Raw genomic sequence first — 115,343 nt, 5'->3', positions numbered from 1 at the left:
TTATCATCAACACCACGCAACATCTCGTATTCACCATCTGTTTTTCTAACTTGTGCATAATGACCTGTTGCAAGATAGTCTGCACCTAAGGATGTAGCATGTTCAAGAAATGCTTTAAACTTAATCTCTTTATTACACATTACATCAGGATTTGGCGTTCTTCCTGCTTTATATTCATCTAAAAAGTAAGTAAATACTTTATCCCAATATTGTTTTTCAAAATTCACGGCAAAGTAAGGAATATCCAGCTGATTACAAACCCCTACTACATCATCATAATCGTCGGTTGCAGTACAAACACCATTTTCATCAGTATCATCCCAATTTTTCATAAAGATACCAACAACATCATAACCTTGCTCCTTCAGCAGTAATGCGGCTACGGAAGAATCAACACCTCCACTCATTCCAACAACTACTCTTATATCTTTATTGCTACTCATTACTTTCACCACCTTCAAGTTGTTAATCGTTTAACGATTTTCACTACTCTATTTGCAGCTTCCTCTATATTCTCTGTTGTATTAAAAATACCAAAACTAAAGCGTATTGAATTGGTTGTCCGTTCATCATTCTCACCATACATTGCTGCTAGGACATGTGATGGCTCAACTGACCCGGCAGTACATGCACTCCCGCTTGAAGCAGCAATACCATCTAAATCAAAATTAGTAAGGAGCGACTCCACATTCGTACCTGGGAAACTAATATTTACAATCGACGCAATAGATTTTTTTTCATCACCATTTATCTCAAAATTGATCCCACTATCCGATAAGTGCGAAATAAATTGATCCTTAAAACCCTGATAGGACGTATTTCTGTCCGTTTTGTTATTGATTGCTAAGTCTACTGCTTTTTGAAAACCAACAGCTCCAGCAACATTCTCTGTACCGGGCCGACGTTTTCGCTCTTGTTCGCCCCCAAACTGAAGGGCTTCTATTTTTACATTATTTGCGGCATACAAAAAGCCAATACCTTTAGGCCCATTTATTTTATGGGATGAAACGGTCAGCATATCAATACCATATTCTTTTACATCAATATCCAATAAACCATATGCCTGTACTGCATCCGTATGAAAATAAATCTCCTGATAATCTTTTAAAACATTACCGATTTCCCTAATAGGCTGAATCATTCCAGTTTCATTATTCACATACATAATAGAAACCAAAATTGTTTCATCAGTTAAAGCATTTTTTAAGTCATCTACTGATACTAACCCATTTTCACCGACCGGTAAATATGTCACATGAAATCCTTGGTTTTCAAGGTGTTCTGCAGTATGAAGTGTAGCATGATGTTCCTGAACAGTTGTTATGATATGACGCCCTCTATCTTTATTAGCAAATGCAGTACCAATCAAAGCCAGGTTATCTGCTTCTGTTCCTCCACTGGTTATTATAATATCTTTTTCATTTGCATGAATGCTTTTGGCCATAGTTCGTCTTGCTTCATCAAGATACTTTCTTGCTTTCCTCCCAAACGAGTGGATACTTGATGGATTACCAAAAACATCTTCAAACACAGGATTCATAGCGCTGACAACTTGTTTATCCATCGGTGTTGTAGCTGCATGATCCATGTAAATATCTTTCATACTTCACAAACCCTTCCTATCTTAAACTATCTGTTACGTTAGATATAAAACATATATGCATCCTGTTGATGGTCATCCTGATGATGTTTTAAATCTTCTAATGTTGTTGTATCCAGTACGTCTTTGACTGCATCTCTGATTCGAATCCACAGAGCCTGTTTTGCTGGCTCTTCATCTTCAATTCCTTCTACTGGGGATATTGGTCCCTCCAGTACACGAATAATGTCGCCAGCCTTTATTTCACTAGGCTCCTTTGCCAAAATATATCCACCATATGCTCCGCGGATACTCTTAATCAAACCAGCATTTCTAAGCGGTGACGCCAATTGCTCCAAATAATGTTCAGATAATTCCTTTTCACGCGCAATCGCTTTTAGTGATGTGGGACCTTCCCCATGCTTACGTGCAAGTTCAATCATAATTGTTAGACCATAACGGCCTTTTGTTGAAATTTTCATTTTAGCACCTCTAAATTCTCTTCGAAAAAGCTATTGATTTATATTATTGATTACTTATAATTTGTAATACATGATATTATAGCATGAATAGTATGATTCTTGCATTTTAACACTATTGGAATTACGCTTTAATACACGACCAATTATTCTATAAAAAGGACGATTAAAATGAAACACAAACCACTTGCTTATCGAATGAGACCAACTCATATACATGAAATTATCGGACAGGAACATCTTGTTGGCGATGGAAAAATACTAAACAGAATGATTCAGGCTGAACAGTTAGCATCCATGATCTTATTCGGTCCGCCTGGAACAGGAAAGACTTCAATGGCGGTAGCACTCGCAAAAAGCTTAAATTTACCTGTTAAGATGCTAAATGCAGTTGTTGACAAGAAAAAAGATATGGAAATTGTTGTTGAAGAGGCTAAAATGACTGGGCACGTCGTATTAGTACTTGATGAAGTACATAGACTCGATAAAGCAAAACAGGACTTTTTACTTCCTCACATCGAAAGCAACATCGTGACATTAATCGGCTGTACAACAAGTAACCCTTATCATTCTATTAATCCTGCTATTAGAAGCAGATGCCACTTATTTGAATTACATCCTTTAACAGTAGAGGACATGAAAATAGCAATCCAAAGAGCTGTTGAAGATGATACCAATGGATTAGGTTCTCAGTCAGTAACAGTAACGGATGAAGCACTAGAGCATTTTTCTTTTGCTGCAAATGGTGATATGCGCTCTGCATTAAATGGACTTGAGCTAGCTGTGTCATCTACTCCTGAAAATAACGAGGGCCAGATTTCTATTACACTTAATATAGCTGAAGAGTGTATGCAGAAGAAAAGCTTTTCCCACGACAAGGATGGTGATGCGCATTATGATGTATTATCTGCATTCCAAAAATCCATACGTGGCAGTGATGCGAATGCAGCACTTCACTATTTGGGAAGATTGATTGAAGCAGGTGATCTTGAAAGTATTGCACGGCGCATGATTGTTTGTGCGTATGAAGACATCGGTCTAGCAAACCCACAGGCAGGTCCACGAGCGATTGCAGCAGTTCAGGCGGCTGAAAGACTCGGATTTCCAGAAGCACGGATACCATTATCAGTAGCAATTGTAGAACTTGCTTTGTCTCCTAAGTCAAACACTGCATATGTAGCGCTTGACAAGGCACTCGCAGATATACGCAGTGGTAAAAGTGGTGATATCCCTGCACATTTAAAAGACTCACATTATCAAGGGGCAAAGAAGATGGGACGAGGGATGGATTATAAATATCCGCACAATTATGAAAATGGGTGGATCAGGCAACAATATTTACCTGATTCTATAAAAAATAAAGATTACTATCAACCTAAAGATACTGGTAAGTTTGAACAGACCTTAATGCAAGTATATGAAAAAATTCAATCTGATTAGAGAACTTGGCTTATCAACAGTCTTTAATGGTGAGAGCCTTTATTCTACTTATGCAGTATGAAAGTATCTATACTTTTCTTTACTGCCAAAAATAATACTAGATAATATGTATAATAGAAGTATAATTCCTTTTTCAATCGGTCACAATAGACAATAAAGATAATAATCTATGTAATATATAACGGCTGTATTTGAAAAAGGAGTTGAACAAATTGGTTAAAGTTAGACAAGATGCTTGGTCACATGAAGATGACCTATTGTTGGCAGAAACAGTTCTGCGTCATATCAGAGAAGGAAGTACTCAATTAAATGCGTTTGAAGAGGTTGGCGATAAATTAAATCGTACATCCGCAGCTTGTGGATTTCGCTGGAATGCCGAAGTAAGAGAAAAATATGATAATGCTATTGATCTTGCAAAGCGGCAGCGAAAAGAGAAAAAGCGTGCAAATGCAGTAAAAACTACTAAGGTAAGTCAGCCGGTAGAACCCATTCTCCAAGATGCCGAGGAAGATTTATCATCATCAACAACGGAAGAGCCATCAATCACAATGGATTCAGTTATTCGTTACTTAAAACGAGTAAAAAAAGATTACTATGCTTCCAATCAATCAAAACTATCATTGGAACAAATGCAAAAAGAGAACGCTATGTTAAAAGAGCATGTAAGTAATTTAGAAAAGAAATTGGAAAGTACTGAGAAACAATTTGCCACAGTACAAGAAGACTATCAAGTTTTTATGCAAATTATGGATCGGGCAAGAAAAATGACTGTTCTGGATGACCAAGGATCTATACAATCACCTGCATTCAGAATGGACAAAAATGGTAACCTTCAACAGGTTGCAAATGGATCAAACCAATAATAAAAGTCGCATGGAATTCTAGTAAGAATTCCATGCGACTTTTTTGTTCGCAGTTAAGGCTTGTATTCCAAAATATTAGAATTTTTACGAAAGCGTTTTGGCTTTCACAGAACCCCTTAAACGATTGGCTATATGTATTCTATCAATCCCAATCGTGCCGTCTATTTCTAGTTTTGATCCCGCTTTCAGCAGGTGGGTGCTCTGTTCCATATCTTTTATGCGTCCTCAATTAAGCGAGGCATGCATGCAACATGGAAACGATACAAGCTCCCAATTATATAGATGTTCGGTCAAAACATTTATATAAGACGTACACATCAGGATTGATATTTAATTATGTTTTGTGATTGTAAAATTATTTTACCATACAGAAATACTATTTTCAATATTCATTAGTATGAAGAAATTATTACACTTGTTACATCTTCACTACAATTTTCTTATTAAATCATAATTTCTTTTTAACTTGAATAGACAGTTCATCCAATTGTTCTTCACTTACTTCATCTGGTGCATCGGTTAGTAAATCTGATGCAGAAGCGGTCTTAGGAAATAGAATTGTATCCCTAAGGTTCGATCTTTCCGCTAATAACATAACGATTCGATCCAGCCCTAACGCGATACCCCCATGAGGTGGTGCGCCATATTCTAATGCATCAAGTAAAAACCCAAACTGTTCAGATGCTTCTTCTTTGGTGAACCCCAATACTTCAAACATCTTATCTTGTTGTTCCTTCTTATGAATACGTAAGGATCCTCCACCTAATTCATACCCGTTTAATACAAGATCATATGCATTTGCCCGAGCACTTCCAGGGTCTGTACTCAGTTTATCAAGATCCTCCTCAACAGGCATTGTAAATGGATGATGAGCAGCAAAATAACGCTCCAGACCTTCATCATATTCCAATAACGGCCAATCAGTTACCCAAAGGAAATTAAACTTACTCTTATCAATAAGCTGCAAATCTTTTCCGAGTTTCAGCCTTAAAGCTCCCAAACTGTCATAGACAACTGATGTTTTATCCGAACTAAACAATAATAAATCACCATCTTCAGCGCTTGCTTGACCAACCAGCCCTGTCTTCTCTTCATCTGTTAGAAATTTAGCAATTGGCCCTCTTAGTTCGTCGCCTTCTATCTTAAGCCAAGCTAAACCTTTGGCACCATATACTTTCACAAAATCAGTTAGCTTATCAATATCTTTTCGTGAGTAATTAGCTGCTTGTCCTTTTACATTTAACAAGCAAACTTTTCCTCCTGATTCAATTGCACTTTGAAATACTTTAAAACTAGAATCAGCAAGAATATCCGTTACATGGATTAACTCCATGTCAAACCTCGTGTCTGGTTTATCTGATCCATAACGTTCCATTGCTTCATTATAAGGCAACCGTTGCAGTGGCAACGAGATGTCGATATTTTTAACATCCTTCATCACGTTTTTCATCATTTTCTCAGTCATTGCCATTATTTCATCACTAGTCATAAAAGATGTTTCAATATCAATTTGTGTGAATTCTGGTTGACGATCAGCCCGTAAGTCTTCATCACGGAAACAACGAGCAATTTGATAATATTTCTCGAATCCACCCATCATAATCATTTGTTTGAAAAGCTGAGGTGACTGTGGCAATGCATAGAACTCACCATTATGCACGCGACTAGGTACTAAATAGTCCCTCGCACCTTCCGGGGTACTTTTGGTTAAAATTGGGGTTTCCATTTCAAGAAATCCGTCATCATTTAAAAAATTACGAACAACCTGTGTTGTTTGATGACGTAATTTAAAAGTATCCTGTAAAGCACTTCTGCGTAAATCCAAATAGCGATATTTTAAACGAAGATCTTCCGATACATCAGATTCATCCTCGATAAGAAATGGTGGTGTCTTCGCTTTATTCAAAATGCTTATATCTGTTGCCATTACTTCAATCTTTCCTGTACCCATCACTGGGTTGATTGTACCTTCATCACGAATAACAACTTTTCCTTCGACTTGAATGACATATTCACTTCTAACTGTTTCGGCAACTTCTAAAGCTTCTTTGGAATTATCCGGATTAAAAACTACTTGTACAATACCAGATTTATCGCGTAAATCGATAAAAATTAATCCACCTAAATCTCGACGTTTTTGTACCCAACCTTTTAATAATACTAGTTGATCAATATCCTTTTCACGTAATGTTCCTGCTAATATCCGTTCACTCATTTTCAATTCCTCCTAGAAGCATTTCATGCATCTTTTCAACTAGTTGTGACAAAGGTACTTCCAACTGTTCGCCTGTTTCCAGTTCTTTAACGTTAACAATTTCTCTTTGTATTTCATCTTCTCCAAGTATTAACACATATTTTGCTTTAAAACGATCTGCTGCTTTAAATTGGGCTTTCATTTTTCGACCTTGATAATCTTTGTCAGCCTGGATGCCATCTTTACGTAATTCATGTAATAGATGAACTGCTTCTTTTTCAGCTTCGTCTCCTACAGCAACCACGAAACAATCCAATTGATCATCAATTGGTATCTCTTTACTTTCAGCATCAAGAGCCATTAATAATCGCTCCATTCCCATACCAAAACCAATACCTGGTGTACTTGGTCCCCCTAACTCTTCAATTAGTCCATTATATCTTCCGCCACCTGCCAACGTTGCAATGGCACCGAATCCATCAGCTTCACTCATAATCTCAAAAGCTGTATGGTTATAATAATCAAGTCCACGTACTAAGTTTTTATCGACCTCGTACTCAATCCCCATCCTCGTTAAATAGTTCTGAACCTGATCGAAGTAACTTCTTGATTCTTCATTTAAATAATCTAATATCGATGGTGCATTCTGCATTGCTGGATGATCACGATCCGCTTTACAATCCAGAATACGTAAAGGGTTTTGGTCTAAGCGAATTTGACAATCATTGCACAGCTCATCCTTATGTGGCGAAAAGTGATCGACCAAAGCCTGGCGGTGACTAGTTCGGCTTTCATTATCACCTAATGAGTTAATAACTAATTTCAATGATGTTAACCCTAACTCCTGATAGCACGTCATTGCCAAATCAATAACTTCAGCATCTACTGCTGGATCGGCACTTCCTAATACTTCCACACCAAATTGGTTTAATTGACGCATTCTTCCTTTCTGCGGTCGTTCATAACGAAACATTTGAGCAAAATAATAAAGTTTAACTGGCTGGCTGGGATTACCAAACATTTTATTCTCAACAAATGATCGTGCAACTGAAGCAGTACCTTCAGGGCGTAGTGTCAGACTTCTCCCTCCACGATCCTCGAATGTATACATTTCTTTTTGGACAATATCGGTTGAATCACCTACACCTCGCTGGAATAATTCTGTATGCTCAAACAGTGGTGTGCGGATTTCATCAAAATGAAACCTGCCACACACATCTTTTAATCGATCTTCAACAAACTGCCATTTCTTTGCCTCTTGTGGTAAAATATCGACTGTACCTCGCGGAGCTTTCATGCTCATTTGTAATACCCCCTCATTATTTTTACTATTTTCTAAAAGATTGTTGCTTTATTAAAGTAATGAAATCATATCGTAGTTGATATAAACTGCGAACTGACTGCTGGAATAATCACTATAAACTCTCGTCCCCCGTCCGGGGATCGCTACGCGCGGATGCTTTCCGCGGGCACGGCCTCAGCCTCCTCGAGAACACCACTCTGCGGGGTCTTCGGACACGTGCTATTCCCGCAGGAGTCACCGCCCTCTGCTCACCCGGACTAGTGTAGTGCTGTCACACTTATTCTATAGCGGTTCCTACTCGAGTCAACAGCTGAGGAAATACACGTAGACTCCTGTGGGAGCTGAAGCTCATCAGCCGCCCTAAGTGCGCGAAGTGTATTTCCGGAGCGGCATAATAGCACTCAAAATTTTTAAAAAGTACTTCGCAGTTTATATCAACTGCAGGTTAAAACAACAAAACTTACGGAAAGAGACTTATATAAAAAAATATAAAAAACTCCCGACCCTTATAAAAATAAGGGACGAGAGTTAACCCGCGTTGCCACCCTAGTTGATGCTTTTTAAAGCACCCGCTCTTCACAGTTAACGCCTGCAAAACGTCTATATCTACGTACTATGTATTCGATATAGAGCCTAAGGAATGTCTTTCATCAGAGCATCATGTGAAAATGTTCTCAGCCTATGACATTTTCTCTCTTTCCACATACTTCTCATTACTTTTTCCATCACTGGCTTTTTATACATCTATCATTAATTTAATTAATTATGAATGACTATTATATTAATGTTTCCCTAACGCATTGTCAAGTACGAGTTATCTTTTTCTTCAACTTTTTAACCTCACCAAGAGTAATACCTAACTCCTCTGCTATTTCCATATGATTAAATTGATCTTCAACTTCTATGAACCGATGGAAATTGGCTCCATAAATATCCTTACTCATGTTTGAATTCCAATGTTTTTCTTGAATTCGCATAACTAAAATCCCTCCCTATTTTATTCTAGTTTTGCCTAAATAGAAACTTTTTATTAAAATAGAGTTAATACATTATTCTAAGGAGGAACTTCATTGCATATAAAGAAAACAACATTGTTATTCTTTAGCATATTGTTTCTGGCCTTCGCAACATTAGTAAGTGCCAACGAAGCAGTAATTAATACAGATAATCTAAACGTCAGAACAGGACCTGGCACCAATTTCGAGAAGATCGGTCAAGTACATACTGATGAAGTTTATCCAATTTTACAGCAACAAGATGGATGGGTAGAAATTCAGTTGACTCAAGGTACCGGCTGGGTTACTAATGAGTATATCAGCATTTCAGGCAACACGGATTCTGAGGACACCAATGAAGGCAATATGGAAACAACCACTGAAAAAATAATTACAATTCAGCATGATAATACCCAGTTACGTGATGGACCTTCAACCAGTTTTGAAATTACCGAATTTGCCAATAAAGGTATAAAATTTAAGGTACTTTCCCAAAACAATGAATGGTACGAAATTACAAACGATAATTACACCGGCTATGTTTTAAAACAATTGGTCGAAAAAGAAGATACAACATCTTTTAGCGGCATGAAAAACAAAACAATCGTTATCGACGCAGGACATGGTGGAAGAGATGTAGGTGCAATTGGCGCGAGCGGAACACATGAAAAAGATTTTGCTTTTAAAACAACACAGGAACTTAAACAGGAACTTACTGCGCTTGGGGCGAACGTAGTTTTAACAAGAAAAAATGATGAATTCATTTCATTAGGCAGCAGGATAAGCCTGCCCAACATTCTCGATACAGATGCTTTTATAAGCATTCATTACAACAGTTTTCCTGAAATGCCTAATGTAACTGGGATCGGAGCATATTATTATCATGATCAAAATCAAAAGATAGCTAAGGATGTTCTACAGGGAATAGCAAAAGAAACCGGTGCAAGAAACCGCGGTGCCACATTCGGGGACTTTCACGTTATCAGGCAAAATTTCAAACCATCAATACTAGTTGAATTAGGATTCATTTCCAATCCGGAAAAAGAACAACTTCTTCAAACTAACGCATACCAAAAAAAGTTGGTGACAGGGATTGTAAACGGATTGAACAAATACTTTAAAAACCAATAAGATACCTGTTCGCTTAATCGTAGCTAGCGGACATGAGGTCCCTTATTTGTATAATGGGGCTATTTCTACCAAATAAGGGCTGTGGTGTCCGCTAATACCTTAATATATCTTATTTTCTACAAAATAAGGTGTTTCGTGTCCGCTATAGTTTTTGGCAGTTCCTTCTTCTTGTTGATTCGAACAACATTTTTTAAATTAAGAATTTCAGTTCACCCCTATGTGCGACTCCAGAGCAAGACTAGCAAATAACGTAACGAGTGAGGAAGCTTGCGGAATACAAATAGGGAAGTTCGATTAAATACGGTACATCCTGAGACTGCAATTACTCATATTTGTGCCAGCATCAACGACCTCACATCGTGTAAGACCTAAGACGCAGAAAGCAAACACTTTCCTGCTCCAGTTCATATATAAAAAAAGCAGTTCAATTAAAAATGCAAATTACGTTTTTGCTTTTCTAATTTGAACTGCTTACTATAATGTTATTCATGCTTATTATTTATCATTGCTATCCAAAATAATTGTAACCGGGCCTTGATTTGTTAGTTGTACGTTCATCATTTCACCAAACTCACCTGTCTCAACACGAACTCCCTGTTGTTCAATTAATTGATTGAAATGCTGATATAATTTATTCGCGTGATCCGGTTTTGCTGCGTCAAGAAAATTAGGCCGTCTGCCTTTTCGGGTGTCAGCGAATAATGTGAATTGTGAAATAGACAGTACCTGACCCGATACATCTTTTAATGAAAGATTCATCTTTTCATTTTCATCTTCAAAAACACGAAGATTTACAAGTTTGCTCACCAAATAGACTGCATCCTCTTCAGAATCTTCATGTGTTACACCAAGTAAGACAACAAACCCATTATCAATTTTCCCAACAACATCATCTTTTACGGTCACACTGGCATTGTTTGCACGTTGAATGACTGCTTTCATAATTTCATACTCCTTTTTCTATCACAAGGCTATTTTATAAAAGATTATTGTTTTCGGCACAAAAATCTTTATACCGCGATACTGTGTCAAGGTTTATGTCCACTCCGAGGAATCTTACGTAAATAACCTATTGAACAGACTATTGTATTGTTCTTGTTACTGTATAAACATCTTTTATTTGCTTTATCCGTTCCACAATTCTTCTTAGATGATTCGTATTATGAATTAAAATTGTTATATGAATAACAGCCATTTTATTTCGATCGGATCGACCATTTACTTGTGTTATATTTGTTTTTGTCTCATTTACCGCTTGTAATACTTCATTCAACAAGCCTCGGCGGTCATATCCTGATATCTCAAGGTCCACATGATACTGTTTTTTATCTGTTTGTGTTCCTTCCCATTCAACATGGAGATAACGCTGCTTCGCCTCTTCTGTTTGGACATTAGGACAATCTGAACGATGAACTGATACCCCTCTTCCCTTTGTAATATATCCAATAATATTATCACCAGGAACCGGATTACAGCATTTCGATAACCGTACTAGTAAATTATCGACACCTTCCACCTGAACACCTGAATCACGTTTTTGTACTTTTTTACTTGGTGTTTCATTCTTCACTTCTTCAAGTGTCTCTTCCAAGTTTTGTTCTTTTAACTTTGTCCGTCTAATCTTTTCCGTAAGCCGAGTAGCTATTAGTGCAGCAGTGATTCCCTGGTAACCTACAGCAGCATACATTTCTTCTTCATTTATAAAATTAAACCGTTCATAAACACGTTTCAAATTTTCTTGAGTTAGTGCTTCTTTAGGGTCTATTCCCAATGCACGTATTTCCTTATCAACAGCCTCTTTGCCCTTACTAATATTTTCTTCCCGCCGCTGTTTCTTAAAGAACTGCTTAATCTTATTTTTCGCTTGAGATGTCTGTGTAATTTTTAACCAATCCTGTGATGGTCCATAGGAGTGCTTTGAAGTCATTACCTCAATAATGTCCCCATTTTTAAGTTCATAGTCGAGTGGTTCCATTTTTCCGTTTATTTTAGAACCAATCGTTTGATTACCTATTTCTGTATGAACTTTATATGCAAAATCAAGTGGTACAGACCCTGAAGGCAGTTCTATGACATCTCCTTTTGGAGTAAATACATAGACCATGTCAGAGAATAAATCGACCTTCAGTGACTCCATAAACTCCTCTGCATCGTGTGTTTCATTTTGCCAATCAAGTATTTCCCTAAACCAAGTGAGCTTTTCTTCAAAAGACTTTTTATCACGTGCTAACTGACGTCCTTCTTTATATGCCCAATGAGCCGCAATACCAAATTCAGCTATTTCATGCATCTCTTTCGTTCGAATTTGTACTTCAAGCGGATCTCCTTTAGGCCCAATTACGGTTGTATGCAATGACTGATATAAATTTGGCTTTGGCATTGCAATATAATCCTTGAATCTCCCAGGCATTGGTTTCCAGCATGTATGAATAATTCCTAAGACTGCGTAACAATCTTTAATACTATCAACAATTATACGTACTGCTAATAAATCATATATTTCATTAAATTGTTTGTTTTGCTTCACCATTTTTGTATATATACTATATAAATGCTTTGGTCTTCCTGAAATATCTGCTTCAATATTTACATCTTTCAGTTGGCTTGTGACCTCATTCATAACATCATCTATATAGGTTTCACGCTGATCACGTTTTTGTTTCATCAACTGAACAATTCGATAGTATTGCTGTGGATTTAAATAACGTAAGGCTGTATCTTCCAACTCCCATTTGATTGTAGAAATACCCAAACGATGCGCTAAAGGTGCAAATATCTCCAAAGTTTCATTTGAAATTCTCCGTTGTTTTTCAGGAGGTAAATGTTTAAGTGTCCGCATGTTATGCAATCGGTCAGCAAGTTTAATTAGAATTACCCGAATATCTTTGGCCATTGCCACAAACATTTTGCGATGGTTTTCTGCTTGCAGAGCTTCTTTTGATTTATATTTAATTTTTCCAAGCTTTGTAACACCATCAACAAGCATTACAACTTCAGTACTGAAGTGTTTCTTCATTTCTTCAAGTGTAATGTCTGTATCCTCTAATACATCATGTAAAAAACCCCCAGCAATTGTCTCTGGATCCATTTCTAGTTCAACTAAAATTCCAGCTACCTGAACTGGGTGTATAATGTAAGGCTCACCAGATTTTCGATATTGCTCCTTGTGTGCATCTTCTGCAAACTCATATGCACGACGAAGGAACAGAGCATCCTCTTCAGTAAGATACCGGCGAGCCTCATTGATTACATCTTCTATTGTCAATATTTCTTCTTTTGCCATATAATCACCTAAATTCGCGTTAGAGAATACTTTCTAATAGTATCGAAAATATTTGTGTAAATGTAAAGAAAAAACCGTCAATATCATTGGAATAATTCTGTTACTTTATTACACAATTAAAAAAAAGGGATAATAACAGGTCTGACGAACAGTACATAAGTTCAATCAGACCTAAAAACTTATTGCGAGAATATTAATAGTTCATTAATGTTAATACATCATAGCCTTCAAGTTTCTCAAGTCCATTAAGGTATGAAAGTTCAATCAGAAATGCACAGCCTACTACAATTCCACCCAAATCTTCTACCAATTTGATTGTTGCCTCTATTGTACCACCTGTCGCAAGTAAATCATCAGTAATTAATACGCGCTGACCTGGCTTAATCGCATCTTTATGAATGGTCAGGACATTTTTACCATATTCCAGCCCATAATCAACCTTAATAACTTCTCTTGGTAATTTTCCTTCTTTTCTAACTGGAGCAAAACCGGTTTCCAATGCATAAGAAACTGGGCAGCCTATAATAAAGCCACGCGCTTCCGGCCCCACCACAAGGTCAATATTTTTCTGTCTGGCAAAATCAACAATCTCATCGACAGCTGATTTAAATGCTTTGCCATTATCCATAAGTGGTGTAATATCTTTAAACTGGACCCCTTCTTTTGGCCAGTCCTGAACAATTTTAATGTATTTTTTATAGTCCATGTGTTACTTCCTCCTTGGGCATTTCCCCATCTTTTATGCAATCTGAAAACCACATTCTTAAATCTTCATAGGTTGAATAGTACAGAATCTTTTCAACCTCAGCCTGATCCAGGCGTTCTTGATATGATGGCGAATCTGATAAATCCTTTTTCATAGGATCTGCATTTAATTGAATAATACCATTTTCTATTTTAACAAACTCTAATTCAAAAAACACGTTGGACATAAATAAGATTCTATCCTTCGTCCATGCTTTTGCATCCATGATCATCGGCAGCTCTTTTTGCAAATTAACTTGTTTTCGTTTAGCTACAAAAGCATATAGCCATTTAAAATCCTCGCGTGAAGGAAAAGCCTTCATAAACACACTATCTTCCAATTGAAAACAAACATGGATATTTGACGGATTTGTTTTACATACCAAATCCTGAAGAGTGTTCAGATTTGTCGGCATTTCAAAAAGGTAGAGTGTATTGACTTCATCAAGCAGGCTAATGTCTGCGTCATACCTAATACAAGTTATCTCATCAGGAACAATTCTGCTTTCATTTAGGAGTGTATTATGTACTGCTAAATGACTAGTATTATTATTAACATAAGGTGTGATATCAAAACGTTTTTTCCCTCGATGATCAAAGACTTGTCTCTCTTCAATTTTCATATCCCGAATAACTATTTGCGCCTTTTTATTACCATTCCACTCATTAATACCTAACTCGCCAACAACAGATAATGGTGTTTGTGGAGAAATATGGTCATATAAACCACCTAAGCTAAACCCTATTCCATCAAGCAACTGATTCTCATGCTTAAATTGCATTTTTAAGTGTTTTTTCATATTCCCAATCTGCCGTATATCAGAAGGGATATCATTCAGATGAAAGATCGGCTTTGGATTAGCCATACCAAATGGTGCCAGCTGGCTAATTTCATTTACCAGCTCTTCATTAATTTCTGGAATGGCAATTGTTTTACTTACTTCAATTTCCTGAGAAAAGTCTTCTTTTGTAAGCTGCTGATTAATGATTTTGTTTAGTTCTGTTTGCAACAACTGAAGATTCTCTAATGGTAAGGTCATACCTGCTGCTTGTGAATGCCCACCGAAATGAGTAAACGTGTCTCTGATTTTCATACAGTTGGAAAATAAATCAAAGGCAGGGATACTTCTGGCAGAACCTTTTACTTGTTCTTTTTCTGGTAGAATTGTCAGCACGATTGCTGGTCTGTCATATTTTCGGACAAGATTTGATGCGACAATGCCCAGCACACCTTGATTCCAGCCTTCTTTTGCTACAACAATTACTCCTTGTTCTTCAAGTGAGCCTACCATTTGATCTGCTTCTTTTACAATGTCACTAACTATTTTTTGACGTTCCTGATTAATGGATTGTACCATTTCTGCTATGTGTTCTGCCTCATCCTGATCATCAGACATAAGGAGCTGTACAGCAAGATTTGCATCTTGTAATCTGCCGACCGCATTAAGCCTTGGGCCAATCAAGAATCCAACATCCTCTTCACTGACATCCCCGTTGATATTGCATACCTTTTTCAAAGCTATCAACCCTGGTCTATTAGTCGCTGATAACGTTTTTAAACCATAGAATGCCAAAATACGGTTTTCACTTTTTAATGGTACAAGATCAGCAATCGTACCTATAGCAACTAAATCAAGTAAATGCTTTGGAAAATAGTCTAATAAGCTTTCAGCAAATTTAAAGGCCACACCCACTCCTGCCAATTCTTTAAACGTATAATCGGGTGAGCATTTTGGGTGAATAATCGCAAACGCCTCAGGTAACTGTTCCTGTGGTTCATGGTGATCCGTTATCACTAAATCAATTCCAAGTTGTTTTGCAACAGTTGCCTCATGGATTGATGCTATTCCCGTATCAACAGTTATGATTAGGCTAAAACCATTGTCAGAAGCAGTTTTAAATGCTTCTTCATTTGGACCATAACCTTCTGTGAATCGGTTTGGTATATAATAATCACAATCTGCACCAAGTTCCTGTAACGTTTTTAACAAAACCGTTGTTGAACTGACTCCATCTGCATCATAGTCACCAAATACAAGAATTTTTTCTTTATTAGCTATTGCTTTATGTACACGTTCCGTTGCTTTTGATATATCTGAAAAGCCTTGTGGATTATATAAATTTTCTAAATCAGGTGACAAAAATTCTTTTGCCGATTCCGCTGAAGTAATCCCTCTCTGTATTAAAAGTTCTTTAATAAGTGGAGAGATTCCATTTAAATCCCAATCTAGTGTTTCTGTTTGCGCACTTGAAAATTTCCAATTTGTCTTACTCTGTAACATAAGTTCACCCCTGACTAATCCATTATACTAGAGTAAGCCAAGGGTCGCAATTAACGTTTATAGATTGTTCTTTTCCGAATCTAGATTTTCTTCGTTTTCAACATCTGTTGTATGGTTTTCCTCTACCGATTCTTTTAACTGATTATTCTCAGCTATAAGAGATTTCCGCTCACGCTGCAAGTGAATTATTTTCATTAAACCAACAGAAGCTGTAATAATTCCACCCATCAAAACGGAGAACAGTATTACTAATATTAATGGTGCCTCACCACTTCCAAATAAGTAATTAACTTCAACCGGATCAACATTTATTATTGCAAACACTGCAACAATAATAACGAATATAATTGCTAGAATAACATATGATTGCCCTCTCAATTCCAATTCCTCCTTCTAAAAATAGTGCTTCTACTAAAGTACCCTTTTTTCCTTATTATTAACCATATACAAGACCCCTGTAGTTACAACAACAGGGGTCTTATCTGTATTACACTTGTGGTCCTTCTGTTTTTTTCTTCTTAGCAAATACAACAGGTTTATCCTTAATATTTTTTCCGCGCCATACTAACCATAGTTGTGAAGCAAGGAACAAGGATGAATACGTACCTATTAACAATCCTACAGCTAGCGCAATTGCAAAACCAGTAATTGGCTGTGCTCCAAGGAATAAGAATGCCAATACAGCAATCATTGTAGTTAGTGTTGTATTTATACTACGTGTAAAGGTTTGTACCAGACTCTTATTGACGATACCGGCAAGTTCCTTAAATGATTTAATGCGTTTCTTTTTACGCAGATTTTCCCTAATTCGATCAAAGGTTACTATCGTATCATTTATTGAATAACCTATAACGGTTAGAATCGCAGCAACTATTGTAACATCAAATTCAATTCTGGTAAGACTAAATATTGCTAACACGAAGAAAACATCATGGATTAAAGCAATTATTGCTGTTAAACCAAAGAATAGTTCAAATCGAAGCGTGACATATATAACCATACCAATTGATGCAATGGCAAGTGCATAAAGGGCGTTTTTAACTAGTTCTTCACCAACAACTGGTGAAACGACACTCACACTGGAATTTGCATTATAATTCTCCTGAAAATACGTCTGTACTTCTGATATTCTATCTTCATCAATTACCTCATCGTAACGGAGAATAACATTCTCGCCATTATCACCTGCAGGAACAACAGATTTTGCCTCTAAATCCAGCTCTTCCAGACTGTTTTTAATTGCCTCTGTGTCTAATGTATCTTCTGCAGCAAGTTGAATTCTTGACCCACTGGTAAAATCAATTCCAGGGTTTAATTGAAAAATACCTAGTGAAATACCACCAAGAATAACCATTGACGCTGATGCAATAAAGAATTTTTTTCTATGTTGAACAACATTAACCTTCCGATTAAAGATTTTAGGTTCTACTTCACTTACATCGGCGATATCCTTAATGTCCTTCTTCTTAACCCCAAACCATGCTGGTCGATTTTTAAGAAATTTTGCTTTAATCCATAATCGTAATAATAGCCTTGAACCATAAACAGCTGTTATGAAGCTTACTAGGATGCTAACAATCAACATCGTCGCAAACCCTTTAATCGAGCTTGTACCAAATATGAATAAAACAGCAGCAGCAAGCATCGTTGTAATATTGGCATCAACAATAGCCCGTAATGAATTTGCCGTTCCTGCTTTAAACGATGCGAGTAATGATTTACCTTCGCGAATTTCCTCTTTAATCCGCTCAAATGTAATGACATTCGCATCAACAGCCATACCAACACCAAGTATTAGCGCGGCTATTCCTGGCAGCGTTAGCACACCATTCATCAGTTCAAAAACTAATAGAATTAAATATATATAAATACTTAAATTGATTACAGCTATTAATCCTGGGAAACGATAAAATGCAATCATAAATATAAAGATTAGACTTATACCAATAACCCCTGCAAATACGGTCTTATTAAGCGCCTCTTCACCAAACTGTGCACCTACCGTATTTGAATACAATTCTGTCATATTCACAGGAAGTGAGCCTGCATTAATGATATCAGCCAGTCGTTGAGCAGATTCCACTGTGAAGTCACCATTAATCATAACATTTGTTGTGTTTAATGTTTCATCAACTTTAGGGGCTGATACATATTTCGGATCTTCCTTCTTCACTTCCTCAGCAAATGAATCTCCTTCTTGATAGTCCATCCAGATCACGAGCAAGTTCTTTTTTTGAGGATATGGAACCATCGGATCTGCTTTAGCAGCAAGATTACTTGTTATTTCCCCAAATTTTGATGCATCTTTTAATTGTAAGGTGACAATAGGCTGGTTCGTTTTCTGGTTAAAATCTTGTTTCGCACTACCTTCTTGTATGTCTGACCCGTCAAGAAGTACTTCATCCTCAACATTCCGCAATGTAAGGCGTGCTGATGTGGATAGCAGCTCTCTTGCTTCACCTTGATTTTCCACCCCAGCAAGCTGTACACGAATTCGATCTTCACCTTCAATATTAATATTTGCTTCGCTAATCCCCAAGCGATTCACACGTTCATTGAGTATTCGTACTGTGGATTCAAGTAACTCTCTATCTGTCTCTTCTCCTTCATCAACAGGTTCAATTTGATATAAAACCTCAAACCCGCCTTGAAGATCCAATCCTAGATTAACGTCTTTCGCAATTCCTGTTATCGTTGACCCAATCGTCCCCGCAAATATTAGTACGATTAGAAAAAAGGCAACGATCTTGCCTCTGTTTTTCATCTTCCAATTGCCTCCCTTTATATCTCTTGGGTAAAACATTATGTAAAATCTATTCAGACTCTTCCAAATTTCCTTTGGTTAGAGCATTTATTGAAGCCATTAAATCATTATCCTGGTATGCATTAACGGTTAAGTAACTCATGTAAATGTTTGATGAAAGATGGAGAATATCCTGAGTCACCTCAAATAAACGTTTCGGTGGATTGCCTTTCCATACCTTTTCTTCTAAACATTTCCATATATTTTCATTTGATGCCTGTGCATAACCCATTAACTTGAATTCGTTTACTTTACTCTCTAAAGCTAACAATACATCAGGTTTCCACTCTCTGACATTTTTTATAACTTCCACGTGATTCCCCTCCCTGTAGACAATCCAATCTATATAATAATGCTTGTCATGCTTGGCCCACTTCTTTGCATATATATCATTGTATATGAAAATTTATTTTTTGAGAAGGTAGGTCGGCAATATTGACCAAACAAACATTTTTACAAGGTACACTAATTTTAATAATAGCAGGTATGATCACACGTTTATTAGGCTTCATCAACCGACTGGTTATAGCTAGATTTATGGGCGAAGAAGGTGTTGGTCTTTATATGATGGCTCTACCAACTCTTTTCCTTGTGATTACATTAACACAGCTCGGCCTTCCTGTCGCAATTTCCAAACGGGTATCAGAAGCCGAAGCCAGAAATGATACACATAAAATTAAAAAAATTCTTGTCGTATCATTACTCGTAACAGGTATATCAAGTGTCATTTTTACAATTGGCATGATCGCTGCCGCACCATTTATTGCCACAACCTTACTTACTGATGAACGTACAATGTACCCACTAATTGCGATAAGTCCAATCGTTCCTATTATAGCAATTTCTTCAGTACTAAAAGGCTACTTCCAAGGCCGGCAAAATATGAAACCACAAAGTTATGCATTAGTAATTGAACAAATCGTCCGGATTACGTGTGTGGCATTCTTCATTAAATTATTACTACCATTTGGAGTCGAATTTGCTGCAGCTGGAGCAATGTTCAGTGTAATTCTTGGTGAACTTGCATCACTGTTATTTATGATTCACTTATTTAAACGAAAGAAAATAGTAAGTATTCGGCACCGCTTTTTTAAATACGTAAAATCAAGTAAAAACACATTAGTAGAACTATTTTCAATTGCGTTACCAAGCACAGGCAGTCGGTTAATTGGGTCCTTTTCTTACTTCCTTGAACCAATAATCGTAGCGCAAAGCTTACTTATCGCTGGAGTATCAAGTTCCATGGCAACAAAACAGTATGGCGAGCTAACCGGGTATGTATTACCATTACTATTTTTACCAACATTTATTACACAATCCCTGTCCATCGCTTTAGTCCCATCAATTTCAGAAGCTGAAGCAACTAACAACAAGAAACTAATTCATTACCGAATTCATCAGTCTATCAGGATTTCATTTGCATCAGGTGCGATAGCAACCATTGTCCTTTCGTTGTTTGCTGTGCCAATACTAACGTATATGTACGGAACAGGAAATGCTAGCAGATTTCTAGTATTAATGGCACCTTTTTTTATTTTACTCTATATTCAAGCTCCATTACAAGCGGCATTACAAGCGTTAGATTTAGCAAAACCTGCAATGTGGAATAGTTTATTCGGTGCTGCATGTAAGTTTATTGTACTATTTCTATTGGCATCCAATGCTGAATTTGGAATCATGGGAGTTGCAATTGCAATGTCCGTTGGCGTGGTTCTAGTAACATTATTGCATCTGGGCAGTCTGTATAAACAAATAGGCTTTTCGATACCTTTTAAAGATTTAATGAAGATGGGTTTATTATTATCACTAACATATATGGCTGGGAACTTCTTTAAGGGTATCTATTCCGGATTTGATTCAAATCCTTTCCTATTTATCATAGTCATCCTATTTTTAACGATAGTATACATTGCACTGCTCTTCATTTTAAAATTCATTACAAAAGAAGAGTTAAGACAAATACCAATTCTCCAGAAATGGGTACATTAAAAAATTCTTGCTTTTTCCAAACAATAAACCTAAACAAGTAGTTGATATATATTGAGACATAATGTGGAAAAAATTTGAATGCTATGCCACCGCTCCGGAAATAGACTTCGCGACTTATAGGGCAAGGCTTCCATTTTCTGCGGGATCTTCAGCTGTTGCTACGACGGACAGGACGATCTAGTACCGGCATTGGTCACAGGACGTGACCGCTTTTAGCTGGTGCCTACTGGGGTCTCCGTGTATATCCTACGCTGGATTTTGCTCACTATTTCAGAAAATAACAAAACAAAAACAACATAACGCTTTTCTTAAGCGTTATGTTGCTTATAGTCCTTGTGACATATACGGAATTAGATAGCGAACGTAAACATAAATAGTTGATATAATAAGCGAAAACAGTACAAATGGTATTCCATACAACATAAATCGAATAAATGGTATCTTTTGATTTGAACCCTCAGCTAATCCTGCAACCACGACATTTGCAGAGGCCCCAACCAATGTTGCATTTCCTCCTAAACATGCTCCTAGTGCTAATGACCACCATATGGGATCCAAATAAACCATTCCATAACTCTCAAATTCTTCTATTACTGGAATCATTGCTGCAACAAATGGTATGTTATCGACGATTCCTGAAAATAGTCCCGAAATCCATAGTATAAGTATAGCAGTTTTTGAAAAATCACCTTCTGTTGAACGAACAATCGCTCTGGCCATTTCATCAATAATCCCAACTTCTTCAAGCCCACCTACTAAGGTAAATAATCCAATGAAAAAAAACAATGTAACCCATTCAACTTTTGCAAAGATATGCTCTGTTTCAATTTCTTTCTCTGTTAACAGCAAAAGTAGTATCGCTCCACTTAGCGCTATTATTGTCAGTTCAATATGCAAAATTGAATGAAGCATAAAGCCTGATAATGTAAGAACTAACACAAAAACAGATTGATATAACATAGGTGATTTCACCAGAAATGATGATGCATCCATTGCCATTAATTCGTGTATGTTCGTTTTCTGAGCAGTTAATGTGCCTCTGAACAACAGCACCATTAATGCCAGCATTATTATAAAAATAATTATAGCCAGTGGTGCCAGATGATTAACGAACGATAGAAAGGTAAGATGGTCAACAGCTTGTCCAATCATTATGTTTGGTGGATCACCTATAAGTGTGGCAGTACCTCCAATATTAGAACTAAAAATAATAATTAGCAGATATGGAAATGCAGGAAGACTTAATTGTTTCGTAACTTTAAGAATAATTGGTACAAATATCAAGACCGTTGTAACATTATCAAGTAACGCTGATCCAATAGCAGTCAATATACTTACTCCAATAAACAATGGAATAGGTGAACCACGAACTCTCTGTGCAAATCGAATAGCAATAAAGGAAAAAAGCCCTGTCTTTTCCGTTATCGATATAAGTAGCATCATGGAGAATAATAAAGCAATAGTATTCCAATCAATATAGTGCATGAACATTTCATTGGCACTATAAACCCCAGTTAACAACAATAAGGCCCCGCCAGAAAGTGCAACAACAGCGCGATTTATTTTCTCAGTCATAATAAAAACGTAACTAATTATAAAAATAACAGTTGCTAATATTACTTCCATGCAGCATCCTCTTTCATGATAAAAATAATCTCTTCTTACAAATATATGCTGAGATATGCAAAATATTTTCAGTCTATTTTTTATTTACCTGAATAGAATGAAAGTACATGGACAAACAATGGAAAGGGGGATTAGCATCATGCAAAAACAGCAATTTACTGCCCTGATGTATGGTTGGATTATAATTCTCGGTTTAATTCTTTTAACTAGTATTATTCTGGCCTTCTTACTTCGATTTACAACAATGGAAGAAACCACTTTATCATGGCTAACATTAGCAATAGGTTTAATTTGCTTATTTATAGGAGGGCTTGTTGCAGGAGTCAAGAGTAAGCAAAAAGGTTGGATCATCGGCTCTATGACGGGGATCGGATTTACATTTTTTACTTTCCTAGTACAGTACCTTGGTTATCAGCAGGCTTTTTCGATAGAACAGTCACTCCATCATATTGGGTTTATCTTAGCAGCAATTATAGGTGGAGTCATCGGAGTTAATTTTGTAGCAACAGAAAATAATAATTAAATCATATAGAAAAGAAGCTAGTACACAATGTACCAGCTTCTTTTGTTTCCTTTATGTATAATCATAAAGTATTAGTGCTTTTATTTATTATTGGTTGCTTTTTACTTCGCGGATGGCTGTACGATCATACGTAAGTTTAACACCATCACCGGATTGAATAATAACAGTGCTCTCGTCAATTGCATGAACAACACCATGAAAGCCGCCGATTGTTATTACTTCATCTCCTTTTTGAAGATCAGACTGCATTTGTTTAACCTGCTTTTGTTTTTTCTGTTGCGGACGAATAAGCAAGAAATAAAAAATAACAAACATTAGAATAATCGGTGCTAGAGATATTAGCATATCCATTAATAATTCCCTCCTTTCCTAAAAGTTTTTTGCATTCGGTTGGTTAAGACCATATTGTTCAAAGAATGCTTCTTTAAAATCGCCAAGTCGATCATCATTAATAGCTGCTCGTACTTGTTCCATTAATTTTAACAGAAAAAAGAGATTATGGTAAGTAGTAAGTCTGAATCCAAATGTTTCATTACATTTGACTAAGTGTCGGATATAAGCACGGGAGTAATTTTTGCATACATGACAATCACAATTCTCATCAATTGGACTAAAGTCTCGTGCATATTTCGCATTTCTGACGACTAGTCTGCCATTGGATGTCATGCATGTACCATTGCGGGCAATACGTGTCGGTAGTACACAATCAAACATATCAATTCCTCTAATAGCTCCATCAATTAACGAGTCAGGTGATCCTACCCCCATTAAATACCGCGGCTTATTGCTCGGCAATAATGGTGTAGTAAATTCCAGAACACGATTCATAACATCCTTTGGTTCACCAACAGAAAGACCCCCTATTGCATATCCAGGAAAATCCATTGACGTTAAATCAGCTGCACTTTGTTTACGCAACTCTTCATACTCTCCGCCTTGGATAATTCCAAATAAACCTTGGTCAGAGGGGCGCTGGTGAGAATTCAAACAGCGTTCAGCCCAGCGTGACGTTCGTTCCACAGAAGCTTTCATATAATTATGTGTTGCAGGGTATGGCGGACATTCATCAAATGCCATCATAATATCTGAGCCCAATGCATTCTGAATCTCCATTGCCTTTTCTGGTGATAGAAAAAGCTTCTCTCCACTCAAATGACTCCGAAAATGCACGCCTTCCTCTTTAATGTCACGCATTTTACTTAAGCTAAAAACCTGAAATCCGCCAGAATCGGTTAATATTGCTCCATCCCAATTCATGAATTTATGAAGACCACCAGCTTCTCTAATAATGTCCTCACCAGGTCTTAGCCAAAGATGGTATGTATTAGATAGAATAATATTTGCATTCATTTGCTGGAGTTCTTCTGGACTCATGGTTTTAACTGTAGCCAATGTGCCAACAGGCATAAATGTGGGTGTGTCAAATGAGCCGTGTGGCGTGTGTACTTTCCCAAGTCTTGCACCTGTCTGTTTACAAGTTTTAATGTGTTCATACGTAATTGCTGTCATTATATTCGTTCCTTTTTATAAGATTAACATCGCATCACCAAAACTGAAAAATCGATACTTTTCTTTAACAGCTTCATTATATGCATTTAAAATACTCTCCCGATCAGCGAGTGCACTTACTAACATAATCAATGTTGATTTAGGCAAATGAAAATTGGTGATTAGCCCGTCAATTGCTTGAAATTGATATGGAGGATAAATAAATATATCAGTCCAACCACTCGATTCTGCAAATTGTCCATTATTATCTCTGGCAATAGTTTCAAGTGTTCTTGTAGAAGTGGTACCAACTGAAATAATTCTTCCACCTGCTTGTTTAACTTGTGATAATGTATTAGCAGTCTCTTTGGTCATATGATAAAATTCAGCATGCATCGTGTGGTCATCAATATTATCTACACTGACCGGGCGAAATGTGCCCAGCCCGACATGTAACGTAATAAAGGCAATAGTTACACCCATGCTCTTTAACTCATCCAATAGTGAATTTGTAAAGTGTAATCCGGCAGTAGGGGCGGCTGCTGACCCTTCTTCTTTTGCATATACAGTTTGATAGCGTTCCATTTCAGATAGTTGTTTCTTTATATATGGAGGCAATGGCATTTCACCTAACTCATCAAGAACTTCGTAAAAAATGCCTTCATATGAAAAATCAAAAATTCGGCCGCCATGAGCCTTAAGCGCCGTGCATGTTGCACGAATTTTACCTTCACCGAATACGAGCGTTGTCCCTACTTTAACTTTCTTGGCTGGTTTTGCCAGTACTTCCCATTCATCCTCATCTTGCTGGTGAAGAAGCAGTACTTCTATTTTAGCACTTGTATCTTCTTTTACGCCATACAGCCTTGCTGGTAAAACTCTCGTATTGTTTAATACAAGACAATCACCCTTTTTAAGGTACTGCTTAATATCCGTAAAATACTTGTGTGCAACTTCCTTCGTGTCTCGATTTAATACTAATAAACGAGATGAAGCACGCTCCTTTAGTGGTGTTTGAGCAATTAATTCTTCTGGTAATTCAAAATCAAAATCCTCTATGTTCATGATGCTCTCCTTACTATATTTACCGAAATTTACCCAGGATATAAAACACAAGTGTCAAAATAATACTTACAACAATGGAAGTCATGATTGGAAAGTGAAATGAAAAATTTCCTTTTTTAAAACTAATATCACCAGGAATCCTGCCAACAAATGTCCAAATCAAACCAATCACTACAAATATAATACCTAGGAGTATAAATAATTTCCCTGCGTTCATCATGTATCGTTCCCTGATATTCCAAAATGTTGGTAAGCTTTCGGGGTTACTAGCCTACCCCTTGGTGTACGCTGGATAAACCCAATTTGTAATAAATATGGCTCATATACATCTTCAATCGTTTGAGACTCTTCTCCAACTGTTGCTGCAATCGTATCCAAACCAACTGGTCCACCTTGAAAACCATCTATAATACCTTTTAACAGCTTGTGATCAATATGATCTAATCCAGCATCATCTACCTGCAGCATTTCCAGTGCAAGGTCAGTGGTTTTTAAACTGATTTCTTTTTCACCCTTCACTTGAGAGATATCACGAATTCGCTTTAGTAAACGGTTGGCAATTCGTGGGGTTCCTCTTGATCTCCGCGCAATTTCACCGGCTGCTTCTTTGGTAATTGTCGTTTCAAATATATCTGCAGTCCGTTCTACAATTGAACATAGATCTTTAGCTTCGTAAAATTCCAGCCGGCTAAGTACACCAAATCTATCTCGTAATGGGGCTGACAGTAAACCGGCGCGTGTTGTTGCACCAACAAGCGTGAATGGAGGTAAATCGATCCGAACTGATCTCGCGCTGGGACCTGTACCAATTACAATATCAAGGAAAAAGTCCTCCATTGCAGGGTACAGCACTTCTTCAACAGCCCGTGGAAGCCGATGCACCTCATCGATAAACAGTACATCACCTGGTTCAAGTGATGACAGAATAGCTGCCAAATCCCCGGCTCGTTCAATCGCAGGACCAGAAGTAGATCGGAACTGTACACCCATTTCATTCGCAATAATTGCTGCCAGTGTTGTCTTGCCAAGACCTGGTGGTCCATATAACAGTACATGATCAAGTGGTTCTTCACGCATTCTTGCTGCCTGAATAAAAATACTTAAGTTCTCTTTAACTTTTTGTTGACCGATATACTGATTTAGATTTACAGGGCGGAGACTAAGCTCAACAGTAGAATCCTCATTTTGTAATTCACCTGTGACCATTCGCTCATCCATATTATCCCCCCCCTTGTTAATTTTTCATTAGTAATGCAAGTGCTTTTCGAATAATCTCATCCGTATTACTATTATTTTCTGATTGCAGCTGTGGAACGACTGCTTTAATTTCACGTTCTGTGTAGCCTAACGATTTCAAAGCCTCCTGAGCTTCACTTATACTATCACTTGTCTTCGGGTTACTTGTATCTACTATTTCCTGTTCACCGGAAACAGAAACCATAGAGGTTAGCTTACCTTTTAAGTCTAGAATAATTTGTCTGGCTGTTTTTTTACCTACCCCAGGAAAACTTGTCAAAAATTTATCATCTTCTCGCTCAATAGCTTCAACAAAACCTGTTACGTCAACACTTCCTAAAACTGCTAACGCACCTTTTGGCCCAATTCCTGAGACGGAAATAAGCTTTGTGAACAGATATTTTTCATCTTCATTTTTAAAGCCATATAGTACCTGTGTATCTTCCCGCACATAATGGTACGTATTTATTGTTATCTCATTATTTAATTCAGACTGAAATAAAAAAGGATTAGCACAAACAATTTCATACCCAACTCCTTGTACATCCACAATTACTGCATCTTCCTGAATAGTTGATAATGTCCCCTTTATGTATGCAATCATCCGACCTTCTCCTTTACATTCCTGCACCTATTCTAACATAACTATACACATAAGGAATAAAAACTCCCATTCTCATATCGCAAGAATAGAAGTTTTGTTGCCTTATTCTGACTCCTCTAAATTGTGGTGGATATCTTGAACATCTTCATTGTCTTCAAGCATCTCAATCAGATTCAGCATATTTTTCTCATCATCTTCAGAAGGAGAACTATATGTTTGTGGAATGAAGGTGATCTCTGAACTCTCCAATGGATAACCACTTTCACGTAAATATTCACACACTGCATTAAAATCCTCTGGTGCTGTAATTATTTCATATGCGCCCTCTTCTATGACTATATCTTCTGCACCTGCTTCAATGGCCCCCAGTGTGATTTCTTCTTCATCAATTGCTCCGTCCTCATTTGTAATAACAATATATCCTTTTCGGTCAAACATAAAGGATACACTTCCATTTTCGCCTAGGTTTCCATTATTCTTCTTAAAGGCATGCCTAATTTCAGCAGCAGTTCTATTTTTATTATCTGTTAAAATATTGACAATAACAGCAACACCACCTGGACCATAGCCTTCGTAAGTTAATTCCTCAAAGCTAGCACCATCCAGTGCTCCTGTTGCTTTCTTAATTGCTCGATCAATATTTTCGTTCGGCATGTTATCAGCCTTAGCCTTGTCAACTGCTAATCTAAGGGAGGCATTCATTTCCGGATCTCCTCCACCTTGCTTGGCTGACGTATAGATTTCTTTAGCATGGTGCATAAATACTTTTCCTTTTTTTGCATCTTGTGCATTCTTTCTCTTTTGAATATTCTTCCATTTAGAATGACCAGCCATAGGACATTCTCCTCTCTGTATATTTCCCTTTTTAACTATACCAAAAATAGCTGAATCATTAAAGTGATGGTTCTACTACTACAATCGAATCCCAGATAAAAAAAGTGTCATTTAAAACTTAAACATATTTTCTAAAACAACACCACCTAAACAGGATGAGAAACGATACTAATAAAAAGATAAGTAAAGAACAAAAGAGCAAGGGCATGTTCAGCGCCGTATGGAATGTTCGCAGCGCTGCAGGTGGGTCGAAGCCGGCCGGATTAGTCGATCTTCCTTTCCCCTAAGATTAGATAAACCAGGCTTATCGCCAATGATGGGGAAAGTCAAAGTGAATCTTATGCTTGGAAAGCGAAAAGGATATACGAAGAGTGTAAGTTGTCCCACAGGACGTGGAAGAGTTCGACGTTGCCACACGATGTGGTAATGTTAATCGAACATCCTTTATATCTTATCGTAGAGAAGGAAGTTTACTAGGCGTTAGCCGGTGAGAACGCCACGTCCTGTGGTGTCCGGGCACTAGTACTTCTGTCAGTATGCCGGATCTGGACGTGGCTGATTCCGAAGTCCATCTATCCTCAGCACTTAAATTTTTTTTTAGTTCCAGTTTCTTAAAGAATAAAAAGCCTTTGCATCGCAAAGACTTTAATCCCTCGTAGTATTAAAAAATTCATTGAGAAACTCATTCATATCACCATTTAGTTGGTCCAGCTTTGCATCCTTATTTCGCATACGATCCCAGTAAATGTCATCTGTATATACTTCAACTTCTCGGTTTGGTACCATTTCATGAACCTCTTGTTTTAGGATTTTTCTCATGTTTGGAGGTGAACTAGGGCTTATTATCACTCCAACAATTGCTTTATCATCAGTTACAGCAACTTGGGCTTGAATAACTTCCCTTCGTTCTTTTAATTTCTTACTTATTAAAATGGAAGTTTGATTGGTATATAAATCACTTTGACCGCTAGCGTCACCATCGTTCATCTCAGTTTGCTCGCTTTGAGGATACCCGCCTTTTTCACCAAGATTTGGTTCTTTATTACCAGTTCGTTCTTTTTGTTCTTCTTTCGTTTCGTAATTAATCGGCTGTGAATTCATATTTTCAGTGTTATCTTGCTTTCCTTCTTCTGTTCCACATCCAACCAAAGCAAAAATAATGACTGAAATTATTGTTAGAATTTTTATCGACATAAAAAAACCTCCCTTACCATTAGATTGTATAAGAGAGATTTTTTTAAACAGTTAAATAAAGGGAATTATCATTTCGATAAATTGAATTGTTTTACAGGATTTCGCTTATGTGCAGTACGACTATGCATTCTTTCAATAACCTCTTTATCTTTTTCCGGAATTTCCTCACCTTTTAAATAGGCATCAATTTTATCATAAGTTGTACCCATCTCAGCTTCATCTGTTTGTCCTTCCCAAAGTCCTGCACTTGGATCCTTATGAACAATTTCATCTGGAACGCCTAAATAACTAGCCATTTCTCTTACTTCTTGTTTCGTAAATTCTACAATTGGTAAAATATCTACTCCGCCATCGCCATATTTTGTGAAATAGCCCGTGTACCACTCTGCTGCATTGTCTGTTCCGACAACCAGGTAATTGTAATTAGCTGCAACAGTATATAACGAACTCATGCGTAATCTTGCTCTAAGATTAGCTCCTGCCAGCTGATCATTTTTCTCTTTGAATTCATTTTTTTGTTTTAGTTGTTTCTTAATATTTTCATACATTACATGATGTGTTTCTGTAAGATCTATAGTAAGTTCATGTATCCTGGAGCTTTCAATTACTTTTTTTGCGTGAACCATATCGTTTGGATTGCTATCCAAAGGCATCATAACACCTAGGGAATTTTCAGGAAATGCTCGCTGAATCAAGTGTGCTACAACCGCAGAATCAAGACCACCACTTACACCTACCATCAACCCGTTTACACCAGCTTCTTTCACGCGTTCCTGCAACCATTGCACAATCTCATCTACTACTTTTTCCATAATGTTTTCCGCTCCTTTATCTAAAGTAAAGATTTCTACATTGATTTTAGCATTAATTTAGCACTATTTAAAAATGATTGCCTTTTCAACCAGTCCGCTTCCATTTTGGATAAATAATTGTGAATTGATCTATTTGAGGTGTTATACAAAAAGTGTATCCATTCCCTTAGTACGTCACTTGGTATCAATATAGCTAATAACCATGCCTTTAAATATCTCTCCTCAACCATATTGTAAGAAAGCAATCTATTTAGGTTCCAGTTTATATACGGTAAAAAGCGCTGTCCCAGCTGAATATAATCGTATAATTGTGGTGCACATAAAAGAAGATCAAAGTCGATTATAAATATTCTTTTTTGATTACGAATAAAATTATGAGAAGCGACATCTCCATGTACCCAATTGCCATTTATTTTAGCTTTTTGCTCCAACCTGTTCCACGGAATTTCAGAAACAATCTGCAACTGTTTTTCTGTCGTTTGTACTATATCCTCAAACAATGATTTAAAATGATAATCCTCAAAAATATAATATGTCTTTTTAAATGTTTGTAATCTTTTATACCAACGAAGGTAAAATATATCTTTTTTTAAACGATTTAACACATTAATTCCTGAAGCTTGCCCGTGAAATTTCTTTAACGTTTCCAGACTTTCTATTCTATCTTTGTCAACTAGATAATTTAATTTTTTCCCACGAATATAAGGAGATATTGTCCAATAGTATGATTTGTCATAAATAAATTTCTTCTGATTTGGAAAGTGTTCAAACGGGATTATATCAGGAGATTTTATCTGTTCAAAAAAACTCCATTGTTGTTCCATTCGTGTTTTATTACGATGCTTTTTTAAAATAAAGGATTTGTCATTAAAAGTTTTTATATAAAAAACATTACGATTGATACTATTCATGTCTCGTGTATCAAGCATTCCATTTTTATATAAAAAAGAAGAGAGACGATCATAATTCATCTCGTCTCCTTGAATAAAGCTACTCACCTTTCGAATCGTCCTCATCTTCATCTTCGCGGAAATCAAACATTGAATTATCATCAAAACCTGGTGGTGATGGATATGGCATATTATTATTAGCGGCATTTGCGAAATGTGGGTATGATTGTGGTGGCATATTTGGTGAATGAAATCCTTGCTGTGCTCCCATTGTCTGCGGTGGAACCTGTGCATTAAATGGACTGAAATTATTCAACTGAGGGCTCTGTGTTGGTTTCACAGGCATCTCCATACTAGGCGAAGACTCAATTGATTCCATCATGTTTCCATAATGGTACGGATTATTATTCATCGGCATTTGGCTCTGACCTGCGTACTGATTTGGGTACTGCATCGGCATTTGGCTCTGACCTGCGTACTGATTTGGGTACTGCATTGGCATTTGACTCTGACCTGCGTACTGATTTGGGTACTGCATTGGCATTTGACTCAGATCTGGGTATTGATTTGGGTGCTGATTAGGCATTTGACTCAGATCTGGGTATTGATTTGGGTGCTGATTAGGCATTGGGCTCACCATTGGTTGTGATCCGCCGCATCCACAATCTTTCTTCCCCATTGCATTTGGAACAGCGTGGTGCATCGGAGGTGGAGGGCACAAACAATAGATTGGAATCATTGGCTGTTGCATAGGCATTTGTTGCATCTTTTCTGGCTCTTCCTCTTGAATTGGATATTGAGGCATCTCAGGCAAGTTTATAGTGGTATAGTTATTCATTTCTTGTTCCATCATTGGCATTTGCATCATAGGTTGCATAGGCATTTTTGGTTGCATTTTCGGCTGCATAGGCGTTTTCGGTTGTAAGCTTTTTGGCTTTTTCTCATCATCTTCTTTAACTACTGGTATAGGCTTTGGAGAGGTGTCTTTGTACGGTTGCTGTGTGGTCGGCTTTTGAGTTTCTTTCATCTGCATTGTTTCCTTCTTAACTGGCTTTGATGTACTGGGTATTTTAATTTTCATGCCAGGCATTATCATATCTGGGCTAGATAATTGCGGGTTTAACTGTTTTACTTGTTCGAAATCTACTCCATAATTTTTAGCTATCTCCCATAATGTATCGCCCTTTTGTACAATGTGAATTTTCAAATCAAACCATACTCCTTTCGTTTCAATTTAAAACTAGGCAAATCACTCATTAACAACATATGCAAAGAAATTGTAAAAGTTGAAATAATTTTTTTACAAGACTTGGTTATTACCAGGGTGTAATAGCAAAAATCTTAGTTACACTTATACTGGTTACCAAAAATTTCACTTTCCTATCCGCAAAAAATTAAGGCTTTTCTAAAAGATTATTGCTTTGTAAATAAAATCAATACCTAGTTGATATAAACTGCGAAGTACTTTTCAAAAAGTTTGAGTGCTATTATGCCGCTCCGGAAATACACTTCGCTGTTGACTGGAGTAGGAATCGCTATAGAATAAATGTGTGACAGCTACACTAGTCCGGGTGAGCGGAGGGCGGTGACTCCTGCGGGAATAGCACGTGTCCGAAGACCCCGCAGAGTGGTTTTCTCGAGGAGGCTGAGGCCGTGCCCGCGGAAAGCATCCGCCCGTAGCGACCCCGGACAGCGGGACGAGAGTTTATAGAGATTATTCTAGCAGTTAGTTCGCAGTTTATATCAACTATGACGATTAAAAAGCAACAAAACTTACGAAAGAGCCAAAAATCAAAAACCGTTCACCCTATTTAAAAGGTAAACGGCTAATTTTAGATATTCATTTGGTAAACGGGATAAGTACCTAAGACTGTTACCTTGCATCCCAGTGCCTCCAATTCAGCCTGAACACTTGGAAAAAGTACACCATCGTATGGTTGATTGACATCTACTATAAAAAAATAATTTCCTAACCCAGTTTTCATGGGTCTTGACTCTATTTTTGACAGATTCATTTTACGCCAAGCAAACGCAGAAAGCACCTGATGAAGTGCACCAGCATAATCACTCGGCAACGTTATTAATAAGCTGGTCTTTTCAGCTTGTTTATCGTGTTTTATCTTAACAATGTCTTCATTTTTTGCCAACACTGCAAATCTTGTATGGTTATTTGGGTAATCATGAATATTTTCCTGATAAATCCTTAACCCGTATTCTTCGGCTGCCAGCTTATTGCCAATAGCAGCAATATTCTTGTCACTTTTGCTAACTACCTCAGCTGCCTTTCCAGTAGAAGACGTAAAATTTATTGCTGCATCAGGCATATATTTATGAATAAATTGATGACACTGTGCAATTGCATGACTATGCGAATGAATTTCTTCCAAGTTTGATAAATCACCTGAGAAAATTGAGTCTACAAGTAAATGCTGTTGTATTGGTACAACGATTTCAGCAATAATTGGTAACCTCACTTGATGTACAAGATAATCAACTGTTAACTGTACTGTTCCCTCAATTGCATTTTCAAGTGGAACTACACCAATATCAATTCGATTTTCTTCAACAGCATCTATACATTCCGGAATCGTATCGAAGCTGTGTTTGTCTTCCCCGTTAAATGCAGTATCTACAGCTAATTTTGTGAATGTGCCACGTGGCCCTAAATAACCTATTTTCACCATATCCTAGTCCCCCTTATCGCAAATACCTACTATGCCTACTCAATAAATTCGAACTCAAAATCCATAATTCGAATGGTGTCACCGTCTTTAGCTCCACGTTTCCGTAGAGCGTCGTCAACACCCATTCCGCGTATTTGCCTAGAAAAACGCTGTACCGCTTCATCTTTGGCAAAATCAGTCATTTTAAATAATTTTTCTATTTTAGTACCTGACAACACATATGCACCATCAGAATCTCGCGTAATCGTAAATGGAGTTTCTTCTTTTTTATACCGATAGACAACCTTTTCATCAACATCTTCTATCACATTAGAATGCTTAGGTATCTTATCCAATGTGTCTGCAATTTCAAACAAAATGTCTCGCAATCCATCTTTCGTTAATGCAGAGATAGAATGGACGGGATATTCATCTGTTAATTTCGCTTTAAATTCCTGTAAGTTTTCCTCAGCACCAGGCATGTCCATCTTATTAGCTGCAATAATTTGTGGTCTTTCCATCAACTGTTTATCATATTCTTCTAACTCCTGATTAATCTTCACAAAATCATCGTATGGATCTCTGCCTTCAAAACTAGACATATCAACCACATGTAAAATTACTCGAGTACGCTCAACATGACGTAAGAACTGATGACCCAATCCAATCCCCTCATGGGCACCTTCAATTAAACCTGGTAAATCAGCCATCACAAAACTCCGATTATCTGCTGTATCAACGACTCCAAGGTTTGGCGCTAACGTTGTAAAGTGATAGTCAGCTATCTTAGGCTTTGCAGCACTAACTACTGATAATAATGTAGACTTTCCAACGCTTGGAAAACCGACTAATCCCACATCTGCAAGTAATTTTAATTCCACTTTAATATTACGTTCCTGACCAGGCTCACCGTTTTCTGCTATCTCTGGTGCAGGATTCCTTGGAGTAGCAAAACGAGAATTCCCACGTCCTCCACGGCCTCCATTAGCGATCACAGCTTCTTGACCATGTGTGGTTAAATCTGCAATCACTTCTTTTGATTCCTCATCAACTACCGTTGTGCCAGGCGGTACAGCTATAATTAATGGGTTTGCATTTTTACCGTGCTGATTTTGATTCATCCCATTCTCACCGCGTTTTGCTTTAAAATGACGGTTATATCGGAAGTCCATTAATGTGTTAAGTCCTTCATCAACTTTAAAAACAACATTGCCGCCATTGCCTCCATCACCACCTGCAGGTCCACCTAAAGGGACATACTTTTCTCTACGATATGCCACAAGGCCATTTCCGCCATCTCCTGCTTTAACATATACACTAACCTGATCTACAAACATTATTGCTCACCTCATTAGTATGGGATATTAACTAAACACACGATTCCATCTGAATCCTGATGTGTCTCTATAACCAGTTCCATACTTTCTATATTTTTCATTAACTTTTCAATATTAGGTAAATTGCCATTAACATTAAGTTTTAATTCTATCATAGATGATGAAGACACTTCACACATTTGTAAACACACTTCATATAATTCTGTTTCATCAGCCATATCTTTAATCTCGTTCATAAGCTGACTAGTGCTACTTACCAACGCTTCATCTATATGCTTTAAGTCTTTATTCTCTGTATGTATATGATATGTCAAAAGAAAATTGGTATGTAGGGAATCGAATTGAATTAATGATAATGCAAACAATGGCACATTTAAATTAACTAGTTTCCGTTCTTCATCCAAGAGCTGCAGATATTCTGCAATTTTCGCGTTTACCTTGTCTGTCTTACCCATACTTGAATAACCTTGGATAATCTGTAGGTGGTTCAGTAAATCATGGCGATAATGGCGCAGAATCTCTATAACATCCTTTTCCTCCATATTTCTCCCCCCGATAGTAAAGAAAGTATACCATTAAAAAACTTGGATTGTCGCCAAGTGACGTAAACCTTAATTGCACTTATGCAGCATGGAAGTATTTATACTTTCTTAACTGCTAAAAAAAACTCCAACCATGAAATTGGCTGGAGTTTTTAAATACCTATTAAGCTTCCTGGGCAACAGGATATACACTCACTTTTTTGCGATCACGACCATAGCGTTCGAATTTAACGATACCATCGATTTTTGCAAATAATGTGTCATCTCCACCGCGGCCTACGTTAACACCAGGATAAATTTTTGTCCCGCGTTGACGGAATAAAATAGATCCACCAGTAACAACCTGGCCATCCGCACGTTTTGCACCAAGACGTTTCGATTCTGAATCACGACCGTTCTTAGTACTACCTGCACCTTTTTTCTGAGAGAAAAACTGTAAATCTAGACGTAGCATGTTGTTGCACCTCCTTATTTACTTTGAATAGTAACAAACTTGCTATACTCACGTTCTATGGTTTCTAATGAAATAAACATACCTTCGAACAAAAGTTGAACTTTATCCGAAACAGCCTTATCCAACTGATCAGGAACAGTTACACAAAGATATCCACCTTCATCTCCCTGTTCGATCTCAAGCTCTGCTTCAGACAGTTCCATAACTGCATTTACTGCACCAAATGATACAGCCGAAACACCTGCACAAACTAAATCATATCCATACGGACCACTGTCTGCATGTCCGGATAATTCAAACATGGTAATTTGATTATTATTTCGATATACAGTTACATTAATCATAAGCCAAAACCTTTATGCGTTAATTTTATCAATAACTAATTTTGTGTATGGCTGACGATGACCTTGTTTACGGTGATAGTTTTTCTTTGGCTTATATTTGAAAACAGTTATCTTTTTCTTACGACCCTGTTTCTCAACTTTTGCCGTTACTGTTGCACCACTTACATATGGCGCACCTACTTTAACATCATCTCCACCTACGAAAAGAACATTTTCAAAAGTAACAGCTTCATCTGCATCTGCTTCTACTTTTTCAACGTAGATTTCTTGTCCTTCTTCAACTTTCACTTGCTTACCGCCTGTTTCAATAATTGCGTACATATCTTGCACCTCCCTAATCAACTAAGACTCGCCATTACAGGTACCCAACACTTCGAGTTTATAACCTGCTCTGCGCGGTTGTAGCACTGGTGCTACGATGTTTAACGTATTGATGTTACCACGTTTGGAAAACATTTGTCAAGCTACCGCATAGAAAATCACCCTGAAAGATGACTTGTAATTTCACCAATTGGCTTACTGTAATTTCTCTCATGAAAATAACTGTGCAAACAATCCATCTCATCAATAGATTCCCGAATATTTCCAGGAAATGTAACATATATAGAATGTCTCTTTTCTCGATAAAAATTACTGAATACATCCATCAAAAAAATATGATGAGATACTTCTATGGGGCGAACCCCCTTTATATAAGACTCACCGTGATATCGTCGCAACAAAAAGCGCATGAAAACATAATAACGCTGTTTCCAGTCTGACCTATTTTCAACAAGTAAAAATAGAAATAGCATAAAAGCACTAAGTGTGAACGGGATGAAAAGTAATTGTACGACTAAGAATATAATACAAGTACATATTGAAAAAATAATAACAAAATCGTACGCCTTACGATACGGTAATAATGCTGAAAGAATCTGGAATAATAGCTTACCACCATCCAAAGGCCAAAGCGGCAGTAAATTAAATAATAGTATTGCACTATTATAAAAGAATGCCAACTCGATAATCGAAGATGGTACTATACTATTTGCAGACAAAAATAATAGCAGCACATAGATGAATAAATGTTGAAATGGCCCTGCAATGGTAACCATTATTTCCTCAGACAAGGGGCTTGTCCCATTCTCGTCGGTATCCATTACACCACCAAAAACCCATAACATAATTCCTCTAATACGCCACTTAAACACTTTAGCCATTATGAAATGACCAAATTCATGGAATAATACAATTCCTAATATAATCATTAATTCTATGAATGTACCAGTCAGAAATGAAACGATAATAAATATTAATAATATCGGATGAATGTGTATTACAGGAATAAATCTACGGAGAGTCATCAACTTTAATCACCTGTACAGGATCCACATATTCATTATCTTTTTCAATTGCGAAATAAACCATTTCATTGTCTGCAGATGGTGTGAATTTTCCTAGATCTTCATTTTTATTCACAAACTGATACAAGTGAACATCAACGGCACTTAAATATCCATAAATCGTTTTGCTGTTATCTGCATGCTGGACAATTACTGTCTTATCAGTCTCTTTATCATTTCCCGCAAATATAACCACTCCTTCACGTAAAGATGATATATTCGACGCTTTTTCAGGTGCTATCAGAATTCCAGTACCGTTTGCTTGAAATGATTCTGACACACTTCCCGAAACAGGTAAAGCAAGTGATTGTCCTTCATCTGCATTTTGATTCTGATTTGGTGCCAATGCCATTGGCGCTCCAAATGTTTCCTGATACCATTGATTGACGCTAGCAAAAGGAAATTCTTCAGTTAAGGCATTGCCTGTCCACTTTTTGGGCCCTATTAATAATTCTGCATCAGTTTGGAACAACAGGGCTGTACCAAAGAAAAGCATTACTGAAAGAATTCCCTTGACAGCAAATCCAGAAACACGCTGACTAGTATTTTTTGACGTACTGGTGTTGTCGGTGAAAATAGGGAAATAGCCATGTTTCTCTTCTTCCTGTGGAAAAGATGGCAAGAATTGCTTTGAATGTTTATCTTTTGGATTCAATCCTCGCATTTTTTTCCGTTGATTAATTGATTTTCTTACTTTTTTAATCCCTTTATTCATTATCCTCACAACCCTCATCATGCTTTTGTACAAGTCTATGTGCAAAAGGTTAAGGATATGTTAAGAATAATAGTAGAATTCTTCGAACGGGATTAGAATGATGTGACAATCTTGATAGGGAAACCATTTAAAATTAATTTCCTATCTTTTAGATAAAAAAACATGCAAAAAACCTATATGTGGCTTTTCACATGTAAAAATTTTATATTATGAGCGCATTCCGAAGAAACTTTTAACCTTTTGAAACACGCCTTTTTCAACTTCAAGTGACTGTAGTGGAACAGTCTCACCTAATATTCGCCGAGCAATATTTCGATATGCAATTGATGCCTTTGAATTTGGCTGAAAAGCAACAGGTTCACCGTGATTTGACGCTTTAATAACTTCATCATCATCAATCACAATACCTATTAAGTCGATAGATAAAATTTGAATAATATCATCTATATCTAACATATCTCCGCTTTTCATCATATGATTACGAATACGGTTTATTACTAGTTTTGGAGATTCTATATCCTCTTTTTCCAATAATCCTACAATCCTGTCTGCATCTCTAACACTCGATTTCTCAGGGGTAGTTACAACAATCGCTTTATCTGCTCCAGCAATTGCATTTTGGAATCCTTGCTCTATCCCGGCCGGGCAATCAATAATAATGTAATCATATTCCTGTTTTAATTCTTCAACAATTTTCTGCATTCCTTCAGTTGTTACTGCTGTCTTATCACTAGTTTGTGCTGCAGGTAGAAGTGTTAAATGATCGAATCGCTTATCCTTTATTAATGCTTGTTTAAGTTTACAGCGTTCCTCAATAACGTCAACAATATCAAAGATTATACGATTTTCGAGTCCCATTACAACGTCAAGGTTTCTCAAACCAATATCTGTATCAATAAGACAAACCTTGTTCTCCATTAAAGCCAAAGCAGTACCGATATTTGCAGTTGTGGTTGTTTTACCAACTCCTCCTTTACCAGAAGTTATTACTATTGATTCACCCATTCTGCATTCTCCTTTCAAACCCGCTTATCTCTTTTCGTTTATGTGAAAGAACTTGAAGTCGGTCAATAACAATCTTATCCTGTTTCTCATCAATCAGACCACATTCCATATAAACTCCCTCAGATTCATAATCTGGAGCTCGGCTAATATAATCTGCTATACGAAGTTGACTAGGTTTCATATATGATGCAGCAATTACTGCATCACGATCACCATTTAGTCCAGCATGCGCGATTCCTCTAAGACTGCCCATAATGAAAATATTGCCTGTTGTAACTACTTTACCACCAGGATTCACATCACCTATTAGCAGCAGGTCTCCAACCACTTCTAAAACCTGGCCCGACCTTACTATTCTATTAATTGATTTGATTTCACTATCCTCTTTCCAAGTTATTGCCTCATCCCTGCGAATGACTTCTGAATCAAAGGATTGTATAGAGAAACGGTTTTTATTACCTATCAAATCACTTAACTGTTTTTTTTGCTTATCATTAAGGTATCTGTTCCCTAACTTCACTGTTACAGATACCACTGGTTCATCATGGCTGGGATTATTCTCTGCAAGTTTATCACTTAGTTCATCCATAACCTCTTCAAACGACGCTTGATCCTCAATGAATAATGTTAGTCCGTCCTTTGTACCCTTAATGATTATCATTTGTTTCTTATCAATCACAATAAGCTCACCTCAATAATTTACCTAGACATTAAAATGTAGTATTTGTAGATAATTGTTCATTTCTCCAGCTGCTAAGTTTTTTTAACATAATCGGATATAATGCGGCTAAAAACACGATATTGGCAATTACTGTTGGTGCCATTCGATAAATTAGATAATCCTTCCATATCATATCTGATATTCCAACTACAGTATAGATAGCATTAATAAAAACTTCACACAATATCAACCCTATCATTCCAAGTAGTAGGCTTACAAAGAAATTAGCATGAAGCATTTTCGTAAGTCCGTGAATAATGTATATTACCAAGGCATAGGAGAACATATAGACACCTAAAACTCCTGTGTAGACAATATCAATTAACAAACCAAATAATAATCCATACAAAACGGAAAAATATGTGTTTTCTCTATCATAGAAAATAGTTAGAAGCAACAGAAATACAAAGACCCAATGGGGCACTATTACCAAGTCACTCTTCGCTAGCGAAACAGGTAATAATTCCAGTGCAACACCTTCTAATACAAGAAATAAAAAGAGGATAAGGGGAATAATTATTCGCTTCATTACTCATTATCCTCCTCGGTATCTTTGGATGTTTCATCTTCAGCGAGTGCACGATTAACAACAATCACATTATTAATCTCATACATGTCTGCTGCTGGTTCGATTAGAGCAGTTCGTGTTAAACCATATTGGTCAGGCTTAACCTCTTTAACTGTTCCTATTGGCAATCCAGCCGGAAATACTCCGCCCATACCAGAAGAAACAACTAATTCTCCTTTTTCAATATCTTTATTAGACTCCTCGATAATTTTAAATAATAAATTATTCGATTCATCATCATATTCTTCAATCAGCCCAAAAATATCATTGCTTTCTTCTTGAGAAATAGTTGCTGATATCCGGTTAAATTGATCAAAGCCCGAAAGCAATTTAACAGTTGATGTAAATTGCGAAACAGTCTGTATTTTACCAACCATACCTTCTGCTGTAATGACTGCCATATTTTCTTTTACGCCATCTTGTATTCCTTTGTTAATCGTTACTTGTTCAATCCACTGTTCAGGAGATCTGGACATTACAGTTGCCTGAATCGGATTGTAATCTTGAATAGATTTTGTTTTATTAAGTGTTTCACGTAGTTCGTCATTGTCTTCTTTTATTTCCTGCACTTCATAAACCAAACTTTTATATTGAGCTAATTTTTCTCGTAATAGCTGATTCTCATTATACGTATTCTTAATGTCATCAATATTTGTAAAAATAGTCGTTACATAGTTTACTGGAGTGTGTATTATATTTTGCGCCCATCCTACCGTATCTTTTATAAACTGCTCTGGTGTCGAAAGATTATCTCTATCCCTTAAGGAAAAACCTATCATTGCAACAAGAATAATAATTCCAATTAATAGAATGAACAATCTTTTTTTTTGAAAAATTGGCATAAAAACACCTACTTACTCAATAGTAGGACGAGATGATACATTCGGATGGGATCGAAAGTGTTGAATGTATTCCAATGATTTACCTGTCCCAATTGCTACACTATCCAGAGGGTCTTCTGTAACAAAAACAGGCATTTTTGTCTCATCACTAATTATTTTGTCTAAGTTTCTTAAAAGAGATCCTCCGCCAGATAAAACAATTCCGCGATCCATTATATCTGCAGCTAATTCAGGAGGTGTTTTCTCCAATGTGTTTTTGACTGCATCAATAATGGCCTGAACTGTATCATTTAGGGAAACAGCTATTTCTTTTGCTGTTATCGAGATCGTCTTCGGTAGACCTGTTAATAAATCACGACCTCTTATATCCATTTCGATATCTTCGGTAATTTCTCCTGCAGTTCCAATATCCATTTTAATCGATTCTGCAGAGCGCTCACCTATCATCAAATTATAATGTTTGCGAATATAATTGGTGATAGACTCATCCATGTCATCACCTGCTGTTCGAATCGATCGACTCGTCACAATTCCACCAAGTGAAATAACAGCAACTTCAGTAGTACCTCCACCAATATCAACAATCATACTGCCTGTTGGTTCCCATACAGGTAATCCTGCACCTATAGCTGCTGCAAATGGCTCAGCAATAGGGTAAGCACCCTTCGCACCAGCTTGTTTTGTCGCATCAATAACTGCGCGTTCTTCAACCATTGTTATACCAGATGGCACACAGATCATTACATTTGGCTTTCTAGCAAACATGGACCGATTTCGCATGGCTTTTTTTATATAATACTTCATCATTACTGCAGTAGTGTCGTAGTCCGCAATTACACCATCTTTCATTGGTCGAACAACAGAAATATTTCCAGGAGTCCGTCCAATCATATTTCTTGCTGCACTTCCCACAGCTTCGATTTCACCTGTTTGAATATTCTTCGCAACTACTGTTGGTTCGCGAACAACAACACCTTTTCCTTTTACGAATACAAGTGTATTTGCAGTACCTAAATCTATTCCTAAATCCTGTGAAAAACTAAATCCTCCCAAAGAAATCTCCCTTTCAAATAACAAATTCGTTAGTTGTATGTAGCTTTACTATATCTATTTAGCTTTAGTGTTGCAATATAACTTCAACTCATAATTTTAAACATTTTTATAACTTAAAGTAAACATCTTTATCCATTAAGATAATTATAATAAGCGCCAATTTCAATAAAAATCCGGAAACTGGCGCCAACTTTTACTTCTATACAATTATACGAAAAAAATTAAAAAATAGATAGTGTTATAAGTATCCTTTTTCTTTTAAAGAGACAAATTTACGATCACCAATAACCAAATGGTCGAGAAGTTCTATACCTATCATCTTTCCTGATTCAACTAATCGTCTAGTAACATGTATATCTTCCTGGGATGGGGCTGGATCTCCGGAGGGATGATTGTGAGCACAAATAATTGAAGCTGCAGAGCGTTTGACGGCTTCTCTATACACTTCACGCGGATGTACGATCGAAGCATTCAAACTTCCGATAAAAATAGTTTGACGATGAATGATTTGGTTTTTAGTATTTAAAAATAATACAACAAAATGTTCCTGATTCAGGTTTCTCATCTCTTCCATGACATAATCTGCTCCATCTTCTGGAGACCGAATAATATATCGTTCATTCGGCTTATATTGGTTCATTCGTCTCCCTAACTCCATTGCTGAAAGCAGTAATACGCCTTTAGCTTCTCCGATACCTTTAATCGCTGTCAGTTCCTCAATCGTAGCGTCTTTAAGCAGGTTTAACCCCTCAAAGTGCATTAAGACACGATTGGATAATGTCATTACTGATTCGTCTTTTGTCCCACTTCCAAGCAATATTGCGAGTAGCTCCTGGTTAGACAAATGACTTGAACCTAATTTAAGCAGTCGTTCACGTGGACGATCTTCCTTAGGTACATCCTTAATCATAATAGTCGATGAAGTCATCAACAGTCCTCCTTTGTTAAGATAAATTCATATTATCTATTTATTCAAATTTGAACAACTTAACAAAAAACCATTTTCGGACTCATTTCATCGCCTATTTTTCAAATTATACTACAAGAAAATTTATCTTTACACTTAAGAAATCATGCTAAAATGCAAAACCGACTATTTGTCTTATTTTTTGAATCCCTGTATAGTTAATTCACTAAAAGATTAAATTGATACCATAAATTTAACAACAAACGCTGTTCTTGCCATTTGTTTGCTTTAACCAGTTCAGAAATCTCTTTTTTTAGAAATGTGGTAAATTCACTAATGTTTTTTGAATCATCGGGTATAGTATTTACAATATTTGCCCACCCATCTTCTGATAAGTTTTCATTCTTGTTCACTGAAGCCAATGATTCAGTCCATTGTTTATTATAAGCCTTGAGCCAGCTGATTTCATCTTCAGTTAGTTTAATTTCACTTGATTCTGTACCCCAGTTCTTCACAAAAACCTCTAATTGATTTTCGCTGAGCTCATTAGCTAGTTGATTTGCCTTATTCTTTGAGTTCGCGATTCCTGCTAAAACGTAGTAAAAATTACCTTCTAGCCAGATCATTGCAGAAAAACCAGCTTGATTGAACTTATCTTTCATTTCATTAGCATTTGCTTCATCTCCAAATTTCCCTGCCTGTAATACAAATGCATTCATTGATTGAATTTGGGCTGCTGAGATAACTTCGTCCGAAGCCGTTTCCTTATCATCATCTTCCTTGGTTGCCTCCTCATCATCTTCTACTGTGGTAGGTATAGTGTAATTTTGCTGACTAAGACCTTTATCAATATCAACAAACATGTTCAACATAAAGAAACCTAACACAGACCCAATTATGATAGCGGAAATCGAGGCAAGGATTATTGGTTTAAAAGAGCTGAATCTGGATTTTCGACCGAAGTAATGTTCATTATTACTATCTTCGCTATGTCTCCTAACAAATGTAGGTACTTCATCACCATTAGCTTCTTCCAGCGTGGCAGCAGAATAGTCTTTATTAAATTCCTTGATGGAGTATCTTTCATCTGGATGATCATCTCGTTTTAACGTTGTCTTCTTTCCACCCATCCATACTGTAATTTTATTATCTTTTACCAACCATTTCCCCTCCATGTCCGAGTTTGTTTCACTCTAGCACATGACTAGTAAAAAGTAAGGCGATTGTTGTCACTCTTTCAAAAAAACGTTCAACATAAACTGATTATTTTCTACAGAAAAAATGGGGACCTTTTGATATTAGACTGGTATTCTAAACGTTTATTTCTATTCCTATAAACAGCGACACAGACTAACGGTAACCGATTTGTAGTATTTATTGGAGCTCTCTTACCTCACAGCTAGAATATACTCTCTTTCACCGCTCCGGGCATAAAGTCGGAATCTGCTCAAGTATTTTCCAACATTATGTCACAGTTTTTATCAACTATGTCTAAGATTATTGCTTGGAAAAAGCAATAATCTTTTAGAAAACATGCATTTGATTAAATTCATCGCATAATACACGATCAGGAAGATTTGAGATCTTCATAAGCGGCAACCCGGTTTCTGCCCTTTCTTTTTGCTCCTATATACATAGCACGATCTGCATGACGAATTAATTCACTTGGTGTTTCGCAATGAATTGGAAACACAGAAATTCCAATACTGGTTGTAATAGAAACGTTTAATGGACCCGTATTATTAATAATATGCTTATGAACTGTGAATGGGCTGTCAGCAATTAAACTTCGTATGTTTTCAGCAATTTGGGTGGATTCGCTTAAACCACTGTACGGAAGAAATACAATAAACTCTTCACCGCCATAGCGTGCAATTACACCTCTTTCACCGATAAAGCTCTTAAGACTCTCCGCAATCTGACACAATATTTCATTCCCAGCTTCATGACCATAAATATCATTGACCTTCTTAAAATGGTCTATGTCTAACAATAGTAATGAAAAGTTTTCATTACTATTGTTTTCAATTAAATTATCACAGTAATCTTCCAGCAAGTTTTCCATGTACCTGAAATTATATAATTGAGTTAGCCCGTCTCGCTCACTTTGTGATTTAGTTAGTTCATAGTTTTTTGCATTTTCTACCGCAACTCCTAAATAATTAGTTAAAATGTCCATTATTTGAAAATGCAGTTTCTCAAATGCTTTTTTCTGTTTAGATTCGATTGTTACAACACCAATAATATCTTCACCATACTCAACTGCTTGTGATAATACACTTTCAGTATCTGAAGGTATTTTTCTGCTTTTCACAGTTGCCCAATCTGAAGCTCGTTTATACAAAAGGGATTTCCCTGTTGCCCAAACTTTACCGCTAAATGCTTCATTTCGTTTCAGTGAGCTAAAAGATGCTTCTGTATTATTCTCTAAGTCATAGAATTGTTCCAATTTTAATTTATTATCATCTACTATATAAATATAGGCATAATCGATTGGCAGTAAATCACTAATTTCATTAATAAAAACGTTATATACTGAACTTAATTCCATCCGGTTTGTTAATTGGTGACCAATTTCTCCTGTTTTTTCGAGGTACCGATTAATTTCTTTGTAGGAATATAAAAGCATTAATATTACTGAGATAAATACAAATGGTATTCCTAAATAGAAGATACCTGCACGCCCAATTTCACTATAGAGTACAAATAATACAAACCCCACTGGTATAATTAATAATGATGAGATAACTTCCCACCTTAAACCTTCATCAAAAATTTTAACCTTTCTTTTATAAAATGCTTTATCTATTAATTTGTTGAAAAACTGATTTGCGATAAAGATAGTAATTGCATATCCAAATATTGCCCATACTTGCTCCTCGCTTTGGGTGAAAATCGTTTGATGATTACCCCCTAGTTGAACAAATACACCTGCACCAATTACAGATACAAGTGAGAACATTATCATATTTAATGGATAACGATAATTATCTTTCTTTCCAACGCGAGTTTTGGCTAAAACAGTGACTATTGCTATTTGAGTTAATATAATCTCGACAAATAGACCAAATGTAAGAAAAACTGCTATGCTAATCCCATTAACAAAGAAAACTGGATTGTCATTTATAGTTAAAGGAAACCAGGCAACAATACACATAAACAAAGCAAATAGCAGTATATCAATTATCTGATCTTCCATACTTACGTAATAGTAGTTATATGAAAGCCATAATATTGCTGGCCATAAAATAAACCACAGTATCCATGTTAGCTTCATTTTACCTTTAGATACCATTAGTATTTTACATCTCCTATCATTGTTAATTTTTTAACAAATGATACTTTTTATTCTATTTCTAAATCTATTCAAATCATACTAAAGACTCATAGATTAAAAACTTTCTGATAATTACATGTTACTATATTATTAAGTTTATTTCAAAATATTTCTTACATTACCAATAAAATGCAGAGAACCCGTAACAAAGTAACATACCTCATTATCCTGATCAGGAATCCCCTCTATAACCTTCTTCCAGTCGTGATTAGTCCGAACGTCTGGATGATTAATTATTGATTGAAGTTCTTCTACAGAAGCAGCTCTAGGATGTTTAAATGTTGTCAAAGTTATAGACAAAAAATGATTACTTAAATGATCAAGCATATACTTAAGAGCCTTATCTTGAAAGGCAGCAAAAATCAGATGCTTTTTCTTGTTTTTGTATATTGACTCTATCGTCTTTGTAAAAGCTCGCACACTTGCAGGGTTGTGAGCTCCATCCAATATTACAACTGGATTTGTTTGGAGCAGCTCAAACCTGCCCGGTACTTGCGTTTCATAGAGTCCATTAAGGCTTTTTTCTACATTTAAAGAAAATCCGTTAGACTCCAGAAGTTTTAGCGCCATAAGCGCCAAAGACGTATTCTTCACTTGGTGTTCGCCTTTTGTCTGGATCGAAACTTTAAGTTTTTGCTTTTGACCTTGGCTCAAAACCCATTGAAATGCTTGATAAGTTGACTCTTCATGGAGAATTGAATAGTTAAATGTTTTAGTTAGTTGATATAACGGAGCATGCTTCAATGAAGCCTCCTTCTTTATAACGGACTTCGCATCATCTGACATTTCTCCTATCACTACCGGTCTATTTTCTTTAATTATCCCTGCTTTATGAGAAGCAATTGATTCGAGCGATTCACCTAAAAATGCAATATGATCTTGTTCCACATTTGTTATAATGGACAAAATGGGTTTAAAACAATTAGTTGTGTCGTCTTTCCCGCCCATTCCTGTTTCAATTAATGCAATATCAACATTTTTTTCGAAATACAGAAAAGCTGCTGCTGTCATAATTTCAAATTCCGTTGGATGGTTATTTTCAGCATCCAGCTGTTGAACAAATGGATGAACCTCATTAATTATTTCTGTGAGCACTATTTCACTAATCATGTTATTACCTTTGTAAATATGACCAGTTAGTCCATTAAGACTTGGTGAGGTAAAGACTCCAGCGTATATACCATTAGAAATTAATGCATTGTTAATATACTGTACAGTTGAGCCTTTTCCATTTGTCCCAGCAACATGAATTGCTTTGACCTTTTCCTGTGGGTTGCCGAGTAATTCCAATAGTTTATGTATTCGGTCTAATCCGGGTTTCATCCCATACTCATTTCTGCTTTGAAAAAAATTTTCTACCTGCTGAAACTGTTCAAACATTATGTACACCGCTTTTCTTTATTTTCATAGTCAATAAAGTTAGTATATCAATAATAATAAGCCATGAGAAAGGAAATCATGAATTGAACTTACACGGATGGATAATTTATAACGGATACTTACCTGGTAACAAGTTTCTTGATTTTGCTGAGTGGATTCAAGATGCTGCGCTCAAACAGAATATTTATACTGATATATATAAAAATAATGAACTGTTTACATTTTTATCGACTGATTCCCTTGATTTAATTAGTGAAAACAAAGAAAGTCTTCCTGATTTCGTGATGTTCACAGATAAGGACATCTATTTAGCAAAGCAACTCGAACTAATGGGTATTCGGGTATTTAACAGTGCTGTATCGATTGAGAAAAGTGACGACAAAATAGCGACATATCAAACATTAGCTGCAAATCATTTACCTATCCCCAAAACAATTGTTGCGCCAAAGGCTTTTGTTAAGTCAGAATTGTTCAACCCTAAAGACTTTCGAGATTCTATCAACTCTTTGGGTTTTCCATTGATTCTTAAAGAGGCGTTCGGTTCATTTGGTGAACAGGTTTACTTAGTCCACTCAATGGAAGAGGCATTAGAAAAACTATTTGAGCTTCACGGAATACCGTTTATGCTTCAGGAATTTATTTCTTCAAGTCACGGAAAAGATATACGCCTGCAAGTAGTTGGTGATGAAGTAGTTGCAGCAATGACAAGGCATGCATCTAATGATTTTCGAGCAAATATTACTGCTGGAGGAACAATGAATAAATATCAACCTTCCCGTGAAGAGAAGGCAACTGCAGTAGCTGCAACAAAAGCTATCGGTGCTGATTTTGCTGGTGTAGACTTATTATTTGGTCCCGATAATAAGCCGATTATTTGTGAAATAAACTCCAATGCCCATATACGAAATATGTTTGATTGTACTGGAATCAATGTTGCTGAATATATGATTGATTATATAAAAGACACTTTAAAAATTGAGGATACCAAATGAACTTAACTGGGTGGCTAATCTATAGCAAACAAGATTCGAAACAAAATAAAGAATATATTAAGTGGTTTATTGATGAGGCAGCAATGCAGGGAATAACACTTAAATTAATATTGCGAGAGGAATTAACAATTGGTGTATTCCAAAATAAACAAACGGTCCTTTGTAATAATCAGGAAGTTCAATTGCCGAATTTTGCTGTAGTACGAACAATTGAACCATTACTAAACAAAGTACTCGAATCGATGGGAATCAATGTTTTTAACTCCTCCCGAATATCGACTATATGCAATAATAAAGCATTAACACATTACCATATGGCCAAATTAAATATCCCAATGGTCGATACTATTTTTATTAAGAAAAAGAACTGCGTACAATTGCCAATCATTCCATTTCCATTTGTTGTTAAGGGGGTAAACGGCAGAGGTGGCAGGCAAGTACATTTGATCGAGGATGAGCAACAATGGGAGAGATGTATTGCTGACGATATTTCTGCACCTGAATTCATTATTCAATCAACTAAAAATGTGCAGTTAGGTAAAGATGTAAGGGTGTTTGTTGTCGGTAATCAAATTGTTGGATCTGTTATGCGGGAAAGTAACAGTGATTTTAGGTCAAACTATAAATTAGGCGGATCGGCTAAATGGTATTCATTGGATCGACATGAGATAACCGTACTAAACAAGATACTTGATTCCTTTGATTTTGGAATGGTTGGAATTGATTTCTTACTTGATACGAATGGCAAACTCCTTTTAAATGAAATTGAGGATGTTGTTGGCTCCAGAACACTCAGTTCTGTCTCTGATATAAACATACTAAATAAATATATAACCCATATTAAAGAGAGCGGAAATTCATGATTTCCGCTCCAAATTATTTATGAATTTAACTCATTTAAACGTGCTTTGACTTTTGCTTGTTTTTCCAAATAATCCTGCTCTTTTTGTTTTTCCTCATCTACAACAGCTTGTGGAGCTTTATTTAGAAATCCTTCATTCGAAAGTTTTTTCTGAACCCTTACTACTTCTTTCGTCCACTTATCCAGTTCTTTCTCCAAACGTTTAATTTCTTTATCAAAGTCAATCAACCCTTCCAGTGGAAGAAACAGCTCTGCACCTGTTACAACAGCTGACATTGCTTTTTCCGGAACATCAACCTTTGTACTGATTTTTAATTCACTTGGATTACAAAAACGTTCCAAGTAATTACGGTTGTTTTCCAGTTCTGAAACAGTTGCTTCATTTTCCGCCTGGATTAACAATTTAATTTGTTTGGACATTGGTGTATCAACTTCTGCCCGAATGTTACGAACGGACTTAATTATTGAAACGAGTCTTTTCATTTCCTTCGATGCTGTTTCATTATGAAATTCCGATTTCGCTTCTGGCCATGCAGCAACTGTAATTGAGTCTCCCTGATGTGGAAGTTGCTGCCAAATTTCTTCTGTTATAAATGGCATATACGGATGAAGCATGCGCATCGTCTGATCTAATACATACGCAAGAACAGATTGAGTCATTCGTTTCTCACTCTCGTCATCACCGTACAGCGGCAGTTTAGCCATTTCAATATACCAATCACAAAGCTCATCCCAGATGAAATTGTATAAATGACGTCCGGCTTCACCAAACTCATATTTATTTGTATTTTTGGTAACTTGTTCGATCGTTTCGTTTAACCGAGTTAATATCCATTTATCTGCTAATGACTTTTCACCATTTAAATCAACATCCTCATATGTGAAACCTTCCATATTCATAAGCGAAAATCGTGATGCGTTCCATACTTTGTTTGCAAAATTCCATGTTGCCTCAACTTTTTCCCAATGGAATCGTAAATCCTGGCCAGGTGTTGAACCAGTCAACAGAAAATAACGCAGTGAATCTGCACCATATTGTTCAATAACGTCCATTGGATCTACACCATTGCCAAGTGATTTACTCATTTTGCGACCATCGGCATCACGAATCAAACCATGAATCAGTACATCTTTAAATGGTCTTTGATCTGTAAATTCTTTCGATTGGAATATCATACGTGCAACCCAGAAGAAAATAATATCATAACCAGTCACCAATACATCTGTCGGAAAGTGGCGCTTAAAATCTTCTGCATCCAGATCAGGCCAGCCCATTGTTGAAAACGGCCATAATGCTGAGGAAAACCACGTATCAAGTACATCATTGTCCTGCTCCCAATTTTCGATATCAGCAGGTGCCTCTTTTCCAACATACAGTTCATTTGTTTCCTTATGATACCATGCAGGAATTCGATGTCCCCACCATAATTGTCTCGAAATACACCAATCACGAATGTTCTCCATCCAGTGCAGATAGGTGCGTTCAAATCGATTTGGAACAAAGTTAACTTTTTCATCACGTTGTTGCAGTTCAATTGCTTCGTCCGCCAATGGCTGCATATTTACGAACCATTGTGTTGATAAATATGGTTCAACAACTGCGCCGCTTCGTTCTGAATGGCCTACCTGGTGTATGCGTTCCTCAATATTAAAAAGCACACCCTGGTCCTGTAAGTCTTTAACGATTTGTTTACGACATTCAAAGCGATCAAGTCCTTCATATTTACCAGCATTTTCATTCATTGAGCCGTCTTCATGCATCACGAGTACCCGTTCTAAATCATGACGATTCCCAATTTCAAAATCGTTTGGATCATGTGCAGGTGTTATTTTGACAGCACCTGAACCTAACTCCATGTCAACATATTCGTCAGCCACAATTTCTATTTCACGTCCAACTATTGGCAATACTACCGTCTTACCGATTAAATGACTGTATCGATTGTCACTTGGATGTACGGCTATTGCTGTATCCCCAAGCATTGTTTCTGGTCGAGTTGTTGCAATTTCAATCGTTTCAGCACTATCTTTAATTGAATAACGCATATGATAAAATTTTCCCTGAACTTCTTCATAGATAACTTCAATATCAGAAAGTGCTGTTTTGGTATTAGGATCCCAATTGATAATATATTCGCCACGATAGATAAGATTTTTTTTATACAACGTTACAAACACTTCACGTACTGCGTCTGATAAGCCTTCATCCATTGTAAATCGCTCGCGTGAATAATCAAGTCCCAAGCCTAACTTTTCCCATTGGGCACGGATGAAGTCAGCATATTCCTCTTTCCAATCCCAAACAGTATCAAGAAACTTTTCGCGGCCTAAATCATAGCGATTTTTACCCTGTTCTTTCAATTTAGCCTCAACCTTGGCCTGTGTTGCAATACCTGCATGGTCCATTCCTGGAAGCCATAGTACATCAAAGCCCTGCATCCGCTTCATTCTTGAAATTGTATCCTGCATCGTCGTATCCCATGCATGACCTAAATGTAGCTTACCAGTTACGTTAGGCGGCGGAATAACAATTGTAAATGGTTCCTTATCTTCATCCCCAGTTGCTTCAAAGAACTTACCATTCACCCAAAAATGATACCGGTCTTTTTCAATTTCCTGTGGATTGTACTTCGATGACATCGTTGTTTTACCCTCTTCACTCATCATTAAATCCTCCCTCTTTTGGCAGATAAGAAAGTATAACTACTTTCTTACTGCATAAGTGCAACTAAGGCAATTCGCCCAAAGGCTTGGCGAATGCCAAGTTTTCTAATTTAGTGAAATAAAACAAAAAAATCCTCTCCATCCAATAAAGGACGAAAAGGATATATTCCGTGGTACCACCTTCGTTCACAAGCAGTTAAACTTGTGCACTTGATTCGTTGATAACGGCTAACAACCGGCTCTCTTCTACTGCATTATTTCAAAGAAGCTGCATCAAGGGCGACCTTCCAAAATAATATTCCTGGGAATTTCCCACCATACATTCCCTCTCTATTAGGTAATTATCTCGTACTCTTCCCTATCATCACATTTACATATTATTATTCATTTTATCGGTTACTGAAAATAAAATCAACTATTATTATATGAATTGCACAAAACAACACTATATATACATATTATATTAAAAAAACACATATGAGGTGATAAGAGTGGCGAGATATTACCGATACAAACTGCCCCCATGGGCGAGAAACAGCATTATTGTTATTGAACGAGTAACTTTACCGATTCTAATATTTCAATTAATCCGGACAATGTTATTTCCAACTTCATTTGACGTATTTCTACTTGGCATATTAGTTGGAATATTTATCGCATTCTATCTGGAATGGATTTAAATTTCTTTATTATTATCTTTAACTGATGTTTCCTTTTCAACAAACTCGAACCATTTCAAGCCAAACAACAGCTGGCGGGAAGTATACTGCAGCTCCTTTACTTGATTAATCATCGTATCGTTCGATGGATTGTCAATATAATCTTGAATTTTCTTTATGTAAGGGTATGGATTCAATAAATAAATCACGAGTAAATACAGTTCGCTTTTTTTCAGTATATTGTTGTTGGTATATGCTGAAAATGAATCAGTTAATTGTGACGACGATTGGTCATAGTTGCGCACAAGTTGTTTTAGTAAAATCGACAAATCCACAATAGCATTATCATAATTTGCTTTTTCCCAATTTAGTATATACGTATCATTGTGATGAAGTATATGCTCTAGGTTTAAATTCCCATGACATAGGCTATAATTCCACTCTTTATCATTCTGCATTTGACTTATAAATAAGTCAATGCAATTATTTAACACCGTGAGAACGTTGTCCATAATCCGAAAATGCGTACAAACTAATAATTCAAATGGTGACATAAATCTATATTTTTCAAACAACTCAACAAAGTACAACTCTCTTTTATATAGTTCCGCGACGTTCTTCTGGTAATCGGTGAATTTGCTGATTAATGTGTCGGTCTGAATAAATTGTGTTCGCTTTGTCTTAACATGTATTTCCCCAATTGCATTATATAAATTTTTAATTACTTGCTGATGATCAAGTTTATAAGATGATAACCAAGGTGTTAAATAATAAAACGATTGATTATTTACTTCATATAATTTTGATTGCTTTGTTAAATAGACAGGCAATATACTTTGGATGTTTTGTGTATATGCTTGGTGATAAACATATTCCCATACCTCCAAATTACTTTCAGTAAGATTGCTTTGCTTTAACGCATAATAATGCTTTCCATCACTGATACGAAATAGCCGTTTCGATATCTGTTCAATTTTATATGGATGGATTCCGTATTTTTCGGCTATTTTATGAATTACTTCTTTCACACTACATTTCACCACCCTTTCAAATATATACCCCTTACTTAACGAAGCAAGGGGTATTAGCTGTTAATTTTTCTTAAAAGGAATGTACAATAATTGACCTTCTTCAAGACTATCATCACTTAGATTATTTTGTTTCACTAATTGAAGTGCTGGTATCTGATAACGTTTAGCAATTGATTCTACCGTGTCTGTATTTTGGACAATACACAACCGCATCTTAGCATATCGATCATCATCATCGCTTCTGAACATATCTGCTAAATAGCTAACATCTTTGGTTTCACTTGATCGACTTTCATAGCTTTCTTCCATATAATCAGATTCAGTATAGTTTAATGTTGAGGATTCCTGTGAACTTTCATCTTCAGGTGAACTTTCTACCGGTTCCTTCTTGAAAAATTCAGCAAGTGACTGTGACTTCTTGCTTTTCCAGCGTTCTTTTTCTGGTGATACACTCTCTTCTACTTCCGGGGATAACGTAGGCGCATTCTCCGGTGTAAACTGGCTATCTGGTTCAGAAGCTTCATTTTCTGCTTTAATATCAAACTCAAACGTTTCCTCTTCCCGTGGTGGTAAAAATTCATTACCAGTTTCTATTACTTTTCCAGGTGCAGCCTCGGTTTGATCGCTAATCCCATGTATTTCAATTCTTGAGCTTAATTTAAGTTGACTCTGATTTGGTATTTCATAATCAAAGGATTCAATGTTCACCGTCACATCGTTTAAGTCTGCAACACGATATGTTGGAACAGAAATTTCAACTGGGAAACGGTGAGTAAACTCTGACTGGCCGTTATCCAGTTCTACCACTTTCTCAACATAACGTCTAGAATGGTAATCATCAAAATCTAATGTATCTTCAGCCTCTACGTTTGAAAATACTTCCTTTTGATATGAACCTTGAAGTTCAATTACTCCTCGAATCGAAATAAAATCGTTAAATGGCTGGATAGAAATTTCCGGGTCCAATGAAATTCCCAGCATTTCTGCAACTTCCTGTCCTTCTTCAAAATAAAGCGATTCATTTAAATCAAAGCTGAATACTTCCCGATTATTTGACAAATGACTTCCTCCCTTCAACATATATTCCATATGCTTATATGTCTTATTTCAACTATATGAAATATAAACAGAGGATATGCTTATACCTATTAGAAAACTTGCCTTATCGAAAAAGGAGGATTTTAATAAAGGGTAAATTTCATTCTTAGAACCCTCTTACACTTTGGAGTGCAAGCTTAAGTTACTTATGCAATAAGAGGGTATTTATTAAGTGCTAAAAAAAGAGGTCGGGACAAAAGCGTTTAAGTCAAAGTAAAATCCGAACTATGATTCAAAATTCTTGAAATAGAATTCGAATTAGTCCGGATTTATTTTTTTGATTAGATATAAACTGCGAAATACTTTTTAAAAAGTTTGAGTGCTATTATGCCGCTCCGGAAATACACTTCGCGCAGAAAAAAGAAAATCGACGAAACCGCCACTTTGCGCGGAAACGTCGACCCACCAGTGATGTGCAGCGCAATCCCTGCATCGATAGACAGGAGCTTGTGCTGTTGATCTTTTTACTTTTCAATCTTTGAGAAAGCGTTGCGTACAGCTTGTAATGTCTTATCGATATCTTCATCTGTATGGGCAGTCGATAGAAACAATCCTTCAAACTGTGATGGTGGCAAAAAGATTCCTTCTTCAATCATTGCCCGGTAATATTGTGCAAAATAATCAAGATTGGAATTTTGAGCTGTTTCATAATTAAATACTGGTTCGTACGTAAAGAAAAAGCCAACCATTGATCCAGCGCGATTAATCTGAAGTGGGATCTTAAAATCGATTGAAGCTTGTTTATAACCTTCGACCAATTTGTCCACTTTTTCATTTATTTCATCATAGGATGATTTATCTAAAGCACTTAGTGTCTCATAACCAGCTGTCATAGCAAGTGGGTTACCTGATAATGTGCCAGCTTGATAAATAGACCCTGTAGGTGCTACGCTTTCCATAATTTCACGTTTACCACCATATGCCCCAACAGGAAGTCCTCCGCCAATTACTTTACCCAAGCAAGTCATATCAGGTGTGACCCCAAAGTAACCTTGTGCACAATTGTATCCGACACGGAAACCTGTCATAACCTCATCAAATATGAGTACAGAGCCATTTTCGTCAGTTACTCTTCTCAATTCCTGCAAAAAGCTAGCTTGTGGTGGTACAACACCCATATTACCCGAAACTGGCTCAACGATAACAGCGGCAATCTCACCACCATATGTTTCAAATGCATAGCGCACACTTTCTACATCATTATAAGGCACTGTAATTGTATTTTGAGCAATCGATTCAGGTACACCAGGACTATCTGGCAAGCCAAGTGTAGCAACACCAGATCCGGCTTTGATTAGGAGTGAATCACCATGACCATGATAATTTCCTTCAAATTTCAGGATTTTATCCCGACCTGTATATCCTCTTGCAATACGCAAAGCACTCATAGTAGCTTCTGTGCCTGAATTCACCATACGTACCATTTCAATTGACGGTACACGGTCAATTACCAATTGTGCAAGTTTGTTCTCTATTATAGTTGGTGCACCAAAACTTGTGCCTTTTTCTGTGATCTCTTTTAATTTGGAAACCACCCGATCATCAGCATGTCCCAAAATTAACGGACCCCAGCTTAACACATAATCAATATACTCGTTTTGATCGATATCCGTTATTTTAGAACCTTTTCCTTGTTCCATAAATATCGGTGACATACCAACTGATTTGAATGCTCGAACAGGTGAATTTACTCCACCTGGCATTAGATCCACTGCTTCTTTATATGCATCTACCGAATTATCAAAGTTAACCACAATTAATCACCTCAACTTTAAAATTTTATTCATTAAGCCATTTTGCTACGTCTTTCGCAAAATAGGATATAATCAAATCTGCTCCTGCACGTTTCATTGCAGTCATCTTTTCAAGTACCAATTCTCTTTCATCAACCCAGCCATTCTTAGCTGCTGCTTTAACCATTGCATACTCACCACTCACATTATAGGCAACAACCGGTGTGTTAACAGTATTTTTAACATCGCGAACAATATCCAAGTATGATAATGCTGGTTTAACAATTAGGAAATCTGCACCTTCTTCTACATCTGACTCTGCTTCACGTAATGCTTCAAGTCGATTTGCCGGATCCATCTGATAAGATTTACGATCTCCAAATTGTGGTGTACTATCAGCAGCATCACGGAACGGACCATAAAAGGCAGATGAATATTTAACTGCATAAGACATAATAGGAATATTTGTGTATCCAGCCTCATCAAGTGCCTGGCGGATAACAATCACAAAGCCATCCATCATGTTGGATGGGGCTATTATATCAGCACCTGCTTCTGCCTGTGATACAGCTGTTTTAGCTAAAAGTTTTAGTGATTCATCATTATCAACATCCTGGTTATGGATGACACCACAATGTCCGTGAGATGTGTATTCACACAAGCATGTGTCAGCAACTACCAGCATTTCCGGAACTTCCTTTTTTATGCGTCGAGTTGCCTCCTGTACGATCCCAGTTTCAATAAATGCCCCCGTGCCCTGTTCGTCTTTTTCATTCGGTACACCAAAAATCATAACAGCCTTTATCCCAAGGGAACGTAATTCTTCCATCTCATCTTTTACAAAATCTAGCGAAATCTGAAACACACCTGGCATGGAGGATACTTCATTTTTAATATTTTCTCCTTCAACAATAAAAAGCGGATAAATAAAGTCATCCATTCTCAGATGATTTTCACTTACCAATGATCGCATTGCGGATGAAGAACGTAACCGACGATGTCGTTTGAAATTCAAAGCTTTTACCATCAAAATCTACCCCTTCCTAGCTATATAGTCAATGATTTGCTCGAGCATTCCATCAATCGTGAATTGCTCAGGTGTTAAAGTGTTTGTTATTCCAAATTCCAATGCACGTTTTTTGGTAGTGGTTCCTATGCAAACAAATACTTGATTCTTACGTATTTGACCGTCTTTCATTTCACTAAAAGCTTCTACTGCAGAGGGACTAGTAAATGTTATGAAATCCAGTTTATTCTGATTTAACAATTGATTTAACTCGTCTTTCACACGAAAGTTATACGTTGTTTCATATACTTCTATAGTGTCAAAACGGATTTTATGTTTTGTAAACCAATCAGGCAGAACTTCTCTGGATTTGTTTCCCCGGACAATAAGCAGAGGCTCATCTATTACAGTATATCTCGCAGTAAACTCAGTTGCCATCGCATCAGCATTATAGATTGAAGGAATAAAATCTGACTTGCATCCGTATGCTTCCAAAGTTTGTGCAGTCTTATGGCCAACGGTCGCAAATTTAATCTTGTCGAATACATTACTCATCCATTTATATTGATTAGCAAGTTGAAAAAAGCAGGCTACACCGTTAGAACTAGTGAAAAAAATCCATTTATAGTGATGTATGTTTTGTAGCTGTTGCTTATTTTCAGGTATATCCTTACATGAAATTTTCAAAAGAGGTATTTCAATTGGTTTTCCGCCATGCTGTATAACTTTTTCGGAAAATTCCTTTGCTTGATTTCCCTCACGGGTAATTAAAATTCTTTTTTCATGTAAAGGTATTGACATTAGTCGTCAAGCTCCTCTTTTACTTGATCGACAATCTCCTTTGCACCTTGGTTTATCAGTTTTTCGGCTGCTTCTTTGCCAACTGCTACAGGATCTGTTCCACGAACAACCTCTTTCAAAATTGTTTTGCCGTCAGGTGTTCCGACCAATGCAGTTAAGACCATTTCATCTCCTTGTAGATAAGCATAACCTCCGATTGGAATTTGACAGCCACCTTCAAGTAGATGCAGAAATGTTCTTTCAGCAGTAACCGTTTTTGTTGTATATTCATCATTAATTTTATCTAATAATTCTCTTAGTTCATCATCATCTTCACGGCATTCAATTGCTAAAGCACCTTGTCCAACTGCAGGTACACAAACTTCAGGCTCTAAATATTCTGTGATAAGTTCTTCACTTAAACCAACACGTTTTAGTCCTGAAACTGCAAGAATAATAGCATCATAATCTTCTTCATCCAATTTACGAATTCTTGTTTCAATATTTCCGCGAATCCATTTAACTTCAACGTCTGGCCGTTCGGCAAGAACTTGTGCAGATCTGCGTAAACTGCTCGTTCCTACAATAGCACCTTCGGGTAGATCATTTAATGCTACATTGTCTTTTGCAATATAGGCATCACGATGGTCTTCTCTTTCTGGCACAGAAGTAATTGTAAGTCCTTCAGGCATCTGTGAAGGCATATCTTTCATGCTATGTACAGCCAGGTCAATTTCTTTATCATACATAGCTTGTTCAATTTCTTTAACAAAAAGACCTTTTCCACCGACTTTTGACAATGTTACATCAAGTATTCGATCACCTTTTGTTACAATCTTCTTTACCTCAAATTCATTTTTGATCCCAGCTTTTTTTAATTGGTCTATCACCCATTCAGTTTGGGTTAATGCTAGATTACTTTTCCTAGACCCAACAACAATTTTTCGCATTTAAACGCCCTCCTAAATATATTACGATTAGAAATGAAAATTCGATAATATGTTAAACAAAAAGAAATTAATTAATAAAATCAGAAATGCAGCTGTGTTATAAATTGATATAGCTTTTCCTTGATATCCTTTTACAAGACGCAACACTAAATAAATGACATAAACAACTAAAACCAGTATGGAACCAATCGTTTTCAAATCAAACCAATAAAATTCGGCATTCGATACATATGCCCACACAACACCAAGAATAATCGCAATTGTTAATAATGGAACTCCTAGTGTTACTGCTTTAAAAGAATAAGAATCCAGCCGATTTAAATCCCCAAATCTCCACATCCATCGCAATCCTTTCTTTTCTTTTAAAAACCGATACTGCGTGATATACATTATAGAAAAGAGAAAAGAGATGGTAAAAAATCCATAGGAGACTATAGCAAGTGTTACATGTGTAATCAGTATTTCATTTACGAGCTGAATTCCTCTACCTTGCATATGTTCCTGCGCCCTTGTTGAAATGTATAACAGTAATATAAAGAAACCTAATAAATTGGTGAAGAATAAAATAAAATGAATTTGAAAAAGTTTATTTATGATTAGTGAAAAAGAAACGAGAACCCATGCATAAAAGTATAATCCATCATACAATGTGAACACTGGAAAACTTTTTTCGATAAAAACTTGATTGAATAAAAAAGCGGTTTGAATAATCCAAACCATACTAAGTAACCAGAAGGCTATTCTGTTTGCCCTCCGGTTATGTTGTATAAAATCAATAAAGTACCCAATTAAACTAAGTCCGTAAATAATAAGGATAATTTCATAAAGCCATTTCATTTCGAACATATTGGAAATCCTTTCATCTTACTGTGGTGACGTTCTTTCTAAAACAGGAAAGGATACTTCTTCATTTTGTTTTATTTTTGTTGAACTTTCATTTTTTTTTGTTTGTTTCGATAGTTCCTTTTGAACTTCCTCTTCAATCCCAAATATATTTACAAAAAGTTCCAAAGACTCGTCTCTGTTTTTATCAGCCGCTAATTCTTTTGCTTGTGTTACAGGTTCCTTCAGGAGCTGATTAATAATACTCTTTGTATGCTTATTAAGCACCTTTCTCTCCCGTGCGGTTAAGTCGGGCATTTTCCGTTCAATACTTTTCATTGTTTCTGCTTGAATGGACAACGCCTTTTGACGAAGCGCAGAAATTACTGGAACAACGCCTAGTGTTTGCAACCACTCTTTGAAAGCAACGATTTCAGATTCAAGCATAATTTCTATACTCTCTGCGGCTTTTTCTCTAGCAGCTAAGTTTTTATCAACTATCCCCTGTAAATCATCTATATCATATAAGAACACACTATTTAATTCACCAATTCCAGGATCTAAATCTCTTGGAACGGCAATATCCACTAGAAATAGTGGTCTGCCTTTACGTTTCTTCTGGATTGGTTCAATAACTTCTTTTGTTAATACAACAGAATCTGAGCCTGTTGAACTGATTAAAATATCAGCATCATTAATAAGGTCATGTAAATGGTCTGTATGTGCTGCCTTGGCCTGAAACTTTTCAGCTAATGCTTCAGCTTTTTCATAGGTTCGATTTACTACAGTAATCTTTGTTGCACCAGATCCGTGAAGGTTTTTGGCAGCTAGTTCACCCATTTTTCCGGCACCTAAGATAACTACATGCTTCTGTTCTAAATCACCAAATATTTTCTTGGCCAATTCAACAGCTGCATAGCTAACAGACACAGCATACTGTCCTATCGCTGTATCCTTATGGGCCCGTTTCGCAAACGTAATTACCTGTTTAAATAATTCATTAAATACGGTTCCAGTAGTATGCATATTCTGAGCAGTTGAGAACGCTTGTTTAACCTGCCCGAGTATTTGTGTCTCGCCTAAAACCATGGAATCAAGTCCTGCAGAAACACGTAATAGATGCTCTATTGCTCCATCACTTTCTGATATCCGCAAGTAAGAAGAAAATTCTTCCTTATCTATTTGAAACCAATCAGCAAGGAATTGTTTGATATAGTAACGTCCTGTATGAAGCTGATCAACAACCGCATAAATTTCGGTACGATTACAAGTGGAAACAATTACATTTTCCAAAATACTTTTTTGCTCTTTTAAAAGAAGCATGGCCTGATCGATATTATCTTCAGAAAAGGTTAATCTTTCCCTAGTTTCGACAGGGGTTGATTTGTAATTAAATCCAACTTTAAGTATGTGCACGATAACTACCCCCAAGAGCTTAAAACATTTCTCAATTATTACAATTATAACATAGGTAATTCTTCACATTTTTGATAAATGTGAACAGAATTTGAAACTATATGTTAGGATATTCGTATATTGTTATATAACTCGTGTGTACTCTATCATACGAGTACATTAGAAGCAAGAATTTTGCATATTTAATCGTATCCTGGAAGAGGTGTTCTACAATGAAACGACAAAATTCGTTCGTAGCATATATATTAATTGGAATAGGAGTTTACTTTTTGCTAAGAGAACTTAGAATTCCCATTATAACTGATTTTTACTCATGGCCAACATTTCTTATTATAATTGGGCTCGCATTACTTATACATAGTTACACATCTAAAGATTATCAGCACTTATTCAGCGGAACAATTGTATTGGGTCTGGGTATCCACTTTCACGGAATAGAACACTACGCATTCTGGATAGATCATTGGGCTGTATACCCAATGATTGTTGGGATAGCTTTTATAATTCGATCCCTTAGAACTAAAAAAGGCTTCCTAACCGGTCTAATATTTACTGGTACGTCAATTCTCTTTATGTTTTCTGTAAAATTACCACCAACATTTAATTGGATATATGATGTTACAGCATTTCTTGAGAAGTTCTGGCCAGTAATACTAATTGGCATAGGTATTTATTGGCTGAAAAAGAAAAAATAATCCTCCTTTTTGTGGAAGATTATTTTTTCGTTACTTATAAAATTGAACTCAGAAATGCTTGTGTCCGTTCTTCTTTCGGGTTATCAAATAATTCATTTGGTGGACCGTATTCTACAATCTTACCATCATGCATATAGAACACCCAATCACCAACTTCACGCGCAAAACCCATCTCGTGTGTAACAACGACCATAGTCATTCCTTCATCAGCAAGTTCCTTAATTGTCGATAACACTTCACCAACTAATTCTGGATCGAGTGCTGATGTTGGTTCATCAAACAGCATAACGTCTGGTCTCATTGCCAATGCTCGTGCTATTGCAACACGCTGTTTCTGACCACCTGATAGTGTTGACGGGTATACATTGTATTTGTCCCCTAATCCAACTTTATCCAACATCTCTTTTCCTTCTTTTATGGCTTGCTCCTTTTTCATTCCTTTCACTTGAGTCGGAGCCTCAATAACATTTCCAATTACTGTCTTGTGAGGGAAAAGATTGAAATGCTGAAACACCATACCAACCCGTTCACGCACTTTGTTCAAATCATGTGTACTCTCTTCTATTTGCTCTCCTTCAATTGTTATTATTCCACTGTTTTTCATTTCTAAAAAGTTTAGACAGCGTAACAGTGTACTTTTCCCTGATCCACTTGCACCAATTAGTACTACAACATCACTTTCTTTAACAGTTAAATCTATATCCTTTAAAACTTGTAATTCTCCGAAAGATTTATTTAACTTTTCAACTCTAATCATTTCTTGTTTTTCACTCATATTACTCCTCCTGCTTAATCACTTTGAGCCAGTTTTTTCTCTAGCATATTCACCAGCAATGTTAGAATCAGTACAATGAATAAATAATATATTGCTACGGTTAGATAGTACGGAAGATAATCAAAGTTGTTCGACCCCATCGTACTGGCAACCCCAAATAATTCCTGCATACCAATAAATGAGACGAGTGAGGAATCTTTTATACCAATAATAAATTGATTACCAAGTGATGGTACAGCCCGACGAAAAGCCTGAGGTAATATGATTCTTCGCATTGTCAGACCACTAGTCATTCCAAGCGTTCGTCCAGCTTCCCTTTGTCCTTTGTCTATGGATTGTATAGCACCACGGATAATTTCAGCAATATATGCACCACTATGAAAAGCAAGTCCTGCTGCACCAGCCCAAAACATTGGAATCAGGAATATTTCTGCCAGACCATAATAAAGAACGAAGATTTGTACAATAAGTGGTGTCCCCCGAACAACCCAAATATACGCATCAGCTATCCATTGTAGAATCTTTATGTTTGAAATTTTAAGTATTGCAAAAAATAAACCAATCACAAATGCAATAAGTAATGAAGCTGCTGATAATTCAAATGTTAGCCAAAGCCCCTTTAAAAATAAATCATAACTACCTGTAAAAACTTCAAAGAAATGGGTAATTGCTGACAAGAAATTCAACTCCTTTGTAAGGCACAAATGTGCGCAAGATTATGCGCACATTTGCATTCTATTATTCACTTAAACTCTCTGGTTCCTGTGTAATATCAGCTCCAATATACTCTTTAGATAATTCTGCAAGTTTTCCGCTCTCTTTCAATTCCTTTAATGCTTTATTGATATCTTCAAGTAATTTATCATTTTCTTTTGCAACGCCTACCGCTTGCTCACTTACACCTAATTGTTCCTTTTCCTCTATTTCTAATCCATTTTCAATTGCTGTACTTCCCGTAATTGCATCAGTTATTACAGCGTCGTGATGTCCTTTAGCTAATGATTGAAGAGCTACAACATCACTATCAACTTGTGGAATATTATCAGTATATTCCTGTGCCATTTCAACGTAAGTTGAGCCTCTGGAAACGGAAATTTCCTTTCCATCAAGATCATCAGCTGACTGTATATCACTATCAGGTCTAGTATAAATTACTGGACCTGAGTAATAATAAGCTTCTGAAAAATCGATTTCTTTCAATCGGTCTTCAGTAATCGTATGACTTGCAACTGCAATATCGTGACGTCCTTGTTTAACACCTGTGACAATACCAGCAAATTTTGATTTGTTTGGGACCGCTTCTAATCCTAATTTTTCAGCAATTGCATTAGCAACTGCAACATCATATCCGGTCATCTCTCCACCTTCCATATAACTAAAAGGTTTAAATTCACCTGATGAAGCGAAATTAAGTTTTCCTTCTTCAATCAAATTATATCCACTACCTTCACCCGAAGAAGAATCACCACCATTAGCTCCATCATCCCCTCCACCACATGCGGCTAAGAGCATAAATAGTAAAGCGAAAAATACTGTAATTTTCAGTTTTTTCATTGACTAAACATCCTTCCATCTCTATTTTTATTCACACTAATCAACCCATATCAATATTAGAAGCATACTGATAGATAAATTATATCAACATTGTGATAATTGAACGAATGGCAAAAAGCTCCATATATTCAACAATATTAACATTTAAAATACTATAGGAATTATATCTCTTTAATACTTATGTATACGGTATAATCCTTTTAAATACTCTTACATTCTTTCAAATTTTCTGAAAATATAAGCTTTAGAAAACTTGCTTATCACCAAGCCTTAATGTCGATGGCCTTGTTACACTTACGCAGTAAGAAAGTAGTTATACTTTCGTAACTACCAAAAAAACTCTTCCTACTCACTGGAGGAAAGAGTTTTTTAATACTGCAGTTTAATAAATCAATTGTTAATATAGCTTCTTATGGCACTCCACGATTCATCTTTTCCTTGACCAGTTTCTGTAGAAAAAGGAATCACAGTATCTTCTGGGTCCACTTGTAACGTTTCTTTTGTGCGCTTTAAATGTTTAGCATGTTTTCCTTTAGGTACTTTGTCCAGTTTTGTGGCAATCACAATTACTGGTAGATCAAAATGCTTTAAAAAAGCGTACATCTGCACGTCGTCCTTAGTTGGTTCGTGACGAATGTCTGTAATTAGTAATACAGCCTTTAGGGTATCCCTTGTTTCAAAATACTCTTCCATCATACTTCCCCATTTTTTTCTTTCCTTTTTGGAGACTTTAGCATAACCATACCCAGGTACATCTACAAAATAGAATGCTTCATTTATTTTATAGAAGTTCAATGTTTGTGTTTTTCCTGGTTTTGATGAAGTACGGGCTAAATTTTTACGATGGATAAGCTTATTGATAAATGATGACTTTCCAACATTTGAGCGACCAGCAAGTGCAACTTCAGGAAGCTGATCGCCTGGATATTGTTTTTGACTAACTGCACTAATTACAATTTCTGCATTACTTACTTTCATTTTTCTCCTCCACAAGTGCATGTTTTAATACTTGATCTAGATGGTTTACCTTAATAAATGTAAGACCACTCCGTACACTTTCTGGAATATCCTCTATATCCTTTTCGTTATCTTCAGGAATAATAATAGTTGTTATCCCTGCTCTATGCGCACTTAAGGATTTTTCCTTTAAACCACCTATTGGTAAAACGCGACCACGCAAAGTGATTTCTCCGGTCATCCCAACTTCTTTTTTAACTGCTCGACCTGTCAATGCGGAAACAAGGGCTGTTGCCATTGTAATACCAGCAGAAGGACCATCTTTTGGTGTCGCACCTTCAGGAACATGAATATGAATATCATATGTTTCATAAAAATCAGGATTAATACTTAGTTCTTTCGCACGTGATCGAATATAACTAAAGGCAGCTTGTGCTGATTCCTGCATAACATCTCCTAGTTTGCCTGTAAGTGTAAGTTTTCCCTTACCTGGGTAATGAGAAACCTCAATTGACAGAGTATCCCCACCAGCTGCTGTATATGCAAGCCCTGTAGCAGCTCCTACCTGATTTTCCTGTTCCATTACACCATAACGGAAAACAGGTTTTCCAAGTAATTCCTCAATACTTTTCTCCGTTACGACTACTCGTTTTTTCTCTTTAGAAATAATAATTTTTGCTGCTTTTCGGCATAGAGTTGCCAGTTGACGTTCCAATCCTCTTACACCTGCTTCTCGTGTATATGTACGGATTAGTTTCAATAAGGCATCATCCCGAATTTGCAAATTATTTTTTGTCAGACCGTTTTCCTTAAGTTGCTTTGATAATAAGTGTTCTTTAGCAATATGTAACTTTTCAACTTCAGTATATCCAGAAATAGAAATAAGCTCCATACGATCCAATAATGGACCCGGGATGTTGTTAACATAGTTGGCAGTCGCAACAAAAAGAACATTCGATAAGTCGTATGTTTCTTCAATAAAATGATCACTGAAATTACTATTTTGTTCTGGGTCTAACACTTCCAGCATTGCTGCAGATGGGTCTCCACGAAAATCATTGGACATTTTATCAATTTCATCTAATAAAAATACAGGATTGACTGTTTTAGCTTTTTTCATTCCCTGAATTATTCTTCCTGGCATAGCACCAATATAGGTACGTCGATGGCCACGAATTTCAGCATCATCTCTAATGCCACCTAATGAAGCACGAACAAAATTTCGATTTATTGAACGTGCAATGGATTTAGCTAATGAAGTTTTCCCCACCCCTGGTGGACCTACAAGACAAAGAATTGGCCCTTTGATAGACTGAGTTAGTTTTTGTACGGCTAAATATTCAAGAATTCGTTCTTTTACCTTTTCCAATCCATAATGATCTCTATCTAATATTTTATGTGCATTATCAATCTCAATTGTATCTTTGGTTTTTTCCGTCCATGGTAAGGCTATAAGCCATTCAACATAATTTCGGATAACTGAACTTTCGGCAGAACTCTGTGGTACTTTTTCGAAACGATCCAGTTCCTTCATAGCAACTTCAACGATGCGTTCAGGCATGTCCGATTCCTCAACCTTTTCTCTTAACTTTCCTACCTCACCAGACTTACCATCTTTTTCACCAAGTTCCTTCTGTATCGCCTTCATTTGTTCACGCAAATAATATTCCTTTTGCGTTTTTTCCATGGATGTTTTAACACGCTGTCCGATTTTCTTTTCTAAATCAAGTACTTTTTTTTCATTTGTAATTAATTTTATTAATTGCTGTAATCGTTCTTTTACATTTACTGTTTCAAGTAACTCCTGTTTATCTTTAATTTTTAAGGATAAATGTGACGTAATAATGTCTGCGAACCTGCTTGGTTCATCAATATCTGAAACCGTTTCTAAGGTTTCTTTTGTAATTTTTTGTGAGACTTTTATGTATTGTTCAAATTGCCCTAATAATGAACGCATAAGAGCTTCTTCTTCGTTCTTCTCATCATGTTGTTCCTCAATCTCTTTGATTTCAACATTAAATTCTTCGCTTTCCTCGTTAAATTGAATAATTTCTCCGCGACGAAGCCCCTCTACTAGCACACGCATTGTTCCGTTCGGTAGTTTCAACATTTGATTTACTTTTGCTATTGTTCCAATTCTATATATGTCTTTTGGCTCTGGATCATCTAAACTCACCTTTTTCTGAGCAGCTAAAAAGATGGTTTGATCACCCATCATTGCCTTTTCTAATGCTGTAACGGATTTATCACGTCCGACATCTAAATGTAATACCATTGATGGGAAAACGAGCAATCCGCGTAATGGCAGGAGGGGAAGCTGAATTGTATCTTTTGTCATAGTATGTACCTCCGTAATATGTACTGAAATAATTATGTACTTTTGTTTATTTATTGTTTAAAGTTTATAGAAAACTTTCCCATTTGTAAACGAAAAAACCCCGGAAAGATAACTGTGATTAGTATTACCTGATGTTGAAATACTAAACACGAAATCTAACAAGAAAGAGACTGACATTGGGCTAATGTTCGAACCTCAATAAATGATTATTGAAGGAAATCATAAGCCAAGTCAGTCTCATATTATTTAATTACCAAATGGTTTATGCACTTTCTTTAGGAAGCTTTTCATTTCCTTCTTTTACAGTTCCATCAACAAGTACTAGCTTTGGATGACCATTTTCCTGGAGAACAGTATCTTTCGTAATAATACACTTCTCAATGTCCTCGCGTGATGGTAGTTCAAACATTACGTCCAGCATAATACTCTCAATGATGGAACGTAAACCTCTTGCTCCAGTTTTCCGCTCTATCGCCCTTTTGGCTATTTCAACTAGAGCTTCTTCTTCAAACTCAAGTTCAACATCATCTATCTGGAATAGCTTAACATATTGTTTTACCAGTGCGTTTTTAGGTTTTGTTAAAATTTCAACTAACGCATCTTCATCTAATGGTTCAAGACTTCCTACAACCGGAATTCTTCCGATGAACTCTGGTATAAGACCATAACGTAACAGGTCTTCTGGCAATACTTTTTGTAGAAGTTCACCCATTTCAAGATCTTGTTGTTCTTCGTTTGAACCAAATCCAATAACTGTCTTACCAAGTCGACGTTTAATTATTTGATCAATCCCATCAAAAGCTCCACCAACTATAAATAATACATTAGTTGTGTCGATTTGAATGAATTCCTGATGAGGATGTTTCCGTCCGCCTTGTGGTGGAACACTTGCAACAGTTCCCTCAAGAATCTTTAATAGTGCCTGTTGCACACCTTCTCCAGACACGTCACGAGTAATTGACGGGTTCTCTGATTTACGTGCAACTTTATCAATTTCATCGATGTAAATAATACCTTTCTCAGCCTTTTCTACATCATAATCAGCAGATTGGATGAGTTTCAATAAGATATTTTCAACATCTTCACCAACATAACCAGCTTCAGTTAATGATGTTGCATCAGCCATAGCAAATGGAACATTTAAAATTCTTGCCAATGTCTGTGCAAGCAATGTTTTACCACTTCCTGTTGGACCAAGCATAGCGATATTACTTTTTGCAAGTTCTACGTCATCTGAATTTTTAGGTGTGTTAATTCGTTTGTAATGGTTATATACCGCTACAGATAAATTCTTTTTTGCTTTTTCCTGCCCGATAACATAATCATTGAGAATTTCACAAATTTCCTTTGGTTTAGGTACTTCCTTAAACTCGGTTTCTTCTTCCGTACCAAGTTCTTCCTCAACTATTTCTGTGCAAAGTTCTATACATTCATCACATATATAAACACCAGGTCCGGCAACGAGCTTGCGAACTTGATCTTGACCTTTCCCACAAAACGAACATTTTAATTGTCCTTTTTCTTCATTAAATTTAAACATTGCATTTTCACTCCTAAAAGTTTAAATCTTCGTCTCAAACTTCATCTTTATATAATTTAACTTTCACTGTCATCATATCAAATCAAAATAAGAAAACAAAACAATAACCTCTTCTTTATTTATCACTTTATTATGGAGAATTTTATAAAAAAGTCAAATGATACTACTTATCCTCTATGTTTCATAGTTAGCTAAAATCGATAATTAATAATAACCATATTATACAGTCCTTATTTATCGTATGTTAGTCAAATAAGATAGATAACAAAATTTAACGACTTTCAAAAAATAAAAAATATACTTTTTTCGTAGCAATGCGTTAGATACAAATTGTGTTTATCGCAAAGTTAAAACAAGGTGCGAATTACTCGCACCTTGTTTAGAAAACTTGGCAGATCGCCAACCTTGTTTGTATTTATGCAGTAAGAAAGTAATGTAAATATCTTATCTGCTAAATAATCATTTTCATTTTAGTCATAAGCAAAGTGATTATACAGTTTTACTATTTTCAACTAAGAAATCAAGAGCCTTTCTGAACTTCAGATCCTCTTTAATAGCGTCAGCGTTTCCGCCTAACATTTGTTTCAATTGCTCAACTTCAGCTCCATACATAGAAGCCATATTAGTAAGCTCAGCATCCACATCTTCATCCGTTACTCCAAGGTTTTCCGCATTGAAAATAGCTTCTAATGTTAAGTTAGTTTTCACACGTTTTTGAGCATCTTCTTTCATTTGTTCTTTCAATGCATCCTCATCCTGTCCGGAAAATTGGAAATACATATCCATTGTCATACCTTGCTGTTGCAAACGTTGTTCAAACTCTTTGAGCATACGGTCAAGTTCAGTATTTACCATTGATTCTGGAATCTCTACCTCTGTGTTATCTGAAGCTTGTTCAATTAGTGATTCACGCTTCTGATTGTCAGCATCTTGTTTCTTTTGTGCTTCCAACTCTTCTTTTTTCTTTGTTTTTAGCTCTTCTAATGTTTCTACTTCTTCGTCAACATCTTTTGCAAATTCATCATCAAGTTCTGGTAATTCTTTTGTTTTAACGTCATGAATTTTTACTTTAAATACAGCTTTTTGACCAGCTAATTGTTCTGCATGATAATCTTCAGGGAATGTTATTTCAATTTCTGTCTCTTCACCTGATTTTTTACCAACTAATTGTTCCTCAAATCCAGGGATGAACTGTCCTGATCCGATTTCCAATGAATGATCTTCACCTTTTCCACCTTCAAATGCTTCTCCATCCAAGAAACCTTCAAAGTCCATAACTACCGTGTCGCCTTCTTCTACTGTACCTTCTTCTTTGATAATAAGTTCTGCTTGATGTTCACGCTGATGTTCAATTTCATGATTTACATCTTCATCTGTAACGTCAACTGATTGTTCTTCAACTTCCAGGCCTTTATATTCACCTAAAGTTGCTTCTGGCTTAACTGTAACTTTTGCAGTGAAAATAAGTTCTTTTCCTTGTTCAATTTCTTCGATATCAACTTCAGGTTGTTCGATTGGTTCAATACCAGTCTCTTCAACAGCTTTCATATAAGCATCTGGTAAAATAATATCAACCGCATCCTGATATAATGATTCTACTCCGAAGCGATTTTCAAATATTTTACGCGGTACTTTACCTTTACGGAATCCTGGAATTTGAACATCTTTTACAACTTTTTTGAATGCTTGATCCAAACCACGATCAAATTCCTCTGGACTTACTTCTATTGTTAGTACTCCTTGATTACCTTCCTGTTTTTCCCATTTTGCTGACATAAAAATTCCCTCCAAAATCTAATATTCCTTTTAAATTTCACGTTCATCAATATAAATAAATATATATAATGATCAAGTTTACAACCATCTCATTATAACATAATTACTAGTGCTTTCAAGCATTACGGCTACTCTACAGACTATGCTTCAATGATTGTTAAGTATAAAGCTTCGCACATTTTAATTTCTTCTACATATTTTTTAACGGACTCATCCAAATGTTTACTATCTTCTATATGTATATCCAAATATTCTTCACCAATCTTCGATAACGCTTCAGCTATATGAATAATATCTCTATCATTTGGCATGATTGGATACCTTACATATACGTATCGATATAAAAGCCTTTCGACTAATTGAAACAATGATGGATTCTTTTGTTCCAGCTCATTAATTAGTAAAAGTGTCTGCTTCATTGTTTTATGTGAACTAATTTCAGGTACATTTACCGGGGGTATGGTCAATTGTTTATTAAGTTTACTTACGGTAACTTCATCTGAAATACTTCTCTCTTGCAGCCATTTAAAAATTGCTGTTTTAGTAACCGGATGTACATTATTTTCTATCAATAAATTCTTAATAGAATCTGTCGGATTAGCATTTATTTTACGCATTTGTTCTACTAAACGCCACTGTTGCACATGATTTTCCTGTTTAACAGCCTTTAGCAATTCACCTATGTATTCGGAAGACTTTTCATTTCTAATTTCATTTTTCATATTCTTACTCATATCATAAAGTTGCTGAAACTGTTCGTGAATCACATCAGGAACAACCTCTGATTCAAATTCAAATTCTACTTGTTCCATCAATAACTCATATTGGCTAGTCTGGAATAATATTGTTAAGTAAATATGTAAGTAATGATAATAATTTTCATCTTTATATTTCAATAGCGCTTCACATAAATCTTGCGCTTCTTCATAACGATCCATTTCCATCAGGCAAATTAGCTTGCCTATTACAATTTCATGATTATCGATATGGTAGCTTAATAACTGATCCAGTTTTGTTAATGCTTCCTCATATCTTTTTTCTTTAATAGCCTTCAAACTTTCTTCTTCTAAAGTTGTTCGCCACTTTGGAAATAGAATTACGTTTTCTTTATCGCTCTGCATCTTTTATTTATTCACTCCCTTCTCAAGTTTATTTTTGTTTTTCCCGTAATAAATATACATACCCGGTTAATTGAAAAATAAACCTTATTAAGATAATAAAAGAGAAACCTATAAATTTGTTGATAGGTTTCTCCGGATGATGTCCCAGGCAGGATTCGAACCTGCGACCCACAGCTTAGAAGGCTGTTGCTCTATCCTACTGAGCTACTGGGACACATGGAGCGGGTGATGGGAATCGAACCCACGATATCAGCTTGGAAGGCTGAAGTTTTACCACTAAACTACACCCGCATATTATGTATTTAATTTTTAACAATCCATTCCTGTATCTCCAAGCTGATTTAAGGCTGTATCACCTTCGAGGCAACTCTCAGTTTATTCGATTGAATCTTTACTCGCAACTTATAATTCAACACTACACAACATCCGCATATTTGAACGAACAAGAATCATTATATGCATTTTGAAAATATTTGTCAATAGTATAATAAAATAAATGCTTTTCATTAAGTTGACTTATACTCCTCAATGAAAAGCGAAGAATGTTACGTAAAAGTAACATCTAGAGAAAGATCTTCAATAAAGTCACCTTTCACTGTATAGTAATTTACCTGGACTGCATCTAAATCATCCCATTTCAAGATAGCGTATGTTTTATCTGCCCTTACCCTAGGAAGTAAAATACTACCTGGATTGATCACAAGTTGATTTCCAACCTTTTCAGCCATAGCAATGTGTGTATGGCCATAACAAACTACTTGAGCATCTTCTTCCTCAGCACGATAGGTTATTGTCATTAGATTGGATTTCACATGATGGTGGTGACCATGTGCAATATAAAAGCGAAGACCCTCGATTAAGCTTGTTTGCTCTAATGGATACCTTGAATCAAAATCACAATTTCCGGCAACTTTTATGAAGCCTGTCAACTCTGGCGCGTCCATATCCAATTCCGAATCTCCACAATGTATCATATACTTTAAAGCATGGCGTTCTTTAATTTCTTTTAGTTCATTTGTAGAACCATGACTATCACTTACAATTAAAACACTCGGCATAATAACACCTCACATTATCACCTATAAATTTTCTAGCCAATCTTCGAGTTGCTTAATAGCATTACTTCGGTGACTGATACTATTTTTTTCATCAGAAGTTAACTCTGCCATTGTTCTTGTATAGTTCTTTGGTATAAAAATGGGATCATAACCAAATCCATTAGAACCTTTTGAAGTAACGGAAATTCTCCCTTCACAATATCCTTTTTTAAAAATTGTATTCGCGTCTGGTGTGGCTACTGCCAATACACATACAAAACGAGCTGTACGGTCAGTTACCTTAACATTCTTCAACTCAGCTAAGACTTTTTCGATATTTGCCTTGTCATCTTTAGGTTCACCGGCATATCTGGCAGAAAATATACCAGGTCTGCCATCCAATACATCTATTGTTAAACCAGAATCATCAGCTAATACGGGAGTATTCAATAACTTTGCTATCTGTTCTGCTTTTAATGCCGCATTTTCTTCGAACGTCACCCCTGTCTCTTCAATATCTTGAATTGACTGAGATAAGTCTAGTAAGGATACTGCTTTAATATTAAATTTTGCAAAGAACGTTTTAAACTCCTCTGCTTTCCCAGGATTTTTAGTTGCTATGATTATTTCTTTCATTATAAATCTTCCCTACTTATTTTGGTTTCTCCTATTTTATCAGCTAATTCACCCAGTATTTCTTTTTGTATCGTATTGATCTTCAGCATTCCTTCATTAGCCAGTCCAAGCATCGCTTGTAATTGGCTGTTTGTGAATGTCGCCTCTTCTCCAGTACCTTGTATTTCAACAAATTCTCCAGCACCTGTCATTACCACGTTCATATCAACATGTGCTTCTGAATCTTCACCATAGTTCAGGTCCAACACTTCCGTACCATCGGATAAAACTCCAACAGATATTGCTGATAGAAAATCGCTCACTGGCATTTTTTCAATTTTATTATCTGCTATTAATTTACCAAAAGCTAGTACTACAGCAACAAATGCGCCTGTAATAGAAGCAGTTCTTGTACCGCCGTCAGCCTGAATTACATCACAATCCACCCAGACTGTACGCTCACCAATTTGATCCAAATCAACTACAGAGCGTAATGCTCGTCCAATTAATCGCTGTATTTCCATCGTTCTTCCACTTACTTTACCTTTAGATGATTCTCTTATGTTCCGTTGATTAGTTGCACGGGGGAGCATGGCATATTCAGCTGTAATCCATCCTTTTTTTTGGCCCCGCATAAACGGCGGCACTTTGTCCTCGATACTTGCATTACAAATAACTTTAGTGCCTCCAGCCTGTATAAGTACAGAACCCTCAGGATGTTTAACAAAATCTGGTATAATTGTTATTGAACGTAATTCATTATTATCTCTTTGATCATTTCTCACTTTAAACATATTCCTCCTTATTACTACACTTACGATAGGATTATCCTAACATATTTTTTACGAAAGAAACACGATAATACACGATAGGTAGAAAACCTTATACTATCTTTGACTGTGAACAAAAGCGAAAGCACCTGCTCTGCGCAGTATGGAATGCGCGCGTATCGCTCGGGTGGGTCCGCACAAAGCGGCGGTTTTATTCGATCTTCCTTTTACATTGAGATTATACAATCTTGACTTATCTCCAGTAATTCCGAAAGTCAAAATAAATCTATTGCTTGGAAAGCGAAAAAATACTGAGGAGCGTTAGCGATTTAGGAAATTCGGCGATCTCGAACTGTTATCGTAGACTCGGCGGGATCCATTATATTTTATAGTGTCCTAAGCAATTAGAAAACTGGCATTCGTTACCGGGATTCTTATGAATGCGTATTTTGCTTTCTTTAGAATACCTTATACTCTAGAGTGCAATCCTTAATGGTGAATACCTTAGTGTACAATTGCAGTAAGAAAGTTTTTATACTATCTTAACTGCAAAAAAAAGGCTGCATATCACAGCCTTTTAAATTATAATTTTTCAGTTTTTGAAAATGTTTGTGTTGTAACAGGAGTCGTATATGGTTCTCCATTTTCATTAAAGAGCGTCTCGACATTTTCAACTTTCACTTGCACAGCCTCCACAGATGGATCTTCTGTTAAGGTGCGTACTAATGTTTCCATTACTTCATCAGAAATCACGGCTTTTTCTCCGTCCTGAAGCACTTCCTCACTGAATACCAATTCAAGCACACCATCTCTTAAACTTGGGTTACTTGTAAGTTCTGTCTGATTGTTGAAAACATGCTGTACATTCGCCTGAACACCGGGGCCATCCAGTAATGCTTCAATTACTGAACCATATAGATCCTGGTTCTCAACATTAATGTACTGTGTTACCGGTACAAAATACTGATTTTCATCATGTACAGATGGATAGTACAACGTAACAGGCTTGCTGGCCATGAGGTCAACACTATCAGAATGAATTAGATTAATACCATTCACTCTCGAATAACCCTCACCAATAGGAGTTCCACTTACGGGCATCTCAGTTTGTGCTTCCCCGTTAATCCGCAGTTTGATATTATCCACGCTTTCAAATTGTGTTAATGTATATGTCATTGCCTGAAGCACCTTTAACTCATTTTGTTCCTCATAATTTTTAAACTCCTCAGACACATCTACAATTAACGTCCCATTTTCCTCAAGACTTAAGCTATTAACTTGTGTTCCTGCTGGTAAAACTGCCTGAAATCCATTTGGTAATAAGGATGTTACAGGTCCTCCTTTTACCAAGTGTTGGAGTGCTTGTATTGCTACCTCCTTGGATTCAATCTGTGGTAATTGCAATGTTTGTGAGGCCACCATTCCATCTGAATCAATTAAATATAATTGTCTTCCAACTGTCTTTGGTTCCGCTTCGCCATCAGACTCTTCATCAACACCCTCTGATTCCGCTTCATCTGATACATTATCCAAATCATTTACAGCCTCAGCGTCTTTAGGTGGATCCATTTCTTCATTATCAATTGATTGTTCTCCTTGGAAACATCCAGTCAATATAATAGAAAGACACACCGTTATAATTAAAAGTAATGTACTGCGCTTCTGCATGTTATTCCCTCCTACGATGGTTTGTACTATTATATATACGAGCACATTATAAAATTAGACCAACCTATGCAGAAAAAAAATCAGAATACCTATAAAAAATAGGATTCTGATTTTTATATAAATGCTTTTTGTATCGTAACGGAGTGGAATTTATCAATTGATTTCATAAAAATACTTTCAGCTATTTTCGTGAACATTTCCAATTCACCGGTCGAGTAAAATTTATGATCCGGTATATGATTATCTTTATTTAACTGATTATGAAATTCTAAGATCGTACTTGCTTCACGAGCTGTTTCCTCACTGGAAGATATAATGGTAACGTGATCACCTATAATAGATTGAATCGTTTCTTTAATTAACGGATAATGTGTACACCCCAAGATCAATGTATCTATATGATTATTCATTTTCATTGGGTATAACGATTCCTCCACCACTTGTTCTGCGTGTGTACCAGATATAATTCCTTGTTCAACCATTGGAACAAACAACGGACATGCCAGAGCATTCACATGGATATCTGCTTTTATGCTCTGCAACGCCTCCGTATACGCATTACTCCTAATTGTTCCTTCTGTACCAACTACACCTACATGACTATTATGTGTGAATTTAATTGCGGCTCTAGCACCAGGCTGGATCACACCAATAACTGGAATGTCCAATTCACTCTGGAGTTCAGTAAGCGTAAAAGCTGTTGCAGTATTACATGCTATGACAAGCATTTTAATCTCTTTTTGAAGCAGGAAATCAACCATTTCCCACGTAAACATTCTTATTTCTTCTTTTGACCTGGGACCATATGGGCATCTTAATGTATCACCTAAATATATAAGATTTTCTCTTGGCAGTTGCCTCATAAGTTCATTTGCAACTGTTAAACCGCCCACTCCAGAATCAATAACCCCAATTGCCTGATTCAAAAAAATCGCCTCTTCTATGCTGTTTATTTTTCATTGACACACCGCATCTGTTCATATAAAAACGAAAGTAAATCGTTCAACGTATCCGTTTGTTCTATTGAAAAGTTTGTTAAAACCTCTCCCAAATATTCTTGACGTTTTCGAATTACTTCTTGGATAATGGAATTTCCTTTTTCTAATACGTGGATTCTCACAACACGACGATCATCGATATCTCTAATTCTTTCGACCAGCTCATTTTTCTCCATGCGGTCTACTAAATCGGTTGTGGTACTAAATGCTAACCCGTTTTTATTGGATAGCTCACCAATTGTTAAATCACCTTCCTCAATCAACCATTGTAGCGCGATAAATTGTGGTGATGTAATTGGGTAATTATTTAATATTTTTCGACCATTCTGTTTGATAATACCTGATATATAACGAAGTCTTTTCTCTACATCAGCTATTGCTTCTGTTGATACATCATCTTCCAAATGGGTAACCCCCCAGTATATTTCCTTATTCTATAAACATTTTAACATAATTCGAGTATATTTTTATTTTTTCATAATATAAAATACAAATTTCTTATAGTGTATCGGTATCTTTTTCTAATACTTTTATTAATTTTTGTTTACTCTTTCGGGATACCAATATGTACAGTGTATCATGCTCTTTAATTACTGTTTGCCCATTTGGTGTGATGATTTCATTATCTCGTATAATTGCATTGATTAATGCATTATCTGGCAAAGTAATACACTCAAGGGTTTCACCAATGATTTTATTTTTGCTAGTAACATCATATTCAATCATCTCCACATTGGTTTTTCCCATTGAAATCAGTTCTAAGGAGTGCATCGATCTTTCTTTGGCTTCACCTTCTAATCCTAATTTGGAAGACATAAATGTAATAGTTGAACCTTGAACAAGTGTTGATGTTAACACAACGAAAAAGACAACATTAAACATAACTTGGCTACCTTCTACCCCAGCTAGCATAGGAAATATTGATAATACGATCGGAACAGCTCCACGTAAGCCAGCCCATGATAAGAACAATTTCTCCTTATTATTATATTGTGATTTTAACAGGTTCAAATAAACTGCTAGTGGCCGTGCTATAAATATTAAAACAGTCGAAACTAACAACCCATTGATTAAATAATTCCATTGAAACAGTTCTGCTGGAAAAACAAATAAACCGAGAATAACAAACATAACAATCTGTGCCATCCAAGCAAATCCTTCATTAAATCGAACAATTGAATGACGATACGTTAATTCCGAATTGCCGATAACTAATGCAGCTGTGTAGACTGCAAGTAATCCGCTAGCATCCATCAATGCGGTTATACTGTAGGCAGAAAATGCGAATGCAAGTCCAAATAAGGGATACAGCCCACTGGAATCTAAGTTAATACGGTTAATTGATAAACTGCCAACTTTTCCAATTATCAGCCCACATAATAACCCAATTCCCATCTGCCAGAAAAAAGACCAAATTAATGAACCTATTCCTGCTTGGTCCTGTGTAATTAACTGAATAAAAGAAAGCGTTAAAAACATTGCCATTGGATCGTTTGATCCCGATTCAGCCTCAAGCATCGATTTAATATTGCCCTTGATATTTTTATCCTTCAATACAGCAAATACTGCAGCAGCATCAGTAGATCCAACAATAGATCCTAATAATAATCCCTCCAGCCAGGAAATACCAAGCATGTATTTAGAAGCAACCGCAACAATCCCTGTAGTAACTAGTACACCTGACGTTGCCATAGTTAGTGCTGATGGCAAGACTGGTTTAATCTTAGTCCATTGTGTCTGTAAACCACCTTCGAATAAAATTACAACAAGTGCAATTATACCTATTAATTGCGCTATTGTAGCATTATCAAAGTATATAATATTTAATCCATCACTACCCACTAACATACCAACACCTATAAAAAGAACAAGGGAAGGTACACCTAATCGTGTAGAGAACTTCGTTACAAGAACACTAATGATTAGTAATAATGCCATTAGTAATATGAATTGGTTTGATTCTAAAATTTCATTTAACATGGAAAGCCTCCGTGTAATTATAAAAGAATGAAAGTTGATGAGGAAAAGTTATGGGGGTATCGTACGTCAATTTATATTATAACAAAATGATGGGTTATATATGGATTTTTTAGTAAACTTTGTTGATCTTTAACCCTCTTAGTTGATATGACTGCGACATATTATCAGTTTTGGATATATACTATGCTTACCACGAATAAGTATCCTAAGGGAGACGATTGTATTAAGATAAAATTCTAAATAATTGTACTCACCGTTTACACTTAGTTTCATAAGCTATAGTGACTAAATAATTTCCTCTCAACCTGCAGCTCTATGACAGCAAGGAGGGGTTAACATTTGAAGGACAACGAGTACAAACCGAAGCAATTATTAACCAAACGCGAAAAAGAGGTATTCGAACACTTAGTACAAGACAAAACAACAAAGGAAATTGCCCAGGAATTGTTTATATCAGAAAAAACTGTCCGAAACCACATTTCAAATGCTATGCAAAAGCTAGGAGTCAAGGGGCGATCACAGGCTGTAGTAGAGCTCCTTCGTATGGGGGAATTAAAGCTCTAAAAAAAACCGACTTTCTTTATTGGAAGTCGGTTTTTGTTAATAATTTTTCTTTCATGGAATTCGCAATCGAAATTGGTTTGCCCGATTCAGGATTTATGTACACTAATCTTCCCCTGCCCGTCAAACACATCTCGCCTTTATCATTTAAAGCCATGTAATGAATATCAAGGGATGTGTTTCCGATATGATTCACTTTTACATACTGCCACAATTTCTCGTTAAAATACATTTGTGTATGATAATCGCATTGTAAATCGGCAACAATAGGTACCCCTTCATCATCGCTTCCTTCATTTTGAAATAAGCCAACTGACTTTAAAAATTCAATACGCGCCTCTTCAAAGTATATAAATGCTGATACGTTGTTGACATGACCAAACATGTCAGTTTCCGAGAATCGGATTTTAATTGGGATGTAAAATGAAAACTCAGATTGCCATCTTGTTAAATCGTCTATATATGAAACAGTTTTCAAATAAAACTTCTCCTTCCTGCTTAGAAAGCTTGACTTATTACCAGGCCTTAATGGCAAAAGTCTTGTTGCACTTGTGTAGTAAGAAAGTTTTTATACTTTCTAAACTGCTGAAAAATGACCCTTACCATTGATAGGTAAGGGTCAAGGTATTTTCATAGATTAATAGAATTTTAATGGGCGTTGTCACTACCAAAGAAATTTTTGAAAGATTGAATGTTTGTTTCGCGATTCATTGCAGCAATTGATGTAGTCAACGGAATACCCTTAGGACAAACCTGCACACAGTTTTGTGCGTTTCCACATCCCGATACGCCCCCATCTTCCATTAATCCTTCTAAACGTTCACTAGAATTCATTTCACCCGTTGGATGAGCATTAAACAATCTTGCTTGTGAAAGTGCTGCCGGTCCAATGAAATCGGATTTGTCGTTAACATTGGGACATGCCTCCAAGCAAACACCACAAGTCATACATTTTGAAAGTTCATATGCCCACTGACGTTTCTTCTCGGGCATACGAGGTCCAGGACCAAGATCATAGGTTCCGTCAATAGGAACCCATGCCTTAACCTGTTTCAATGCATCAAACATTTGCTCACGATCTACAATTAGATCCCGAACAATTGGAAACGTGCTCATTGGCTCCAGGCGAATTGGCTGCTCCAATTTGTCTACCAATGCAGCACATGATTGACGTGCTGTCCCGTTTATCACCATAGAACAGGCTCCACAAACCTCTTCAAGACAATTCATATCCCAGTAAACTGGTGCTGTTTTTTCTCCATTTGCATTAACGGGATTTTGGCGAATCTCCATTAATCCCGAAATGACATTCATGTTTTTTTTATATGGAACATTGAATGTCTCTTGATATGAAGGTGAATCCGGGCTGTCTTGCCGAGTTATGATAAAAGTAACTGTACTTTGTTCAGCCATGCGTATCTTTCTCCCCTCAATTTTTTTTCGAATAGTCCCTTAATCTCGGTTCTATTAGAGAAGTATCCACTTCTTCATATGTTATAACCGGAGCATTTTCTGCTTCATCAAATGTTGCGATCGTCGTTTTCAACCACTCTTCATCGTTTCTTTCAGGGAATTCCGGTTTATAATGTGCTCCGCGGCTTTCATTACGATTATAGGCACCAAGCGCAATTACATATGCTAAATGGAGCATATTTTTTAATTGTCGAGTAAACATGACACCTTGGTTACTCCAACGAGATGTATCATCCATGTTAATGTTTTCCCATCGTTTCTGGAGATCTTTGATTTTTTCAATCGTATTCTTTAACTTTTCATTATGACGGACAACTGTAACGTTATCTGTCATTAGTTCTCCAAGCTCTTTATGAAGCTGATAAGCATTTTCTTCGCCTTCCATTTTCATAAGCTTTTCAAACTTTTCTTGTTCTTCTTTTTCTTTATTCTCAAATAACTCAGGTGACATATCTTCAACATGTGTTTCAAGTTCCTCAGTATACTTGATTGCATTCGGTCCAGCTACAGAGCCACCATAAATTGCTGATAGTAATGAGTTAGCGCCCAAACGGTTCCCGCCATGCTGTGAATAATCACATTCTCCGGCAGCAAAAATACCAGGGATGCTCGTCATTTGATCATAATCTACCCAAAGTCCTCCCATTGAGTAATGTACTGCTGGGAATATCTTCATTGGAACTTTTCGAGGATCCTCGCCGACAAATTTCTCATAAATTTCAATGATTCCTCCGAGTTTGACATCCAACTCTTTCGGATCTTTATGTGATAAGTCAAGGTACACCATATTTTCTCCGTTAATTCCTAGCTTTTGATTAACACAAACATCAAATATCTCACGTGTTGCGATGTCACGAGTAACAAGATTTCCATAGGCAGGATATTTTTCCTCCAGGAAGTACCATGGTTCACCGTCTTTATATGTCCAAATACGGCCACCTTCACCACGTGCTGACTCACTCATTAAACGTAATTTATCATCTCCTGGAATCGCAGTGGGATGAATTTGAATAAATTCCCCATTAGCATACTTTGCACCCTGCTGGTACAAAGTACTCGCTGCAGAACCTGTATTTATCATTGAATTTGTTGATTTACCAAAGATTATTCCAGGACCACCAGTAGCCATTATAGTTGCATCCGACGGGAAGGATTTTATTTCATGTGTCTTAATGTCTTGTCCGACAATCCCTTTTCCTACTCCATCTTCATCCAGAATAGCTCCAAGGAACTCCCAATTTTCATATTTATTTACTAATCCCTCAACCTCATATCGACGAACCTGCTCGTCCAGTGCGTATAATAATTGTTGGCCTGTTGTCGCACCAGCATATGCTGTACGGTGAACACTTGTACCACCAAAACGTCGGAAATCAAGAAGACCTTCAGGAGTCCGATTGAACATTACCCCCATACGATCTAGTAAATTTATTATACCCGGTGCTGCATCACACATTGCTTTTACAGGTGGCTGATTTGCAAGAAAGTCTCCACCATATACTGTATCATCAAGGTGTTTCCAAGGAGAGTCTCCCTCACCTTTAGTATTTACTGCACCGTTTATACCGCCTTGGGCACATACTGAGTGAGAACGTTTAACAGGCACAATAGAAAACAGGTCTACACTGGCACCTGCTTCAGCTGCTTTAATAGTTGCCATAAGACCAGCCAAACCGCCGCCTACAACAACAACTTTACGATTACTCATAATAATTACTCACTCCTCTTTTATATTAAGCTCCATAAGCAAATTGAATTAACGCTCTGACACCGATGTAGCTGACAGCTAAAAAGATAAGTAGTGTTGCATATGTAACAATCTTTTGTGACCTCGGTGACTGTGCGATGCCCCATGATACCATAAAGCTCCATAGTCCATTAGCAAAATGGAATGTAGTAGAGATTACTCCTAAAATGTAAAACCAAAACATTACAGGATTAGATAGAATATTTTCCATTAGACTGTAGTTCAATTCTTCATTGCCCATACCAATTTGTACGCGTGTTTCCCACACATGCCATGCGATAAAAACGAATGTAATTACGCCTGTTACACGTTGCAGGTAAAACATCCAGTTACGGAAAAAACCATATCGTTTTGTATTACTTTTCGTAACAAAAACAATATAAACCCCTAAGATTGCATGGAACAAAATTGGAAGGAATATAATAAAAGTTTCCAATACTAACCTAAATGGTAGGTCATGCATAAATCCTGCTGCCTTATTAAAACTTTCTTCACCATATACAGCAAAATGGTTTACAACCAAGTGTTGAACCAAGAAAATTCCAATTGGTATTACCCCTAACAGGGAATGGAGTCTACGATAAAAAAACTCACGATGTTCTGCCATGTGTTACCCCCCTCAGTTATTATGTTATATTCTTAGTAATGCACAAGATTTTATGACAATATTTTTTTATTGTCCAAAAATGTACAATTTATGACATATTTATTGTACTTCTAACTATATAAAGCGTCAAGAAAAGGAGGCACTTTATTTTAATATGTGATATATCTCATTTTTTTGAGTATTAATACATTAGATTTAGCAGTTTTTTTAAAGATTATTATTTCTTCCGAGCAATGACTTAACAAGTAGTTGATATAAACTGCGACACAATCAAAACTTTCTTTTGTGATACCTTCTCTTGTTCTAATGATGGTTGAGTGCTTAGATTAGATCCAGAACGGTGTTACAAATTATTTTTCAGCAATATAACGCAGTTTATTTTAATAGCAATAAACTTTTATAAAACATCCTTGAATTTTTATTGGGATGCTTGCACTATAACCAATTTATATAGATAATAAAACTAGTAAACTACAAGATAATCTCGAACATCGTGACCAGAGTATTTGTGAGTTGGTTACTGATAGGAAAGGATGACATCAATGTCAAAAAAACACAAAGCCATGTCTGTTTCACTTCTGGATGAACTCCATACATCTGGTGCCGGGTATGACGTACTCAGGTATATAGGTTTACCTGAGTTATTAGGGACTGAATCAGGTACACTTCTCTACTTCATGGGTAAAAATATTGCTAGAAAACTAGAAATACAGTCCATAACTGATATCATTTTTGCGTTTGATAAATTAGGTTGGGGAAAATTGGAACTTGTTAAGGAAAAAAAGAAAGAACTTATTTTCCACCTAATGTCTGACTCTGTAGTATACCGATTAAATGCACCATTCGAGACAGATTTTCGTTTGGAAGCTGGTTTTTTAGCTGAAGCAATCCAAATTATCAAACAGGTACCATGTGAATGTACAGAAGAAGTACATAAAAAAATCCACCAAGTGGAATTCTCAGTCGTTTATACAGATTTTTAATGACAAAAGATCAATAAACCGGCAGTTTTAGGCAATCTACCTTGGGTGATGGATCTGGATATGACGTACTCGGCAGTTCAGTAACCATATCACATAAATTAAATAGATTTCTATAACAAGAATTGAAGCGAAACAATAATAGATTGTTTCGCTTCTTAGTTTTCACTTTCCGTTTTTAGATGGTGTAATATGATTTCAGCAATATTTGCTGGTATACCTAATTTTGTTAAGTCCGGTAATGAAGCATTTCTAATTTCAGTTACTGATTTAAAATGCGTTAACAGTAACCTTCTTCTTTTTTCACCCACTCCTGGAATCTTATCAAGTTCAGATTGAAATAACCCCTTTCCACGAAGCTGTCTATGAAAAGAAATTGCAAATCGATGCACTTCATCCTGTATGCGCTGTACAAGGTAAAACTCTTGAGACTGTCTGGACAATGGTATTACTGCCGGTGGGAAACCATACAGTAATTCACTTGTCTTATGTTTGTCATCTTTCGCCAAACCACATAAAGGTATATCCAATCCGAGTTCATTTTCCAAAACATCAAGTGCAGCACTCATTTGTCCTTTGCCACCATCAACAATAATTAAATCTGGTAATGGAAGGTTTTCTTTTAGGACTCTTTTGTAGCGACGACGAACGACTTCCCGCATCGTTTCATAGTCATCAGGTCCTTTTACATCTTTAATCTTATATTTACGATACTCTTTTTTGTTTGGACGACCATCAGTAAAAACAACCATTGCCGAAACAGGATCCGTCCCTTGTATATTGGAGTTATCAAATGCTTCAATACGGTGGGGCATCTCAATCTGAAGAGCTTCACCTAATTTCTCTACTGCTAATATGGTTCTTTCTTCATTCCGTTCAATGATTGAGAATTTTTCCTCTAACGCGATCGTTGCGTTTTTCATGGCTAATTCAACAAGCTCTTTCTTTCTCCCTCGAAACGGTGTGTGTACATCAATGTCTAATAGTTCACTTAATAATGTAGTATCCGTTCCAATTGGCACTAATAATTGTTTTGGCTTCAGATGCTGCTGATGCAAATAAAACCTACCTATAAAGCTAATAAAAGTATCAGACGGATCATCAAAAAACGGGAATATCGAAACATCTCGTTCAATTAATTTCCCCTGTCTCACAAAAAACACTTGGATACACATCCATCCTTTATCATAACTATATCCGAAAATATCGCGATCAACTTGATCATTTAATGTCATTCTTTGCTGTTCCATCACAACTTCAATATGCTGAATCTGATCGCGTAACTCTTTAGCCCTTTCAAAGTTTTGCTTTTCGCTTGCCTCGTGCATTTTGGTCTTCAAATCTCTTTTTATTTCTTTATGACCCCCGTGCAGAAAAGTACTTATACTCTGAGTTATTTCTTTATAAGTATCCTCTGATGCTGGACTTTCGCTACATGCAAGGCACTGCCCCATATGATAATACAAGCAAACACGACCCGGGGGATTATTACATTTGCACAATGGGTATAATCGATCGAGAAGTTTTTTGGTTTCTCGGGCAGCAAGTACGTTTGGATATGGCCCGAAATACTTACCTTTATCTTTTTTAACTTTACGTACAATTAGCAGCCTTGGGTGCCTTTCAGCGGTAATCTTTAAGTATGGATAAGATTTATCATCTTTCAATAATACGTTATATTTTGGGTCATACTTTTTTATTAGATTCATTTCTAAAATTAATGCTTCAATTTCAGAAGTAGTAACGATGTACTCAAAATCCACTATTTCAAGAACTAGACGTTGCGTCTTCTTATCATTTGCTCCAGTAAAATAAGACCTAACTCTATTACGTAATAATTTAGATTTTCCAACATATATAATCGTATCATTCTTGTCCTTCATTAAGTAACATCCAGGCTGCGACGGAAGAACAGCCAACTTTTCGCTTATTTGTTGATTCATAATCAAATTCATCCCTTATAAAATGTGTTCAAATGGCGTTTTGAACATCTGCTTTTATTTAAAAATTAGATAGTTAAAATATATGTATTTCTTACTATAAAGAAACCCCCTGTTACAAAAAAGCAACAAGGGATTCACAGTACTGTTTATTATACTATTTAACATTTATTTATGCATGTTTGTTAACTAGTTCTACAAGTGCTTCCTTAGGTTGAAAACCAACAACCTGGTCAACTACATTGCCATCTTTAAATAGTAATAATGTTGGGATACTCATAACACCGTATTTACCAGCTGTTTCTTGATTTTCGTCCACATCTAGTTTTACAATTGATACTTTATCTTCCATTTCACCATCAATTTCTTCCAATACTGGTGCAATCATTTTACAAGGTCCACACCATGGAGCCCAAAAGTCAGCTAAAACTAGGCCTTCTGATGTCTCTTTAGTAAAATTCTGATCTGTAACATGAACAATTGCCATTTTCATTCCTCCTCAATCAAGCTTTAAATAAAGTATATCATCGTTAGTATTTACTTGCGAATAGTTTGCTTATACACGCTATATTCTTTTGTACAATTTGCTGATTATTAACCTTCGTTTTTCCTATAAACTGCGAAGTAACATGGAAAAATACTCAACCGGGGCTCATAACTTCGATATGAGTGACCGTTTCTCACTATTTAAACAGAACTCGGGTTCTCATAACCCCGATGAAGATACGTTTCACGCTATTTGAATAGCGTCCGGGTTCCCATAATCCTGATGAGTGAGCCCATGGCTAGTAAGACTGCGAAAGTGCTCGCTTGAGCAGATGTTGCATTGGTACCGGAGTGGTGCAAAAGAAAATTTTCACTGTGTCGCAGTTTCTATCAACTGTGTCTTAAATTCATTGTTTGGAAAAAACAGCAATCTTTTAGAAAACAGCCATACATTAAAAAGCTTCCTTCGTAAGCGAAGTTAAAGACCTGATCAAGTTTTGATCAGGTCTTTAAACAATCTATTTTAATTTCTTAACTTCTTCAATTAGTGTTGGTACTACATCGAATAAGTCTCCAACAATACCGTAGTCAGCAACATTAAAGATATTTGCTTCAGGATCTTTATTAATAGCTACAATTACTTTTGAGTTAGACATACCAGCCAAATGCTGTATAGCACCAGAAATACCTACAGCAATATATAAGTCTGGTGTAACAACTTTCCCTGTTTGACCAATTTGAAGTGCGTAATCACAATATTCCGCATCACATGCACCACGTGAAGCTCCAACAGCTCCACCTAAAACATCAGCTAATTCATATAATGGTTTAAAGCCTTCCTCACTTTTCACACCACGACCACCTGCAATAATAACGTTTGCTTCTGATAGGTCAACGCCTTCTGAAGCTTTGCGAATAACCTCTTTTATTACAGTACGAATATTAGCGATATCCACTTCTTTAGAACTAACGTCACCAGAACGGGATTCATCACGCTCTAATGCAGGAATATTATTAGGACGGATTGTAGCAAATGTTAAACCACTTGAGATAGTTTTCTTTTCAAATGCTTTACCAGAATAAATTGGTCGAATAAATACTGCTTTATCACCTTCTACCTCTATTTCCGTCGCATCTGAAATTAAGCCACTTTCTAATTTACTTGCTAACTTTGGTGTTAGATCTTTTCCAATTGCTGTATGGCCCATTATTATTCCATCTAGTGACTCATCATCAATAACTGGAAGGATTGCCTGACCATATCCCTCCGATGTATATGTCTTTAATTCATCATGATGAACCGTTACAACACGATCTGCACCATAATAAATCATTTCCTGCGCTTGGGCATTCAAGTCATCATTACCACACAGTACTCCAACAATATCCCCATCGGAATTTATTTTTTTCGCTGCTGCGATTGCTTCAAATGTTACATTACGTAACACGCCGTCTCTTGCTTCGCCAATAACTAGTAATTTATCACTCATGTCTTTTCTCCTTTCTGTAGTAAAGGTTTACAGTACTTTTGCGTCATTTTTTAATAAGGAAACCAGTTCCTGAATTTGATCATCTAATTCACCTTCAAGAACTCTTCCAGCTTCTTTTTCTGGTGGCATGAATATATCAACTGTATTAGTTTTTGCTTCAACATCGTCTTCTTCCAAGTCAAGGTCATCAATTTCTAATTCTTCCAATGGCTTCTTCTTGGCTTTCATAATTCCAGGAAGTGAAGGATATCTTGGGTCATTTAGACCTTGCTGACATGTTACAAGAACGGGAAGACTTGTCTCGATTTTCTCCACGTCACCTTCTACATCTTTATCGATTTTTACTGTTTCGCCATCGATTTCCAATGCAGTAATCGTAGTAATGTAAGGAATTCCCAGACTTTCTGCAAGCCTTGGTCCAACTTGACCACTTGCTTCGTCAATGGCAACATTACCAGCTAGGATTAAGTCTGCTTCCTTATCTTCAAAGTAAGTTTGTAAGATTTTCGCTGTTGTAAACTGATCTCCATCTTCAAGATCATCCTCAGTATTAATTAGTACTGCTTTGTCTGCACCCATAGCTAATGCAGTACGTAGTTGCTTTTCAGAGTCTTCATCGCCTACCGTAACAACCGTCACTTCGCCACCGTGAGCATCTCTTTGTTTAATTGCTTCTTCCACTGCATATTCATCATATGGATTAATTATAAATTCAGCACCATCATCTTCAATTCGTCCATTTGAAACAGCAATTTTTTCTTCTGTATCAAATGTCTTTTTTAACAACACATATATGTTCATTTGTGATATCCTCCTTTAAACTATTTATCTTGGAAGTTAGGTTTGCGTTTTTCTATAAAAGCCTGCACACCTTCTTTTGCATCCTCAGACCCAAAAATCTTACCAAATGCTTGAGCTTCCTCATGAACCCCTTGTGTAAACTGTTCCGTTTTTGAATAAGGAATCAAATGCATTATATTATTGATTGTTGGTTTGCTTTTTGCTGCAATTGTTTCGGCAAGCTTAGTCGCTGTATCAAAGACTTCTTCTTCTTTTACTGCCTGATTCGCAAGACCAAACGCTTTAGCTTCTGTCCCGCTAATAGGTTGGCCACTCAAAATCATTTCATATGCTTTCGCTGTTCCAACATAATGCGGCAAGCGCTGAGTACCAGCAAACCCTGGAATAATACCCAGTGTTAATTCAGGTAAGCCTAGCTTTGCATTCTCTGAAACTATTCGAATATGGCAGGCCATCGAAAGTTCCAATCCTCCACCTAATGCTGCACCATGTATTGCAGCAATCACTGGTATTGAAAAATGTTCAATTCGATTAAACAACGCTTGGCCTTTTTCCGCCAAAGCTTGATAATCTGACGCGTTTTGTAAGGATGTGAATTCCTTAATATCTGCACCTGCAGAGAAGAATTTTCCTTCTCCATGTAAAATTATCGCTTTTATATTGTTATCGTTTTCAATTTCGTCCAGCTTTTCATCCAAATCGTTTAATAGATTGCTAGATAATGCGTTGGCTGGTGGGCTTTGAATAGTTAAGATAGCAACGTTCTTCTTTGTTTCATACGCTAGTGTCCCCAATTCAATCCTCCTTTACTATTTCTTTAACGGATAGTCCATTTATAATTAATGTATGGACATCCGAAGTCTGTTTAACTAAATCATACCTTTGTTCTTTCATTACCCAGTTTGTAACTATTTCATCCAGGGTACCAAAAATCATTTGCCGAACAAGAGGAATATTTAAATCGTCCCGAAATATTTTTTCTTCGGTCCCTTCTTCAATTATATCATCAATTACAACTAAATACGGCTTTAATACTTCATTTATCTTCATCCGTAAAGCTGAATTTGACTGTCTCAATTCCAATTGCGTAACAATAGCTAAGTGATGATCATTTGCAAGCTGCAGAAAATGCATTTCAATTAGCGTTCGCAGTTTTTCATCTGCATTTTGTTTATCATTGATACTGGAAGCAATCTGTTCGATAAACTGTCCCATTTTCTCTTCAAAAACAGACACAAGAATATCTTCCTTATTTTTAAAATAAAGATAGATTGTTCCATCAGCTACTCCTGCTTTTTTGGCAATTTTTGATACTTGTGAAGCATGATAACCATTATCTGCAATTGTCTCAACAGCTGCCTCGATAATTTGTTTGTACTTCGGTCTGTTTTTTCTCATGATAATCTCCTTAGCATATACCTCTTGCTCACAAACTGAATGAATGGTCATTCATGTTAATTGTACAAAGTCTCATTTATAATGTCAATATAAAGCTTGTACTATTATTATACGAAAAGAGAGCATTATGCTCAAATTGTATTACTTTTTTCCTGTAACTTTTCTTTTTCTTCATCTACTAACTTCCTCCGTAGTATTTTACCTACTGCAGTTTTTGGCAGTTCATCACGAAACTCATAAATTCTTGGTACTTTAAAGGCTGCTAAGTGTTTCCTGCAATGTGCATTCAATTCTTCTTCCTCTATTTCATAACCGGACTTTTGCACGACATATGCTTTAACCGTTTCTCCGCGATATGGATCAGGAATTCCAGCTACAACTGCTTCTTGGACAGCTTCGTGCTCGTATAATATTTCCTCTACTTCTCTAGGATAGATATTATAGCCACCAGCAATTATCATATCTTTTTTGCGGTCAACTATATAGAAATACCCTTCTTCATTCATATAGCCCAAATCACCAGTAAACAACCAGCCATCTTTTAAAACATTGTCTGTTTCTTCCTGATTGTTCCAATACCCTTTCATAATCTGTGGCCCTTTAACAGCAACTTCTCCAACTTCTCCTACATCTGCTTCTTCCATAGTTTCCACTTTAAATATCTTTGCATCTGTATCTGGCCATGGTACCCCAATACTACCGTTAACACGATTATCCCAGACAAAATTAGCATGTGTAACAGGGGATGATTCGGTTAATCCATATCCTTCCACTAACCGACCGCCGGTTACCTTTTCAAATTGTTCCTGTACTTCTGTTGGTAATGGTGCAGATCCGCTAATACAAGCTTCAATCGATGATAAATCATACTTTTTTAAGTTGGGATGATTTAATAATCCAACGTAAATGGTTGGCGCTCCCGGAAACATAGTTGGCTTTTGTTTATGGATTGTTTTAAGTACTTCTTCAGCATCAAATTTAGGCAGAAGCACCATTTTAGAACCAAACATAATAGCCATATTCATCACAGTGGTCATCCCGTATACATGAAAAAATGGTAAAACGCCTAAAACTGTTTCCTTTCCTGGCTTAGCTTTATATAGCCAGGCTTGGCTCATTTGTACATTGGCTACCAAATTGTAATGAGAGAGCATAACTCCTTTTGGATGTCCTGTTGTGCCACCAGTATATTGAAGTAGTGCAAGGTCCTCTATTGGATTGACTTCTATGGGATTGTAATCCTCATCTCCATTTTCAATAATTGATTGCCAAACATGAGTGTCTTCTGATTGTTCGACTTTTACGACCATATTATATTGCTTCTTCTGGATAAAAGGATAAATCAGATTCTTTGGAAATGGTAAATAATCCTTAATACCCGTTACAATTGTATGTTTAAGCGATGTGTTTCCCCGTACATTTGTAACGCGTGGCAATAAAATGTCCAGACAAACAATAAATGTTGCACCGGAATCGTTTAGTTGGTATTCAAGCTCCCTCTCCTTATATAAAGGGTTTGTCTGAACAACCACAGCTCCAGCCATTAACGCCCCATAATAACTTATTACTGCCTGTGGGCAATTTGGCAGCATGACTGCAACACGATCACCTTTTTCAAGACCAAGAGACTGCATGTATTTCGCCATTTTTTTTGCTTGTGAAAAAACTTCGGCAAATGTTATTTCCTTCCCCATAAAATGAAGCGCTTTCTTTTCTGGGTATAATTCAGCTGTTGCTGCCAGGAATGAATGTAATGGCTTCTGATCGTATTCTATTGTAGTAGGAATCTCTTCTGGATAGTGGTCATGCCAACGTTTATTCTCCATAATATTACTCCTCCTTTTTATCTATTAATTTCATTATACCGATTAATTAGTATTTTTTGAAATTTTATTTATTAATTTTGCAAAAATTTCTTACTTAAATTAAGTATATGATTCCAATAACAACAAAAATAACTGAAATTACAGCTAATATTTTGGCTAGTGTTTCCAATGTTCTCTCCCCTTATCCAATACTTGCACCGATGACAAACGCTAATCCAATAGAAATCATCATCGAGATAAATCCGACTGAGTTGTTCCCTTTTCCGATTTCTTCATCTATATTGATTGTCGGTGTTAAGAATTCAAAAATAAAATAACCTATTAATAATAATATAAATCCAAAAATACCCCAACCAATACTCTCCATAAGAGTATCATTGTGTTCAATTGAATAGCGGAAAATTGTAGCTATACCAAATATTTTCCCCCCAGTTGCCATAGCTACAGCAAAATTTCCGCGCTTAATTTCCACCCAATTACGATACGAGGTTACAATTTCAAATACTGCTAAGAATACGATAGTACATAGAATAACCACGCTGTATCTGGCAGCTGTTTCCACAAAAATAATTTCCCAAAAGTCAGTCACTAGTATTGCTCCTCCCCTCTTCCTATTACTTCAGCTCCAAAATTGTCACACCGCTTCCACCTTCACCTTGTGACCCTGGCCTAGCAGCAGTTATACTAGGGTGTCTTTGAGTAAATTCTTTTACTCCCTTTCGAAGAGCACCGGTTCCTTTCCCATGGATAATTGATACCTTGGGGTAGCCAGCAAGAATCGCATCATCAATATATTTTTCCAGGCTTACTAATGCATCCTCAAATCGCTGACCACGTAAATCAAGCTCAGTTTTCACATGATAACTGGATCCCTTTACTGTGGCCATAGGTCTTTCAACAACAGAGTTTTTCTTGTTTACCAGCTGTAATTCATTGCGTTTCACTTTAACCTTCATAATTCCAACCTGAACGAGATATTCATTATCGTTTACTTTCTCAAGAACGGTTCCTTGCTGGTTCACCGATAATAACTTGATTTCATCACCGGCCTGCAACCCCTGTTTTGCTGCGATTGGTTCTTTAGTTAGCTCATCATCCTTTTTGCTGGAAAGATTAGGCTGTGCCTCTTCAAACATTTTTTTGGCTTCAATCCACTCGTGCTCTTTTAATTGTGTAGCGGATTTCATGTTACGCAACTCTTCTACAATCATTTCCGCTTCTTCTCTTGCTTTCTGTAACGACTTTTCTGCTTTTTCCTCTGCTTTTTTATACAACGATTCACGCTTTTCCTCAAATTGTTTCCATTCTTTTTCTATATCTTTTCGTAATTGTTCACTAGCAAGTAAGGTATCGTGCGCCTCTTGATAGTCTGATTCTGCTTGGCGCTGTGATTTCTCAAGAGAGGCTATCATGTTCTCAACACTTTTGGAATCAATACCGATATGACTCTTAGCATGATTGATAACACTTTCCTCGAGACCTAGTCGTTTGGAAATTTCGAATGCATTACTGCGTCCTGGCACACCTATCAACAATCGATAAGTTGGTTTTAATGTTTGTACATCAAATTCCACGGATGCATTAACAACATTTTCCCGGTTGTACCCATATGCTTTTAACTCCGGGTAATGTGTTGTTGCAACGATACGTGAGCCACGCGAAATCACTTCATCCAATATGGACATTGCCAATGCCGCACCTTCCTGGGGGTCTGTGCCAGCACCAAGTTCATCAAATAGCACTAATGATTTGTGATTGACATGCTTCAGAATTGAAACAATATTGGTCATGTGTGAAGAAAAAGTACTTAGACTTTGCTCAATTGATTGCTCATCACCGATATCCGCAAAAACATCCTCAAATATAGCCATTTCACAGCCATCAAAGGCCGGGATTCTAAGTCCTGATTGAGCCATTAATGTGCATAAGCCGATCATTTTCAATATTACCGTTTTACCGCCCGTATTTGGTCCCGTGATAACAATTGATGTATAGTCTTCTCCCAATTCCACATCATTAGCAACAACTTCATCCATTGAGATAAGCGGATGGCGTGCTTGTTTCATTTTAATAATTCCATTATCGTTCATTTTTGGCATTGCTGCTTTCATTTGCATTCCTAATTTTGCCCTGGCAACCATAAAATCAATTTTTGCTAAAACAGTTACATTTTCATATAAAGAATCCTCATTACTTGCGATATGATCACTTAACTCACGCAAAATTCTGTCGATCTCCTGTTTTTCCTTAACCTTTGCTTCCTGCAATTGGTTATTGAGATCAACTACAGCTTTTGGTTCCATAAATAATGTCGCACCTGAAGCTGATTGATCGTGGACAATTCCGCCAACAGACCCTCGGTACTCCTGTTTTACTGGCAAAACATATCGATCATTTCGAATCGTTATGATTGCATCTGACAACATATTACTTTTCGACTTTGTGTAGCCATCCAGTTTATCACGTAATCTGCTTTCATACGTCCTAATGGAAGAACGTACACTACGTAATTTAACCGAAGCGCTGTCCATCATATGTCCGTTATCATCGATACAGCTATTAATATGAGTTTCCAAATCACGTAACGAAATAATCTTTGTTCCTAGATCTTTTAGAATAGGCATATCTTCTTCTAATTTTTCCATAAAGCTTTTAACCTGGCGACCCGCATAAAGGGTGTTTGCTACTTCCAGACACTCTTCAGGACGCAGAACACCACCGATGACACTTCGTTTAATACTGGCGCGTATATCAAATATTCCTCCTAATGGAATTGCTGCATTTAACCTTAAAATTTGGCTAGCTTCATCCGTCTCTGCCTGCAATTCTTTTACTTCGTCTATATTTATAGAGGGTTTTAAACTGGAACAAAAGTCCTTCCCTATCGAAGTTGCTGCCTGTTTACTTAATTGATCGGTAATTTTATTAAATTCAAGTACGTGTAGAATACGCTCATTCATAAAGACTTGCTCCTTTTACTTTCTTCCCATTTATTTAGTACGATTCATGAAGTCAATTAGTTTCTCTTTTGACCAGGTATTTAATACGGTTTCCTTTTTAATCCAACCTTTACGTGCTGTGCGTACACCATATGTCATATGATCAAGCATATTATAGTTGTGAGCATCCGTGCTAATAGCGATTTTGACTCCAGCACTTTGGACTTTTCGAGCCCATTCAGCTGAGAGATCCAAGCGGTTTGGATTAGCATTGATTTCCAGTGCTGTTCCAGTTTCTTTTGCACGTTGAATTAACTTATCAACATCAACGTTATATCCCGTACGACGACCAATAAGTCTTCCCGTAGGATGTGCAATTAATGATACATAAGGGTTATCAAGTGCCGCATATAACCTATTCATAATTTTCTCCTGCGACTGATTAAAACTTGAGTGAATAGCTCCGATTACGAAGTCCATTTCCTGCAAAAATGTATCATCAAAATTTAATGAACCATCAGGTAAAATATCCATCTCGACACCTGCAAATATGTGGATATCATCATACTTTTCGTTCAACCTATTTATTTCTTCTCTCTGTTTGCGCAATCTTGTTTCATTTAATCCATTAGCAACCTGCAGAAACTTAGAGTGATCCGTTATTGTGATATATTCATAATTTTTTTCACGAGCACGGTTAACCATCTCTTCTAAAGATTGTGCACCGTCACTCCATGTCGTATGCATGTGTAAGTCTCCACGGATATCCTCTAGATAAATTAATGACACGTGTTCCCGAAACGCTTCCACTTCGCCGGTGTTTTCTCGTACTTCTGGTGGAATAAACTGTAATCCAAAATGCTCGAAAAATTGCTTTTCATCCTGGAATGTTATGGTTTCCCCTGTTTCCTCAATGTCAACTCCATATTCGTTGATCTTTTCACCATTAGATTTAGCCAGTTGTCGCATTGCAACATTATGATCCTTTGACCCAGTAAAATGGTGTAAAGTTGAAGCAAACTCGTTTGGTGCTACTATCCGAAAATCAACATTCACATCAAATACATCATCCAAGGTAATGGATACCTTTGTCTCGCCTTTAGCAATAACTTCTTTTATATTCTCCAATTCAAGTAATGCATCACGAACAATTTCTGGACTTTCCGATGCAATAATAAAATCTATATCTTTAACGGTTTCCCGCATTCTCCGTAAACTTCCAGCACGAGAATAGTCATGTATAACTTGGATTTCTTTTAGATACGTTTCAATTCTTTCTGCTATTGGCAGCATAAATGCTATTGGCAGACGTTCAGGACGGGTATTTGCATCCTCCAGAGCAGCAAGTATTTTGTCGGCTGATTTTTTTCCGAAGCCTTCCAGACTTTCCACTTTTCCACTTTTACAAGCTTCCTTAAGCGAATCCGCATCAGTCACTCCTAGCTCCTGGTAAAACTTAGCCAGCTTTTTCCCACCAAGACCAGGAAGGTTCAGTAACGGTATTAATCCGTTTGGTACTTCTTTTTCTAATTGTTTTAGCGTTTCAGATGATTCATTTTCAATATATTCATCAATTACCGCGCTTGTCCCTTTTCCAATACCCTTAATCTTCTTGAAGTCTTCTATATCTGTCAATGAGCGGTCGTCACGCTCAAGAGCCTGTGCTGCTTTTCGATAGGCAGAGATTTTAAAAGGGTTTTCTCCTTTAAGTTCTAAATATATAGCCACTTTTTCGAGTAATTTAATTACATCTTTTTTATTAATTGTCATTGTATATCACCTTCTATTTTTACTATGAAAAAAGACTGATTCATTGAAAGGTTATATCTATTGTACATGACATACAAGGACTACCCTAATACGTTGAATCAGTCTCGATTATTCAATTAAAATTTAAGTAAATCATCAACGTGGTCAAACCATAATGTCTTAATCTGTTCTGATAAAACTGGTGTGTGTTCAATAATAAATAATGCTACAGAAGAGCTGTTTATCCAAGATTGTATTTCTGTTAATGGTGTTAATGCCAGAACATATAATACCACGAAAATCAGCAGGTATATCTCAACAAATCCCAATACTGCACCCAGTAATTTGTTTACAGAGTTTAATATTGGCAAGTCTGCTACAAAATCAAGCATCGATGCTATTATTTGCATAATTATCTTAGCAGCAAAAAAGATAATTGCAAAAGCTATTGCGTTATAAAAAGCACCTTCAATGGGTAATGCCTCTAAAAAGTCGGCCCATGCACTATTATTTTCTAATTCGGGGTATGGAATCCATAATGCAAGTCGCGGTGCCAGCTGGTCATAGTATAAGGCTGCCAGTATAAATGCTGCAATAAATCCTATTAGATGAAATGCTTGTAATATAAAACCTCTCTTTAATCCAATAAAAAATCCAAATATTAATAGTGCAATTAAGATAATATCAACCATATGCTATTTATCCTCTTCCTTGTTTTTTGTCCCTAGTAATGTTGCGTAGTCTTCTTTTAATTTCATATAATCATTCATCGTATTTACAGCTGTAAGAACGGCTAGTTCCGAAGTGGTGAGCTGTTGGTTTAGCCCATGAATATCACGCATTTTTTGATCTACTAGACTTGCAACTAGACGAACGTGGTCAGCATTTTCCTTGCCAACAACTGTATAAGATTTATTATGTATTTCAACTGTTATACGTGTTTTGTCATCTTGGGTCACACGAATACCCCCCTAATTCAAAAATAGTCCACTTTATATTAACACAAAGTTTGCCATTGAGGAAACTGTTGACCATACGAAATCATTCTTTTCATTTATACCCAATATTTGCTATAGTTATATAGATAATATAATTGGAGGATCCTATGCCACAAAATGTATACGTTATACCACAGAATACAATAGAAGAAATGAGACGCTTTTATGCTAATGCACTACAATCAACACCACAAGGCGCTATTTTTCGTGCCAAAACTTCAAATGCAGTCATAACTGCATATAAATCGGGTAAAGTAATGTTTCAAGGAAACGCTCCAGCTGCTGAAGCCAAAAAATGGATAAACGAAAATACAAAAGAAACAAAGAAGGCAGCTCAAAAAACAAATGCTTTTTCTCCACCAGATACTCTATTCACGAGCAACCATATTGGTTCGGATGAGGCAGGAACAGGGGATTATTTTGGGCCAATCACTGTAGCAGCAGCATTTGTTAAAAAAGAGCAAATTGAAATGCTCAAAGAATTAGGTGTGAAGGATTCTAAAAATTTGACAGATTCAACGATTCGGAAAGTATCCAAAGATATTATGAATCTCGATTTACCCTATTCTTTGTTAATATTACATAATGAAAAATACAATAAACTGCAAAAGCAGGGATGGACACAGGGAAAAATGAAGGCTATGCTTCATCATCACGCCATTAATAATCTGCTTAATAAGATAGGTACAAACTCAGCAGATGGCATTCTGATTGATCAATTTTGTGAACCGGCTGTTTATAAAAAACATATAGCAACGGAAAAGCAGAAACTTGCTGATAATACGTATTTCATGACAAAAGCCGAGAGTTATTCGATCGCAGTTGCTGCAGGGTCAATTATTGCCCGAACCAGCTTTCTGAGTGAAATGGATAAACTGTCAGCCAAAACTGGAATAGCACTTCCAAAAGGAGCTTCCAAAAAAGTTGATCAAACCATCGCAAGTATTATTAAATCCAAGGGTGAAAAAGCATTGAACTCATACGCAAAAACACACTTTGCCAATACAAAAAAGGCAAAAAATTATCTCTAACACCAGGTAAGTGAGAATGCAGCACCGATTGAGCATTAAATTGCAGAGCAATTTGATGCTCTTTTTATGTTGATGGAAAAGGTTGTATTGTTTATTTTAATAGGAAGCGCTTACTCCCTGTTGTCTAACACGACTTGGCGAACCATCGATCCAGGATTCTCACAAATTACCATTAACAACGCCAATGCCGCTAAGCAATTTAGATGATGCTCACTTAACGACCTGACCACGGATATAATATACGACTGGAAACACTGGATATCAACCACAATTTTGATATATCAACCGGAAATTCTGGATATCAACCACAATTTCGGGATATCAACCGGAAATTCTGGATATCAACCAATTGGGGTAGGATGAAGAGGCCAGCATTATATGGGATACTTTCATAGCTGCCAATAAATCTATAAACTGCGTCATAATATCATAACCTCCCATGTTAGGGTGGTAAAATCCTTAGTAAAAAAGCAGTTCAGTTAAGGGTACAAATTGTGTTTTTGTACTCCAAAACTGAACCACTTAAGATTTGATATTTTGCTCTCGCCCTTATGACCTTACGTAAGCATTAAATTTATTATTAACCGTACGGACTATTTCCTGATAGGATTGTTCGACTTCATCGTCTTTCAATGTTTTATCCGGATCCTGATAAAGCAGGCTGTATGCAATTGATTTTTTTCCTTCTGGTAAATGCTCACCCTTGTAAACATCAAACACTTGAACATTCTTAACCACTGGCCCGCCAGTTTCTTCTATCGTTTGTTGGATATCACCTGCTCGAATGTTCTCATCGACAATAAACGCAATATCTCTGGAAACAGATGGATACTTTGGAATTTGACTATACCCTGGTGTGTTTTTATAAACAGCTAATACTGATTCCATATCAACATCAAAAACATATGTCTCTTTTAAATCCATTGACTTCTCAAGCTTCGGATGCACTTGACCGATAAATCCAACGACATGATTATCAACCTGAATCGTTGCACACCGACCTGGGTGCATGTCTTGGAGTTTAACCTGTTCGAAGGTAACTTGTATATTTAAAAAGTCAAACAGACCTTCCACAATTCCTTTTACAAGATAGAAATCTGCCTGCTTCTTCTCTTGCTGCCATTGATGAGACAGCCATAACCCTGTAACTGCTCCTGCAACCCGCAGCTTTTCGTCTGGTTGCTTTGTAGGTGTTGCTTCATTTGAAATAAAAACATTTCCTAATTCAAAATACGCCAGATTCATTTGATTTCGTGCATGATTGTGCGCTAATGTCTGAAGCAACCCTGGCAATATACTTAGTCTTAAATATTTATGATCCTCACTCATCGGCATCGCCAACTGAACAGGGGTGAGATTCTGTTCCTGCTGCACCGGATCTAATAACTTATACACTTGCTCATCACTTGTTAAGGAATATGTTATCGTCTCCATCAACCCTGCACTCTGCAAGTAACCTTTAACATCTCGCTTTATTTGCTGTCTGTTAGTTAAACCACCTGCCTGTGATGAACCTTCTGGTAACGTAAATGGTAGGTTATCATATTCGTAAATACGAGCAACTTCCTCAAGCATATCTTCAAAAATCGAAATATCTCCACGACGGGTTGGAATGGTCACAATCAGTTGATCATTATCCAGTTTGAATGGAAATTGTAACTTGCTTAAAATCACACCAATTTCTTTTGTACTAATTTGAGTTCCAAGGCGTTTATTGATCTCTGCCGTACTAACTTCAACAACCTTCTCAGAACGGTCCAATTCATCAAAAGAAACAACATCATCCAGAACCGTTGCACCAGCGTACTTCTCCAGTAAATGACATGCACGAAGACCTGCTTCTTTTACTCGATTAGGGTCTACTCCCTTTTCAAAACGGGTGCTTGATTCACTGCGTAATCCTGTATCTTTCACTGCTTTTCGAACAGAACCAGGTGCGAAATATGCTGCTTCCAGCAAAATAGTTGTAGTTTCATTATTAATTTCTGTACTAGCTCCACCCATGACACCAGCCATCGCAACAGGATCTTTTCCATCTGTAATAACCAAGTGGTCATCTGATAAGCTTCTTTCTTCCTTATCTAGTGTAGTAAGCTTTTCATTCTGTTCCGCACGTCTTACAACAATTTTTCCGGAATTCAATAAATCATAATCAAATGCATGCAGTGGCTGTCCATATTCAAGTAATACATAGTTGGTAATATCCACAACGTTATTAATAGGGCGAATACCCGCTGCCATTAACGCGTTACGCATCCATAACGGGGATGGTTCTATTTTTACATCCTTAACAACAAATGCCCCGTAATATGGATTTAACTCAGGATCAGCCACTTCAACTGAAACATAATTCTTCGCCTTTTCTTCACTTGTTTTAACCTCTTCACTTGGTAACGATACTTCTTCGTCCAGGATCGCTGCAACCTCATAAGCAACCCCTAACATACTCAGGCAATCAGCGCGGTTGGGTGTTAAATCAAATTCTAATACTGCATCATTTAAGTTTAATAGTGGATCAACACTTTCACCTATCGATACATCATTTGGAAAAACAAAAATACCTTCAGCAATATCTTTTGGCACATATTTTTCCTCAATACCAAGCTCCTGAAGTGAACAAATCATTCCATTTGATTCTACTCCACGAAGTTTAACCTTTTTAATTTTAAAGTTTCCAGGCAGAACTGCACCAGGCTTAGCTACTGCAACTTTTTGACCTTGCGCAACATTTGGTGCCCCGCAAATAATCTGTAATTTCTCATCACCTACATCGACCTGACAAAGATTCAATTTATCAGCATTGGGATGTTTTTCACATGATTCAACATTACCAACTACTACACCTTGATTTTTTTCCGCAATATATTCAATACCATCTACTTCAATACCAGTTTTCGTAATTTTTTCAGCAAGTTCTTCAGGTGAGATATTTTCTATATCCACATAATTCTTTAACCAGTTTAATGATACTAGCATTACAAGGTACCTCCTTTTGCATGATGATATTGTTTTAGAAACCGTACATCATTTGTATAAAAATTACGGATATCATCAACGCCATATTTCAGCATAGCTATTCTTTCTGGCCCCATTCCAAATGCGAAACCTGTATATTCTTTAGAATCATAACCGGCCATTTCAAGCACTCTAGGATGAACCATGCCGCCGCCTAAAATCTCAATCCAGCCTGACTTTTTACAAACAGAACAGCCAGATCCGTTACAGACTTTACATGAAATATCCATTTCAACAGATGGTTCAGTAAACGGGAAGAAGCTTGGACGCAGCCGAGTTTTCCGATCATCGCCGAACATTTTCTTAGCAAATTTATCTAAAATTCCCTTCAAATCACTCATACGAACATTCTTATCCACATACAGTCCTTCAATTTGGGTGAACTGGTGTGAGTGAGTTGCATCATCCGTATCACGACGATACACTTTTCCTGGACAAATCATTTTCACAGTTTGATTGCCGTTGAACTGTCGCATTGTTCGAGCTTGCACAGGCGATGTATGTGTTCGAAGCAATAATTCATTAGTGATATAAAAGGTATCCTGCATATCACGTGCTGGGTGACCTTTAGGAAGGTTCAGCGCTTCGAAATTATAATAATCTGTTTCAACTTCCGGTCCTTCTCTTACCTCAAAACCCATTCCAATAAATAAATCCTCAATCTCTTCTACAATCTGTGTTAATAAGTGTGGTCCACCAACTTGAACTGGTCGACCAGGTAAGGTCACATCAATTGCTTCATGCTGAAGTTTTTCATCTAATGCTGCTTGTTCCAGAATCTCACTTTTTTGCTCAATTTCATTAGTAATAGCTTCACGGACTTTGTTGGCAATTTCGCCAACAACCGGTCGTTCTTCTTTAGAAAGTTTTCCCATACCACGCAGTACAGACGTTAAAGACCCTTTTTTACCTAGATAAGTTACTTTAATATCCTGGAGTTCTTTTAAATTATTTGCCTTTTTCACATTATCCAACGCTTCAGCTTGAATAGCCTCCAATTGCTCTTTCATACTTACTCCTCCTTTAACACTTCTTAAAATACAAAAAAGCCCCATCCCTAAAAAAGGGACGAGGCTATAGATTCGCGGTACCACCCTTGTTGACACACTTAATGCATCCAACTTAATCTTGATAACGGATTTTTAATCCGGTACACCTTTACTTGATTAATCAAGGTCCCGAGTGCCAGCTCCAGAGTGAAGTGTAACAATTACCACAGTAGAAATGTTTTCAGTCCAGGACATCTCTTCCCTTTCACTGCTTCCTAACTATTACGATCTCTTTCTTAGCTTTATTGTAAAATTTATTTAATTATAATGAACATCTGATAAATATGCAACTTCTACATCTTAATATAATACATTAATATGCCTGCTGCAACACTTACATTAAGTGATTCCGCTTCTCCATATATTGGAATTTTTACAACGGTGTCAGCTAAATCAACAATTTCACTTTGAATTCCTGCACCTTCATTTCCAATAATGAGGGCAGTTTTTTCTGGCACTTCAAGTTTATTAAATTGGCGTGCATTCGATAATGCGGAAGCCCATACACTAAATCCCTCTGTCTTTAACTGTGGTATTTTTTCTTTTATATTCACCTGTGAAATTGACAAGTGAAATAGTGAACCCTGTGTAGAACGGATAACCTTATCATTATACATATCAACCGTATTATCACCCAGCATCACAGCATCGAACCCTGCTGCATCCGCTGTTCTGATTACCGTACCTAAATTACCTGGATCCTGAATCGAATCGATTAATAAGATAGAATTCCCCATTATTGCTTTCGGTTCTTTCATTTTTATAATTGCAGATACTCCCTGAGGTGTCTCCGTACGAGCAATATACTGAAGGACCTTTTCACCTACTACGGTAACCATATAATCATCGAACCAATCTGGATAGTGTGTATCTTTTTGAACGATAATCTCGACAATTTCCCATTCACTCTTGTGGGCTTCTTCAACCAAATGAAACCCTTCAATAAAAAAAGTTCCTGATTTAGTACGACCTTTACGTTTATGCAATTTATTCCATTGTTTTACTTTTTCATTTTGTACCGAAGTAATCATAAATTTTTAATTCCACTCCAATATATTTCTGTATTATCATACATATTTTATACTATACTGGTCAAACTATCTATAGTTAAAATAATTGTGAGAGGTGTTTTCTATGGATTTGAATTTAAGAAAAGCCATATTATCCAATATTGCATCAAATAATCAAGAACAATTAGAAGCAACCATCGTTGATGCAATTCAAGATGGTGAAGAAAAAATGCTGCCAGGTTTAGGGGTTATTTTTGAATTGATTTGGAATCAATCGAATGAAGAAGATAAGCAAGAAATGATTGACGCACTCGAACAAGGAGTACAACAAGCAACTACAAGTTAAATCAAAACGGATGCAAACAAGCATCCGTTTTTTTATGGTTAATAACTACATTTATCTGTTTTTATGGTAAACTTATATTAGAAAACTTGGCTTGTCGCCAAGCCTTAATATAGATAAGCCTTAGTTGCACTTATGCAGTAAGAAAGAATTTATACATTCTTATCTGCTAAAAATAATACATATATTAATAGAGGCTGTACATAGGGGGAGAGGAGAATATAAATGAGCTCAAAAAAAGTTATAGTAATTTCAATTGTCGCTGTTCTTTTAGTTGGCGGAAGTATTGCAGCTTATGTTTTGCTTGATTTGTCTGCCAAACAGCAATATTTTCTAGCTGAGAAAGATTCAGCAGAATTTCTTGCAGATGAAGCAGAAGCACGTTATCAGCCGGAATTAAGCTGGTATGAACAAAGTGAGGAAAATCCCACAGAGACAACACTGGAGTTTTCCGGTGAATATAATGATCCAAATACAATGAGTGGTTTCGGTGGTATGGGTCCAGCCCAATTTATTAACAATGCAACTCTTACCATAACTACTGCCATTGATAAAAATAAGAAGCATATGGCATCCGACATAAAAGCAAACATGGGAGCACTTGAAGTTGGAGATATTAATTTTTATCTGACAGAGGATCAGATCATGTTAGGTTTGCCGTTTCTCGAAGAATTAGTTCAGTTAAATGGTGATGACTTTGGTAAGTTATTAAAAGAAGTTGATCCAAACACGTATACTGGAGACGAGAAGCTTGATTTCAATGCTTTTTTTGAAGGATCAACTGGGGTTCTTAACAAAGAAGACCAGAAATATATCCAGGAAGAATACTTGGAGATGGTTTATGACAATTTGCCTGATAAGGCATTTGAAGTAACAGATGAAACAGTTAACGTTAACTCGAATGCTATGGATACGCAGAAAATCACCATGCATCTTTCCGAAAAACAAACAAAAGAACTTTTGAATACAGTACTTAAAAAAATGGAAAATGATGAAAGACTAAAAGAAATTATCAGTGAGCAGATTGGTGTTCAACAGTTTGGTGCAGGTATAACATCATCAAGCTTTACACCTGATGTTCAAAAACAAATTGATCAATTTATTGGAGAGTTTGAAACAGCTATAAAGGATGCTCAGGAAAATTTAAATGAATTTAAAATTCCAGATGGTATTCAATCGACGATATGGGTGAAAGACAAACTAATTGTAAAACGGGATTTCTCTATAAAACTTGGTCCAACAAACGAGGAACTGGTCACTTTATCTGTAAATGGAACGCAACTACTCCAGGACCAAAACCAAACCTTCGATTACGAATTTGAAGCAACTGATCAGGATGGTAGTCACAACATGATACTTGCAGGAGATTTGGAGACAACTAGCGATAAGGTTTCTGATTCTATTAAACTTTCATTTGGTGAAACAGAACTATCATATGATGGTACTGGAACATTACAAGATGGCAACAGAGAATTTGAACGGGTATTTTCGTATAGTGACGCCAGAGATAGTGGTAGTCTAACATGGTCTGGCAACGCTTCCTATAACAATGATCAAATGTCATCTGAACACGACTTTTCGGTTGAAGCGCCAAATATTGGGCCGGATATGATTGGTCTCCACATCGAAAAAAGTGCAAAGCTAATTAATTCGGTTGAATTAGATAGCGAAAAGGAAGTTAAGAACATCGGGAACATGAGTATGGATGAATTAGATCAATACATCGAAATGGAAGTTACGCCTCAATTCCAGCAATGGATCTTCGGATTAATGGGAACTGGCGGGAATCTAAATGGCTTTTAATGAAATGGAAGTGGATGTATGTATTTCATAAAACATCTATTTTTATTTACCAATTATAATATTAAGCAATTGCAGAGGAAGTGGTTAACACTTCCTCTGCTTTTACTGTTTCCTATAATTCTCGTATCGCTAATTGCTGTCATAGCAGTTTCCATTGTTACACCTGAGGAACAGAAACCCATTAATGTAGGATTAGTCGATTTGGATAAATCAGAAGAAACTGAAATGGTTTTAGACATGATTGATGAATCATCACAATTAGGAAGTTACATACAAATTAAGAAGATGACAAAAAAGCAGGCAACCGATCAAATTGAGAATCAGTTAAGTGCCTATGTAACCTTCCCTGAAGGCTTTACTGAAAGTTTATATAATGGAAATCAAGTATCATTAAATATCACAGGTAATCCAAATAAACGAACAGAGAGTTATGTTGTGAAAGAATTGCTTGATAGTATTGCACGGCACATTCGTGCATCACAGGCAAATATACTAACAATAAACTACTATGCCAAACAGTTATCCATTGACGATGAAACACGCCAGGATATGCTATTTAACCAATTTACTAACTTTTTAGTATATACAGTAGGTAAAGATAAGATCATAGATGAGGAAAAAATTACTAATAACGCAACCAATTCACCCGTTCACTATTATGGGCTTGCAGGCTGGTTTACGATTATCACAATCTGGCTGCTGGCATTTTACTCATTTTTCACAAAAGATGAAGAATATCGCATTATGGATCGGATGCGACTATATGGGGTAACTCAAATAAGACAGGTATTTGCAAAAATATTATCCACTTACATAGTAACATTCATCTGTGCGGGTATCACATTGTTCATATTGACTAATTTAATGGAAATCACTTTATTCGGTGAAGATTATTTACGCATAGCGATCATAATAAGCCTTTATAACATTGCATTCCTATTCGGGTTAGCTTTTCTGGAAACGGTAATCAGTGGCCAAAAAGTACGTTTGCTTACACAATCATTATTTTCATTTTTATCATTATTAGTAAGCGGAGCAATTATACCCACTCTCTACTTTCCATTATATGTACAAGCACTTTTACCATACAGTTTCTCCGGTGAAAGCTTTCACTGGCTTCAGGAAGTAATTATAAACGGCAGATCTTACGCTGATTATGTACCACTTACACTTCTGACGGCAGCAAGTGCGCTTCTAATGTTAGGGATATCGATGTGGAAGGAGCGTGTTAATCCATGAACAGTATCCTGGCAACACGCTTCATGCATTGGAAAAAACAATTTACAAGCCTGGTATTTTGGCTTTTATTCCCACTTATAGCAACAATAGGTGTCATAACAGTTACTGATGTTTTACAGGAAGATTCAAAAGTTCCAGTTGGTATCGTCCTGGAGGAAGAAACAAATGCATCTAATGAATTGGTACAGGAGATTAAAACAATACCTTTTGCCAGAATAAAGGAACTGTCTGAAGATGAGGCACTTTATCAATTAAGAAAACATGAATTAGATAGTGTATTTATTATTCATCATGGCTTTGAGGAAAAAATTCTTGAAAATAGTCGTAATCAATTAATCACCAGCTATCAGTCCGACCTGTCGTTTGCCTATTCACCAGTTAAGGAAATAGTTTTATCCTATGTACAGCAGGAAGCCGGAAAATCAAAAGCTGCATTCGTTGTTAAAGAGCTTATACAGCAGCACGGAGGGAAGCAAGAATGGAGTTATGAAGAGATTGTTACTAGAAGTAACCAAATTGAGCAGGACGAGAACCTTCTCACAACATCTTTTTCATTCAATGCGGCACCCGTAAAAACAAGTAAAGATACAGCATTGTTATCCATATGGGGATTATGGGCGATATGCATTATGCTTTCAACGCTGCTACTGTTTGACTGGGTAATTAAAGAAAAACAATCGAACACGAGAATACGCTTTGCATTCACTCGTTGGACATTAAAATCATATCTATTACAGAATTTTATACTTTATAGTGTCCTGTTTTTTATTGTCGATCTTCTCACCGTTATTACGCTGTATTTTGCATTTGGAGAGTGGAATAGCATTCTTAATTTAATTATTTACCGGATTTTAATTAGTCTGGCTGCTTTTTTACTTGCACATCTTTTTAAAACGACATTTTTATATTATTCTATGTCATTTGGAATAACACTTTTTGTCACTATTAGCAGTGGTGCAGTTCTCCCCTCAGGAGTAATCGCGAATTGGGCGTGGTTCGATTTGTTTAATCCAATTCTACCGTTACTGAACGGAGAATTTATAAGTCTATGGTCTCTTGTGGTAATTCTCTTTGCGATTGTCTGGCTTGTTAGAAAGGAGAAATACAATGCTTAATGTCCAGTCCCTATCAAAGGTATATGGAAAAAAACAAATACTAAATTCGGTTACATTCACTGCTAAACCAGGAGAAATTATTGGACTTGTAGGTGAAAATGGTGCAGGCAAATCAACCATGCTGCAAATCCTGGCAACGTTATCCCAGCCAACTTCGGGTTTTATTTCATTATATAATGAAGCCTATCACAAAAACAAAAAGCAGCTTCGTAAAAAAATCGGTTTTGTTGCACAGGATATTGCATTATGGGAAGAATTCACGGTTAAAGAAAATATGGTTTTCTTCGAGAAACTATCATGGAAAAATAAAAGTAAAGGTGAGCTGAGACAGCTTTGCAGAGATATGAAACTCGAAAAATGGGATGAAGCCGTTAAGACTCTTTCAGGCGGAATGAAACGGAAATTAAATTTAGCGATAAGTTTAATACATGAACCAATGCTATTAATTTTAGATGAGCCTACCGTAGGAATTGATCTGAAATCACGCAAAGAAATCGGATCATACTTATATGAGCTTGCAAAGAATCACGGTAAAATGATTATTTATACATCACATGACATGGACGAGATCAATAGCTTATGTGAACGAATATATTGTATTGGAAACGACCCTTTTTATCATCAAGTATTACAGGATTATGGGAAAGAGCCGATAATGTTATAAAGGGGTATTGTGTTATTGTGATAATTTGGATAAAGTTATACACTTAATGTAATTAATTTGGGGGGAATATAATTATGGATATTCGAAGTTTGCAATCATTAATTCAACAACAGGCTATGTCAGTATTAACGTCTTCCAGGAACGGCTCAACTAACTCCCCTATGATTGACCTAGCGTTTAAACAGTTGTTGCAGCAGCAAATAAACAATGGAACCACCAATAACAATAACTTTATGCAGGGGAACATGCAGACTCAGCCATTAATGCCACCTAAAAACACTTCCCCATTAACAGTAAAGAATGCTACTTCACCTGTAATATTTGATTCGTATATTTCCAGGACTGCCGAAAAATATGGAATAGATCCAAACCTGATTCACTCCGTCATAAAAGCCGAATCAAATTATAATGCAAATGCCAAAAGTGGTGCTGGTGCGCAAGGTTTAATGCAATTAATGCCCGCTACTGCAAGAGGGCTGGGCGTCACCAATCCATATGACCCCAAACAGAATATCGAAGGTGGAACGAAATATTTAAGTCAGATGCTTGACCGATACAACGGAAATATCGAAGTGGCTCTTGCCGCCTATAATGCAGGACCGGGGAATGTAGATAAACACCAAGGTATTCCACCGTTTGACGAAACACAAAACTATGTAAAAAAAGTAATGAATTCCTACACTGTATAAAAAAGCTGAGGAGTGGTCTCTCCTCAGCTTTTTCCTTTATACCAGGTTCTTTTAGTTAAGTTTCTTGTTTTTCCATCTTCATGGGTAGATTTTAACAGCCACGTTTTCTAGAAAACAGCCTTAACCTAAAACTATTTCCTTCACTTTATCGTTGTCTAATTTTTTAATTGTTTCAACAATTAATTTTACTGCATTTTCAAAATCATCACGATGTAGGATAGCAGCGTGTGAATGAATGTAGCGTGTTGCCACCGTAATCGATAGGGATGGAACTCCATTAGCTGTTAAATGTATAGAGCCAGAATCGGTCCCCCCACCAGCGATTGTTGCAAATTGGTACGGAATGTTGTTTTCATCCGCTGTATCAACGACAAATTCACGTACACCTTTATGAGAAATCATCGATGCATCATATAAAAGAATCTGTGGTCCTTCTCCAAGCTTGCTGTCCGCATCTTTGTCAGAAACACCAGGTGTATCCCCAGCAATACCAACGTCGACACCAAAACCAATATCCGGTTTTATAGCATGTGCAGATGTACGCGCACCACGTAAACCAACTTCTTCCTGGATTGTTCCTACCCCATAAACAACATTAGGATGCTTTTCATCTTTTAATTGTTTTAATACCTCAATTGCAATTGCACAGCCAATTCTATTATCCCATGCTTTTGCTAACAGCATCTTATCATTTTTTAACTGCGTAAATTCGAAATAAGGTACAACTGAATCACCAGGACGTACACCAAATTTCTGCGCCTCTTCTTTACTTGATGCTCCAATATCGATAAACATGTCCTTAATTTCAATTGGCTTCTTACGTGCTTCAGCCGAAAGGATATGTGGTGGCTTTGAACCAATTACTCCTGTTACATCACCTTTTGATGTCATAAGGGTCACACGTTGCGCAAGCATAACCTGGCTCCACCAGCCACCAATTGTTTGAAAATATACAAAGCCATTATCATCAATACGGGTAACCATAAATCCAACTTCGTCTAAATGACCAGCAACCATGATTTTAGGACCGTTCGAATCACCAGTTTTCTCCGCAATCAAGCTGCCTAAATTATCAGTGTAAACTTTATCAGCATATGGTGTAATATACTTCTCCATCACTTCTCTTGCTTCTTTTTCATTACCTGGAATTCCTTTTGCATCTGTTAAATCTTTTAACATTTTATTTGTTTTATCTAATTTGGCCATATGTAAAGAATCCTCCTTCATTGTTATCCTATTTCATTATAACTGTAATTTCAGAAATAACAAAATGATTCCAACCTAATAACCCTGGTTCTGCCGCTCATAATTAATTTCATTCTTTTTTAAATATGCGTTCTGCACTGCTTTTTCATCAAAACCTAGTAACTCCCCTAGCTGCAAGTATTTTTCAAAAAGAACTTCATAGTTTGCTTGTGTAGGCTGTTGTTTAAATAATACACATGCATTAAAAACATGATTAAATTGTTCTGTTTCACTCCCAGAGGAATTTCCAGTTCTTGTTGATGTATACTCATACCCTTTTTCCAAACCTAGTGATAAAATAAAATGTATTCCATCAACGTATTCTTCCAAGATTATAGCATCTTCGTTTCTTGGTTTTTTACTCCAGAATTTAAAGCACCGTGTTTCATTGGCAAGTTCTCCTAATTCAACAAGTAAAGCCAAGTGTTTTTCTTCAAAAATATCTTTGCCTGTTAAATCATGCTGTGATTCAATATAGTTGTCCAATTGTTTTTGCATCGTGTATAATTCTGACCAGTCCATGTCTATTCCTCTTTTCTCTTTTCTCTTTTCTCTTTTCTCTTTTTGTCGATTGTAACATGAAATTATTATAAATAGTGAAACCTGATACTATCTCAAAACGTACAAGATACTATCAATTAATAGGGAGACGGTTTGATATGATCGTTATTTTGTTTCGAATACTTATCCTCATAGCACTCGCTCTCCTCGTCTATACGGTATATCAATATTATCGTAATCCGGAACGAAAGATGCAAATTGCCAAAGCTAAAGACGATTTCTATATTGTAGATGAACCGACTAATAGTAAGAAAAATATTCAGTTTGTCTATAAAAACTGCTTATTTGAAGGCGAAAAATATCTTGGCACAACAGAGGATTCATTTGAAGTTGTGAATATTAGCGTGTTTGCACGTGATCCCGGTGAATTAGGTGGGATTACGAGAGATGACCTCTATTTCATTGAAAAAGAATTATTAATTCGATATCCACATGCAAAAATTGAATGGAAGCATCCTATAAATAAATTGCTTTTAACAATTATTGAATAGAAGGTGTATAATTCTTATGCGATTATGGCATGAAAAACTCATCCCACTCCTTCCTAGTCAACAATTACTCGGGCAGCATCGTGAATGTTGTGCACTAAGAGGGAATGGCTGGGGAAAGCCACACTCTACAGTTAACTACATTTTTAAATATTCGCCATATAAGCTATTTCAATATCATTTAAAAATAATTCATGAGATGAAACACAGAGGGTATAATGTTCAGCCACTCTGGGAAGAACCAACTTATCGCGGAAAATCCGCTGAGAGACATCCTAACCTTGAATCTATTACATTTAAAGATGATCAAACCGATAAAGGAAAAATATACCCAGAACACAATGAAGAATATCTTAATGAATGTCTTGATAATCTGCAAAAAAAAGGAATCAATATTAAATTAAATGTAAAATAGCTCACAAATGTAGCAGTATCTGCAAATGGTGAGCTATTTTACATTTAATTTGGCCTGTGACAGACCAAACTCTTGAACGATTTCATAATTCTCATTGTGTACTTACTTGAAAAAAATCGTTCCATTTTATAATAATTTCTTTTCTTCTTAAAGTGTAGAGTAGTGGCAATAATGTTACTAAGAATACGAGGATATACATTGGGGATAAATTTGATATCCATTTGCCAACAGATGTATATACGAATGCTAATGGAATGTTTGATAATAATGATGATTTGGTGTAATCCTTAAAATTTGCGGATATTTCTATTAAGCATAATGATAACAAATGAAAATGGATGAACGGCACGAGTCGTAGTATGGCAATTTGGGATGTAGTGAACTTGGAGTTACTGCCAATTATTTTTCGTTTCAGGTTTACTAGCTTGTTAAATGTTTTTGGCATCCAGCGAATTACTCCGTAAAAAATGATACTGGACAACGTAATGCCAATAACTGAATAAAGCGTTCCTGCAACAGCTCCAAAAAGAATTCCACCCGATATACATATAAATACAACAGGAAGAAAAAATAATGGCCTTAATAAATGGCAACTTATAAATAAAAAAGGGGCAAACAATCCACCTGTTTCAATGAATGCTAGTAAATAATTGCCAAACAGCTCCATACCCAACCTCCTTCATGAGAGCATGCACTTGGTAATCATATTAGTACATGTATATGACAAGAGACGAGCCTTTATGACATCTAATATGTTAAATACACTATTAGAATAATGTGAATGACAATTAACGATGGCATTCCTAAGGTAAATAAGCGATGCTTCGTTTTATGCCGATAACGCTTCATCCCTAAAAACGCACCAACTGCTCCACCTAAAATCGCTAGTCCCCAAAACGTACGTTCAGGTATCCGATATTTATGTCTGATTGCCTTCTGCTTATCTATTCCCATTAAAATAAAAGCCATCGCATTTACACCAATAAGAAATAGGATAATGAGATTTAATTCATTCATCTTTTCACCTCTAATATATAAAAACGCCAAATCCAGTTCGTCTAGATTTGGCGTTTATGATTATCTGCTACTTAGTAGCTGATTTAGCTTTTTCAGCTAATTCTGCAAAACCTTTTTCGTCATTGATTGCAATATCTGACAGCATTTTACGGTTAACATCAATTCCAGCTAATTTCAATCCATGCATTAATTTGCTGTATGAAATATCATTCATACG

Annotated in this window: 110 protein-coding genes, 2 tRNA genes, 1 other RNA gene and 3 other annotated features (2 of these 116 running past the window's edge); of the genes, 20 read left to right on the top strand and 93 right to left on the bottom strand. The window is 36.5% G+C overall.

Features of this window, described 5'->3' with window-relative positions; genetic code table 11:
* The 3 genes in view from mnmA to cymR are tightly spaced (at most 38 nt apart) and all read right to left on the bottom strand, a layout consistent with a single transcriptional unit that may run on beyond the window.
* Positions 1-443, bottom strand: the 5' end (the start) of a protein-coding gene (gene mnmA / locus BMY13_RS07540; RefSeq protein ID WP_092503689.1) for a tRNA 2-thiouridine(34) synthase MnmA. 667 nt of this gene lie to the left of the window's left edge; 443 of the gene's 1,110 nt are visible here — the first part of the coding sequence; its start codon is at positions 441-443; its stop codon lies off the left edge, out of view.
* Between the two features lie 14 nt (positions 444-457).
* Positions 458-1,603, bottom strand: a complete 1,146-nt coding sequence (locus tag BMY13_RS07535) for a cysteine desulfurase family protein (RefSeq protein WP_092492468.1) — start codon at positions 1,601-1,603, stop codon at positions 458-460.
* A gap of 38 nt (positions 1,604-1,641) precedes the next feature.
* Positions 1,642-2,061, bottom strand: coding sequence for a cysteine metabolism transcriptional regulator CymR (gene cymR / locus BMY13_RS07530; RefSeq protein ID WP_092492467.1), 420 nt, complete (start codon positions 2,059-2,061; stop codon positions 1,642-1,644).
* 168 nt (positions 2,062-2,229) lie between these two features.
* Between cymR and BMY13_RS07525 the strand changes: the two genes are divergently transcribed.
* Both BMY13_RS07525 and BMY13_RS07520 read left to right on the top strand, forming a co-directional pair.
* Positions 2,230-3,498 (top strand): replication-associated recombination protein A, encoded by a 1,269-nt coding sequence (locus tag BMY13_RS07525; RefSeq protein WP_092492466.1) that lies wholly within the window; start codon positions 2,230-2,232, stop codon positions 3,496-3,498.
* 212 nt (positions 3,499-3,710) lie between these two features.
* Positions 3,711-4,361: an RsfA family transcriptional regulator gene (locus BMY13_RS07520; protein ID WP_092492465.1), complete on the top strand. Its 651-nt coding sequence runs from the start codon at positions 3,711-3,713 to the stop codon at positions 4,359-4,361.
* Between the two features lie 141 nt (positions 4,362-4,502).
* On the opposite strand, the gene ssrS is transcribed toward BMY13_RS07520, so the two are convergent.
* From ssrS to BMY13_RS19445, 4 genes are all read right to left on the bottom strand, one after another.
* Positions 4,503-4,688: non-coding RNA, 6S RNA (ssrS, locus tag BMY13_RS07515), on the bottom strand.
* A 121-nt stretch (positions 4,689-4,809) separates the two neighbouring features.
* Entirely contained in the window at positions 4,810-6,576 is a 1,767-nt protein-coding gene (gene aspS / locus BMY13_RS07510; RefSeq protein WP_092503687.1) for an aspartate--tRNA ligase, read from the bottom strand.
* Positions 6,569-7,858 carry a histidine--tRNA ligase gene (gene hisS, locus BMY13_RS07505; protein ID WP_092503685.1) on the bottom strand — a complete coding sequence of 430 codons (1,290 nt, stop codon included), beginning with the start codon at positions 7,856-7,858 and terminating at the stop codon, positions 6,569-6,571. Before hisS ends, aspS begins: the two co-directional genes overlap by 8 nt.
* A 514-nt stretch (positions 7,859-8,372) precedes the next feature.
* Positions 8,373-8,596: a binding site (T-box leader), on the bottom strand.
* Between the two features lie 65 nt (positions 8,597-8,661).
* Positions 8,662-8,835 (bottom strand): hypothetical protein, encoded by a 174-nt coding sequence (locus BMY13_RS19445; protein WP_175476743.1) that lies wholly within the window; start codon positions 8,833-8,835, stop codon positions 8,662-8,664.
* Positions 8,836-8,928: 93 nt separating this feature from the next.
* Between BMY13_RS19445 and BMY13_RS07500 the strand changes: the two genes are divergently transcribed.
* Positions 8,929-9,984: an N-acetylmuramoyl-L-alanine amidase family protein gene (locus BMY13_RS07500; protein ID WP_092503683.1), complete on the top strand. Its 1,056-nt coding sequence runs from the start codon at positions 8,929-8,931 to the stop codon at positions 9,982-9,984.
* A gap of 495 nt (positions 9,985-10,479) precedes the next feature.
* On the opposite strand, the gene dtd is transcribed toward BMY13_RS07500, so the two are convergent.
* The 7 genes from dtd to BMY13_RS07465 form a co-directional block, all read right to left on the bottom strand.
* Positions 10,480-10,926, bottom strand: coding sequence for a D-aminoacyl-tRNA deacylase (dtd, locus tag BMY13_RS07495; RefSeq protein WP_092503681.1), 447 nt, complete (start codon positions 10,924-10,926; stop codon positions 10,480-10,482).
* A gap of 139 nt (positions 10,927-11,065) precedes the next feature.
* Positions 11,066-13,267, bottom strand: coding sequence for a RelA/SpoT family protein (locus tag BMY13_RS07490; protein WP_092503679.1), 2,202 nt, complete (start codon positions 13,265-13,267; stop codon positions 11,066-11,068).
* 193 nt (positions 13,268-13,460) lie between these two features.
* Positions 13,461-13,973 (bottom strand): adenine phosphoribosyltransferase, encoded by a 513-nt coding sequence (locus tag BMY13_RS07485; RefSeq protein ID WP_092492459.1) that lies wholly within the window; start codon positions 13,971-13,973, stop codon positions 13,461-13,463.
* Positions 13,963-16,293 (bottom strand): single-stranded-DNA-specific exonuclease RecJ, encoded by a 2,331-nt coding sequence (gene recJ, locus BMY13_RS07480; RefSeq protein WP_092503677.1) that lies wholly within the window; start codon positions 16,291-16,293, stop codon positions 13,963-13,965. Before recJ ends, BMY13_RS07485 begins: the two co-directional genes overlap by 11 nt.
* A gap of 57 nt (positions 16,294-16,350) precedes the next feature.
* A complete protein-coding gene (locus BMY13_RS07475) occupies positions 16,351-16,671 on the bottom strand; it encodes a LapA family protein (protein ID WP_092492457.1) in 321 nt (106 codons plus the stop codon).
* Between the two features lie 109 nt (positions 16,672-16,780).
* Entirely contained in the window at positions 16,781-19,057 is a 2,277-nt protein-coding gene (gene secDF, locus BMY13_RS07470) for a protein translocase subunit SecDF (RefSeq protein ID WP_092503675.1), read from the bottom strand.
* A 49-nt stretch (positions 19,058-19,106) separates the two neighbouring features.
* Entirely contained in the window at positions 19,107-19,409 is a 303-nt protein-coding gene (locus BMY13_RS07465) for a post-transcriptional regulator (RefSeq protein ID WP_092492455.1), read from the bottom strand.
* Between the two features lie 122 nt (positions 19,410-19,531).
* On the opposite strand from BMY13_RS07465, the gene spoVB reads away from it, so the two are divergent.
* Positions 19,532-21,085 (top strand): stage V sporulation protein B, encoded by a 1,554-nt coding sequence (gene spoVB, locus BMY13_RS07460; RefSeq protein WP_092492454.1) that lies wholly within the window; start codon positions 19,532-19,534, stop codon positions 21,083-21,085.
* A gap of 324 nt (positions 21,086-21,409) precedes the next feature.
* On the opposite strand, the gene BMY13_RS07455 is transcribed toward spoVB, so the two are convergent.
* Positions 21,410-22,711 carry an ArsB/NhaD family transporter gene (locus BMY13_RS07455; RefSeq protein WP_092503673.1) on the bottom strand — a complete coding sequence of 434 codons (1,302 nt, stop codon included), beginning with the start codon at positions 22,709-22,711 and terminating at the stop codon, positions 21,410-21,412.
* 139 nt (positions 22,712-22,850) lie between these two features.
* On the opposite strand from BMY13_RS07455, the gene BMY13_RS07450 reads away from it, so the two are divergent.
* Positions 22,851-23,234, top strand: a complete 384-nt coding sequence (locus BMY13_RS07450) for a TIGR04086 family membrane protein (RefSeq protein ID WP_092492452.1) — start codon at positions 22,851-22,853, stop codon at positions 23,232-23,234.
* Positions 23,235-23,321: 87 nt separating this feature from the next.
* On the opposite strand, the gene yajC is transcribed toward BMY13_RS07450, so the two are convergent.
* From yajC to BMY13_RS07310, 28 genes are all read right to left on the bottom strand, one after another.
* Entirely contained in the window at positions 23,322-23,585 is a 264-nt protein-coding gene (gene yajC, locus BMY13_RS07445) for a preprotein translocase subunit YajC (RefSeq protein WP_092492451.1), read from the bottom strand.
* Positions 23,586-23,603: 18 nt separating this feature from the next.
* A complete protein-coding gene (gene tgt, locus BMY13_RS07440; RefSeq protein ID WP_092492450.1) occupies positions 23,604-24,743 on the bottom strand; it encodes a tRNA guanosine(34) transglycosylase Tgt in 1,140 nt (379 codons plus the stop codon).
* Between the two features lie 15 nt (positions 24,744-24,758).
* Positions 24,759-25,787, bottom strand: a complete 1,029-nt coding sequence (gene queA / locus BMY13_RS07435) for a tRNA preQ1(34) S-adenosylmethionine ribosyltransferase-isomerase QueA (protein WP_092503670.1) — start codon at positions 25,785-25,787, stop codon at positions 24,759-24,761.
* Positions 25,788-25,806: 19 nt separating this feature from the next.
* Positions 25,807-26,007 carry a DUF2905 domain-containing protein gene (locus BMY13_RS07430; RefSeq protein WP_175476742.1) on the bottom strand — a complete coding sequence of 67 codons (201 nt, stop codon included), beginning with the start codon at positions 26,005-26,007 and terminating at the stop codon, positions 25,807-25,809.
* Entirely contained in the window at positions 26,004-27,005 is a 1,002-nt protein-coding gene (gene ruvB / locus BMY13_RS07425; RefSeq protein WP_092492448.1) for a Holliday junction branch migration DNA helicase RuvB, read from the bottom strand. Before ruvB ends, BMY13_RS07430 begins: the two co-directional genes overlap by 4 nt.
* Positions 27,006-27,021: 16 nt before the next feature.
* Positions 27,022-27,627, bottom strand: coding sequence for a Holliday junction branch migration protein RuvA (gene ruvA / locus BMY13_RS07420; RefSeq protein WP_092492447.1), 606 nt, complete (start codon positions 27,625-27,627; stop codon positions 27,022-27,024).
* 102 nt (positions 27,628-27,729) lie between these two features.
* Positions 27,730-28,461 (bottom strand): YebC/PmpR family DNA-binding transcriptional regulator, encoded by a 732-nt coding sequence (locus BMY13_RS07415; protein ID WP_092492446.1) that lies wholly within the window; start codon positions 28,459-28,461, stop codon positions 27,730-27,732.
* 645 nt (positions 28,462-29,106) lie between these two features.
* The gene (locus BMY13_RS07410) at positions 29,107-29,655 is read right to left on the bottom strand and encodes a YhcN/YlaJ family sporulation lipoprotein (protein ID WP_092492445.1); all 549 of its coding nucleotides are present in this window, start codon (positions 29,653-29,655) and stop codon (positions 29,107-29,109) included.
* Positions 29,656-29,723: 68 nt separating this feature from the next.
* Complete coding sequence (gene nadE, locus BMY13_RS07405) at positions 29,724-30,467, bottom strand: NAD(+) synthase (protein ID WP_092503668.1); 744 nt, start codon at positions 30,465-30,467, stop codon at positions 29,724-29,726.
* Positions 30,468-30,502: 35 nt separating this feature from the next.
* On the bottom strand, positions 30,503-31,438 hold the full coding sequence (locus tag BMY13_RS07400; protein ID WP_092503666.1) for a protein kinase family protein: 936 nt from the start codon (positions 31,436-31,438) through the stop codon (positions 30,503-30,505).
* A gap of 19 nt (positions 31,439-31,457) precedes the next feature.
* Positions 31,458-32,564, bottom strand: coding sequence for a SafA/ExsA family spore coat assembly protein (gene safA, locus BMY13_RS07395; protein WP_092503664.1), 1,107 nt, complete (start codon positions 32,562-32,564; stop codon positions 31,458-31,460).
* 625 nt (positions 32,565-33,189) lie between these two features.
* Positions 33,190-34,041, bottom strand: a complete 852-nt coding sequence (gene pheA, locus BMY13_RS07390; protein ID WP_092492441.1) for a prephenate dehydratase — start codon at positions 34,039-34,041, stop codon at positions 33,190-33,192.
* 35 nt (positions 34,042-34,076) lie between these two features.
* Positions 34,077-35,357 carry a GTPase ObgE gene (gene obgE, locus BMY13_RS07385; RefSeq protein WP_092503662.1) on the bottom strand — a complete coding sequence of 427 codons (1,281 nt, stop codon included), beginning with the start codon at positions 35,355-35,357 and terminating at the stop codon, positions 34,077-34,079.
* Positions 35,358-35,371: 14 nt separating this feature from the next.
* On the bottom strand, positions 35,372-35,899 hold the full coding sequence (locus tag BMY13_RS07380) for a Spo0B domain-containing protein (protein ID WP_092492439.1): 528 nt from the start codon (positions 35,897-35,899) through the stop codon (positions 35,372-35,374).
* A gap of 163 nt (positions 35,900-36,062) precedes the next feature.
* On the bottom strand, positions 36,063-36,353 hold the full coding sequence (rpmA, locus tag BMY13_RS07375) for a 50S ribosomal protein L27 (protein WP_092492438.1): 291 nt from the start codon (positions 36,351-36,353) through the stop codon (positions 36,063-36,065).
* 14 nt (positions 36,354-36,367) lie between these two features.
* Positions 36,368-36,697, bottom strand: coding sequence for a ribosomal-processing cysteine protease Prp (locus BMY13_RS07370; RefSeq protein WP_092492437.1), 330 nt, complete (start codon positions 36,695-36,697; stop codon positions 36,368-36,370).
* Positions 36,698-36,709: 12 nt separating this feature from the next.
* On the bottom strand, positions 36,710-37,018 hold the full coding sequence (gene rplU, locus BMY13_RS07365; protein ID WP_092503660.1) for a 50S ribosomal protein L21: 309 nt from the start codon (positions 37,016-37,018) through the stop codon (positions 36,710-36,712).
* 14 nt (positions 37,019-37,032) lie between these two features.
* Positions 37,033-37,108 (bottom strand) — a sequence feature (ribosomal protein L21 leader region).
* Positions 37,109-37,176: 68 nt separating this feature from the next.
* Entirely contained in the window at positions 37,177-38,043 is an 867-nt protein-coding gene (locus BMY13_RS07360) for a site-2 protease family protein (RefSeq protein WP_092503658.1), read from the bottom strand.
* A complete protein-coding gene (locus BMY13_RS07355) occupies positions 38,030-38,797 on the bottom strand; it encodes a M23 family metallopeptidase (RefSeq protein ID WP_092492434.1) in 768 nt (255 codons plus the stop codon). Before BMY13_RS07355 ends, BMY13_RS07360 begins: the two co-directional genes overlap by 14 nt.
* A 207-nt stretch (positions 38,798-39,004) precedes the next feature.
* A complete protein-coding gene (minD, locus tag BMY13_RS07350) occupies positions 39,005-39,802 on the bottom strand; it encodes a septum site-determining protein MinD (protein WP_092492433.1) in 798 nt (265 codons plus the stop codon).
* Entirely contained in the window at positions 39,795-40,481 is a 687-nt protein-coding gene (gene minC / locus BMY13_RS07345; RefSeq protein ID WP_092492432.1) for a septum site-determining protein MinC, read from the bottom strand. The genes minD and minC overlap by 8 nt, the downstream gene beginning before the upstream one ends.
* A gap of 31 nt (positions 40,482-40,512) precedes the next feature.
* The gene (mreD, locus tag BMY13_RS07340; protein ID WP_092503656.1) at positions 40,513-41,052 is read right to left on the bottom strand and encodes a rod shape-determining protein MreD; all 540 of its coding nucleotides are present in this window, start codon (positions 41,050-41,052) and stop codon (positions 40,513-40,515) included.
* Positions 41,052-41,933, bottom strand: a complete 882-nt coding sequence (gene mreC, locus BMY13_RS07335) for a rod shape-determining protein MreC (protein ID WP_092492430.1) — start codon at positions 41,931-41,933, stop codon at positions 41,052-41,054. Before mreC ends, mreD begins: the two co-directional genes overlap by 1 nt.
* A gap of 12 nt (positions 41,934-41,945) precedes the next feature.
* Positions 41,946-42,986 carry a rod shape-determining protein gene (locus BMY13_RS07330; RefSeq protein ID WP_092503654.1) on the bottom strand — a complete coding sequence of 347 codons (1,041 nt, stop codon included), beginning with the start codon at positions 42,984-42,986 and terminating at the stop codon, positions 41,946-41,948.
* Positions 42,987-43,224: 238 nt separating this feature from the next.
* Positions 43,225-43,914: a RadC family protein gene (gene radC, locus BMY13_RS07325; RefSeq protein WP_092492428.1), complete on the bottom strand. Its 690-nt coding sequence runs from the start codon at positions 43,912-43,914 to the stop codon at positions 43,225-43,227.
* Between the two features lie 197 nt (positions 43,915-44,111).
* Positions 44,112-45,053, bottom strand: a complete 942-nt coding sequence (locus BMY13_RS07320) for an SPOR domain-containing protein (protein WP_175476741.1) — start codon at positions 45,051-45,053, stop codon at positions 44,112-44,114.
* Positions 45,054-45,460: 407 nt separating this feature from the next.
* A complete protein-coding gene (locus BMY13_RS07315) occupies positions 45,461-47,188 on the bottom strand; it encodes a sensor domain-containing diguanylate cyclase (protein WP_092503650.1) in 1,728 nt (575 codons plus the stop codon).
* A 138-nt stretch (positions 47,189-47,326) separates the two neighbouring features.
* Positions 47,327-48,610, bottom strand: a complete 1,284-nt coding sequence (locus BMY13_RS07310; RefSeq protein WP_092503648.1) for a bifunctional folylpolyglutamate synthase/dihydrofolate synthase — start codon at positions 48,608-48,610, stop codon at positions 47,327-47,329.
* A gap of 83 nt (positions 48,611-48,693) precedes the next feature.
* On the opposite strand from BMY13_RS07310, the gene BMY13_RS07305 reads away from it, so the two are divergent.
* Positions 48,694-49,602, top strand: a complete 909-nt coding sequence (locus BMY13_RS07305; protein ID WP_092503646.1) for an ATP-grasp domain-containing protein — start codon at positions 48,694-48,696, stop codon at positions 49,600-49,602.
* Positions 49,599-50,465, top strand: coding sequence for an ATP-grasp domain-containing protein (locus BMY13_RS07300; protein ID WP_092503644.1), 867 nt, complete (start codon positions 49,599-49,601; stop codon positions 50,463-50,465). Before BMY13_RS07305 ends, BMY13_RS07300 begins: the two co-directional genes overlap by 4 nt.
* Positions 50,466-50,482: 17 nt before the next feature.
* Here the strand turns inward: BMY13_RS07300 and BMY13_RS07295 are convergent, their stop codons facing one another.
* Positions 50,483-53,128 (bottom strand): valine--tRNA ligase, encoded by a 2,646-nt coding sequence (locus tag BMY13_RS07295; RefSeq protein ID WP_175476740.1) that lies wholly within the window; start codon positions 53,126-53,128, stop codon positions 50,483-50,485.
* 145 nt (positions 53,129-53,273) lie between these two features.
* Positions 53,274-53,502: a binding site (T-box leader), on the bottom strand.
* A gap of 117 nt (positions 53,503-53,619) precedes the next feature.
* On the opposite strand from BMY13_RS07295, the gene BMY13_RS07290 reads away from it, so the two are divergent.
* A complete protein-coding gene (locus tag BMY13_RS07290) occupies positions 53,620-53,808 on the top strand; it encodes a hypothetical protein (RefSeq protein ID WP_092492421.1) in 189 nt (62 codons plus the stop codon).
* Here BMY13_RS07290 and BMY13_RS07285 read toward each other — a convergent pair.
* From BMY13_RS07285 to hemA, 8 genes are all read right to left on the bottom strand, one after another.
* Positions 53,805-54,815 carry a protein kinase family protein gene (locus BMY13_RS07285; RefSeq protein ID WP_092503640.1) on the bottom strand — a complete coding sequence of 337 codons (1,011 nt, stop codon included), beginning with the start codon at positions 54,813-54,815 and terminating at the stop codon, positions 53,805-53,807. The genes BMY13_RS07290 and BMY13_RS07285 overlap by 4 nt on opposite strands.
* Before the next feature lie 63 nt (positions 54,816-54,878).
* Positions 54,879-55,877, bottom strand: coding sequence for a LysM peptidoglycan-binding domain-containing protein (locus tag BMY13_RS07280; RefSeq protein ID WP_092503638.1), 999 nt, complete (start codon positions 55,875-55,877; stop codon positions 54,879-54,881).
* A gap of 503 nt (positions 55,878-56,380) precedes the next feature.
* Positions 56,381-57,670, bottom strand: a complete 1,290-nt coding sequence (gene hemL, locus BMY13_RS07275; protein ID WP_092503635.1) for a glutamate-1-semialdehyde 2,1-aminomutase — start codon at positions 57,668-57,670, stop codon at positions 56,381-56,383.
* Positions 57,671-57,695: 25 nt separating this feature from the next.
* Complete coding sequence (gene hemB, locus BMY13_RS07270; RefSeq protein ID WP_092503633.1) at positions 57,696-58,676, bottom strand: porphobilinogen synthase; 981 nt, start codon at positions 58,674-58,676, stop codon at positions 57,696-57,698.
* Positions 58,677-58,682: 6 nt separating this feature from the next.
* On the bottom strand, positions 58,683-59,456 hold the full coding sequence (locus tag BMY13_RS07265) for a uroporphyrinogen-III synthase (protein ID WP_092503631.1): 774 nt from the start codon (positions 59,454-59,456) through the stop codon (positions 58,683-58,685).
* Positions 59,456-60,385: a hydroxymethylbilane synthase gene (gene hemC / locus BMY13_RS07260; RefSeq protein WP_092492415.1), complete on the bottom strand. Its 930-nt coding sequence runs from the start codon at positions 60,383-60,385 to the stop codon at positions 59,456-59,458. Before hemC ends, BMY13_RS07265 begins: the two co-directional genes overlap by 1 nt.
* A gap of 27 nt (positions 60,386-60,412) precedes the next feature.
* The gene (locus tag BMY13_RS07255; RefSeq protein WP_092492414.1) at positions 60,413-61,231 is read right to left on the bottom strand and encodes a cytochrome C assembly family protein; all 819 of its coding nucleotides are present in this window, start codon (positions 61,229-61,231) and stop codon (positions 60,413-60,415) included.
* 18 nt (positions 61,232-61,249) lie between these two features.
* Complete coding sequence (hemA, locus tag BMY13_RS07250) at positions 61,250-62,623, bottom strand: glutamyl-tRNA reductase (protein WP_092492413.1); 1,374 nt, start codon at positions 62,621-62,623, stop codon at positions 61,250-61,252.
* 212 nt (positions 62,624-62,835) lie between these two features.
* Between hemA and BMY13_RS07245 the strand changes: the two genes are divergently transcribed.
* A complete protein-coding gene (locus tag BMY13_RS07245; RefSeq protein ID WP_092492412.1) occupies positions 62,836-63,318 on the top strand; it encodes a LiaI-LiaF-like domain-containing protein in 483 nt (160 codons plus the stop codon).
* 34 nt (positions 63,319-63,352) lie between these two features.
* Here BMY13_RS07245 and BMY13_RS07240 read toward each other — a convergent pair whose 3' ends face one another.
* The 17 genes from BMY13_RS07240 to BMY13_RS07160 form a co-directional block, all read right to left on the bottom strand.
* Entirely contained in the window at positions 63,353-64,093 is a 741-nt protein-coding gene (locus BMY13_RS07240; RefSeq protein ID WP_092492411.1) for an amino acid ABC transporter ATP-binding protein, read from the bottom strand.
* Positions 64,094-64,107: 14 nt separating this feature from the next.
* Entirely contained in the window at positions 64,108-64,770 is a 663-nt protein-coding gene (locus tag BMY13_RS07235) for an amino acid ABC transporter permease (RefSeq protein ID WP_092492410.1), read from the bottom strand.
* Between the two features lie 61 nt (positions 64,771-64,831).
* Complete coding sequence (locus BMY13_RS07230; RefSeq protein ID WP_092492409.1) at positions 64,832-65,647, bottom strand: transporter substrate-binding domain-containing protein; 816 nt, start codon at positions 65,645-65,647, stop codon at positions 64,832-64,834.
* A 390-nt stretch (positions 65,648-66,037) separates the two neighbouring features.
* Positions 66,038-66,625: a ribosome biogenesis GTP-binding protein YihA/YsxC gene (gene yihA, locus BMY13_RS07225; RefSeq protein ID WP_092492408.1), complete on the bottom strand. Its 588-nt coding sequence runs from the start codon at positions 66,623-66,625 to the stop codon at positions 66,038-66,040.
* Entirely contained in the window at positions 66,612-68,942 is a 2,331-nt protein-coding gene (gene lon, locus BMY13_RS07220; protein WP_092492407.1) for an endopeptidase La, read from the bottom strand. Before lon ends, yihA begins: the two co-directional genes overlap by 14 nt.
* Before the next feature lie 262 nt (positions 68,943-69,204).
* Complete coding sequence (gene clpX / locus BMY13_RS07215) at positions 69,205-70,482, bottom strand: ATP-dependent protease ATP-binding subunit ClpX (protein WP_092492406.1); 1,278 nt, start codon at positions 70,480-70,482, stop codon at positions 69,205-69,207.
* A 489-nt stretch (positions 70,483-70,971) separates the two neighbouring features.
* A complete protein-coding gene (gene tig, locus BMY13_RS07210; protein WP_092503628.1) occupies positions 70,972-72,258 on the bottom strand; it encodes a trigger factor in 1,287 nt (428 codons plus the stop codon).
* Positions 72,259-72,398: 140 nt separating this feature from the next.
* Positions 72,399-73,379: a DUF3196 family protein gene (locus tag BMY13_RS07205; protein WP_092503626.1), complete on the bottom strand. Its 981-nt coding sequence runs from the start codon at positions 73,377-73,379 to the stop codon at positions 72,399-72,401.
* A 140-nt stretch (positions 73,380-73,519) separates the two neighbouring features.
* Positions 73,520-73,593, bottom strand: a tRNA-Arg gene (locus BMY13_RS07200).
* 3 nt (positions 73,594-73,596) lie between these two features.
* Positions 73,597-73,670 (bottom strand) — tRNA-Gly (locus tag BMY13_RS07195).
* A 254-nt stretch (positions 73,671-73,924) separates the two neighbouring features.
* Positions 73,925-74,437 carry a YfcE family phosphodiesterase gene (locus tag BMY13_RS07190; RefSeq protein WP_092503624.1) on the bottom strand — a complete coding sequence of 171 codons (513 nt, stop codon included), beginning with the start codon at positions 74,435-74,437 and terminating at the stop codon, positions 73,925-73,927.
* Positions 74,438-74,458: 21 nt separating this feature from the next.
* Complete coding sequence (locus tag BMY13_RS07185) at positions 74,459-75,052, bottom strand: XTP/dITP diphosphatase (protein WP_092503622.1); 594 nt, start codon at positions 75,050-75,052, stop codon at positions 74,459-74,461.
* Complete coding sequence (gene rph, locus BMY13_RS07180) at positions 75,052-75,816, bottom strand: ribonuclease PH (RefSeq protein ID WP_092493222.1); 765 nt, start codon at positions 75,814-75,816, stop codon at positions 75,052-75,054. The genes BMY13_RS07185 and rph overlap by 1 nt, the downstream gene beginning before the upstream one ends.
* Before the next feature lie 567 nt (positions 75,817-76,383).
* Positions 76,384-77,469 carry a GerMN domain-containing protein gene (locus BMY13_RS07175; RefSeq protein ID WP_092503620.1) on the bottom strand — a complete coding sequence of 362 codons (1,086 nt, stop codon included), beginning with the start codon at positions 77,467-77,469 and terminating at the stop codon, positions 76,384-76,386.
* Positions 77,470-77,582: 113 nt separating this feature from the next.
* The gene (racE, locus tag BMY13_RS07170) at positions 77,583-78,395 is read right to left on the bottom strand and encodes a glutamate racemase (RefSeq protein ID WP_092492400.1); all 813 of its coding nucleotides are present in this window, start codon (positions 78,393-78,395) and stop codon (positions 77,583-77,585) included.
* 23 nt (positions 78,396-78,418) lie between these two features.
* Positions 78,419-78,871, bottom strand: coding sequence for a MarR family winged helix-turn-helix transcriptional regulator (locus tag BMY13_RS07165; RefSeq protein WP_092492399.1), 453 nt, complete (start codon positions 78,869-78,871; stop codon positions 78,419-78,421).
* A gap of 94 nt (positions 78,872-78,965) precedes the next feature.
* Positions 78,966-80,447 carry a potassium/proton antiporter gene (locus BMY13_RS07160; RefSeq protein ID WP_092503618.1) on the bottom strand — a complete coding sequence of 494 codons (1,482 nt, stop codon included), beginning with the start codon at positions 80,445-80,447 and terminating at the stop codon, positions 78,966-78,968.
* Between the two features lie 339 nt (positions 80,448-80,786).
* Between BMY13_RS07160 and BMY13_RS07155 the strand changes: the two genes are divergently transcribed.
* Positions 80,787-81,011 carry a helix-turn-helix domain-containing protein gene (locus BMY13_RS07155; protein WP_092492397.1) on the top strand — a complete coding sequence of 75 codons (225 nt, stop codon included), beginning with the start codon at positions 80,787-80,789 and terminating at the stop codon, positions 81,009-81,011.
* A 16-nt stretch (positions 81,012-81,027) separates the two neighbouring features.
* Here BMY13_RS07155 and BMY13_RS07150 read toward each other — a convergent pair whose 3' ends face one another.
* The 4 genes from BMY13_RS07150 to BMY13_RS07135 form a co-directional block, all read right to left on the bottom strand.
* Complete coding sequence (locus BMY13_RS07150) at positions 81,028-81,486, bottom strand: acyl-CoA thioesterase (RefSeq protein WP_092492396.1); 459 nt, start codon at positions 81,484-81,486, stop codon at positions 81,028-81,030.
* Between the two features lie 170 nt (positions 81,487-81,656).
* Positions 81,657-82,421: a succinate dehydrogenase iron-sulfur subunit gene (gene sdhB / locus BMY13_RS07145; RefSeq protein ID WP_092492395.1), complete on the bottom strand. Its 765-nt coding sequence runs from the start codon at positions 82,419-82,421 to the stop codon at positions 81,657-81,659.
* Between the two features lie 16 nt (positions 82,422-82,437).
* Positions 82,438-84,189, bottom strand: coding sequence for a succinate dehydrogenase flavoprotein subunit (gene sdhA, locus BMY13_RS07140; RefSeq protein ID WP_092492394.1), 1,752 nt, complete (start codon positions 84,187-84,189; stop codon positions 82,438-82,440).
* Positions 84,190-84,214: 25 nt separating this feature from the next.
* Positions 84,215-84,835 (bottom strand): succinate dehydrogenase cytochrome b558 subunit, encoded by a 621-nt coding sequence (locus BMY13_RS07135; protein WP_092492393.1) that lies wholly within the window; start codon positions 84,833-84,835, stop codon positions 84,215-84,217.
* A gap of 542 nt (positions 84,836-85,377) precedes the next feature.
* Here BMY13_RS07135 and BMY13_RS07130 point away from each other — a divergent pair.
* Entirely contained in the window at positions 85,378-85,818 is a 441-nt protein-coding gene (locus tag BMY13_RS07130) for a DUF2507 domain-containing protein (RefSeq protein ID WP_092492392.1), read from the top strand.
* 155 nt (positions 85,819-85,973) lie between these two features.
* Here BMY13_RS07130 and uvrC read toward each other — a convergent pair whose 3' ends face one another.
* The 12 genes from uvrC to zapA all read right to left on the bottom strand — a co-directional run bounded on the left by uvrC (position 85,974) and on the right by zapA (position 99,403).
* Complete coding sequence (gene uvrC, locus BMY13_RS07125) at positions 85,974-87,758, bottom strand: excinuclease ABC subunit UvrC (RefSeq protein ID WP_092503616.1); 1,785 nt, start codon at positions 87,756-87,758, stop codon at positions 85,974-85,976.
* A 169-nt stretch (positions 87,759-87,927) separates the two neighbouring features.
* Positions 87,928-88,242, bottom strand: a complete 315-nt coding sequence (gene trxA / locus BMY13_RS07120; RefSeq protein WP_092492390.1) for a thioredoxin — start codon at positions 88,240-88,242, stop codon at positions 87,928-87,930.
* A gap of 517 nt (positions 88,243-88,759) precedes the next feature.
* Positions 88,760-89,731, bottom strand: a complete 972-nt coding sequence (locus tag BMY13_RS07115; protein ID WP_092503614.1) for an electron transfer flavoprotein subunit alpha/FixB family protein — start codon at positions 89,729-89,731, stop codon at positions 88,760-88,762.
* Positions 89,732-89,758: 27 nt separating this feature from the next.
* Positions 89,759-90,532 (bottom strand): electron transfer flavoprotein subunit beta/FixA family protein, encoded by a 774-nt coding sequence (locus BMY13_RS07110; RefSeq protein ID WP_092492388.1) that lies wholly within the window; start codon positions 90,530-90,532, stop codon positions 89,759-89,761.
* 20 nt (positions 90,533-90,552) lie between these two features.
* The gene (locus BMY13_RS07105; RefSeq protein WP_092503612.1) at positions 90,553-91,326 is read right to left on the bottom strand and encodes an enoyl-CoA hydratase; all 774 of its coding nucleotides are present in this window, start codon (positions 91,324-91,326) and stop codon (positions 90,553-90,555) included.
* A 1-nt stretch (position 91,327) separates the two neighbouring features.
* The gene (locus BMY13_RS07100) at positions 91,328-91,930 is read right to left on the bottom strand and encodes a fatty acid metabolism transcriptional regulator FadR (protein ID WP_092492386.1); all 603 of its coding nucleotides are present in this window, start codon (positions 91,928-91,930) and stop codon (positions 91,328-91,330) included.
* Positions 91,931-92,061: 131 nt separating this feature from the next.
* Positions 92,062-93,756 carry a long-chain-fatty-acid--CoA ligase gene (locus tag BMY13_RS07095; protein WP_092492385.1) on the bottom strand — a complete coding sequence of 565 codons (1,695 nt, stop codon included), beginning with the start codon at positions 93,754-93,756 and terminating at the stop codon, positions 92,062-92,064.
* A 181-nt stretch (positions 93,757-93,937) separates the two neighbouring features.
* Complete coding sequence (locus tag BMY13_RS07090) at positions 93,938-94,345, bottom strand: DUF350 domain-containing protein (protein ID WP_092492384.1); 408 nt, start codon at positions 94,343-94,345, stop codon at positions 93,938-93,940.
* A 25-nt stretch (positions 94,346-94,370) separates the two neighbouring features.
* The gene (locus BMY13_RS07085; protein ID WP_092503610.1) at positions 94,371-96,716 is read right to left on the bottom strand and encodes an endonuclease MutS2; all 2,346 of its coding nucleotides are present in this window, start codon (positions 96,714-96,716) and stop codon (positions 94,371-94,373) included.
* 30 nt (positions 96,717-96,746) lie between these two features.
* On the bottom strand, positions 96,747-98,465 hold the full coding sequence (gene polX / locus BMY13_RS07080) for a DNA polymerase/3'-5' exonuclease PolX (RefSeq protein WP_092503608.1): 1,719 nt from the start codon (positions 98,463-98,465) through the stop codon (positions 96,747-96,749).
* A 116-nt stretch (positions 98,466-98,581) separates the two neighbouring features.
* Entirely contained in the window at positions 98,582-99,136 is a 555-nt protein-coding gene (locus BMY13_RS07075) for a CvpA family protein (protein ID WP_092492381.1), read from the bottom strand.
* A 3-nt stretch (positions 99,137-99,139) separates the two neighbouring features.
* Complete coding sequence (gene zapA, locus BMY13_RS07070) at positions 99,140-99,403, bottom strand: cell division protein ZapA (RefSeq protein ID WP_092492380.1); 264 nt, start codon at positions 99,401-99,403, stop codon at positions 99,140-99,142.
* 146 nt (positions 99,404-99,549) lie between these two features.
* Here zapA and rnhC point away from each other — a divergent pair, with 146 nt between their 5' ends.
* Complete coding sequence (gene rnhC / locus BMY13_RS07065) at positions 99,550-100,473, top strand: ribonuclease HIII (protein WP_092503606.1); 924 nt, start codon at positions 99,550-99,552, stop codon at positions 100,471-100,473.
* A gap of 549 nt (positions 100,474-101,022) precedes the next feature.
* Here the strand turns inward: rnhC and pheT are convergent.
* The 3 genes from pheT to BMY13_RS07050 all read right to left on the bottom strand — a co-directional run bounded on the left by pheT (position 101,023) and on the right by BMY13_RS07050 (position 105,568).
* Positions 101,023-103,449 (bottom strand): phenylalanine--tRNA ligase subunit beta, encoded by a 2,427-nt coding sequence (gene pheT, locus BMY13_RS07060; protein WP_092503604.1) that lies wholly within the window; start codon positions 103,447-103,449, stop codon positions 101,023-101,025.
* On the bottom strand, positions 103,449-104,498 hold the full coding sequence (gene pheS / locus BMY13_RS07055; RefSeq protein ID WP_092492377.1) for a phenylalanine--tRNA ligase subunit alpha: 1,050 nt from the start codon (positions 104,496-104,498) through the stop codon (positions 103,449-103,451). The genes pheT and pheS overlap by 1 nt, the downstream gene beginning before the upstream one ends.
* A gap of 332 nt (positions 104,499-104,830) precedes the next feature.
* Positions 104,831-105,568 (bottom strand): TrmH family RNA methyltransferase, encoded by a 738-nt coding sequence (locus BMY13_RS07050; protein ID WP_092503602.1) that lies wholly within the window; start codon positions 105,566-105,568, stop codon positions 104,831-104,833.
* A 103-nt stretch (positions 105,569-105,671) separates the two neighbouring features.
* On the opposite strand from BMY13_RS07050, the gene sspI reads away from it, so the two are divergent.
* The 6 genes from sspI to BMY13_RS07020 all read left to right on the top strand — a co-directional run bounded on the left by sspI (position 105,672) and on the right by BMY13_RS07020 (position 111,400).
* The gene (gene sspI, locus BMY13_RS07045; RefSeq protein WP_092492375.1) at positions 105,672-105,893 is read left to right on the top strand and encodes a small acid-soluble spore protein SspI; all 222 of its coding nucleotides are present in this window, start codon (positions 105,672-105,674) and stop codon (positions 105,891-105,893) included.
* A gap of 222 nt (positions 105,894-106,115) precedes the next feature.
* Positions 106,116-107,693, top strand: coding sequence for a flagellar basal body-associated FliL family protein (locus BMY13_RS07040; protein WP_092503600.1), 1,578 nt, complete (start codon positions 106,116-106,118; stop codon positions 107,691-107,693).
* Positions 107,694-107,711: 18 nt separating this feature from the next.
* On the top strand, positions 107,712-108,932 hold the full coding sequence (locus tag BMY13_RS07035; protein WP_092503598.1) for an ABC transporter permease: 1,221 nt from the start codon (positions 107,712-107,714) through the stop codon (positions 108,930-108,932).
* Complete coding sequence (locus BMY13_RS07030) at positions 108,929-110,047, top strand: ABC transporter permease (protein WP_092503596.1); 1,119 nt, start codon at positions 108,929-108,931, stop codon at positions 110,045-110,047. Before BMY13_RS07035 ends, BMY13_RS07030 begins: the two co-directional genes overlap by 4 nt.
* Positions 110,040-110,711 (top strand): ABC transporter ATP-binding protein, encoded by a 672-nt coding sequence (locus BMY13_RS07025; RefSeq protein ID WP_092503594.1) that lies wholly within the window; start codon positions 110,040-110,042, stop codon positions 110,709-110,711. Before BMY13_RS07030 ends, BMY13_RS07025 begins: the two co-directional genes overlap by 8 nt.
* 74 nt (positions 110,712-110,785) lie before the next feature.
* Positions 110,786-111,400 (top strand): lytic transglycosylase domain-containing protein, encoded by a 615-nt coding sequence (locus BMY13_RS07020; RefSeq protein ID WP_092503592.1) that lies wholly within the window; start codon positions 110,786-110,788, stop codon positions 111,398-111,400.
* 120 nt (positions 111,401-111,520) lie between these two features.
* Here the strand turns inward: BMY13_RS07020 and BMY13_RS07015 are convergent, their stop codons facing one another.
* Both BMY13_RS07015 and BMY13_RS07010 read right to left on the bottom strand, forming a co-directional pair.
* Positions 111,521-112,606 carry a M42 family metallopeptidase gene (locus BMY13_RS07015; RefSeq protein WP_092503590.1) on the bottom strand — a complete coding sequence of 362 codons (1,086 nt, stop codon included), beginning with the start codon at positions 112,604-112,606 and terminating at the stop codon, positions 111,521-111,523.
* A 75-nt stretch (positions 112,607-112,681) separates the two neighbouring features.
* Entirely contained in the window at positions 112,682-113,167 is a 486-nt protein-coding gene (locus BMY13_RS07010; protein ID WP_092503588.1) for a dUTP diphosphatase, read from the bottom strand.
* A gap of 137 nt (positions 113,168-113,304) precedes the next feature.
* Between BMY13_RS07010 and BMY13_RS07005 the strand changes: the two genes are divergently transcribed.
* Positions 113,305-113,697 carry a sigma-w pathway protein ysdB gene (locus BMY13_RS07005; protein ID WP_092492367.1) on the top strand — a complete coding sequence of 131 codons (393 nt, stop codon included), beginning with the start codon at positions 113,305-113,307 and terminating at the stop codon, positions 113,695-113,697.
* 16 nt (positions 113,698-113,713) lie between these two features.
* On the top strand, positions 113,714-114,109 hold the full coding sequence (locus BMY13_RS07000) for a TIGR02328 family protein (RefSeq protein ID WP_092503586.1): 396 nt from the start codon (positions 113,714-113,716) through the stop codon (positions 114,107-114,109).
* Positions 114,110-114,200: 91 nt separating this feature from the next.
* Here the strand turns inward: BMY13_RS07000 and BMY13_RS06995 are convergent, their stop codons facing one another.
* The 3 genes from BMY13_RS06995 to rplT form a co-directional block, all read right to left on the bottom strand.
* A complete protein-coding gene (locus tag BMY13_RS06995; RefSeq protein ID WP_092503584.1) occupies positions 114,201-114,776 on the bottom strand; it encodes a TVP38/TMEM64 family protein in 576 nt (191 codons plus the stop codon).
* An 80-nt stretch (positions 114,777-114,856) separates the two neighbouring features.
* Positions 114,857-115,126, bottom strand: coding sequence for a DUF1294 domain-containing protein (locus BMY13_RS06990; RefSeq protein ID WP_092492364.1), 270 nt, complete (start codon positions 115,124-115,126; stop codon positions 114,857-114,859).
* A 67-nt stretch (positions 115,127-115,193) separates the two neighbouring features.
* Positions 115,194-115,343: the end of a 50S ribosomal protein L20 gene (gene rplT, locus BMY13_RS06985; RefSeq protein ID WP_092492363.1), read on the bottom strand. 207 nt of this gene lie beyond the right edge of the window; the window shows 150 of its 357 coding nt (coding positions 208-357); the start codon falls outside the window, past its right edge; the stop codon is at positions 115,194-115,196.

It is taken from the genome of Virgibacillus subterraneus (assembly GCF_900110695.1).
GTDB lineage: Bacteria > Bacillota > Bacilli > Bacillales > Amphibacillaceae > Lentibacillus > Lentibacillus subterraneus.
The sequence above is the reverse complement of the archived record's forward strand: the minus strand, read 5'-3'. Positions and strand labels throughout refer to the sequence as shown.

What these genes read in the sequence shown, in the direction of transcription:
- BMY13_RS07535 (WP_092492468.1), bottom strand. Translation starts at nt 1,603, where the DNA reads ATGAAAGATATTTACATGGATCATGCAGCTACAACACCGATGGATAAA.
- cymR (WP_092492467.1), bottom strand. Translation starts at nt 2,061, where the DNA reads ATGAAAATTTCAACAAAAGGCCGTTATGGTCTAACAATTATGATTGAA.
- BMY13_RS07525 (WP_092492466.1), top strand. Translation starts at nt 2,230, where the DNA reads ATGAAACACAAACCACTTGCTTATCGAATGAGACCAACTCATATACAT.
- aspS (WP_092503687.1), bottom strand. Translation starts at nt 6,576, where the DNA reads ATGAGTGAACGGATATTAGCAGGAACATTACGTGAAAAGGATATTGAT.
- hisS (WP_092503685.1), bottom strand. Translation starts at nt 7,858, where the DNA reads ATGAGCATGAAAGCTCCGCGAGGTACAGTCGATATTTTACCACAAGAG.
- BMY13_RS19445 (WP_175476743.1), bottom strand. Translation starts at nt 8,835, where the DNA reads ATGCGAATTCAAGAAAAACATTGGAATTCAAACATGAGTAAGGATATT.
- dtd (WP_092503681.1), bottom strand. Translation starts at nt 10,926, where the DNA reads ATGAAAGCAGTCATTCAACGTGCAAACAATGCCAGTGTGACCGTAAAA.
- BMY13_RS07490 (WP_092503679.1), bottom strand. Translation starts at nt 13,267, where the DNA reads ATGGCAAAAGAAGAAATATTGACAATAGAAGATGTAATCAATGAGGCT.
- BMY13_RS07485 (WP_092492459.1), bottom strand. Translation starts at nt 13,973, where the DNA reads ATGGACTATAAAAAATACATTAAAATTGTTCAGGACTGGCCAAAAGAA.
- recJ (WP_092503677.1), bottom strand. Translation starts at nt 16,293, where the DNA reads ATGTTACAGAGTAAGACAAATTGGAAATTTTCAAGTGCGCAAACAGAA.
- secDF (WP_092503675.1), bottom strand. Translation starts at nt 19,057, where the DNA reads ATGAAAAACAGAGGCAAGATCGTTGCCTTTTTTCTAATCGTACTAATA.
- BMY13_RS07455 (WP_092503673.1), bottom strand. Translation starts at nt 22,711, where the DNA reads ATGGAAGTAATATTAGCAACTGTTATTTTTATAATTAGTTACGTTTTT.
- BMY13_RS07450 (WP_092492452.1), top strand. Translation starts at nt 22,851, where the DNA reads ATGCAAAAACAGCAATTTACTGCCCTGATGTATGGTTGGATTATAATT.
- yajC (WP_092492451.1), bottom strand. Translation starts at nt 23,585, where the DNA reads ATGGATATGCTAATATCTCTAGCACCGATTATTCTAATGTTTGTTATT.
- tgt (WP_092492450.1), bottom strand. Translation starts at nt 24,743, where the DNA reads ATGACAGCAATTACGTATGAACACATTAAAACTTGTAAACAGACAGGT.
- queA (WP_092503670.1), bottom strand. Translation starts at nt 25,787, where the DNA reads ATGAACATAGAGGATTTTGATTTTGAATTACCAGAAGAATTAATTGCT.
- BMY13_RS07430 (WP_175476742.1), bottom strand. Translation starts at nt 26,007, where the DNA reads ATGATGAACGCAGGGAAATTATTTATACTCCTAGGTATTATATTTGTA.
- ruvB (WP_092492448.1), bottom strand. Translation starts at nt 27,005, where the DNA reads ATGGATGAGCGAATGGTCACAGGTGAATTACAAAATGAGGATTCTACT.
- ruvA (WP_092492447.1), bottom strand. Translation starts at nt 27,627, where the DNA reads ATGATTGCATACATAAAGGGGACATTATCAACTATTCAGGAAGATGCA.
- BMY13_RS07415 (WP_092492446.1), bottom strand. Translation starts at nt 28,461, where the DNA reads ATGGCTGGTCATTCTAAATGGAAGAATATTCAAAAGAGAAAGAATGCA.
- BMY13_RS07410 (WP_092492445.1), bottom strand. Translation starts at nt 29,655, where the DNA reads ATGTCGATAAAAATTCTAACAATAATTTCAGTCATTATTTTTGCTTTG.
- nadE (WP_092503668.1), bottom strand. Translation starts at nt 30,467, where the DNA reads ATGGAAAAAGTAGTAGATGAGATTGTGCAATGGTTGCAGGAACGCGTG.
- BMY13_RS07400 (WP_092503666.1), bottom strand. Translation starts at nt 31,438, where the DNA reads ATGAATTATGATCGTCTCTCTTCTTTTTTATATAAAAATGGAATGCTT.
- pheA (WP_092492441.1), bottom strand. Translation starts at nt 34,041, where the DNA reads ATGGTGAAAATAGGTTATTTAGGGCCACGTGGCACATTCACAAAATTA.
- obgE (WP_092503662.1), bottom strand. Translation starts at nt 35,357, where the DNA reads ATGTTTGTAGATCAGGTTAGTGTATATGTTAAAGCAGGAGATGGCGGA.
- BMY13_RS07380 (WP_092492439.1), bottom strand. Translation starts at nt 35,899, where the DNA reads ATGGAGGAAAAGGATGTTATAGAGATTCTGCGCCATTATCGCCATGAT.
- rpmA (WP_092492438.1), bottom strand. Translation starts at nt 36,353, where the DNA reads ATGCTACGTCTAGATTTACAGTTTTTCTCTCAGAAAAAAGGTGCAGGT.
- BMY13_RS07370 (WP_092492437.1), bottom strand. Translation starts at nt 36,697, where the DNA reads ATGATTAATGTAACTGTATATCGAAATAATAATCAAATTACCATGTTT.
- rplU (WP_092503660.1), bottom strand. Translation starts at nt 37,018, where the DNA reads ATGTACGCAATTATTGAAACAGGCGGTAAGCAAGTGAAAGTTGAAGAA.
- BMY13_RS07360 (WP_092503658.1), bottom strand. Translation starts at nt 38,043, where the DNA reads ATGACTCTCCGTAGATTTATTCCTGTAATACACATTCATCCGATATTA.
- BMY13_RS07355 (WP_092492434.1), bottom strand. Translation starts at nt 38,797, where the DNA reads ATGAATAAAGGGATTAAAAAAGTAAGAAAATCAATTAATCAACGGAAA.
- minD (WP_092492433.1), bottom strand. Translation starts at nt 39,802, where the DNA reads ATGGGTGAATCAATAGTAATAACTTCTGGTAAAGGAGGAGTTGGTAAA.
- mreD (WP_092503656.1), bottom strand. Translation starts at nt 41,052, where the DNA reads ATGAAGCGAATAATTATTCCCCTTATCCTCTTTTTATTTCTTGTATTA.
- mreC (WP_092492430.1), bottom strand. Translation starts at nt 41,933, where the DNA reads ATGCCAATTTTTCAAAAAAAAAGATTGTTCATTCTATTAATTGGAATT.
- radC (WP_092492428.1), bottom strand. Translation starts at nt 43,914, where the DNA reads ATGACTTCATCGACTATTATGATTAAGGATGTACCTAAGGAAGATCGT.
- BMY13_RS07315 (WP_092503650.1), bottom strand. Translation starts at nt 47,188, where the DNA reads ATGGTATCTAAAGGTAAAATGAAGCTAACATGGATACTGTGGTTTATT.
- BMY13_RS07310 (WP_092503648.1), bottom strand. Translation starts at nt 48,610, where the DNA reads ATGTTTGAACAGTTTCAGCAGGTAGAAAATTTTTTTCAAAGCAGAAAT.
- BMY13_RS07300 (WP_092503644.1), top strand. Translation starts at nt 49,599, where the DNA reads ATGAACTTAACTGGGTGGCTAATCTATAGCAAACAAGATTCGAAACAA.
- BMY13_RS07295 (WP_175476740.1), bottom strand. Translation starts at nt 53,128, where the DNA reads ATGAGTGAAGAGGGTAAAACAACGATGTCATCGAAGTACAATCCACAG.
- hemB (WP_092503633.1), bottom strand. Translation starts at nt 58,676, where the DNA reads ATGGTAAAAGCTTTGAATTTCAAACGACATCGTCGGTTACGTTCTTCA.
- BMY13_RS07265 (WP_092503631.1), bottom strand. Translation starts at nt 59,456, where the DNA reads ATGTCAATACCTTTACATGAAAAAAGAATTTTAATTACCCGTGAGGGA.
- hemC (WP_092492415.1), bottom strand. Translation starts at nt 60,385, where the DNA reads ATGCGAAAAATTGTTGTTGGGTCTAGGAAAAGTAATCTAGCATTAACC.
- BMY13_RS07255 (WP_092492414.1), bottom strand. Translation starts at nt 61,231, where the DNA reads ATGTTCGAAATGAAATGGCTTTATGAAATTATCCTTATTATTTACGGA.
- BMY13_RS07245 (WP_092492412.1), top strand. Translation starts at nt 62,836, where the DNA reads ATGAAACGACAAAATTCGTTCGTAGCATATATATTAATTGGAATAGGA.
- BMY13_RS07240 (WP_092492411.1), bottom strand. Translation starts at nt 64,093, where the DNA reads ATGAGTGAAAAACAAGAAATGATTAGAGTTGAAAAGTTAAATAAATCT.
- BMY13_RS07230 (WP_092492409.1), bottom strand. Translation starts at nt 65,647, where the DNA reads ATGAAAAAACTGAAAATTACAGTATTTTTCGCTTTACTATTTATGCTC.
- yihA (WP_092492408.1), bottom strand. Translation starts at nt 66,625, where the DNA reads ATGAAAGTAAGTAATGCAGAAATTGTAATTAGTGCAGTTAGTCAAAAA.
- lon (WP_092492407.1), bottom strand. Translation starts at nt 68,942, where the DNA reads ATGACAAAAGATACAATTCAGCTTCCCCTCCTGCCATTACGCGGATTG.
- clpX (WP_092492406.1), bottom strand. Translation starts at nt 70,482, where the DNA reads ATGTTTAAATTTAATGAAGAAAAAGGACAATTAAAATGTTCGTTTTGT.
- tig (WP_092503628.1), bottom strand. Translation starts at nt 72,258, where the DNA reads ATGTCAGCAAAATGGGAAAAACAGGAAGGTAATCAAGGAGTACTAACA.
- BMY13_RS07205 (WP_092503626.1), bottom strand. Translation starts at nt 73,379, where the DNA reads ATGCAGAGCGATAAAGAAAACGTAATTCTATTTCCAAAGTGGCGAACA.
- BMY13_RS07190 (WP_092503624.1), bottom strand. Translation starts at nt 74,437, where the DNA reads ATGCCGAGTGTTTTAATTGTAAGTGATAGTCATGGTTCTACAAATGAA.
- BMY13_RS07185 (WP_092503622.1), bottom strand. Translation starts at nt 75,052, where the DNA reads ATGAAAGAAATAATCATAGCAACTAAAAATCCTGGGAAAGCAGAGGAG.
- BMY13_RS07175 (WP_092503620.1), bottom strand. Translation starts at nt 77,469, where the DNA reads ATGCAGAAGCGCAGTACATTACTTTTAATTATAACGGTGTGTCTTTCT.
- BMY13_RS07160 (WP_092503618.1), bottom strand. Translation starts at nt 80,447, where the DNA reads ATGTTAAATGAAATTTTAGAATCAAACCAATTCATATTACTAATGGCA.
- sdhB (WP_092492395.1), bottom strand. Translation starts at nt 82,421, where the DNA reads ATGGCTGAACAAAGTACAGTTACTTTTATCATAACTCGGCAAGACAGC.
- sdhA (WP_092492394.1), bottom strand. Translation starts at nt 84,189, where the DNA reads ATGAGTAATCGTAAAGTTGTTGTTGTAGGCGGCGGTTTGGCTGGTCTT.
- BMY13_RS07135 (WP_092492393.1), bottom strand. Translation starts at nt 84,835, where the DNA reads ATGGCAGAACATCGTGAGTTTTTTTATCGTAGACTCCATTCCCTGTTA.
- BMY13_RS07130 (WP_092492392.1), top strand. Translation starts at nt 85,378, where the DNA reads ATGTCAAAAAAACACAAAGCCATGTCTGTTTCACTTCTGGATGAACTC.
- uvrC (WP_092503616.1), bottom strand. Translation starts at nt 87,758, where the DNA reads ATGAATCAACAAATAAGCGAAAAGTTGGCTGTTCTTCCGTCGCAGCCT.
- trxA (WP_092492390.1), bottom strand. Translation starts at nt 88,242, where the DNA reads ATGGCAATTGTTCATGTTACAGATCAGAATTTTACTAAAGAGACATCA.
- BMY13_RS07115 (WP_092503614.1), bottom strand. Translation starts at nt 89,731, where the DNA reads ATGAGTGATAAATTACTAGTTATTGGCGAAGCAAGAGACGGCGTGTTA.
- BMY13_RS07110 (WP_092492388.1), bottom strand. Translation starts at nt 90,532, where the DNA reads ATGAACATATATGTGTTGTTAAAAAAGACATTTGATACAGAAGAAAAA.
- BMY13_RS07100 (WP_092492386.1), bottom strand. Translation starts at nt 91,930, where the DNA reads ATGAGAAAAAACAGACCGAAGTACAAACAAATTATCGAGGCAGCTGTT.
- BMY13_RS07095 (WP_092492385.1), bottom strand. Translation starts at nt 93,756, where the DNA reads ATGGAGAATAAACGTTGGCATGACCACTATCCAGAAGAGATTCCTACT.
- BMY13_RS07085 (WP_092503610.1), bottom strand. Translation starts at nt 96,716, where the DNA reads ATGAATGAGCGTATTCTACACGTACTTGAATTTAATAAAATTACCGAT.
- polX (WP_092503608.1), bottom strand. Translation starts at nt 98,465, where the DNA reads ATGACAATTAATAAAAAAGATGTAATTAAATTACTCGAAAAAGTGGCT.
- BMY13_RS07075 (WP_092492381.1), bottom strand. Translation starts at nt 99,136, where the DNA reads ATGGTTGATATTATCTTAATTGCACTATTAATATTTGGATTTTTTATT.
- rnhC (WP_092503606.1), top strand. Translation starts at nt 99,550, where the DNA reads ATGCCACAAAATGTATACGTTATACCACAGAATACAATAGAAGAAATG.
- pheT (WP_092503604.1), bottom strand. Translation starts at nt 103,449, where the DNA reads ATGCTAGTATCATTAAACTGGTTAAAGAATTATGTGGATATAGAAAAT.
- pheS (WP_092492377.1), bottom strand. Translation starts at nt 104,498, where the DNA reads ATGAAAGAGCAATTGGAGGCTATTCAAGCTGAAGCGTTGGATAATGTG.
- BMY13_RS07050 (WP_092503602.1), bottom strand. Translation starts at nt 105,568, where the DNA reads ATGATTACTTCGGTACAAAATGAAAAAGTAAAACAATGGAATAAATTG.
- sspI (WP_092492375.1), top strand. Translation starts at nt 105,672, where the DNA reads ATGGATTTGAATTTAAGAAAAGCCATATTATCCAATATTGCATCAAAT.
- BMY13_RS07040 (WP_092503600.1), top strand. Translation starts at nt 106,116, where the DNA reads ATGAGCTCAAAAAAAGTTATAGTAATTTCAATTGTCGCTGTTCTTTTA.
- BMY13_RS07035 (WP_092503598.1), top strand. Translation starts at nt 107,712, where the DNA reads ATGTATTTCATAAAACATCTATTTTTATTTACCAATTATAATATTAAG.
- BMY13_RS07030 (WP_092503596.1), top strand. Translation starts at nt 108,929, where the DNA reads ATGAACAGTATCCTGGCAACACGCTTCATGCATTGGAAAAAACAATTT.
- BMY13_RS07025 (WP_092503594.1), top strand. Translation starts at nt 110,040, where the DNA reads ATGCTTAATGTCCAGTCCCTATCAAAGGTATATGGAAAAAAACAAATA.
- BMY13_RS07020 (WP_092503592.1), top strand. Translation starts at nt 110,786, where the DNA reads ATGGATATTCGAAGTTTGCAATCATTAATTCAACAACAGGCTATGTCA.
- BMY13_RS07015 (WP_092503590.1), bottom strand. Translation starts at nt 112,606, where the DNA reads ATGGCCAAATTAGATAAAACAAATAAAATGTTAAAAGATTTAACAGAT.
- BMY13_RS07010 (WP_092503588.1), bottom strand. Translation starts at nt 113,167, where the DNA reads ATGGACTGGTCAGAATTATACACGATGCAAAAACAATTGGACAACTAT.
- BMY13_RS07005 (WP_092492367.1), top strand. Translation starts at nt 113,305, where the DNA reads ATGATCGTTATTTTGTTTCGAATACTTATCCTCATAGCACTCGCTCTC.
- BMY13_RS07000 (WP_092503586.1), top strand. Translation starts at nt 113,714, where the DNA reads ATGCGATTATGGCATGAAAAACTCATCCCACTCCTTCCTAGTCAACAA.
- BMY13_RS06995 (WP_092503584.1), bottom strand. Translation starts at nt 114,776, where the DNA reads ATGGAGCTGTTTGGCAATTATTTACTAGCATTCATTGAAACAGGTGGA.
- BMY13_RS06990 (WP_092492364.1), bottom strand. Translation starts at nt 115,126, where the DNA reads ATGAATGAATTAAATCTCATTATCCTATTTCTTATTGGTGTAAATGCG.